Genomic DNA, 115,343 nt, shown 5'->3' with positions numbered 1-115,343 from the left:
CCCATGATAAAAAAGACAGCACCGGCATCTGCTTTATCGGTGAGCGCAAGTTCACTGAATTCCTGGGCACTTATTTGCCCGCGCAGCCTGGCAATATCGAAACCCCAGAAGGCGAAGTCATAGGCACACACCAAGGGCTGATGTACCACACCTTAGGCCAGCGTAAAGGATTAGGCATTGGCGGCATGAAAAACAGCAATGACGATCCTTGGTATGTCGTCGATAAAGATCTTGAGCGTAACGTGTTGATCGTAGGGCAAGGCGGACACCATCCTCGTTTGATGTCGACCGGCATGACAGTTAACCAACTGCATTGGGTGGATAGAACCGGACCTATCGATGGCTGTCATATCGCAGTGAAAACCCGTTATCGCCAACAAGATGTGCCTTGTACTCTGACCTACACAGATGAACACACCTTACGCGTGGTCTTCGATGAACCTGTTGCGGCGGTGACGCCAGGACAGTCTGCGGTATTTTATGATGGTGAAGTCTGCTTAGGTGGCGGCATCATAGATCAATTGATCCGAGGGTAAAGCGTGAACGAGCAACTAGTTAATCGGACCATGGCGTTTGCGGGCATACTGCAAGCCATTGCCCAAGTTCAACATTTAGCCCGCCATGGCGAATTAGATAATGCCGAGCTCGCGGCGAGCTTAAACACCATTCTCGTCACCAATCCTGACAATACGGCCGATGTCTACCAAGACAAAATCGTATTGCAAAAAGGCTATAAGCTGATCTTGAATCAGCTCGGTGACAGCAGTCAAAAAGATGTTGAAATCACCCGCTATTTAGTCGGCGTGTTGGCGTTAGAGCGAAAATTAGTTCGCTCAAACAGCGGTTTAGGCATGTTGGCCGAGCGCATTAATCAAGTGAATCGCCAGCTACATCATTTTGCGATCACAGATGAACAAGTGATTGCCAATCTTGCCAGCATTTACAGTGACATCATCAGTAATTTAGGGCCAAAAATCCAAATCTCTGGTAATCCAGTGTGTTTACAACGCCCTATCATACAACAAAAAATTCGCGCTCTGCTGCTTGCGGCCATGCGCAGCGCTGTACTGTGGCGCCAACTAGGCGGTAAGCGTCGACACTTAGTCTTCGCCCGCAAAGCCATAGTCGATACAGCCAAGAAAAGTCTTACCCTATAATAAAATTAGCGTTCATCAAGGAGCTTCACATGGATCTTTCCGCACTAACTGCTATCTCTCCGGTAGACGGTCGTTATGGTAGTAAAACCGCTTCATTGAGAGGGATTTTCAGCGAGTTCGGTCTTACCAAGTACCGTGTTCAGGTTGAAATCAATTGGCTAAAACTGTTAGCAGACTGCCCAGACATTAGCGAAGTGCCAACATTGAGCGCGTCAGCTATCGCTGTGCTCGATGGCATTAAAGACAATTTCAACGAACAAGATGCGCTGCGTGTTAAGGCTATCGAAAGCACCACTAACCACGATGTGAAAGCGGTTGAATACTTTATCAAAGAAAAAATCGCGGGCAATGCCGAGTTAGCCGCTGTGGGTGAGTTTGTTCACTTTGCCTGTACCTCTGAAGATATCAACAACTTAAGCCACGGTTTAATGTTGACTGAAGCCCGTGAGCAAGTATTACTGCCCTACTGCAACGAGTTGCTGACTGCGATTAAAAAGCTGGCGATTGAATATCGCTCTGTGCCATTGATGTCACGCACCCATGGCCAACCGGCTTCACCATCTACGCTAGGCAAAGAGATGGCGAACGTAGCGATGCGTCTTGAGCGTCAAATCAAACAAATCGCCAATGTTGAAATCATGGGCAAACTGAACGGTGCCGTAGGTAACTACAATGCTCACCTGTCAGCCTACCCTGAAGTTAACTGGCATGAACTGTCTGAGCGTTTTGTGACTAGCCTTGGCCTGCACTGGAACGCCTACACGACGCAAATTGAACCACACGATTACATTGCCGAACTGTTTGATGCGGTTGCCCGTTTCAACACAGTGCTGATTGACTTTGACCGTGACATTTGGGGTTACATTGCCCTAGGTCACTTCAAACAACGCACTATCGCCGGTGAAATCGGTTCATCGACTATGCCACACAAAGTTAACCCAATCGATTTTGAAAACTCTGAAGGTAACTTAGGTATCGCTAATGCGCTGATGCAACATTTAGCGTCTAAGCTGCCGTTATCAAGATGGCAACGAGACTTAACTGACTCAACAGTACTGCGTAACTTAGGCGTGGGTATTGCACACGCGTTGATTGCGTATCAAGCGACCTTAAAAGGCATCAGCAAGTTAGAAGTTAACGAAGCGCATCTGCGTGATGAGTTAGATCACAACTGGGAAGTGTTAGCAGAACCCGTACAAACTGTGATGCGTCGTTATGGTATTGAAAAGCCATACGAAAAATTAAAAGAACTGACGCGCGGTAAACGTATCGACGCGCAGCAACTGTCAGTGTTTATTGACGGACTTGAATTACCAGACTCAGTGAAAGCTGAACTGAAGAAAATGACGCCAGCCAATTACATTGGTCGCGCCGAAACGTTTGTCGACGAACTGAAGTAAGCTTTTAACTGAACTTAGTTTTTAACTGAAATTAGTTATTAGCTGAAATTGGCGATGGACAATACTCTCTCATAAACAGAAATAAGGATTAAGGCGACTCACATCTGCGCGATGTGGTCGCCTTTTTTAACACTATGTATACACTCAATCTCGATATCGCCCAGTTTCTTAGTGAATACTGGCAAAAGAAACCCCTGCTGATCAAAAAAGCGTTTCCGCAGTTTGAAGATCCGATCAGCGCCGATGAACTAGCAGGCCTTGCCTGCGAAGAAGAAATCTCTTCGCGTATCGTCGTTACTAAAGACGAAAACTGGGAAGTGGTTCAAGGCCCGTTTGAAGATTACGACAGCTATGGCGAAACCCATTGGCAGTTACTAGTGCAAGCAGTCAATCATTGGTATCCCGATTCACAGCCATTAGTTGAAGCGCTACGCTTTTTACCTGACTGGCGTTTCGATGACTTGATGGCCTCATTTGCGACGCCAAGTGGCGGTGTGGGCCCGCACGTCGATAACTACGATGTGTTTATCATTCAAGGCGAAGGTGAGCGTCGCTGGACTGTGGGCGACAATACCCCGCAACAACGCCGTGGTGGCAATCCCAACTCGCCGCTGGTTGAAGACTTCACCCCAATTATCGATGTGGTGTTAGAAAAAGGCGACATGCTTTATATTCCACCCGGTTTTCCGCATTGCGGCGAAACCCTAACAGTGGCAATGAGTTACTCGATTGGTTTTCGTGCACCAAGCCAGCAAGAACTGATCAGTGAAGTTGCCGATTATTTGCTCGACAATAACTTAGGTCAGCAGCGTTTCACGTCGCAAACTGAACCGAGTTCAGCGGGTATTGTCAGCCAAGATCATCAAGTGGGTATAATGTCACTCTTGAGTCAGCTGAGCCAAGATCCCAATAGCTACCAAATCGTGTTGGGCAAGTTGCTTAGTCAAAACCGTTTCGAGCTTGACTTGTGTGAAGGCGAAGAAGCTTACAGCATTGAAGATTTGCAAGATGCCTTCGCCCAAGGTGCTGGCATCAGCCGTATCGGCGGTTTGAAAGTACTGCGCCTTGAAAATGACGCCACGCCGCGATTATTCATCAATGGTGATGTGCACGAATTGCTAAATACACCGATAGACGTTATCGCACAGTTGAGCGATAACGTGAGCTTAAGCGCCGATGAAGCGACTGAAATCTGTCAGCATGAAGAAGTTCAAGCCTTACTGTTGAAACTCATCAATCAAGGTTTCTTCTACTTAAGCGACAGCGAAGAATAAGATTTATCGACTTTGCTTGATGGCCTTGTTCTTAAAATAGGAAATCAACATAAAAGTTGTCCCGTCCTAAGATAGGTTGACAGTTTCTAGGCCAGCTCCAGTAGCTGGCCTTTTCTATTATGCACCTGATTGGGTGTTTCCATATCCAAACTCAGATGCGGTCTCATTTCGTTGTATATCGCTATTGATTCTCTAACAAGTCTCTTCAGCTCTTCCAGCGTTTTACACCGGTAGAGTAAAAACTCCTGCTTCAGGATCCCGTTTACTCGTTCTGCTAACGCATTTTGATAGCAATCATAACCGTCTGTCATTGACGGCTGAATATGATTGGCCTGCAGTTCATCTTGATAAACGGCTGAGCAGTATTGCGAACCTCGGTCTGAGTGATGGACCGCATTAGCGCTATAGCGCTTATCTTTGACCGCCATTTTCAGTGCTTTCACTACGCTTTCTGCTTTCATGTCCGTACTCAAGTGATGACCGACTATCTTACGTGACGCGGCATCGGTCACCAGTGACAAATAGTGCACGCCTTGGTCTGATTCGAGATAGGTAATATCGCTGACCAGTACATGCTCGGCATCGTGTAGTCCCTCTTCCTTCAGCAGGTTGGGATGCTTCTTCATCCAATGCTTGCTGAATGTCGTTTTTGTGAAGCTTCTCTTGGGCTTAACTAGCAAGCCTTCACTTCTCAAGTAGGTAAAGAACCCGTCTCGCCCGAGTTTGATATCATGTTCAACCAGCTTAGGCTGTATCAAAGTATAGAGCTTACGCGTCCCCAATCGTGGCATATAGTTACGCCAATATTGGACCCAGTCTTTGATAACCGATAGCTCAGCGCTTCGGTTCGCCATTCGGGCGACAGCCTGATAAATACCTTGCCGTGAAATACCGACGGCGCGACACGCAACGGCAAGGTTTATTTTGCTTTGGGTTTTGGCTTGCCAGAGATACCGGATAAGTACTTTTTTCTGAGGCCGGCTCCGTATTCATTGTCCATGATATCGACCATACCATTGAGAATTTGGTTACGCAGTTTCGCTTCGGCTAACTCACGCTCAAGGCGCTTGATAGTTTCGGCTGGGGTTTCTTTTGAATGAGGCATAAGGGGATGCTGAAAGGGTTTCGACCAATCGAGTTTACCATGCTTTCTCAGCCAGACGAGTACTGTTGTTTTACCCTGAATGCCAAAACGAGTCTGCGCTTGCTTGTAAGTCATTTCGCCTTTTTCAACACGTTCAACAACGCCTAATTTAAAAGCTAAGGTGTAATCGCGTTGAGTACGCTTACGGCTTGAGTTACTTGATGTTGTCATAAAGAAGTCCTCTTTATGTCAACGTATTTCAGGACGGGACAAGTCAGTATAAAAAAGGCACTCAATTGAGTGCCTTATTGTTATTTCAATTATCAGTATCAATCAACACAAGTGACTGTATTAACTTAATACAATCTCAATACAATCCTCAACTCATTTGAGCTTAGGCATTCCACAGCTTATCGTCATTGTGCATACGATATAAACTCTCAGCGCGCGATACCAGTAATTGCGCAAATTTGGCCTGAGTAGCATCACGGGTTGCACCTGAACGTACCAAGTTTTCCGCCTGCATTTGCCACATCATAGAGAAATGACGCACCGCATCACGGGCCGTTGCCGCCACTTTCACATCGACGAAATCCGAGGGTAAATCGCCCGACATCACCCAATAGGTTTTGTTGCTGGGACGCTTTGATTCCATTTTCCAAATCGCCATGTAAGGCGCAAGATAACGACTTTCATCGGCCAAGACTTTGCTTGGGATCACGCCTTTTTCAGCGAGGAAACGATTGGCTTTTTGAAATTGAGTTCTGACCCACTCTTGACGCAGCTTTTCCACTTCTTCAGCTGATAAATTCTGTTGAGTTTGGTCGACAGCTTGTTCAGTCATACTTCCGTCCTATCTTATTGTTATAACGCGAACCTAATTCTTGGGATCAGTGCGCGATTCATTCTATTCGTTACATTAAATTCAGTACAATCCATTTTCAACCGCAAAGCTTACGTTTACGTAAAGTGGAAAGCTAAATTGCCACAAATAATGTATTTATTCGGTCATTATGCATGGTTGAGAGTATCGCTAAATGCTATGGTTCTGCAATAAATATAACAAGCAGTCGATGGGGACTCACCTCGTCGGCTTTTTCATTGTGTATAGCGGAGAAATTCACGTGGCTGTATTTAATCATGTATCCTTTGACGAACATGAACAGGTCGTATTCTGTCATGATAAAGAAAGTGGCTTAAAGGCCATTGTCGCCATCCATAACACCAACCTTGGCCCTGCCGTGGGTGGTTGCCGGATGTGGAATTACCAATCGGATGATGAAGCCCTGACTGACGTATTACGCCTCTCTCGTGGCATGACTTACAAAAACGCCCTTGCCGGTTTAACCATGGGCGGCGGCAAATCAGTGATCATCGCCGATCCAAAAAGACAAGACCGCGAAGCCCTATTCCGCGCTTTTGGCCGCTTCATCAATAGCCTCGGCGGCCGCTATTATTCCGCTGAAGACGTGGGTACAACCACAGCAGATATCATGATTGCCCATGAAGAAACCCCTTATATGGCAGGTCTTGAAGGCAAGAGTGGCGATCCATCACCGTTCACCGCCCTTGGCACTTATTTAGGCATCAAGGCTGCGGTTAAACATAGACTCGGTTTAGACAGCCTAAAAGGCCTTAAAATCGCCGTTCAAGGCGTAGGTCACGTAGGCTATTACCTGTGCAAACACTTACATAACGAAGGCGCTGAACTGATTGTTACCGACATTCATCAAGCATCATTAGACAGAGTCGCTACCGACTTTGGTGCGATTGTTGTCGCGCCTCAAGAAATCTACGCGCAAGATGTGGATGTGTATGCTCCTTGCGCCCTTGGCGCAACTTTAAACGATGCGACCTTACCGCAACTGAAAGCCAAAATTGTTGCTGGCTGTGCCAACAACCAATTAGCTGAAGTACGCCACGGTGAACAGCTGAAAGAAATGGGCATACTGTACGCGCCAGACTATGTGATCAACGCAGGCGGCATTATCAACGTGTCGTTCGAAAAAGATTACGATGCGGCGAAATCGACCGCTAAAGTAGAAGAAATTTACAACACCCTGCTGAAAATCTTCAGCCAAGCTGATGCACAGAACCGTACAACCGGCGCTGTGGCTGATGAAATGGCGAAAGCCATTATCGAAGCCGCTAAAAAGTAATTTTTCTGCCCGCGTAACATCCCCAAAAGCGACCTCTGGTCGCTTTTTTGTTATCTAAAATTTAATCTAGCGCTAAGCTCATGGTTTAGCCGCGCTTTTAATTTCGACACAGAATATTCATTAAATCACGCTGGAAAACGTCATATTTGTCTGCTTGAATTAGCCTCTCAGGTCCCAGCACAGGATAGCGCTATGATCCGTTTCAAGTATGATCTCAACCAAGATGTAGTTGAACTGCAAGCCAGTAATTGGAGCGGTTTAGAGCGGGTCTTTGTCAACGGCCAGATGGTGTCGCACAAGCTGAATTTTAAGCCTCAGAGCGAACATACCATCCAACTTAAAGACGGCGCACCTTGCAAGTTTGAACTGCTTATCGATCCCCAAACCGATGAGTTGATGTGCCGAATTTATAAGCAGCACACACTCGTCGCCAGCCTAAAACAAGGCAAAGGAAATTTGTTAGCCAGCCGCCGTTATTTGCAACACTCAGTAATAGCCGTCAGCCTACTTTGCGTCTTTGCACTTTACTTGAATTGATTGAGCCAGTTTAATCCCGCGAAGTGACAGATGAATGATAGGATTAAACTGGAGAAAATGAATTTAGACAATCACATACAGATAGCAGTGAAAACGGCTAAACCGCAGTATCCCTCCATACCGAATGAATCCGTATCATTAAGCCAAGCGATTGATTTTATTTAATAGTAAGACGAACTGCTGCTGCTCCTCATCACTGAGGTTAGACAGGAATTTTTCGTTGACCCGCTCAGCTTCGCAAATCAGATCTTGCTCTAACGCTTTGGCTTCATCGGTCAAAAAGATTTGAAAGGCGCGCCGATTATCGGCTTCTTGATGGCGGGTAATAAGACCTTGTACCTGTAACTGATCGAGTAAACGCGTCATAGTGTAATTTGCCACATCGCAACGCTTAGACAATTCAGTTTGGCTGATGCCCTCCTCTTGCCACAAAGCAAACAGCACAGGCCACAGTTTTATATCGAGTTGATATCGCTTAAGATGCAGATCAAGCTCATTTTGCAGCTCGATATTTAAGTGGGAAACAAGATAGCCTAAGCTTTCATGACGATTCAAACAGCACCTCCTACAACAAAGGTTTTAACGCGTTTTCACTTACCCTGTGCGCCATTATAAGAAGCCAGAGTCAGTTTTAATACTACCACTTAACCCGCAATAAACTAGCTAACACCACAGCTAATTACGCGATTAACATACGAACTCACTGCTCATTTAGATCAGATAAATTGAATTCATTCACAAAATTATAGTAACAAGCACGGCCTAATTTTCCCCATAACCCACGCTCAAGCTGCAAATAAACACTGTCATCGGTGAGCTTCATCTGCTTTATATCCACATTGTGGTGCAGAGTGTCAATACTGGTGCTCACATTGAGCAGAGAATGAGGTTGCGCTCGCTCGAAATCGACAATCAGCAGCGGCGCATCTTCAACCTGCACTCGCACCTTTTCCACTGGGGTAATTAAGAAATACCCATCATCGATGCAATGCAAAATACTGGCGAACAACTTAGCAAACTTTGCTGGCAGCGATGTACCTAAATACGTCCAATCACCCAAGGCGTTAATGTCAAATAGTGGGATGTCACTGCAGAGCGGCGCTACCGTCGTTAATGCGCTATCGGCGGCGAATTGTTTGAGTGTGTGTTGAATACTGTCAGTCATCTTTTCCATCTAGGCCTCCGTCGTCCATAAAAAAACCAGCCTTGCGGCTGGCTTTAGTGTGACATTCAACACTGGGATATGCCAGTGAGGATAATAACAAGCTCACTGGCGAAGCTAAGCGATAAACACCACTATACCCAAGCTACCTGAAGATACGAGTTTCAGAGCGCCTAGGGTACTTCGATTCAAGGCGCATCAATGACAGAATGTCGACCACCTTTTGAACTGATGCAACGCGGAAGTGGAGTGCCCTAGACGCTCCGTCCCGGCGGGTTTTAATGCACGTTATGCTGTGTTGGCTATTTTTAACTTAGCCCACTAGGTCTGCAAATAGCCGTCTTGCCTAAAGTGCGTTAAATTCCCGCTGAATCCTGCATCTTCAGGTGGTTTGGGTATATATATTTGCTAACTCAAGCAAGGCCTCCAGTGGATGTTTTGGCTTGTAACCGGCAAAACGTTTCACTTGAGTACGGCAAGAATAGCCCGACACTAACACTTGCGGCTGTTCAATCTTAGCGAGAGTTTGCTGCCAAGACATCTCAAACAAGGCTTTAGAGCGCTCGTGGTTTTCCGCCTCGTGTCCGTAGGTTCCCGCCATACCACAACAACCTAAATTGACTGCGGTTAACTTAGCACCAAAATGGGCAAAGATTTTAGTCCACTCATTGGCGGTATTTGGCTTGGCCGTCGATTCAGTGCAATGACTAAACCACGTATATTGCTTATCTTGTGGCGCTTTCGCGGGTAGGTCCTTGATGACATTAAGTAGCCATTCGTTGGCTAACTTAACCTCAAAATGACCGCGATTAGCCCCTAAGACTTCACGGTATTCGTCGCGATAACACAAGACTAAGGCTGGATCGATGCCGACCATAGGCATGCCCAGTTTATGGACTTGGTTCAAAAAGTCCGCACTCGACTGCGCCGTTTTCGCGAACTTATCTAAAAATCCCTTGATATGCGTTGGCTTGCCATTGGGTTTATAGGGCAACAACACAGGTTTTAAACCAAGCTTTTCAATCAACTGGATAAAGCGCAGCACAAGACCTGAGTCATAGAAACTGTTAAAGGGATCTTGCACCACCAGCACAAACTGTGAGCGCGCCTCTTCTGGAATTGCCTGCAGTGCAGCTAAGTCGTAACCACGGCTTGCATGACCATCAAGTCGTTGCTTCAAGGTCGGCACAGATAACGCAGGCGCGTCAACATAACCAATCGCCTTTTTAATCACCCATTGGCTCAATGGATTTTGTGCGGCAAAGTTAGTAAGACGCGGTGCAGCGGCCATTAATGGCAAGCTATCTTCGATACCTGCAACAAGATAGTCTTTCGCCGGTCTTAAATAGCGTTGATAGTAGATATTAAAGAACTGCGCCCTAAACTTAGGCACATCCACTTTGACCGGACATTGCCCAGAGCAGGCTTTACAGGCCAAACAACCCTTGAGCGATTCCATCACTTCGTGGGAATAATCATAATCGCGCTGGGCGTTCAGGGTATTTTGAACGCGCTGCAGCAAGCCTAAGGGCTTTGCTTTGGCCAGTGCGTTAACATCAACGCCTTCAGCCTCAAGCAGCCTGAGCCATTCTCTCATGAGCCCTGCGCGTCCCTTGGGCGATTGCACCCTGTCACCCGTCACCTTAAACGACGGACACATGGGCGAATAGCTGCTGTAGTTAAAACACAGGCCGTTGCCGTTACAGTTCATCACATCGGGGAATGCATCACGTACTTCGATGGGGATTTGTCGGTCAAACTTACCGCGCTTAGCACTGTCGATATCGTAATAGAGGGCGCCAGTATGTTTAGGTGCCACCAGCTTACCAGGGTTAAGTCGGTTGTCGGGATCGAACAAGCCTTTGATATCTTGTAGAACGCCGTATAGTTCATCACCAAAGACAGATGGACCGTATTCACCACGCACGCCTTTACCGTGTTCGCCCCACATCAGGCCGCCGTATTTAAGCGTCAGTGCTGCGACTTGATCTGAAATGACTCGCAGTAGTTTTTCATCTTCAACATCGCACATATCGAGTGCGGGCCGTACATGCAACACGCCCGCATCCACATGACCGAACATACCGTATTGCAGATTATGACCATCGAGTACAGCGCGAAACTCCATAATATAATCGGCGAGTTTTTCGGGCGGTACCGCAGTATCTTCCGCAAAGGCGATAGGTTTGCGACGTCCTTTAGTGGCGCCGAGTAAACCAACGGCTTTTTTGCGCATGCCGTAGATTTTTTCGATGCTCGGCTTATCTTGCGTTACTTGGTAGCCCAATACGCCGCACTCGCCTTTGCTGATCTGCTCAGTCAAGACAGCTTCAAGACTCGCAAGCTTTTGCTCAACCTCTACTGTGTCGCCAGCAAATTCGACCATATTGAGGCCGTCAATAATCTTACCAGGCACTTCTTGAATAAGATCTGACACCGAGTGCCAGACTATATCTTCGCGGGCTAAATTAAGCACTTTTGAATCGACGGTTTCGACCACAGTCGCCCGCGCGGCGACTAAGGATGGCGCATGGCGCAATGCCGATTGGAACGAATCGTACTTAATGTTTACCATCGCGCGCTCGGTCGGCAGCGGGGTGAGATTGAGTTTAGCTTCGGTTATCACCGCAAGCGTGCCCTCTGAGCCTGTCAAAATCCGTGATAAATCGAATTGCGTCAGGTTGTCGTTCCACACATGTTTTAAGTCATAGCCCGTAAGGAAACGGTTGAGCTTAGGAAACTGGTTTTCAATCTGAGTCCGCTTTTCGCGGCATACCGCCGCCACAGCAGAAATCAGTTTCTGCCCCAGCGGATTATCACTGACGTTATCGAGGTTACACAGGAGTCCCGCGTCTAAGGGATGCGTATCCAACACGCTGCCATCAATCAACACACTGCGCAGCGCCAGCACGTGATCTGACGTCTTACCGTAAACCAGTGAGCCCGCACCCGAGGCATCGGTATTGATCATGCCGCCAATCGTGGCGCGGTTTGAGGTGGATAAATCGGGACTAAAAAAGAATCCATGGGGACGCAATGCATCGTTAAGTGCATCTTTAACGACGCCAGCTTCAACTCGTACCCAACCTTGCTCAGCATTCACTTCGAGCACGCGATTCATGTAACGCGACACATCCAAAATCAAACCATGGGTCAGGGATTGTCCGTTGGTACCGGTACCGCCACCCCGCGCACTGAAGGTCACGCTGCGAAATGCGTCCGCGGCAGCCAGTGTCAATGCAATTTGGATATCCTGCTGATTTTTAGGATATAACACAGCTTGAGGTAAGAATTGATATACAGAGTTGTCCGTTGCTTGCACTAAACGTGCGCTGTAACGTTTGTCTATATCACCGGAATACTCACTTTGCTCCAGTGCATCAAGGTATGCCAAATACACTGGCTCTAATGTTTGTTGATGTGATAGCAGGGGTAGCATAGATGGCTTCTGTCAATTATCGTTATGGCGCCATTATAAACAAAAAAAAGCCGCTAAAAAGCGGCTTTTTTAACAAGTTTATAAAATTACAATCTAGATCAACCGTGAGCTTCGGCTAAATACAACCAAGTATCAATCACAGTGTCTGGATTTAACGATACAGTATCTATGCCCTGCTCGACCAACCAAGCCGCAAAATCGGCGTGATCTGAAGGACCTTGACCACAAATACCTATGTAAGCACCCTTAGTTTTAGCCGCTTTAATGGCCAATGAAAGTAGCATTTTAACGGCTTCATCACGCTCATCAAATAAGTGGCTGATGATACCTGAGTCACGGTCAAGACCGAGTGTTAGCTGAGTTAAATCGTTTGAACCGATTGAGAAACCATCGAAATGCTCAAGGAATTGATCCGCTAACAGAGCGTTTGAAGGCACTTCACACATCATGATGACGCGTAAACCATCTTTACCACGCTCTAAACCTTGCTCTTTCAGCAGGCCGATCACTTGTTCAGCTTCTTTCACTGTACGTACGAACGGGATCATGACTTCAACGTTTTTCAGACCCATGTCGTTACGAACACGTTTGATCGCTTCACACTCTAAGGCAAAACAGTCACGGAACGATTCAGAGATATAACGGCTTGCACCGCGGAAGCCCAGCATTGGGTTCTCTTCTTCTGGCTCGTAACGATCACCGCCAACCAAGTTTGCGTATTCGTTAGACTTAAAGTCTGACATACGCACGATCACTTTCTTCGGATAGAAAGCAGAACCGATAGTCGCAATACCTTCAACCAGACGGGCAATGTAGAACTCAACGGGTGATTCATAACCTGCGATCATCTCGTTGATTTCAGTTTGCAGTGCTGCATCCTGTTGATTGAACTCAAGCAGTGCCTTTGGATGAATACCAATCATACGGTTGATGATGAATTCTAAACGCGCTAGACCCACACCTTCATTTGGTAAACGAGCGAAATCAAATGCACGATCAGGGTTACCCACGTTCATCATGATTTTCATTGGCAGTTCAGGCAAAGAGTCAACACGGTTTGAAATCACTTCAAACTCTTGTTTACCTTCGTAGATAAAGCCAGTATCACCTTCGGCGCAAGAAACCGTCACGATTTGACCATTCTTGATACGGTCAGTCACGTCACCACAACCCACCACGGCTGGCACACCTAATTCACGGGCGATAATCGCCGCGTGACAAGTACGACCGCCACGGTTAGTGACGATGGCGCTCGCGCGTTTCATGATAGGTTCCCAATCTGGATCTGTCATGTCAGTCACTAACACGTCACCTGGTTGGATTTGATCCATATCGGCGATTGACGTTAATACTTTGGCTACGCCGGTTCCCACTTTATGACCGATAGCGCGACCTTCACAGATCACAGCGCCACGGCTCTTTAAGTGATAACGCTCAATCAATTGCACATCTTCACGGCTACGAACCGTTTCTGGACGCGCTTGAACGATATACAATTTGCCGTCGTTACCGTCTTTTGCCCACTCGATGTCCATTGGACGACCATAGTGTTGCTCGATAATCACAGCTTGTTTTGCCAACTCTTCAACTTCAGCGTCATTAATTGAGAATTGACGGCGTTGCTCGCTCGCAACATCTTCAATTTTAACTTGTTTGCCGTGAGCAGCATCATCTGAATACACCATTTGGATGAGCTTGCTACCGATATTACGGCGCACAACTGCCTTATGACCTAAGGCTAAAATAGGTTTATGAACATAAAATTCATCAGGGTTTACCGCGCCTTGAACAACCATTTCACCCAGACCAAAAGATGAAGTGATAAACACGACATCGTTATTGCCAGACTCAGTGTCCATAGTGAACATCACACCTGAAGCCGCTTTGTCTGAACGAACCATGCGTTGCACGCCAGCAGACAAGGCAACACCGTGGTGTTCGTAACCTTGGTGAACACGGTAAGAAATCGCGCGGTCGTTAAAGAGTGAAGCGTAAACGTGCTTGATAGCCGTCAGTACAGATTCAAAACCTTTAACGTTTAGGAAAGTTTCTTGCTGACCCGCAAAAGACGCATCTGGCATATCTTCTGCTGTTGCAGAAGAACGTACCGCGAATGACGCTTCGCTAGTTTCAGCGGCAAGTTTATCGTAAGCTTCACGAATGGCTTGCTCTAATGCTGGTTGGAATGGGGTGTCGATAACCCACTGCCTGATCTGTGCACCTACTTTAGCCAGCGCATTGACATCATCTACATCCAGTGTGGCTAGAATGTCATAAATCTTCTGGTTAACTCCGCTTTGTTCAAGGAACTCGTTGAACGCATGGGAAGTTGTCGCAAATCCGCCAGGTACTTGAACACCGGCATTGGCCAGATTGCTGATCATCTCGCCTAGAGAAGCATTTTTACCGCCAACCAAGTTGACGTCACCCATGCCTAATTCTTGATACCAGAGTACGTATTGCTGCACAGTTCTATCTCCGCAAGTTTATTTCAGTGGCCCCTTCACACGAGGGCAGCGGCATTTTACACTCCTGTCGAACACGCGTAAATCTATAATTTTATTTGTAATTTTATTACTACAAGAGGTCAGTATGGCACCAAAAGTATTCTATATCTCCGACGGGACAGCGATCACAGCTGAAGTTTTTGGTCATGCGGTTCTCTCGCAATTTCCATTAGAATTTGAGTCACTTACAATTCCATTCGTCGAAACTTTGACGAAAGCGGAGCAAGTTAAGCGACAAATTAATGATTGTTTTATTACAACAGGTGAGCGGCCGTTAGTATTCCATTCGATCGTAAAAGCAGAGATCCGCGACATCATCTACTCGAGTGAAGGCTTAGATTATGATTTTTTGAATACTTTTGTGGCCCCACTCGAACAACATTTAGGGGTTTCAGCTTCTCCAGTGTTGCATCGCACCCATGGAAAAGCGAATCACGGCTATGAAGCGCGTATCGATGCGATTAATTTCGCCATGGATAATGATGACGGTCAGACCATGAAACACATGGATCAAGCCGATCTGGTTTTACTTGGGGTCTCTCGCTGTGGCAAAACCCCATCGAGCCTGTATTTGTCGATGCAGTTTGGCATCAAAGCCGCGAACTACCCTTTCACCGAAGATGATATGGATAACCTTAAGTTACCCGACGCGCTGAAACGCAATAAGAAAAAACTGTTTGGCTTGACGATTGATCCTGTGCGTTTACATGAGATCCGCCAAAGCAGAATGGAAAACAGCCGCTACTCGTCACTCAAGCAGTGCCGCTTAGAAGTCAAAGAAGTGGAAATGCTATTTAAACGTGAACGCATTCCTTATATAGATACAACGAATCATTCAGTGGAAGAAATTGCCACCAAAATCTTGGATGTCACGGGCCTAGAACGGCACATGTTCTAAGCTTGTAGAGCAAAAAGCAGCAAGATAAACCGAGTGAATTTAGCTTAATTGAATCTAACTTAAATCAAATTCATTGCACAGTTGCCGACAATTAACACAATTGGCGCTGTGCAACTCGGTTCGATTCGTTATAATCCGAGGCAATCTGGCGAAAAGCGCCGCACGCAAGCTCGGTATTTTGAATGACCATAAAAACAGACGAACTACGCACTTCCTTATTAGCAAAAGTCATCTCACCTGCGCAACTGGCATCTGAGTTCCCATTAACTCAAGATGCGGCCGATTATCTGGTTCAGCAACGTCGTGAAGTCGAAGCCATTATTATGGGTGAAGATCAACGTCTTTTGGTGATCATAGGCCCATGCTCAATACACGATACCAAAGCGGCATTAGATTATGCGCAGCGCTTAGCCGCATTACATCAAGAATTGAAAGATGATTTGTGCATCTTAATGCGGGTCTATTTTGAGAAACCTCGCACGATTGTCGGCTGGAAAGGATTAATTTCTGATCCCGATCTTGATGGCAGTTTCGAGCCAAACAAAGGCTTACGTATTGCTCGCGAGTTGCTGCAACAAATCACTGAATTAAAATTACCTATTGCCACCGAATTCTTAGATATGGTAAATGGTCAATACATCGCCGATCTCATTACTTGGGGCGCTATTGGCGCACGCACCACTGAAAGCCAAGTTCACCGTGAGATGGCCTCGGCACTGTCTTGTCCTGTTGGTTTTAAAAACGGTACCGATGGCAATATCAATATCGCCGTCGATGCAGTGCGGGCCGCACAAGTTCCGCATATTTTCTATTCACCGGATAAAGATGGCGCGATGGCGGTCTATCGCACCCACGGTAATCCGTTTGGTCATATCATTCTGCGCGGTGGCAAAACGCCTAATTACCACGCCGAAGATATCGAAAAGGCACGGCAACAACTTGCCTCTGTTGGGGTCACTCAACGTATGGTGGTTGATTTCAGCCACGGTAACAGTGAGAAGAACCACCTTAAGCAGCTTAACGTCGCTGATGAAATCATGGCGCAAATGCGGGCAGGCAGCACTGCCATCGCCGGTATTATGGCTGAAAGCTTCTTACAGGAAGGCAACCAGAAAGTCGTTGCAGACCAGCCACTCTGTTATGGCCAAAGTATTACCGATGCCTGCTTACATTGGGATGACTCAGAAGTCCTGCTGCGTAAACTGGCAGCCGCTTCCCGCGAGCGAAAAACACTGTTAGCAAAATAGGCCTGACGCTTGAAAAATATGTCCGAAGCGATATACATTTTCCAATAAAAAAAACCGATCTTTGATCGGTTTTTTTATTAAGAGCGGTTTAATACCCAATGTAATAGCCAGCAACACACTGCGACTAACGCCTTTGCGTTCTTTTATTAAACATAAACAATGTTATAGATTACACACAAACGCCCAATCTGCAGAAGCTCCAGGTGCCGCGTTGGTCCACCACTTAGCTTGGTAAACAGCGCGACTGTTTTTCATCCGATCGCCCGTTGCTGCATGACTTGGATTTCCCTGATAGTCCTTTTGCGGGAAATTTGGATAAGCAGGAATACCCGCAGTATCAACACTCGCCGCTTCACAACTATCCACCACAGGTACTTGGCATTCAGGTAAACTTGGATTTGCAGCACAATCCAAAGGTGGAACAACGGAACTCGCCGCACCAAATCCATATCGAGTGCCATTAAAACTTACAGTAAAGTTTGATGGCATAGAGACAGGCAAATAGTACTTAATCGTGCCGTCAAACGTTGCCCCAGGCGCGAGACTTTTCCAGGTTGGCAAGATAAAGCGCACATGGTGGAAATCATTCTCCAACCCGCCCACGTTATTTCCTGCCACATTGGAACCATCCGTTACCACAGTTAACCCCATACCCGATTGATCGGCAATTTCGGCTGAAGTTGAAGTTGAAATATCAAATTCAAACTCCGCACCGCCGGGTATAGTCACTTGGCTATTATTGGTGATGGTTAAGGTTGGCGTAATCGGATAGTTACTGTCGCCCACTTTATAGCCAGATAAGCTTGCCGTTAAGGCCAATGTTTGTGATGGCATTACCTGATTGCTGGTGCGATTGCCATACGGGGTTGCTTGCGCAAATCCGTTGTACGCAATGCTGGTCATAGTATCACCGACAAAGAACTCACCCTGACCATTGTTACGCTCTGGATACCAGCCGAAGTCACCTGCTAATTCCCAGAACATGACGCCACCAATGCCGTTATCGACCACATATTGCACTTTACGCGCCATAGCTTGCTCATCTTCAGTAGACAGATACACCTTTTTTGTCGGGTTCCATAACCATGAAGATTCCGCCACAGCGTCATAATGGCGCTCATAGGTGCCCGTCAGTCGATCGGCAACATTCATTTGCGGATCTAATCCATAAAGGCTTAAATAACTGCCGCTGATACCGAGTTCCAAGTTTTTAGCATGCCACATAGGGTTAGAGCCTGCGAACATCTCATCGCCACGAACATCACTATCGTGCCAGAGGTTATCAATTCCTTGAGCACCGTAACCACAGTTTGACGCCCCATCACCCGTACCCACAGGGCAAGCCGTTTGATCCGGATATGCCGCTAAGCCCCATAGGCCGTTAGTGCCACCACTAACATTTTGCCAACCACGCGTATAGTAAGGAATACCGATATTGATCCGCCCTGCTGGCATAGAACCGCGGAAATAATGGTATGCCCAATCGGTATTGAGATAACCAATGCCGCCATATTGCGCCGTACTATAAACATCCCAATGCGCAAGTTCTGCATCTGTACCAGTGTCAAACAGCGCCGCATTGTGACCGACAAAATCATTCCACGCGCCGTGCAAGTCATAGCTCATAATATTGACGTAATCGAGATAACGAGTCATCTGATACGCCTCCATCCCACGTAACAAATAGCCCGATGCTGGCGCAGCAACGGTTAACATATAGTGCTTACCATCTTGCTTGCTGGCTGCATCGAGTTTTTCACGCAGGGTTTTCATCAGCAGTTCGTACTGTTTAAACAAGGTCGCACGCTTTGGCTCTGACATCGCAAAATCATCAGGATTACCGGATTTAGCCATTGATGTCGCGTACTCATAGTCAATATCCGCCCCATCAAAGCTGTAAGTGCGTAAGAACGCCACCACAGAATCGGCAAAGGTTTCAATACTTTGCGTCGTCTGAGTCATCTCATAGAAACCACCACTGGCAACACGATTACCGTTATCATCAAAATAACCGCCCGTTTCAGCCCAGCCACCAATCGAGATTAAAGTCTTAACGTTTGGATGGCGTTTTTTATACTTGTTGAGTAAGTTAAAATGGCCTTTGTAATTAAACTCGGGATCCATCTCAGCGCCTGTAACGCCCGGCCACTCTAATCCTGTTGCCGCGTTCGTCGCACTATTGGGGTCGCCAATAGAGACCTTGTTATTCGAATCAATATGCGCAAATGCATAATTGATGTGGGTAATTTTATCCCAAGGAATATCACTTGCGAGATAACTCGGCTGGCCATTTTTACCCGTGCGCCACGAAGTAAAGTAACCGATAACGCGGCGGGCGTGATCGCTACCCATTTTTTCGCGGCCCTGTTCATCGTACACATCGCAATAGACTGAATCACCCACTAAACCTTCAGGACGGCAAGCCTCATTATCGGTTGGTGCTTGACCTACTTGGCCAATAACCGCCGTTGATAATGTTGTCAGGCCAAGATTATCAATCGCCTCAGCGGTGAAACGAATGTCGCCGTTTTCAATGGCTGTCCATTGTGCACTGTATGGCGCGGTTGCATCTTCAGCAACGAGCACACCGTTAGCATAAAAGCGCACGCTGGCCACATAGCCATCACTGTCAGTCGCAGTTGCTGCGAGTGATAACACCGTGCCTAAATCTGTTTGAAAGTTGGCCTGCGGCGCGGTTAATGTCACGCTCGGCGCTTGATTAGCTGCGACAACATTGAGTTTGATGATTGCCGACAAGACACTGGCATTGTGACTATCGTAGGCACGGGTTTGTATTTGATGCTCACCGACTCCAGCGGCCTGCCATATTGCCGAATAGGGTGCACTGTTATCAGTCGCAATCAATTGACTATCAAGATAAAACTCAACTCTAGTAATGCTATCACCCGTATCAGGATCGCTCGCATTCGCGCTAATGGTTACTGAGTCGCCGATATTGACAGCGCTGTCATTAAGAGGTGACAAAATTTCTGTCGAAGGCGGTAAGTTTTCACTCGTAGCATTGATAACGGTTAGCACAACACTTTTCTCGGTCGTCGCACCTTTGTCATCGGTCGCTACCGCTTTAAGCTGGACACTGCCGATCGCATTAGTCGCCCAAGGGCTCGTTACCGCCTGACCATTGGCAAACCAATTTACGCTCGCAACGGTACCGTCAACATCAGATGCATCTGCCTGCAGCAAGACGACATCCCCTAAATTCACACTCACATTGTTTTGCGGCTGCAAGATGACCAGTGTAGGGGCTTGGTTTTGCGCTCCGTCACACACACCTTTGTTTTCCCATACGCCCCACTGCCCTGTTTGGCTAGGGTTTTCATTCTGGGTCCACCACTTATTTTGATAGAGATAATTATCGTAGGTAACAGGCGTGACGGTTGCGTAGATTTGGCTACTGTTCCAAGCTGCTATGTCTTGGCAACTCACTGCTGCAGCCGTTTGAGAATAACTGAAACCCGCCATAGCTGTGGCCATTAACCACGCGAATCGCTGTTGTTTCATTACCCAAGGTATATTACAGATCATGTTGAAATCCTCTTTTATTATAGTATGTTACCGGAATAGTCCTTTACACGAGCACATACAACGTCAGATGACAACAAAGGGGTTACTGCGGAATATTCAAGGTAGCTCAATGTAAGTAATTTGTTAACCTTTAAAGTGTTATATTAAATAACTAGATATGACAAAATATAAAAATCACATAACTTTTAATGACTTATACTTAAACAATGAGTTTAAAATATTATTTGCTATGCATAGCCGCCTAAAAGGTTAGTAATAAACCGACAATAAAATCTGCTAGAGGCTCAAAATGAAGTGGCTTTCTATCTTTAAGAATTAAAAATCTCTATAATTCAGCCTTATTTGCTGCATTACCTTAGGTTGCTGTATGTCGCTTACGCCCATTTCTCCAAACACCAAAAATACCTCACGAACCGAAACCCCTGAAGCACAATTTCCTGAAGCGATTCAAACGCGAATCGACTCCTCTGAAGCGCGGGTAATCAAAGCGGTATTTCCATCCATCACCAACCATCACAATACCTTATTTGGTGGCGAAGCTTTAGCGTGGATGGATGAAACGGCCTTTATTGCTGCAACTCGTTTTTGCCGTAAAACCTTAGTGACTGTGAGTTCCGATAGAATCGATTTTAAAAAACCTATCCCCGCAGGCACATTAGCCGAACTGATCGCGCGGGTGATCCATGTCGGTAACACTTCATTGAAAGTTGAAGTGAACATCTATGTCGAAGACATGTATCAAGATCACCGAGAGCATGCCATACGTGGTGTGTTCACCTTTGTTGTGGTTGACGAACAACGAAATCCCACTCAAGTGTGGACATACGAGTAGTTTTTTAGACGATGTAAGCTACAAAACGGCCCGTTATCTCGGGCTTTTCATTACTATCGTGCGATTCAAAAATATTTTGCAAAACACCGACCAAAGTCTAACAACCAGAAACATATCAAAAATTTGTCCTTATTCATGAATAAAGCAATAGGATCCTTGATTACTTTTCTGTTACATTGAGTTCAATCTTCACGCGCACCGAACATAATCATAAAAGCCATGAAGCTAGAAAACTTAAATATTATTATCGCAGACGATCACCCATTGTTCAGAAATGCACTACGTCAAGCACTGACCACAGCGTTTGAGCATGCACAATGGTTTGAAGCTGACAGTGCTGACGCACTGCAAGCTGTGTTGGATGTCCGTAGCGTCGATTACGATCTTGTACTGTTAGATTTGCAGATGCCCGGTTCCCACGGCTACTCCACACTAATTCACCTACGTTCACATTATCCCGATTTGCCCGTAGTAGTGATTTCAGCACACGAGGATATCAATACCATTAGCCGTGCGATTCATTATGGTAGCAGTGGTTTTATTCCTAAATCGGCCTCGATGGAAACCCTCAAAGAGGCACTGAGTGCGGTGTTATTTGGTGATATTTGGTTGCCTAAAGGCACTGAGATTATTTCTATCGAGGACGATGCCGTTGATAAAATGGCCAGCAAATTGTCCGATCTCACGCCGCAGCAGTATAAAGTGTTGCAGATGTTTGCCGAAGGTTTGTTAAATAAGCAAATTGCCTATGATCTTGGCGTGTCTGAAGCGACCATCAAAGCACACGCAACTGCCATTTTTAGAAAACTGGGCGTTCGTAACCGAACACAAGCCGTCATAGCTCTTGCTCAGCTTGAGATGGATAAAGTCGATTTATCTTAATCGCTTACGTCTTGATATGTATAATGGACTTGATGCATGTTTATGCTTTATGAATGCCACATGGCTAGTGTCTACATGAACTAAATTTAAGCGCCTAGATTTAAGGACTTATTAAGCACTTAGATGTAAGCACTAAGGTTTAATACCTTGATTTATTCATGAAGTTTCAGCTAAACATTATTCCATAAAAAATGCCGCTTATATTAGCGGCATTTTTTATGTCAGTAAATCATCGCCAATTAACGCATTGGCAGATTTTTATCGGCAAACATTTCATCGATAAGCTGTTGATCCCGTAAGGCGACAGCTTTCTCCACCACGTCACGGGTTAAATGCGGCGCAAAGTGCTGAATAAAATCATACATATAACTGCGTAAGAAGCTGCCCTTCCTGAAGCCAATTTTAGTCGTACTGTGGGCAAACAAATGGCCAGCATCAATCGCAACTAAATCTTTATCGACATTAGGGTCAATCGCCATAGAGGCGATGACGCCCACACCTAATCCTAAACGGACATAGGTTTTCAACACATCGGCACTGGTCGCACTAAAAACAACGCGCGGCTCTAAGTTGGCACGATTGAACGCTTTCTCAATTTCAGAGGCACGGTCAAAACCAAAGACATAAGTCACTAAGGGGAAGCGCGCTAAATCTTCGATGCTAATCAAATTATTTGGGCTACGGGTCGCAAGAGGATGATCTTTAGGAACGACGATGGAGCGATTCCAATGATAACAAGGCAACATAATCAAGTCGGAATACAAATGCATTGCTTCAGTCGCAATGGCGAAATCCGCATCACCGCGAGCCGCCTGTTCGCTGATCTGCGACGGCGTCCCCTGATGCATATGCAAGTTCACTTTAGGATAGCGATCAATAAACTGCCGAATGATCGTCGGCAATGCATAACGCGCCTGAGTGTCTGTTGTGGAAATATTTAACTCGCCTTGATCGGGCTTAGTATATTCCTCAGAAACTTTTTTAATGCTCTCAACTTTACCCAAGATATCATTGGCAATGCTGATCACTTGCAAACCTGCAGGTGTGACATGGGTTAAATGCTTACCGCTACGACCAAATATTTGGATCCCCAACTCATCTTCAAGCATACGAACTTGTTTACTGATCCCAGGTTGAGAGGTATACAAGTTTTCAGCTGTCGCCGATACATTGAGGTTATGTTTTACGACCTCAGCAATATACCTGAGTTGTTGCAGTTTCATTTTATTTCCTTGTCTCAAACACGCAAAATGCCATTAACAACTGAGCCCTCAAAGCACTCTCAGCTATAATCAATCGTTATAGTATATAGTAAAACTTAAAGCAAATAGGAATATAGAGCACAAGTCTGCAGATTCATACGACAGAAATGATAACCTAGGCTAAGATAACTATGCTAGTTTATTGATTTATTGTAGCATTAGCTCAATTGGATAAATAATGGAACATCTATGTCATTCACCTTGGTTCTGATCCTCATCGGTGCGCTTTTACTGCTTGTTATCGGAATTAACGTATTACAACAACAAAAAGAACGCGCAGAGGCTGAGCGGCGCATTGAATTTGCCCGTCAAAGAGCAATTATCGATGAAACCGAAGCTGTGTTATCAAACACAGGGATGATGCCTTGTAGCACGAATATTGTGTTGGTTTTGTATCGTCGCGTGCAAGATGCCTTGCAGGCTACGACAGCAATTAGTAATACCCAGCAACAGTCTGATTACCAGCGCCGCCTAGCCGATATCAACAATCAAATAACAACCTTACAGTCTAGTCAACCTCAATCACCACCGATTGAGAATTTCAGATTACCCGATAACGACAAACAAATTTTAGCGCTAGTGCAAACCTTGAAAAAGCTCAAGGCTATACTCAGAGCCGAACATAATAAAGGGAAAGTCGACCCAAGCATTTTTGCTCAGGAAGAAAGTCGTATCGACAGTTTACAGCTCAGGATCAATGTTGATTCCATGCTTTCCCGTGCCAGAGCGGCCAGTTTTATGAAGCAATATGGTTCATCAAAACAAATGGTGACTAAAGCACTATCGACATTGCACGCGATTAAGGCACAAACGCCTAATGACCCTTTCATTGGTCGTAAAGTGGATGAGGCTAAACAATTACTTGATGAGATTATGGGCGCACAAAAACAATCTGAACCCAGTGCACCTAGACCTAAAAATGAAGAAGATGATATCGACATGCTGTTTCAACCGAAAAAGAAATGGTGATCAGTTACTGTTTGCTTACCTTTAAGTTGAATTAGCGGCACGTCTTACACTCGTTCTTCAGCGTTATTGGCGTGGTGAGTGAGTGCGAGTAAAGCGAGTAACATTTTTGGCTCATTATCTACAGCAACAAATCAGTCTCTAAAGAAAATCGAAACAAAAAAGCCAAGTCATAATTGACTTGGCTTTTTTGTTATTCTCTTGGCGTTAAGCTAACTCAATCCGCCGCTATGCGCTTTTTTTGGCTTTCTTGGTAGTCTCACTCACCCACTTGCCATTAACGTAATGCGCTGACCAACCAGTGGCTTTGCCGTCGACTTCAGTCGCAACGTATTGCTCTTTCGTCTTACGGCTAAACTTCACCGCAGCTTTATTGCCTTCGTCATCAGTGACGGGCGCATCGGCTAAATATTGATACTTAGGCCACAGCAGCTCGCGGTATTGAACCAGCTCTTCAACCAGAGGTGCACGGGTTTCCCGTGATTTAGGGAAAGTACTGGCCGCTAAGAAGATCCCTGCTGCACCATCACGTAATACGAAATGGGCATCCGATTTGCTGCATTTCAGATCAGGCAAATAGATAGGATCTTCTTTTGGTGGCGCAGCCTCGCCGTTCTTCAGTAATTTACGCGTATTTTTACATTCGCTATTGGTACAACCAAAATACTTACCAAAACGGCCGTTTTTCAGTTCCATGTCGTGGCCACAGCGATCACACTCAATCAGCGGACCTTCATAGCCTTTGATCTTGAATTGGCCTTCTTCGACTTCATAGCCTTCACAAATCGGGTTGTTACCACAGACGTGTAGCTTACGCTTCTCATCAATTAGGTAACTGTCCATCGCTGTGCCGCAAATACTACAGCGGTGCTTCGCACGCAGTGCATCAGTCTCGGCATCTTCACTGTTTTCGCTAATCGCCTCAACGCCAGGCGTAAGGTTCATCGTTGTCTTACAGCGCTCTTTGGGAGGTAATTCGTAACCAGAGCAACCAAGGAAAACACCAGTCGTACCTGTACGAATACCCATAGGGCGACCACAGGTTGGGCACTTGATATCCGTCATCACCATTTGGTTAAGACGCATGCCACCTTCTTCGGGATCCAGCTCCGCTTTTTCTAATTGCTTAGTAAAGTCAGCATAGAAGCCATCGAGCACTTTTTTCCAATCTAATTCGCCGCGAGCCACATCGTCTAATGTTTGCTCCATACTGGCGGTAAAGTCATAGCTCATTAAATCCGCAAAACTGCCGACTAATCGCTCGCTGACAATTTCACCCATTTTTTCGGCATAGAAACGACGATTCTCAACTTTTACATAACCCCGATCTTGAATCGTTGAAATAATAGTTGCGTAGGTCGATGGGCGGCCAATACCGCGTTTTTCTAATTCTTTAACTAAAGAGGCTTCGCTGTATCGAGCTGGCGGCTTAGTAAAGTGTTGCTTAGGTTGCAACTCTTTTAACGCTAATACATCGCCTTGTGCCACAAATGGCAACGTATTGTCTTCTTCGTTTTTCTTCTTGAGTGCTGTTTGCACGCGAGTCCAACCATCAAAACGTAAAGTGCGTCCAGTAGCCTTGAGCTCATAGTCACCCGCTTTCACGGTCAACTTAGTGGCATCATATTGGGCTGGCGTCATCTGACATGACACAAACTGTCGCCAAATCAGCTCATATAGACGCTGAGCATCACGCTCCATGTCCGATAAGGTCGCCGCTTGGACATGAACGTTCGATGGACGAATCGCTTCGTGAGCCTCTTGTGCGCCTTCTTTAGAACCGTAGCGAATGGGTTCAGCGGGTAGATATTTATCACCAAACTCTTTGGCAATCATATCACGCAAGTTTTCAACTGCTTCTTGACTCAAATTGGTCGAGTCGGTACGCATATAAGTGATATGACCAGCTTCATAAAGTCGCTGAGCCATCATCATGGTCTTCTTCACACCGAAACCTAAGCGCGTACTCGCGGCCTGTTGCAATGTCGACGTAATAAAGGGCGCAGAAGGTTTGCTTTGGGTCGCTTTGTCTTCGCGGGCCAGCACGGTAAAACTCGCCGCCGATAACGCTTGAACCGCCGCCATCGCTTGCTGTTCATTGATAGGATTAAAGGCCGCATCTAAATGCTTAACCACTTCCATCCGCAAGGCTTCTTGGGTTGGAGTACTCAGCTCTGCATGTACATCCCAAAACTCTTCCGGTACAAAGGCTTTAATTTCGCTTTCACGTTCAACCACTAAGCGAACAGCAACCGACTGCACTCGTCCAGCGGATAAACCGCGAGCGACTTTTTTCCACAGCAGTGGCGACACCATAAAACCGACAACTCTGTCTAAGAAGCGACGAGCTTGCTGGGCATTAACCATGTTAGTGTCGAGTGTCGACGGCTTGCTAAAGGCATCTTGAATCGCAGACTTAGTAATTTCGTTGAAAACTACACGTTGATACCGTGAAGGGTCACCGCCAATCACCTCTTGCAAATGCCAGGCGATAGCTTCTCCCTCACGGTCTAAGTCGGTTGCGAGATAGATTTGGTCGGCAGAATCGGCAAGTGCCTGTAACTCTTTAACAACCTTTTCTTTGCCAGGCAAAATTTGATACTTAGCTGCCCAGCCCTTTTCAGGGTTTACGCCCATGCGAGACACCAGCGCTTGCTGATCTTTCACCTTTTTATATTGAGCTTTTTCTTCTGGCGACATTTTCTTAACTTCGGCAGCGGATTTAACCTTTTCATTGCCTTCTGAAGTCGATGATGTCGGCAGATCACGGATGTGACCTACGCTCGATTTAACGATGAATTCTTTGCCAAGATATTTATTAATAGTCTTAGCTTTGGCCGGTGATTCGACAATAACTAGCGATTTACCCATAGTTTAATTTGCGCCAAAAAATCTCAAGAAGGTGGAAATTGGCACCATATATAGAGGGTTGTACTGATAGTTTCAAGTTAATCCCTCTTTTATATGTACCAGCGAGTCACTTTTTAATCAAAGTTGAAAAAATGTAAAAATATAATATGCGTAATTAAAAACTAATATTTCATTATTTGCCAGCAAGCAAGAAATAGTTATGCATTTATCGTGAAAAAGTCGCTTTGAGCACAAAACCGTCCGCTTGTGCACTCGAAAAGCTTCAGTATACTGGGTTCCCTCAGGGACCATATGAACAAATAATAACTTTCCCTATCACAAGGATAAGCAATGAAGCACTTTGAAGCGAATTTTGATGGACTCGTTGGACCAACACACAATTACGCAGGGTTGTCTTTTGGCAATGTCGCCTCGCTCAGCAATGCCGCCTTAGTTTCCAACCCCAAAGCTGCTGCGAAACAAGGACTCCAAAAAGCCAAAGCACTTGCCGATATGGGCATGGTTCAAGGTATGTTAGCCCCTCAAGAGCGCCCAGACCTCTATACATTGCGCCGAATTGGATTTTCCGGCTCTGACGCCAATGTATTAAAACAGGCCGCGAAAGAAGCGCCTATGCTGCTTAATGCCTGCTGCAGTGCATCCAGTATGTGGACTGCTAATGCCGCAACTGTCTCACCCAGTGCAGATACGCGTGACGGCAAACTGCATTTCACCCCAGCAAATTTAGTCGATAAACTGCATCGCAGCATCGAGCCCCTCACAACGGGGCGCATATTAACAGCAACTTTCAGTGATCCCCACTATTTTCATCACCATAGTCACTTACCTGAGCATAATAGCTTCGGTGATGAAGGTGCGGCGAACCACACTAGGCTATGCAACGAGTACGGCCATGCCGGTGTAGAATTGTTCGTTTATGGACAAGAAGCCACCAATCCCAATGCCCCTAAACCGCAAAAGTATCCAGCAAGACAAACCTTAGAGGCATCGATGGCTGTGGCACGCTTGCATCAGCTTGAAGAGGATAATTGCGTCTTCATCCAGCAGAATCCTGATGTCATTGACCAAGGTGTATTCCATAACGATGTTATCGCAGTTGGTAACCAAAATGTGCTGTTCTACCATGAACAAGCCTTCTTAAATACCCAACATAAAATTGATGAAATTAAGCGTAAGCTTGATACAGAACTGTATTTCATTGAAGTTCCCACCGCTAAAGTGGCAATTAACGACGCAGTCAAAAGCTATTTATTCAATACCCAAATTATTACGCTTCCCTCTGGTGAAATGGCCATTATTGCCCCAACCGATTGCCAAGAAAATCCCGCAGTATTTGCCTATTTGAATGAACTACTGACGTTTAACACACCCATTAAGCAAGTGCTTTACTTCGACGTAAAACAAAGCATGCAAAATGGCGGCGGTCCCGCCTGCCTTCGTTTGCGTGTTGCGATGAATGAGATGGAAGTCGCGGCCGTAAATCAACACACCTTAATGAATGATGCCTTATTTGCGCGTTTAAATCTTTGGGTAGACAAACATTACCGTGACAGATTAACCACCCAAGATCTTGCTGACCCTCAGCTAATCATCGAATCACGTACAGCATTAGATGAGCTCACGCAAATCATGAAACTAGGCAGCGTTTATCAGTTCCAGCGTTAGAATAACGCTGGCAATTTATATTTCACACTAACCAAACATAATAAAGAAAAACGCCCGAATGCTAATCGGGCGTTTTCGCTGTACTAACTAAAAACTAGAGTAAATCATCAACCAGCATCTATCACGTTGACAGACACAGCTAATGGTTCACCCAAAGGGGTTTTAACCGTAATCGTTAGCTGTCCAATTGTTTTCTTATTTGGAGATGTTTCTAAACCAATAGTAAAAGGATATAGCAATGGTTTATTAGAGATATTATTTCCTATTGTATAAGTTGAGGTAACTGAACTTAATACGCCATTATCTGCAGTTCCAGTTATCGTAGTTCCAAACGGAAGCGTATTATTGTTTAAATCTGAAAGGAATAAATAAACGGTTTGTGGTGCATCGACTGTTAAATCAATCGGTTGCACTGGGGTAATATTTCCAGTTACTGCATCTATATTCACCAGTCTCATGAATGGAGTACTGCCAGACATGACTAATGGAAGATTTCTAAATACATTCAACTGAGCTTTAAAATTATCACTCCCAGTATCAGTACAGTTTGCCTCAGAACCTTGCGCACAAAGTAAACCAGTATACTTACCATCTGCACCATCAAAAGAACCGCTTACATTGTAATCAATAAATTCTTCTTTAACCGCTCCTGCAGGTAATGGTGAACCTCGATATTTACCATCTTCGTTATGATCTGTGAACGCTTCAGATAAATCACTAAAATCTTCATCTTTATCAAATAACCCATTTCCATTTAAATCAACAAAACTCTCTTCACCTATCGCGTAAGCCGTAATTGTCGTTCTACCTGGACGTGGTTCTGCAATAACGGAATTAGTACCGTCAAGATAGCGAGCATAACTATTACCCGTACATGGCGGAGTAATAATTCCATTAAATCCACCATTAGGGCAAATCACAGTCGTCCCTTTGAAAGGACGAGAATCTTGACTTCGCCAAGTCACAGAACAACCACCATTAGGAATTAATACACCTGCACCATTATCTTTGGAGCCAGTAACACATGAACTATCAATACCACCGCCTTCAGTTCTAAAACTGATTCGAGTACCAGAAGGTACAAGGTTGTTAAAATGATCCGCAGCTAACACATTGATTGTTGACTGTTCATTATCATGATCCCATCCTTCAGGATTAAGAATGGTGGCAGATAAAGAGAAACTATCATTATCAGCAAGTCCTGTAGATACAACTAACTCATCTGAAATATTAGAAATAGTTGCATCATGACCGTTGCCAGTACTACCAGACCATAAAGCAAATACTTTTACAGGTGTAGGAATATCACCAGCTTTTACCGTAACAGAAACTTGGCCAAATGCATCAGTGTAAGCCACTGCATATTTATTAGGTAAACTCAGGTCTGAAGGGTACTCAGCATCTCCAGGCTGAGGCATATTGCTACATGCCAAATAATCCTCAGCAAGAGGTGATGGTGATAACGTCATACCTCCTACTTCGGTACTCAATTCAAAACAAACTCTTTGCTGGCTAGCAGGTTGGCCAATTTCATTTAATAACTTGAACTGAACAACAGATGTCTCACTACGTGCACCTACTCCTGCAATTCCACCAGTGCCACTCAGAGCCAACTGATTAGGTGTTGCAGAAACAAACTCAATAGCTCCAACTTTTACTGTATCAACTGTAATTTGAGTTGTCTTAGACACTGAGCCGCCACCAGTAACAGCTGAAACAGATATTGTATCTAATCCACTACATCCTGTTGAACGATAAGTCGAATAACCTTTACCAGCGTTAGTAACTATAGGGGAATCAATGACAGCTTTACCAGCAGCAACACATTCTGATGAAAATTCTAGAGTGAAAGGTTGACCTGTCGATAATGAACCATCAGGATTGAAAACCGTGACTTCAACAATAGTAGAACCACCTGCTGGTAAAGAGTTATTGCCTACACTTGTTTTTATATCGAGGCTAATATTTACTCTACCAATTTCAAACGCTTTAGTTGAGGTAGCATCTTTCACTTTTAAAGAGACTTCGCCAGCCCCAACGTTACCATTTGCGTACAAGTCAAGAATCGCTTTACCGTCAACATTCGTGATGGCTGTCCCCGAATTAGGGCTAATAGCTCCTAAGGTTGTCGCGGCAGTAACAAGCACTTGTTGTAGAGCTTGCGTACTGCCAGAACGCGTAACTTTAGCACCAATAATACCAGGTTTATCGTTTGTAATATTGTCGGTTATCTTACAAACTTCAAAGTTCTTTAGTGTCTTATCCCATGCAGCTACACCATTACAATCATATATATCAAAACTGATTTCAGGGCTTGCTTCTATAGGGTCTATATCATCACCAGCGGTTACAAAACCGACAATAGCCTTCGCAGTACCATAACTTGCAGTGACTTCACCAGCACCTTCAATACTACCTGCGGTTAAAGTAATAGAAGCTCGGCCAATTGAATCTGTTAAAGCGGTTCCTTTCGTTGGAAGGAAGTTTCCTAAGGAACTACTAAAACTCACCACTTTACCAACCAATGGAGTGGCATCTTTATCAACTAAAGTAACCGTTACTTTGCTCGGTTGTGCTGCACTGACATTAGTGGTTGGCAAACCCGTCTGGCTATTTGTCAATTGAATTGATAAAGAATTAGCCTCGCCATTTCCACCAGGTGCATCGCCAGCAACTTCAAAGTTGAAGCTATCCGTTATTGTTTCATTATCAAGGGAGAAGCTAGCAGTAACAGACCCTGCACCAGCATTTGTTCCAGTAATTAAAGTCACAGAAGCATGACCATTTAAGTCCGTTAATGCCGTTCCCGAAGAAGGATTTAATGTACCTTGTCCCGTCAAATTGAATACGACTGTTTGATAGCTAGTCGGAGCACCGTCTTTCAATAAAGTTGCAATTACAGTTCCAGGAACAACATGACTAATATTTCTTAATTCTTGGCCCTGTGAATCAAAAATTGTTAGCGCAATGCTATACGCATCAATTGGCTTAACAACAACTTCATCTCCTGATGTCTCAAATCCAAGTGACTCAATATTTTCATCAACTTTAGCAATAATATTACCAGCCCCAGCAACTGAACCAGCAGTAATTGCTATTTTAGCAAGTCCTTGAGCATTGGTAAGTGCAGTGCCTGATTGCGGTGAAAATTTACCTAAGTTTGAAGTGAAAGTGATAACCTTACCGACTAATGGTTCATCTGAACCATTAGTATAAATAGCACTAACAGTACCAGGTACTGCAGAACTGATTTTTGTTACAGTTTGTCCTTGGGCATTTTGTAGTGATAGTTTAAGTTTATTCCCCGTTCCAGGCTGAACAACACCATCTCCTTTTGAATAAAAGCCCTTGGTTATGGAAGCACCACTCGCAACACTCGCAGTTACATTTCCAGCACCCGCTAAAGTTGCAGTATCAAGCTTAACCGTTGCAACGCCAGATGAGTTCGTTAATTGCGTCCCCGTTGAGGGAGTAAAAGAGCCTAAAGCGTCATTATCTAATTTAAATGAAACTACAACACCTGCTAGAGGTCCAGTCTTGGAATCCACAACCGTTGCTTTAACTTCCGCAGGTGTAGCGACAGAAACACTATCGCTATTAGAAATACTAAGAGTGACAGTGACGACACCAGGCGTCGGTGTTGTACCTCCATCATCGGAGATGCTGCCTCCTCCACCACATGCAATTAAAAAAAGTGAACACAATCCTGCGAGAAAAACCTTATACGCTGACTTCATTGTCAGGCTCCCTGTTACTCTGATGATGATACTTAAGCTAGACGCTTATTACTTATAGGCTAACATTACACAATTTTCACCAATTTTACTCACTAGAACCTTATTTTATTTCACAAATAACATAAATACTTTAACGCTATTTGTCATTTCATCTTCGCCGTTTTCTTGCTAGTCTTGTGAGCGCCAAAAAATAGAATGTATAAAAAACACACAGGACTCACCATGGCAATTTCGATAAAAAATAAACTCGGCCTTACAAGTAAAATTCTGATCGGTATGGGAACAGGTATTGCCTTAGGTCTCCTACTCCGCAATGCCTTTCCAGAAAGCGATATCGTAAAAGACTATATTACCGAAGGTTTCTTACATGTTATCGGCACCATTTTCATTTCCAGCTTAAAAATGTTAGTTGTTCCTTTAGTCTTTATTTCATTAGTTTGTGGAACTTGCTCACTGAGTGAGCCTTCAAAATTGGGCCGTTTAGGGGGCAAAACCCTCGCCTTCTATTTATTCACCACTGCTATTGCTCTCGTGGTTGCGATTGTCAGTGCAGTCCTTATACATCCTGGGAACGCTTCACTGGCTACAGAGAAAATGGAGTACATCGCCAAAGAAGCGCCAAGTCTTTCAAGCGTGATTATCAATATAGTCCCCACCAATCCGATGCAGGCATTGAGTGAAGGAAATATGCTGCAAATCATTATTTTTGCGGTGATTTTTGGCTTTGCGATTGCCCATATTGGTGAGCGTGGTAAACGCGTGGCGGCTTTGTTTGAAGATTTAAATGAAGTCATCATGCGTGTCGTAACACTGATCATGCAGCTTGCACCTTATGGGGTGTTTGCGCTGATGGCAAAACTTGCATTAACGCTCGGTTTAGGAACCTTTGAGAGTGTCGTCAAATATTTCTTCGTGGTTCTCGGTGTATTACTGGTCCATGCGTTTATTGTTTACCCTACACTTCTTAAACTTTTCTCTGGCCTCAATCCGTTAATATTTATCCGTAAAATGCGTGATGTGCAGCTGTTTGCTTTTTCAACAGCAAGTTCAAATGCCACTTTACCGATTACCATAGAAGCCTCTGAGCATAGATTAGGTGTCGATAATAAGATTGCCGCCTTTACGCTCCCGTTAGGTGCAACCATTAACATGGATGGCACTGCAATCATGCAAGGTGTGGCCACAGTGTTTATCGCTCAGGTTTTTGGCATTGAACTCTCGCTCACCGATTATGCCGCCGTCGTTGTGACAGCGACATTGGCATCAATTGGTACCGCAGGCGTACCGGGTGTTGGACTTATCATGCTGGCCATGGTACTGAATCAAGTTGGTTTACCGGTTGAAGGTATTGCACTGATTATCGGTGTTGATCGCCTACTCGACATGGTACGTACCGCAGTAAACGTCACCGGTGATTGTGTGGCAACCGTGGTCATTGCGAAATCTGAAGGTGAATTTAACGAGCAAGTGTTTAACGACACTCAAGCGGGTAAGGTTGCTAGAAATTTTGATGAGCAAGTTCATCATTCAAATAGTTCTAACTAGCCTTAGTTAAATACCCATCACGCCCAGCCTCTGTGTTGGGCGTTTTTGTTTACGCTTTTTGTTTACACTTTTGTCTGTACTTAGCCCAATTAATTTTTCTACAATTAGCAAAATGTGAACATGCCAATAGTATGGCAGTTTGTTTTTAGCTACATTGTGTTTACTATTTTAATACGTTAAATGGAGCTAAATAAATGTGGTGGAGAAGTCTTTGGATCCTGATAGCTTGCTGGCTATTGTGTGCCCACTTTGTACGTTATGAACAAATTAGCTTTGCCATCCCCTTTGCAATTGCGCCCTTAGTTTTATTCTTTAACTCGGTTTACTTACTGCGTTTATTACAAACTTTATTATTTATGAGTGTCTTTACCGTCTGGGGCGTCACGACGATTGAAGCGATACAAATGCGTTTAGCGCAAGAAGCTCCTTGGTTGAGATTGTCTTTTATTATGATGGCGGTGATGTTATTTACCTTAGGTGCAATTATCTGTGGTAACGGTATTTTGCGGATCAGAAAACAAAAGTCTCCTTGGGGAAATTCACCGATACGCTAATACTTTAGCGGTAATACTTTCTAATTCAACAATAAATGAGTACTTATTTTGACCACACGTTCTGCTCGGTCAGCAAAGGTTAAGTTCAACTAAGATATGCTGATACTCTATTTGGTTATCAGTGTGATTTTGCGTAGACTGCTTTGCTAACTAAGGCTTAGCTCATCCACTTTAAGGCATGTATATTATGAGAATTTTGGTTGTTGAAGACGATCCTATTTTATCCCACCACTTAAAAGTGCAATTAAGCGATCTCGGCAATCAAGTTCAAGTGGCGCTCACTGCCAAAGAAGGTTTCTATCAAGCCACGAATTATCCCATCGATGTGGCTATTGTCGATTTAGGTTTACCCGATCAAGATGGCATTAGCTTAATTGAACAACTCAGAGAAGCGGGTCTTAAAGCGCCGATATTAATCCTCACCGCACGAGTCAATTGGCAGGATAAGGTCGAAGGCCTTAACGCCGGAGCCGATGACTACTTAGTGAAGCCCTTTCAAAAAGAAGAACTCGTCGCTAGGCTCGATGCCTTAGTACGCCGCAGCGCAGGTTTTGTTAAACCTGTGATTTGCAGTGGAGAATTAAAACTCGATCTCGCCGCCAAACAAGTCACCCTGAGCGATGAAATCATGGAAGTCACCGCCTTTGAATATTTGATCCTCGAATATTTAATGCGTCATTGCCATGAGGTGGTTGCCAAACAACGTTTGCTCGATGTGATTTATGGCGATAAAGAAGGCGATCCGAATACGATTGAAGTCATGGTCAGCCGCCTGCGCAAAAAACTGACCCGCGATGGGATAGACAATCCTATCGTCACCATTCGCGGCCAAGGATATAAATTTAACCTGCCATGCAACTAAGATTAAAATTTAAGAAACGTCTGCTGACGCGGATGTTTCTCACCTCGCTATCGATTATTGCCTTAGTGGGTTTTGGTCTCGCATGGATGGTTAATATTCTGCATGCGCAAAATAGCTATAACGAAGAAACTGCACAACTCATTGCCGAAATTCCCCAAGTCGCCGCCGAATTGCGGGAGCACGATCTCATCCCCGATACCAGTGCGTGGCTGGAGGAAAATAATAAGCAAGAACGTTATGTGATTGCGAGTTGCGATGAAAAATTCAAACAAGTTTGGACTTCATCCCTCGCAGTAGACCGCGGCTTATTTGATACTTGCGAGCGTTTTAACGAAATTCGCAACGATTCTCCGCCCTATTATCTTACTATGGCCGATGACAGAGGTTACTTCGTCTATTTGCTCGCGGTGGAAATTGCTAGCGTACATTACAATTTGCTCGTCCTCAAAGATGCCGCCAAACTCGAGCAGGAATACAGTAAGTTCAGTAAACGCACTTATATTAGATTAGCCATGGTATTAGCCTTAGCGTTAATTCTATTAGTCAGCGCCGCCTATTGGGGAATGCGCCCCTTAGTACGGATGCAAAATGAACTGCAATCGATTAACCAAGGTAAGAGTAAATCACTTTCTGAGGGTTATCCTGTTGAACTAGAAGGGGTAACTCAAGCACTCAACCAAATGCTGCAACAATCGAGCGCCCAACAACAGCGCTATCAAAATGCCATGAACGACTTAGCACACAGTCTTAAGACCCGCTTAGCCGCTGTACATGCCATCACAGATGATGCCAGTTTGAGTAAGCAATCGGCGAGCGAAAAGATAATGGAACAAGTCAGCCAGATGGATCAGCTGGTCAAATATCAATTAAAACGCGCCATGTTAGGCCGCCAAGGCCTGAAGCAAGAACAGACTGTGATTGCGCCCTTAGTCGATCAATTAGCGCAAATGTTATTTAAAATTTACCGCGATAAGCAAGTACAGTTCTCGGCGAGCATACCTCCCTCCTTGATGTTTCCCGGCAACAAGGGCGACTTGATGGAGCTGTGTGGCAACCTGATGGAAAACGCTTTCCGCTTATGTATCAGCCAAGTGCATGTATCAGCTAAGATTAGTTCACAAGGTGAGTTTGAACTTATTGTCGAGGATGATGGCCCAGGTGTCGAAGAAAACCTAAGACAAAAGATTATCCAACGCGGCGTGCGGGCCGATACCCAGTCACCAGGACAAGGTATCGGATTAGCCGTCTGTGATGAAATCGTTCACAGCTACGGTGGTAGTTTAAAAATTGAGGAAAGCCGCTTAGAAGGTGCACTATTTAGGATCAGTATCCCTGTTTAAGGACCGGATGACTCACAACAAAGGCTAAATACAAAATAACCAAATACAAATAGTTAAAACAAGGATGTGTAACTATGTGGATACTCATACTTATCAGGCAATCACAGCGTATAACTGCTCAGCTCGATTGAACATGATCCAAGAGGTAGCAATGTATTTGTTACCACTCACAGGTTTATTGCCCCTATGCGTATGAGTGAATCCCGCAGGTGCTATCACCATAGTGCCTTTTTTCGGGGAAATTTTACGCTGCTGATAATAAAATTCGGTTTCACCGCCCTCTTCCACATCATTTAAATAAAACATGTAAAGCACGACGCGATGCAAGGCTTCATTGTGACCATTCTGCGGGAATTGCTCCGAATGCCAGTGGGGATAACCGCCTTTATTCTGCTGATACTTTTGAACATTAATACTGCCACTGCGATACAAATACTTGACTAAGCCATCAGCTCTAGGTGCACCCAGCGCCGCAAAATTAGCAGGGGTTAGCGTTACAGGTTGGCCTTGTTCATCACTCACAGACACAGCGACAGCGCCCATTAACGCCATTGAATACTTTGTGAAATAATCTACCGCGCCCTTTAAGGTATAACCTAAGAGTTCGTTTCTGAGGGGCTGCAAGTCGGCGAAACTATCTAAGGTCAAATCGCGGCTGATCTTCTTCTCCAGATCAACGCCATTGCCCGTTTGTCCATCGACAACGCCAGCATGTTGCTCAAATGCCAGAATGAGACGGTCGCACAAGTCATTCGGCAACGCATTAGGGTATACTTCAATAAAGTCCATACTTCCTCAATGGATTGGCTACTTTCTAGGCTTACTATGCTGACATGTTAGTTAAGTAATTGTAAAGCAGCATCATTGAGATAAAATAACCCACATTAGGCTTCACGATAACAAGAATATGAAAAAAAGCTGTAAAGTCTCAGTCCATCAACTTCAAGTCGGCAACTTTGTGCGTTTGCCCGTGGCTTGGAAAGATCATCCCTTTTTATTCAGTAGCTTTCATATTAAACAAGCTGCGCAAATCGAGTTGATTAAAAATCTGGGCATAGAACATGTCATCGTCGATTTAGAACGTAGCGACGTCGCCCCGTTACATGCTGATGCGGTCAACCCAATCAAATTACCGCCAAGTGCTGAAATCAATGTGCTTAAAAACGACATGGATCAGTACAAGGCCGAACAAATCGAAGTGCAAAAGAAATTACGCCGCGACATTCATAAAACCGAGCAAAACTTTACCCGCTCGGTCGCCATGATGCGTAGCCTCATATCTAAGCTGCGTAATCGCCCCTTAAATGCGGTCGATGACGCTAAAGATTTGGTGCACACCATAGTCGAACAGCTGCTCAACTCAGATAACTTAGTGCTGCATTTGATGAGCGATGCTAAGCAGGATGAAAGCATTTACTACCATTCTTTGAACGTCGCGATTCTTTCTATGTTGATCGCCAAAGAACTCGAATGGGATAGAAGTGAGATTGAAACAGTGGGTCTCAGTGCCCTATTCCACGACGTGGGTAAATTAAAAGTCCCGCCACAAATTCTTAAAAAATCGACCCCTTGGTCGGCACCAGAGCTTAACTTTATCAAGCAGCATCCGTTACTTGGGATAGAACTGCTCAAATTAGCCGATAATTTCCCCCAAGCGGCCTTGGCTCCCATCACCAATCACCACGAGTGTCTCGATGGCAGTGGTTATCCCAAAGGCTTAAAGGAAGAGGCGTTAGACAAAGTATCGCAATTGATTGCGGTAGTGAACGAATATGATTCCCTGTGTTACCCAAGCCAACAGGGCAGAGCCAGAATGCCCTATGCCGCTCTGGGGCATTTGTACAAGCAATACAAGACTAAGCTCAATCAAGAATATATTGGCAAGATGATCAAGATGTTGGGCATTTATCCTCCTGGCAGTGTGGTGGAATTATCCAGCGGTCAATATGCCATGGTGATGTCAGTTAACTTAAGCAAGCTGCTATGCCCTAAGATATTGGTTTACGATGCGTTAGTCCCTAAAGATCAAGCGCCTATCGTTGATTTAGAGATTGAAGGGATCAGCATAGTGCGCTGCTTACCGCCTGCGGCGCTTCCCGAAAAAGTCCACGAGTACCTGAATCCCCGCGAACGAGTAAGTTACTACTTTGGCGGCGATAGTCGTAAACAGTGATTTAGTTAATAGGCTCAGCGATTCATGCCTAACGGATTTCACGCATTTATTCAAAGTCATCGAGTCAAACTCGTTGGTAAAAGTCATTGAATAAACGTGATTAAATAGCAGTGATAAAAAGAAGAGGCGAATATTGCATTCGACCCTTCTTTTTTAATTTGAGAAACCAACGCTACTAGCGCCTGACTTATAACCAATGCTTGCGCTTAAAGAAGAAGTAAGTACCGGCGGCACTGGCTAACATCATCACAATCGCCATAGGGTAACCGTATTGCCACTCAAGCTCAGGCATACTGGTAAAGTTCATCCCATAACTACTGGCAATCAAGGTCGGCGGCAGAAACACTACAGCGGCAACCGAGAAGATTTTAATGATTTTGTTCTGTTGTAGACCACTGAAACCCATGGCCGCATCAAGCAAAAAGTTTAACTTATCGAAAATAAACTGACTGTGGGGCATCAGCGACTCGATATCCGACAACATTTCCCGCAAGTCCTTCAAGTGCTCATCGGATAGCTGGCCACGATAGTAACGTTGCATATAACGCAGTGAACGCTGGGTATCGAGTAAACTCAAACGGATTTTACCATTGGAGTCCTCTTGTAGAGTGATAAGCTTAAATACATCGTCAAGCTCATCGTTATCAAATACTTGCTCACCGACATTTTCGAGAACTGTGTAAACGTCTTCGATTAAGTCAGACAGATAATCCACTTTCAGATTAAATAATTCGAGAAACAGTTCCTGCGGCGTCGACACATCTAACCGGCCCAGACGCAAATAGTTACGCAGCAAGCGGATAAGACCCACGTCTTCTTCACGGATTGTCAGTAAAAAATTGGTGCGAAGGTTGAAGGACACGTTAACGCCACGCACATCTTGGCCGACACGCTGGGGGAATAACGAATTGATATGCAGGCCATCGCTGTTTTGATAAAAACGTGCCGAGGCCTCAATTTCATTGATATCTTCTTCGTCAGGCACTTCTTCAACAGAAAAATGACTTAACCATTCTCGCTCCGAATCATCGGGTTTATACAGATCTAACCAAATGGTCGATGCGGGAATACTGTCCAGTATGCCGAGCTCTGTCACGGTAAGGTGACGATTTTCATACACATAAGCAGTAATCATTTGTCCTCCTGAAAAAAACTTAAGTTAACGATCCCACTTAAGTGCAGGCTAAAAAATTGTCGCTAGTTTACCGCATAAGTTGGCAATGAAAAGGCGCGAAAGATAATTTAGTAAAATAAATATGCCTTAATCGGTCTCGATGATTGCCAGCCGTTCTTGGGTCGAAAAGCGAATATAGATGCCATCGAGCGTCACCATTTTGGAATCTGAAATATCACCCTTACGCACGCGATACTCACCATTGTTGTCAGCATTGGGTGACACGATTCTTACCGTGACTATTTTGTGCTGATCGCGCCAATACCAAACACTATAACTGAGCACACTCAGTCCGAGCACCACAAACACGCCTGTGAGTAAATAACGACGCCACATGGGTTCATTTAAACGTTTAGTGCTGATATTCGCGGCCTGAGGCACAATTTGTCGCTGGCGCTTCATCAGCAAAAACCAAGCGCCAGCAATGACTAAGACTGTCAGTAAAATTTTAGTGAGCATGGCCCCTTCCTTTGATGTACTTAGCCTGCGCGCAATAATTAATATAATGCCAACTACAATCGAGCATTAACTCGTCAATGCCACACATAAGTTCGCGCATTATACATTGACCATCATACGCTGACTTAAGTGGATAAACTGTCTTTGGGATCAAGCTTAAGGCTCACAGCTAAAGAGATAAGGAAAATGGCGAGTAACAGTATGCAAAAGCAGTGGTTTGAAACAGAGTACAACAGCCTTGTTACAGAACAAAAAATGACAGGACGAAAACATCGCGGGCCATAGGTAAAATAAAAGGCAAAGGCCTAATCAGATTTACCGCGACAAAAGCGTCACGGCACTCATGATGATAAGCCACTTAGATTAAAAATCCTCAAATACCTTTGCCATACGTTGAATTTGCGCCAAAGGCACGCCATGACGATTACGTTTTGCGCATTCCAACTGATGAGCAGGATTGCTCGGTTCGCCTATCAGCATAATTCGGACTTGATAACCTAAGGCTTTTGCCGCCGCTTCATAGGCCATGTATTCCCAGCGGCACAGATTAGTGTTATCGCAAATCACCACGGGCTCGCCTGAAGACAGCGCCTGAATAAACCCCGCCAAATTACATTGATGGTACTCAGGTAACTTCTTGGCATCGAAGCGGTATTCATCTTGGTGATAGAAAAAGCTATCGGTCGAAAATACGCCGCGTTGGCGCACGCTGATGGCTTTTTCTAAAGGAAGGGAAAGAATATAAGTTTCAACCCAATGTGACTTACCACTGCCCGGTAAACCACGCATAATTATCGCGATTTTATCACTCATGTGTTCGACTCACTGCCAATCACTCGGCCCGCTAAAATAGTCTCAACCAACTGAGGCACTAACTCCCCCGCTTTGCCAGTCAAATGATACTGGAACTGACTGTGTCTATCGGGTGCCATCATATTCACTTCTACTGTTTGCGCGCCGTGATGATTAGCGGTATCCACAAAGCCCGCGGCAGGATACACAGTGCCAGAGGTGCCAATGGCAATAAACAAGTCGCAGTTATCCAGCGCATCGTGGATACGGTCCATCCCCAAGGGCATTTCACCAAACCACACCACATGGGGGCGTAAACGCTGGGCAGGAATACAGCAGGTACAACAATTATCGACACCAAAAGGCTCACGCAGAATAAAGGTCTGACGTGAACGCGGGCAGCGCCCTTTAGATAGCTCGCCATGCATGTGCAGCAATCGACGTGAACCCGCACGCTCATGCAAATCATCAATATTCTGGGTCACAACCAATAACTGGCCTTGAAATTCTGCCTCTAACTTAGCCAAGGCAAGGTGCGCCGCATTGGGCTCAACCGTGCCACTGTGCAATTGCTGCCAACGACTATTGTAAAAGCGTTCCACAAGCTCAGCATCACGTTCATACCCTTCTGGCGTAGCCACGTCTTCAATATGATGTTCTTCCCACAGACCATCTTGATCGTGAAAGGTGCGTAATCCCGACTCAGCAGAGATCCCTGCGCCGGTTAACACCACAATTTGCTGGTACATGCCGATTCCTTATTATTTTATTTATTTGAATTATTCTCACTGACTTTGACGGTCGTGAATATTATTCCTTGGTATAACCATACAAAAACTATGCTTGAATTGCCGTAAAATATTGTGATTTAACGCCTATTGACACAATTTATCTGCATATCGCCCCATAAAGCCAGAACAAAGGTTTAAGTTTTCAACCTGAGACCCTATAATGGCAAACACTATCCACGGATGAACCTATTGGTTCTGCAATCAAGAGATTAGCAATGACAGATGGAAATCAAGCGCTAAAAAAAGCGGGTTTGAAAATTACCCTGCCACGAGTCAAGATCCTAGAACTGATGCAAGGGCCTGAAAACCAACATATCAGCGCAGAAGATTTGTACAAGAAGCTGCTCGATTTGGGTGAAGAAATTGGTCTAGCCACCGTCTACCGTGTGTTAAACCAATTTGATGATGCAGGTATTGTCAGTCGTCACCATTTTGAAAGCGGTAAAGCCGTTTTCGAACTCTCAACTCAGCATCATCATGATCACTTAGTTTGCCTATCATGTGGCAAAGTAATTGAATTTTCTGACGATATGATTGAACGTCGTCAAGATGAAATTGCCATGAAACACAACATTAAGCTGACTAATCACAGCCTATATTTGTATGGCACTTGCACCAATGATACCTGTGAGCATAACGACGCTTAGTCGACTTCAGCTTTCATCAGCGTGACACAAAAAACCAGCCTGAGGCTGGTTTTTTATTGGATGATGTGAACAGGCAAACCGCTATAACACCTTGGCGTAGATATTCACTTTATGTCCCATAAACTCATTTTGCTCACGCCAGTGCATGCCAACGCGCTTAGCCACGCCTTCGGAGCCGAGATTCCCTTCTAAGATAAGTGCAATCGTCTGTTCAATCCCAAAGCGCTTAAATTCGGCTAATGCAGCAGATGCGGCCTCAGTGCCAATCCCTGTGCCCCAATACTCTGGGAAATAACGATAACCTAACTCGACTTCATTAAATTCTGGAATGAATTTAGGACCACAAAATCCGATCACACGCTTGTCGGCTTTGTGTTCTACCGCCCAACGGCCAAAACCATGTTGCTGATAATCGCCTTGGATCACCTGGTGAAATAACTCAACCGCCTGCTCTCGAGACGTAAAAGCGGCAGAGGGAATGTATTTCAGCATCGCCGGATTACTGTTCATCAAATACAGGGCTTCACAATCTTGCTCGGTAAATGGCCGAATAATTAACCGTTCAGTTTGGGTTATCATTTTTACTCCTTCAAGAATGGATCGCTTAACACATCAGCCAATCGTTAGCATGGTCATCACTGGCGTAAGGTCAACGATACTACGCCAGTGTATGTCCAATATATAAATCTTAACGGTGAAAATCACCGCTGCGCTCAGGCTGATACAATATTTCTTCAATACGCACTTTTACCATGGAACCACCAGGGCCTGGCCATTCAATCTCATCGCCTTGGGACAGCCCTAATAATGCGCTACCCACTGGTGCCAAAATTGAAATCGTGCCCGCGCCATTTACGTCTTTTGGATACACTAACCGTAAACAGAAGGTCTCATTACTAGATGAAACGCTAAATTTCACTTCCGAATTCATGGTCACCACATTCGCTGGCATCTGCGACGCAGGTACGATATCGGCTCTGTCTAATTCAGCCTCCAATGCCGCTTTGCCCGGAAACGTATTTGCCGGCAGTGACTCTAATAATCGCTCTAGTCTTTCTAAGTCGATTTCCGAAATAATGATTTTAGGTGTTTTCACAGTCTTTCCCTCGTAAAGAAACGTGATGTTCAAGCCGTTACTGTGGCTAACATCGACTCAGTGGCTTACCCTCCCCCAATGCGGTAAGCCCCATAATACAAATACGCTCGCAGCGAAAAGCTGCAACCGTGTGATATAAATTTGAATTCAAGATATTTTGCAGAAACAGCACTGAAGCCATAAGCACTTGGCTCATGGTTAATGGTCCTACTCACGCTATGCTCGCCCATGGAGCAGGCGACTGCCGAGCAGAGAAGCATCAATCTAACCCGTAGAAGAAAAAATATCTAGTCTTCATGGTGTTAGCTCAATCCCATTCCTATCATTTACTGTGTTTTGCAGCTTATACCTATCACAATCCGATTAGTATTTTACAGCCAATAAAAAAGGCGCCTTAGGCGCCTTTTATAATCGTAAGGTTAGCTTACCAACCTGTACGAATACGCAGCGCTTTGCCGATATCAGCTAGCGAGCGGACAGTCGTCACGCCAGCTGCTTCTAATGCAGCAAATTTGTCTTCTGCAGTACCTTTACCGCCAGCGATAATCGCGCCAGCGTGGCCCATACGCTTACCAGCAGGTGCAGTTACACCAGCAATGTAAGACACAACAGGCTTAGTCACGTGTGCTTTGATGTAAGCAGCCGCATCTTCTTCAGCGTTACCACCGATTTCACCGATCATCACGATCGCTTCAGTCTGTGGATCGTTTTGGAACATTTCCAATACGTCGATGAAGTTAGTACCTGGAATTGGGTCACCACCAATACCTACGCAAGTAGATTGGCCGAAACCTTCATCAGTCGTTTGCTTAACCGCTTCATAGGTCAGAGTACCTGAACGAGAAACGATACCCACTTTGCCTTTTAAGTGGATGTGACCTGGCATGATGCCGATCTTACATTCACCTGGGGTGATAACGCCTGGGCAGTTAGGGCCGATCATGCGAACGCCAGTTTCTTCAAGCTTCACTTTAACTTGCAGCATGTCCAGTGTAGGAATGCCTTCAGTGATACAAACGATAAGCTCAATGCCACCGTCGATAGCTTCAAGAATGGCATCTTTACAGAAAGGAGCCGGTACATAGATCACAGAAGCAGTCGCGCCAGTCGCAGCAACGGCGTCTTTCACAGTGTTAAACACTGGCAGACCTAAGTGAGTTTGACCGCCTTTACCAGGAGACACACCGCCCACCATTTGCGTACCGTAATCGATAGCTTGTTGTGAGTGGAATGTACCTTGACCGCCAGTGAAACCTTGGCAAATTACCTTGGTATCTTTATTGATTAAGACAGACATTATTTGCCCTCCGCAGCTTTAACAACTTGCTCAGCCGCGTCAGTCAGACTGGTAGCTGCAATGATATCAAGACCTGATTTAGCTAATACTTCACGGCCAAGTTCAGCGTTAGTACCTTCTAAACGAACCACAACAGGTACTTTAACGCCCACTTCTTTAACAGCGCCGATAATACCTTCTGCGATCATGTCACAACGTACGATACCGCCGAAAATGTTAACCAGAACCGCTTTCACATTGCTGTCAGACAGAATGATTTTGAAAGCTTCTGCTACACGTTCTTTAGTCGCGCCGCCGCCTACGTCTAGGAAGTTCGCTGGCTTGCCACCGTGCAAGTTAACGATATCCATAGTACCCATAGCCAGACCAGCACCGTTCACCATACAGCCAACGTTACCGTCTAATGCTACATAGTTCAGTTCGAACTTAGCAGCGTGAGCTTCGCGGGCATCATCCTGTGATGGATCGTGCATGCCTTTGATTTTTGGTTGACGGTAAAGTGCGTTACCGTCGATACCGATTTTACCGTCTAGGCAGTGTAGGTTGCCTTCAGTGGTAATAACCAGCGGGTTGATTTCAAGCAATGCGAAATCATGATCAACGAACATAGTCGCCAGACCCATGAAAATCTTAGTGAACTGCTTCATTTGGGTTGGGTTTAAACCTAACTTGAAGCCAAGATCACGTGCTTGATAACCTTGTGGACCAGTCAAAGGATCGATGATTGCAGTGTGGATGAGTTCTGGCGTTTCTTCTGCCACTTTCTCAATTTCAACACCACCTTCAGTCGACGCCATGAACACTACGCGACGAGTCGCGCGGTCAACAACGGCACCTAGGTACAGTTCGTTAGCGATGTCGGTGCAGCTTTCTACTAAAATTTTAGCAACTGGCTGACCTTTCTCATCAGTTTGATAAGTCACCAGATTTTTGCCTAACCAGTGTTCGGCAAAGGCTCTGATTTCTTCTTTATCGCCAGTGACTTTAACGCCACCCGCTTTACCGCGGCCGCCAGCGTGTACTTGACACTTAACAACCCATAAATTTCCGCCAATATGGCCTGCCGCTTCTACAGCTTCTTGGGCTGTATCACATGCAAAACCTTCTGACACTGGTAAACCATATTCGGCAAATAAGGATTTTGCCTGATACTCATGCAAATTCATGATGATCTATCCGTATACTTCTAATCAAATCCAACTGGCCCGTTTGGGCCAGTCACGAGGGTATGTCTGGCTATTTCGTTAAGCGCAAACTCTTAGCGAGTTGGCTTATAGATCAAGCAGCAGACGAGTTGGGTCTTCTAGGAAGTCTTTAATCGCCACCAAGAAACCAACAGACTCACGGCCATCAACAATACGATGGTCATATGAGAGTGCCAGGTACATCATGGGCAGGATTTCAACCTGACCATTGACTGCCATTGGGCGATCTTTAATGGCATGCATGCCTAAAATCGCGCTTTGTGGCAGGTTAAGAATCGGTGTAGACATCAATGAACCGAACACACCACCGTTAGTCACAGTGAAGTTACCGCCAGTCATGTCAGCCACAGTCAGCTTACCGTCACGACCTTTAAGGGCTAAGTCACGGACAGCTTTTTCGATTTCAGCTAAGTTCATGGTATCAGTGTCACGTAACACTGGTGTTACCAGACCACGTGGCGTTGATACTGCGATGCTGATGTCGAAGTAGTTGTGATAAACGATATCATCGCCATCAATAGACGCGTTGACTTCTGGGAAACGTTTCAGCGCTTCAGTCACAGCTTTGATGTAGAAAGACATAAAGCCTAAACGGATACCGTGACGCTTTTCAAAGATATCTTGGTATTGCTTACGGATATCCATGATTGGCTTCATGTTCACTTCGTTAAACGTCGTGAGCATAGCGGTAGAGTTTTTCGCTTCTAACAAGCGGTTAGCGATTGTCTTACGCAGACGTGTCATTGGCACGCGCTTCTCGCTACGGCCAGCCGCTAATGGAGCCACAGCAGGTGCTGCTGGCGCCGCTGCTTTAGGGGCAGACTTAACAAAAGCTTCAACGTCTTCTTTAGTAATACGACCACCCACACCTGTGCCTTTTACTTTGCTGGCATCAACATTGTGCTCAGCCAGTAAACGGCGTACAGATGGGCTTAACGCATCACTGCTTTCATCGCTGGTTTCAGCTGCAGGCGTTGCCGCTTCAGCTTGCGCTTTAGTGACTTCTTTGCCCGATACAGCACCGGCGATGAATTTAGCGATCACTTGTTCACCCAGAACAGTGGCGCCTTCTTCAAACAAAAACTCGCCAATGTGGCCATCTTCTGGCGCAACCACTTCAAGAACCACTTTATCGGTTTCAATATCAACCAGGTTTTGATCACGAGAAACTTGCTCGCCCACTTTCACATGCCAAGTGGCAATCGTGGCATCGGCAACAGATTCTGGTAGTACGGGTACCTTGATTTCGATACTCATGAAAAACTATCCTTTTATAAAATGTCTATTACTACAGTGTGATTGTAAGTTTCAGGGCACTGTTCACTAAAGATTCTTGCTGATGTGCGTGCAACTCAGGGTAACCACATGCTGGCGCAGCTGACGCTTCACGACCGGCATAAGTTAACTGTGCACCTGCAGGAACCGCGGCCCAGAAATGGTGTTGACTAGAGTACCAAGCACCTTGGTTCTGTGGCTCTTCCTGACACCAAACAAAATCTTTAACATGTTGGTAATCAGCCAAAGCAACGATCATTTCATCATGTGGGAACGGATATAACTGTTCGACACGGATTAACGCTACGTTAGTGATATTTTCTCTACGACGTTTTTCCAGTAGCTCGAAGTACACTTTGCCACTACAGAAGACAACGCGGTCAACCTTGCTCGCTTCCAACGTATCGATTTCACCGATCACGTTTTGGAAACTACCACTGGCTAAATCGTCCAAGCTTGAAACCGCTAATGGATGACGTAACAATGATTTAGGCGACATAACGATGAGTGGTCGACGCATAGGACGCACCACTTGACGGCGCAACATATGGTAAACCTGTGCCGGCGTAGAAGGCACACACACTTGCATGTTGTGGTTAGCACACATTTGCAAGAAACGCTCTAAACGGGCGCTTGAATGCTCAGGGCCTTGACCTTCATAGCCATGGGGTAACAGCATAGTCAGACCACATAAACGGCCCCACTTCTGCTCACCCGATGACAAGAACTGGTCGATAACCACTTGGGCACAGTTAGCAAAGTCACCAAACTGCGCTTCCCAAATGGTCAGGCCGCCGGGTTCTGCAGTCGCATAACCATACTCAAAGGCCAGCACTGAGGCTTCAGATAATACTGAGTCAGTAATATCAACTGGGCCTTGCTCATCGGCGATGTTGCGCAGTGGCATATAAGTCGTGCCATCGTTTTGATTGTGCAATACCGCATGACGATGGAAGAAAGTGCCACGGCCAGAATCTTGACCCGTAATACGTACGCGCTTGTTGTCTTCCAGAATCGAGGCATAAGCCAAGGTTTCTGCAAAGCCCCAATCGAGTGGCTTCTCGCCTTTCGCCATTGCTAAACGGTCGCTATAAATCTTAGCAACGCGTGATTGCAATGGATGGCTTTCAGGCACATAACTCATTTTGTCAGCAAGACTTTGTAAACGCTCAGCCGACATAGAGGCTTGATACGCTTCGTCCCACTCACGACCGATATACGGTGTCCAGTCAACAGAATGCAGCGTCATAGGGCGCCATTCTTTCACCACACAATCACCTTGATCTAATGCATCACGGTAATTATTGATAAGACCAGTCACATCATCAGCAGCCATCACGTTTTCAGCGATTAGCTTATCTGCATAAATCTTACGTGGTGTTGGGTGTTTCTTGATCTTGGCATACATCAGCGGCTGAGTTGCACTTGGCTCATCGGCTTCGTTATGGCCATGACGGCGATAACAGACTAATTCAACCACCACATCACGTTTGAACTCGTTACGATAATCAACGGCTAACTGCGACACAAAAGCAACGGCTTCTGGATCATCAGAGTTAACGTGGAAAATCGGTGCCTGAACCATCTTAGCGATGTCAGTACAGTATTCAGTCGAGCGAGTGTCCGCATGGTTAGACGTCGTGAAACCCACTTGGTTGTTCACTACGATGCGAATACTGCCGCCGACAGTAAAACCGCGAGTTTGAGACATGTTGAATGTCTCTTGTACTATCCCTTGACCCGCAATGGCAGAGTCACCGTGAATAGTAATAGGCATGACTTGTAAGCCATCCTTACAACCGCGACGGTCTTGACGGGCACGTACAGAACCAATGACCACAGGGTTAACGATTTCAAGGTGCGATGGGTTAAAGGCCAGTGCTAAATGCACATTGCCGCCCGGCGTTTCGAAATCAGAGGAGAAACCTTGGTGGTACTTAACGTCACCCGAACCGTGGGTATCAGCATGCTTACCCGCGAACTCGTCAAACAGTTCAGCAGGACGCTTACCTAACACGTTCACTAACACGTTCAGACGACCACGGTGAGCCATACCGACGACGATTTCTTTAGTACCCGCTTCACCTGCACGATAAATAATTTCACGCATCATAGGCACTAACGCATCACCGCCTTCTAACGAGAAACGTTTCGCACCAGGGAATTTAGCACCTAAGTATTTTTCAATGCCTTCTGCGGCGTTTAAGCCTTCAAGAATGCGTGTCTTAACACTTTTATCGTAGTTAGCTTTACCTAAGGAAGGTTCGAGACGTTGTTGGATCCAGCGTTTCTCATCGGTATCGGTAATATGCATATATTCAGCACCGATAGAACCACAGTAGGTGGCTTTCAGCGCTTTTACCAAATCCGCGAGCTTCATGGTTTCGCCACCATGAGCAAAAGAACCTGTATTAAACTCACGATCCATGTCTTCTTTAGTCAGGCCGTGAAAGGCAGGATCTAAATCAGCAACGGGTTCGCGTTTCCACAGTTCAAGCGGGTCAAGGTTAGCACCTTGGTGACCACGGAAACGATGGGCGTTAATTAACTGCAGGACTTTAACTTGCTTAGCATCCATTTCAGGATCCGTCACACGAGCAGAGCTCTTATGGCGTCCTTCTAACGCTAAACTGCGAAAATAATCACGTACTTTTGAGTGAGCAGCTTCAGGCGCATCAACAGAGGCACCGTTCACAGGAGGGAGATTATCAAATACCGCACGCCAATCATCAGCGACTGACTGTGGGTCTTCTTGATAGGCTTCATACATCTCTTCTACGTAGGTCGAATTTGCACCACTTAAGTGAGATGATTCGAGCCAGGCTTTCATGATGCCTTGGTGCATTTCTATTCCTTTCAAACTTTATACACGTGCTTAGCCATAGTATTAAATATGCAGTCTGTAGAGATTACCTTCGACGCATAATTTCTGCCGCCCCTAGATGTCCAGATATACGGCGCGTTGTCTTCCATTACATACGCAAAAGAGTCACCTTCTGCTACCAGAAAGTGACTCTTCAAGAGCTATATTATTATTGGTTTCAGCTCGGGTTCTCGCATTACACTGCTCGCTTCAACAGCATGGACTTAATATGACCAATTGCTTTAGTCGGATTAAGACCTTTTGGACAAACGTCAACGCAGTTCATGATGCCGTGGCAACGGAACACGCTATAGGCGTCGTCCAGCTCAGATAAACGTTCTTCTGTTGCTGTATCGCGACTGTCGATCAAGAAACGATATGCGTGAAGCAGACCGCTTGGACCGATAAACTTATCAGGATTCCACCAGAATGATGGGCAAGCCGTAGAACAACAGGCACACATGATACATTCGTACAGACCATCTAAATGAGCACGCTCTTCAGGTGATTGTAAGTGTTCACGGGCTGGTGCTTTCTCATCATTGATGAGGTAAGGCTTGATTTTCTCATACTGCTTATAGAACTGAGTTAAATCAACGACTAAGTCACGAACAACTGGCATACCTGGTAATGGACGTATTTCTAATTTCTTGCCTTTAAAGGTTGAAATTGGAGTAATACACGCCAGACCATTCTTACCATTCATGTTCACGCCGTCAGAACCACACACACCTTCACGGCATGAGCGACGGAATGACAGAGTCGGATCTTGCTCTTTTAACTTGATCAGTGCATCGAGCACCATCATGTCAGAGCCTTCAGCCACTTCTAAGGTGTAATCCTGCATATACGGTTTAGTATCTACGTCAGGATTGTAGCGATAAACTGCAAATGTCAATTTCATCTTTGCAACTCCTAGTAGGTACGTTTCTTCGGCGGGAATGCTTCACGTAACTTAGGTGCCATGTTCACTGCACGACGATCCATCGTTTCAGTGATTGGGTCAAATAAGCTGTGGCATAACCAGTTCTCATCATCACGCTCTAAATAATCTTCACGTGAGTGAGCACCGCGGCTTTCAGTACGGAAGTTAGCCGCATAAGCCGTTGCAATCGCCGTTGCCATTAAGTTATCTAACTCTAAGCATTCAATACGTTGAGTGTTGAATTCACGAGAGTTATCAGACAATTTAGCATTTGCAAGACGTTCGCGGATCACTTTCAACTGCTCTAAACCTTCAGCCATAGCATCGCCACGACGGAATACAGAGAAGTTTAATTGCATACACAGTTGCAGATCCTTACGGATTTGCGCTGGATCTTCGCCATCTTTGTTGCTTTCCCAACGATTCAGACGGGCCAGAGATGCTTGAATATCCGCATCGCTTGCGTCTTTTGGATCGTCAGTCTCATCCAAAGCTTTACCTAAATGCTGACCCGCTGCGCGGCCAAAGACCACTAAGTCGAGCAATGAGTTACCACCTAAGCGGTTTGCACCGTGAACAGATACACAGGCAATCTCACCCACAGCGAACAGACCGATAACATCTTGTTCAGTGCCGTCTTCATTCTTACGAATAACTTGACCACTGACCTTAGTTGGCAGACCGCCCATCATGTAGTGACAGGTTGGTAATACTGGGATTGGACCATCGGCCGGATCGATATGGGCAAAGGTACGAGACAATTCACACACGCCTGGTAAACGTGCTTCTAATGTTTCTTTACCTAAGTGATCAAGCTTGAGTAAACAGTGTGGACCTAATGGACCGTCTAAACCACGACCTTCACGGATTTCAGTCATCATTGAACGTGCTACCACGTCGCGTGATGCCAAATCTTTCGCGTTAGGGGCATAACGCTCCATGAAGCGCTCGCCGTCTTTGTTCAGCAGATAACCGCCTTCACCACGACAACCTTCAGTCACAAGTACACCCGCGCCGGCGATGCCAGTTGGGTGGAATTGCCACATTTCCATGTCTTGCATTTGTACGCCAGCACGCATTGCCATACCGACTCCGTCACCGGTGTTGATATGTGCGTTAGTGGTCGAAGCGTAAATACGCCCTGCTCCACCTGTCGCTAGAATCGTTGCTTTGGCTTTGAAATAAACGATATCGCCTGTTTCAATTTCAATCGCAGTACAACCCACAACGGCGCCATCATCGTTTTTAACGAGATCTAATGCATACCATTCTGAGAAGACTTGCGTCTTATGCTTAACGTTTTGTTGGTATAAACAGTGCAGCAAAGCATGACCAGTACGGTCGGCAGCTGCCGCAGTACGTGCAGCCTGCTCGCCACCAAAGTTCTTAGATTGACCACCAAACGGACGTTGGTAAATCGTGCCATTTTCGAAACGAGAGAAAGGCAAACCCATTTGCTCAAGTTCAATAACGGCTTCAGGACCGGTTTTACACATGAACTCAATCGCTTCTTGGTCACCGATAAAATCGGAACCTTTAACGGTATCGTACATATGCTGTTCCCAATGATCTTCATGTGCGTTACCTAACGCAACAGTGATACCACCCTGCGCAGATACGGTATGAGAACGAGTTGGGAATACTTTTGATAAAAGCGCACAGCTTTTACCTTCTTTGGAAATCTGCAGCGCTGCACGCATACCAGCGCCACCGGCACCGATCACTACAGCATCAAATTCGCGTACTGGAATACTCACTTAGACACCCCACACAATAACAATGCCGGCCGCTAAATAACAAAAAACGGTAACGACAAAGGTGAACTGTAAAACACCACGTAACGACGTGCACTTGACGTAATCTGTCAGCACTTGCCATACACCAATCCAAGCGTGTACTAATAATGCTACCAGCGCCAGAAGTGTAAACACTTTCATAGGCAGAGCGCTAAAAAGGCTATGCCACACGTCGTAGGTGAGAGGGGAACTACATGCAATAAAGCCAACCAAGAAAATGGTGTAACAGGCGAGGATCACTGCACTAGCGCGTAGTAGAATATAGTCATGAACACCACTGCGTCCAAAACTTGCTGCATTGGTTACCATACCCAAATCCCCGCTATGATTGAAAAGGCTACCGTTAAGGCAAATACAGCTTTCGCTGATGCGGCACCCGATGACAATTCTTCCCAACGACCGGTATCCATTACTAAGTGGCGCAGGCCACCGAACAAGTGATACGCCAGTGCAGTCATAATGCCCCACATGATGAACTTCATAACGAAGTTATCGAATAGAGATTGTACGCCAGCGAAACTTTCAGCTGATGCTAAAGATGAATTTAGCAACCAAATGAGAATGCCAACTGCGAACAGCATGATGACACCGGAAACACGGTGAAGAATTGACACAATCGCTGTTGCAGGAAAGCGAATGGTCTGCAGATCTAAATGGACAGGTCTTTGCTTTTTCACGTTCTGCTCACTCAGCTCCATTGAGCATTTTTTTGTTATGTGAACCGCTTTTGTACAAACTTTAAACTGGGATGTGAATCACGGCAAAAGTAAACACAAAAGCAAAGTTTAAACAAACAGTTAACTATCTGAGCACGCACTCATTTAACATGTAAACAAAGGGTGCTTTATAATCGTTGTTTGCGGCCCTTATTGGGCGAGGCAAGTATACTCGCGGCAAATGTCAAATACAAACATCACAGAATGCAAATTATGTTTTTTTGACGAATTTTTACTGTAAGTGCCAGTTCCGCATGGGAAAGTAAAGGCATTTATACCATGGTCTAACAAATTTAAACGCTTATTTAAATTGAAATGTGATCTAGAATGGCTGTAAAGTAATGGCGGTTTGACATGCCGCACTCACAGATAAGAACTAAGTAAGGAGAACGGGGTATGGCTGATTTAAAAGCCAAATTAGAATTACCAGGGAACGACTCGATAGAATTGCCAGTAAAGCAGGGAACCGCTGGTTTTGACGTAATCGACATCAGTAAACTTGGCAGCAAAGGTTACTTCACTTTTGATCCAGGTTTTCTTGCGACTGCCTCCTGTGAATCTGCAATTACCTATATTGATGGTGATCTGGGTATATTGTTACACCGTGGCTATCCAATCGATCAACTCGCCGTTGACTCCGATTACCTAGACCTGTGTTATCTGCTGCTTTACGGTGAACTGCCGACTAAAGCGCAATATACTGAGTTTGTACATACAGTTAAAACCCACACTATGGTTCACGAGCAGCTAGCCTTCTTCTTTAGAGGTTTCCGTCGTGATGCTCATCCTATGGCCATGTTATGTGGTGTGACGGGTGCATTATCTGCATTTTACCAAGACTCTCTGGATGTTAACGATCCACGTCACCGCGAAATAGCCGCTTATCGCTTAGTCTCAAAAATGCCTACGATAGCAGCCATGTGCTACAAGTATTCTTCAGGCCAGCCATTCGTGTACCCACGTAATGACTTAAGCTATGCGGGCAACTTCTTAAGCATGATGTTTGCAGTGCCATGTGAAGAATACATAGTTAACCCTATCGTTGAACGTGCAATGGACAGGATCTTCATTTTACATGCTGATCATGAACAAAATGCATCGACTTCAACCGTACGTTTAGCCGGTTCTTCAGGTGCTAACCCATTTGCGTGTATCGCAGCGGGTATCGCGTCTCTTTGGGGCCCTGCACACGGCGGCGCTAACGAAGCCTGTTTGCAAATGTTAGAAGAAATCGGTTCAGTTGACCGCATTCCTGAATTCATTGAACGTGCTAAAGACAAGAACGATCCATTCCGTCTGATGGGCTTTGGACACCGTGTTTACAAAAACTTTGACCCACGTGCCAAAGTTATGCGTGAAACCTGTCACGAAGTGCTGAAAGAACTGAAAGTTAAGGATCCACTATTGGATGTAGCAATGGAGCTTGAGCGCATTGCGCTTGAAGACGAATACTTCATTTCTAAGAAGCTGTATCCAAACGTCGACTTCTACTCTGGCATCATCATGAAAGCCATTGGTATTCCAACCAGTATGTTCACTGTGCTGTTCGCACTGGCACGTACTGTAGGCTGGATTGCACACTGGAAAGAAATGTTAGATCAACCAGGCCACAAAATCAGCCGTCCACGTCAGTTATACACTGGCGAAACTGCGCGTGATTTCGTCGCACAAGACAAACGCTAAGTCCCACGACTTACGCATTAAAAAGCGCCTGAGGGCGCTTTTTTCATATCAAAAAATCCCCTTTGACACTCCCCTTGTTAGACAAAATACATTGTTGCAATTGCCTACTTGCGTAACCGCTGTTAACCGCCTTTAGTTATTCTCATCACTTTTTAAACTTTTTAGCTACATTTAGTGGAATTCGCACATTAGTCTTAACTTAAATATAGCTTAACTATATGAAATTAAGCTATATTTAATGTTGGCACGGTTTCTGCTATCAAATGGCATCACAATAAAGACAACAGGTAACACACTTATGGAAAAGTCAAACATTGCTAAATTCGCCCTCCCCTTGCTAATGATTTCAATGCTAGCAGCCTGTGGTAAGGAAGAAGTGGCTAAAAAAGAAGAAAAATATGCCATTCCCGTCGAAACCACCACAGTGATGCAAGGAAACGTTTCATCTTTCTACAGCACAACAGCCACCTTAGAAGCACCTCAAGAAGCCAATGTCGTCAGCCGCATTTCTGGACTCATTGAATCATTGGCCGTTGAAGAAGGTGACCGCGTGCAGAAGGGTCAAGTGCTCGCCGTTATCGATGCCAAAAGACAGCAATACGATTTAGACCGCTCAGAAGCCGAAGTTAAAATCATTGAGCAGGAATTGAATCGTCTGAAGAAAATGGGCAACAAAGAATTTATCAGCGCAGATTCGATGGCCAAACTTGAGTATAACTTGCAAGCCGCCATCGCCAAGAAAGATCTTGCCGAGCTACAAGTCAGAGAAAGCCGCGTACTGTCCCCTATTAGCGGCGTCGTCGCTAAACGTTATGTGAAAGCAGGCAACATGGCGAAGGAATTTGGCGACTTGTTTTATATCGTTAATCAAGATGAACTCCACGGTATAGTCCATCTGCCAGAGCAACAACTTGCCAGCTTAAGACTCGGCCAAGAAGCACAAGTGTTCAGCAATCAACAAAGTAAAAATGCTATCCATGCCAAAGTGCTGCGGATAAGCCCGATTGTTGACCCACAAAGTGGCACGTTCAAAGTGACATTAGCCGTACCGAATCAAGAGGCGCGCCTAAAAGCAGGCATGTTTACCCGTGTTGAGCTTAAGTATGACACCCATGAAAACGTGATTACCGTTCCCTATAGCGCCCTGATTAACCAAGATAACAGGCAAGCTCTGTATGTTATCGATGGTACTAATGCTAACCGCCGTGAAGTCGAAATTGGCTACCGTGAAGGTGACTCTGTAGAAGTGATTGCAGGCATTAACCCAGGTGAACAAGTCGTGACCCGTGGCCAGCAAAACTTGAAAGACCAATCCTTAGTCGAAGTGATCACCCCACTCGATCTTGCTTCCGCTAAGAACTGATAGGAGCCTTTCATGTCAATTATCAGCACTTCCGTTAAACGGCCAGTCACGGTATGGATGTTCATGCTGGCGGTGATTTTATTCGGTATGGTGGGATTTTCCCGCTTAGCGGTGAAGTTACTGCCAGACTTAAGCTATCCCACATTAACTATTCGCACTATGTATGACGGTGCGGCGCCAGTAGAAGTTGAACAGCTTGTCTCTAAACCGATTGAAGAAGCCGTTGGCGTGGTCAAAGGCTTACGTAAAATCAGCTCTATTTCGCGCTCAGGCATGTCAGATGTAGTGCTCGAATTTGAATGGGGCACCACAATGGACATGGCGAGTTTAGATGTGCGCGAAAAACTCGACACTATCGCCCTGCCTTTGGACGTTAAAAAGCCATTATTACTGCGTTTTAACCCCAACCTTGACCCGATCATGCGTCTCGCGTTGTCTGTACCCAATGCCTCAGAAGCCGATCTTAAGCAAATGCGCACCTACGCAGAAGAAGAGCTTAAGCGTCGCTTAGAAGCGCTTTCTGGGGTCGCCGCCGTGCGTTTATCCGGTGGTTTAGAGCAAGAAGTACACATTCAGCTCAATCAAGAAAAACTATCGCAACTTAACCTCAATGCCGACGACATTAAACGTCGCATTAATGAAGAGAATATTAACCTCTCTGCCGGTAAAGTGATCCAAGGTGATCGCGAATACTTAGTGCGCACACTTAACCAATTCAATTCATTGGAAGAACTGGGCCAAGTGATCGTCTATCGCGACGAGCAAACCTTAGTACGTTTATTCGAAGTCGCTACGATTACGGATGCCTATAAAGAGCGCAGTGATATCACCCGCATCGGTAGCCAAGAGTCGATTGAACTGGCGATTTATAAAGAAGGTGATGCTAACACTGTCGCCGTCGCCAAAAAACTACGCGATGAGCTTGTCAAAATCAATCAAGATCCTAAGCAAAACAAACTCGAAGTGATTTACGATCAATCCGAGTTTATCGAAAGTGCGGTCAGTGAAGTCACGTCTTCGGCGCTGATGGGCAGTTTATTATCTATGCTGGTGATTTACCTGTTCCTGCGTAACATCATCCCAACGCTGATTATTTCCATCTCGATTCCCTTTTCAGTCATCGCCACCTTTAACATGATGTATTTTGCCGATATTAGCTTAAACATCATGTCATTAGGTGGTATCGCGCTGGCCATTGGTCTATTAGTCGATAACGCCATTGTGGTATTAGAGAACATCGACCGCTGTCGCAGCGAAGGCATGAATAAGTTAGACGCAGCAGTCACTGGAACTAAAGAAGTAGCAGGCGCGATTTTCGCCTCCACACTGACGACCCTTGCGGTGTTTGTGCCCTTAGTATTTGTCGATGGGATTGCCGGCGCTCTGTTCTCTGACCAAGCGCTGACGGTCACCTTTGCCCTGTTGGCCTCGCTATTAGTCGCCTTAACCTCTATCCCTATGCTGGCATCGCGCGAAGGCTTTAAAACCTTACCCGCACTGATAAAAACCACGCCTAAGGATAAACCCACCACTAAAATGGGTAAGTTTAAACACTATAGCGCGACTGTGTTTTCCTTCCCTATTCTATTAATGTTTAGTTACTTACCAAGTGCATTGTTGACCTTAGTGCTGATTTTAGGCCGCTTCTTCTCGTGGCTTATAGGTCTAATCATGCGTCCTTTGAGTTCAGGATTTAACTTTGTCTATCACAGTATCGAGAAGGTTTATCACAAGCTGCTAGCCTCGGCGCTGCGTCAACAAATGACCACACTGCTGCTCACCATTGCGATAACGGGCGCATGTATTAGCCTGTTACCTCGCCTAGGTATGGAGCTTATTCCGCCAATGAATCAGGGCGAGTTTTATGTGGAGATCCTACTGCCACCAGGTACGGCGGTGAGTGAAACCGATAAGGTTTTGCAACAACTCGCGTTGTCTATCAAGGACAGACCCGAAGTCAAACATGCCTATAGCCAAGCCGGTAGCGGTGGTTTGATGACTTCAGATACTGCCCGCGGTGGTGAAAACTGGGGCCGCTTACAAGTGGTGCTGACAGATCACAGTGCCTATAACGCGATCACAGAAGTGCTGCGTGATACCGCGCGCCGCATTCCTGAACTTGAAGCAAAAATTGAGCAACCTGAGTTATTCAGCTTTAAAACGCCACTGGAGATTGAGCTCACGGGTTACGATTTGAACTTGCTCAAGCGCAGTGCTGATAGTCTAGTCAAAGCATTATCCGCATCAGATCGTTTTGCTGACGTAAATACCAGTCTGCGCGATGGTCAACCTGAGCTGAGTATCCGTTTCGATCATGCAAGGTTAGCAGCGCTCGGAATGGATGCGCCAACAGTTGCGAACCGCATTGCTCAGCGCGTTGGCGGCACCATTGCCAGCCAATACACGGTACGTGATCGTAAGATTGATATTCTGGTGCGCAGTGAACTCGCCGAGCGCGATCAAATCAGCGATATCGATGCCCTAATCATCAACCCGAACAGCAATCAACCTATTGCTTTAAGTGCGGTTGCCGAAGTGTCATTACAATTAGGCCCCTCGGCGATTAACCGTATCAGCCAGCAACGTGTGGCACTGGTGTCGGCTAACCTCGCCTACGGTGACTTAAGCGATGCGGTGGCACAGGCGCAGCAAATACTGTCGCAACAGGTGCTACCGGCATCGGTTCAAGCCCGATTTGGTGGTCAAAATGAGGAAATGGAGCACTCATTCCAGTCACTCAAAATTGCCCTTATCTTAGCGATTTTCTTAGTGTATTTAGTGATGGCGAGTCAGTTTGAGTCACTGCTACATCCCTTGCTTATCCTCTTTGCCGTGCCTATGGCATTGGCAGGTAGCGTGCTGGGTCTGTATATCACCCAAACCCATTTGAGTGTGGTGGTGTTTATCGGCCTTATCATGTTGGCGGGTATCGTAGTGAACAACGCGATTGTGCTTGTGGATCGCATCAACCAACTGCGTAGTGAAGGTGTTGAAAAACTCGATGCTATTCGCGCCGCCGCTAAATCGCGCCTACGCCCCATTATGATGACAACGCTCACCACCACCTTAGGCTTATTGCCGATGGCGCTGGGGTTAGGCGATGGTTCAGAGGTGCGTGCACCTATGGCGATTACAGTGATCTTTGGTCTGAGTTTATCCACTTTACTGACCTTAATTGTGCTGCCAGTGCTCTACGCCCTGTTCGACCGTAAAGTGTATGACGTTGCAGCAACAAATATCGCGCATGACGTTGAGGAGGCTCGCCCATGAACCTCACCCGTTTAGCCATTAAGCGTCCCGTGACCACCAGCATGTTCTTCTTTGCTATCTTGCTGTTTGGTCTCGCCTCGAGTCATTTGTTACCGCTGGAAATGTTCCCCGGTATCGATATTCCGCAGATTGTGGTGCAAGTGCCCTACAAGGGCTCAACCCCCGCTGAAGTAGAGCGCGATATCACCAAAGTGCTGGAGGAATCCCTCGCCACTATGGGTGGGATTGATGAGCTCGAATCAGAATCTTCCCAAGAAGGTTCTGAAATCGAAATCAACATGAAGTGGGGCGAGAACGTTGCGACTAAGAGCCTAGAAGCGCGGGAAAAAATCGATGCGGTGCGGCATTTACTGCCAAAGGATGTTGAGCGGGTCTTTATTCGCCAATTCTCCACCGCCGACATGCCTGTGCTCACGATACGTATATCTAGCGACCGCGAGCTGTCAGGCGCATTCGATTTACTCGATAAACAGCTTAAACGTCCGCTTGAACGTGTTGAAGGTGTCTCTAAGGTCAGCCTGTACGGCGTTGAACAAAAGCAGATTGAAGTGCGCATCAATGCCGACCGTCTTGCCGCCAGTGGATTTTCAGCCACCGACTTGCAAGCCCGCCTCGGCAAAGAAAACTTTGTGATTAGCGCTGGCACACTCAGGGCCAGTAACATCGTTTATCAAGTGTCGCCGAAGGGCGAGTTTAGAAACCTTGAAGATATCAAAGCACTGGTGCTGATCCCAGGATTGACCTTAGGCGATATTGCAGATGTGCAGTTTGCCTTGCCAGAGCGTATCGAAGGTCGCCATTTAGATCAGCACTATGCTGTCGGTTTAGATGTGTTTAAGGAATCAGGCGCTAACTTAGTCGAAGTGTCAGAACGCGTACTAAAAGTCATCGAACTAGCGAAACAAGATCAACAGTTCCAAGGTATTCGGCTGTTTATCATGGAAGATCAAGCCTCAGGGGTAAAATCCTCCCTGATGGACTTACTGTTTTCGGGTTTAATCGGTGCTCTGCTGTCCTTTGTGGTGCTGTACTTATTCCTGCGTAATCTGAAAATGACCTTAGTGGTCGTGTCGTCTGTGCCGATTTCCATCGGTATGACGCTCGCCGCCATGTATTTACTCGGTTACAGCTTGAATATCCTGTCTATGATGGGACTCTTGCTCGCCATTGGTATGTTAATTGATAACGCTGTGGTGGTGACCGAGAGCGTGCTGCAGGAGAAACAAGGCAAATCACCCAAGGATAATGAAGAGTCAGTGATGACTGGGGTCGATAAAGTGTCCCTCGCTGTATTGGCGGGTACTATGACCACTGCCATCGTATTTTTACCCAATATTTTTGGCGTGAAAGTGGAGCTGACGATTTTCCTCGAGCATGTTGCCATCGCGATTTGTATCTCGCTTGCGGCATCGCTACTGGTTGCTAAAACCTTGATCCCTTTGATGTTGACAAAGTTTCACTTTGACATCGCGCCCGAGAAGGATGCCGGTAAGTTACAACGCTTCTACAACAATACACTTAACTGGGTATTGCTGAGGCCTTGGCGTTCAGGCTTTATTGCGGTGGCCATTCTCGCGTCCACCGCCCTGCCGCTGTCTATGGTCAAACAGGATCAAGAAGACAGCCAGAGCAAGGAGCGGATTTACATCAACTATCAAGTGGAAGGTCGCCATAATCTCAATGTGACTGAAGCTATGGTCAATCAAATGGAAGACTATCTTTATAAAAATAAAGAGGAATTTCATATTGATTCTGTCTACAGCTACTACTCATCCGACGATGGTTCATCAGTGATATTGCTGAAGAAAGACTTGCCTATGCCACTGGATGAGTTGAAAAAGAAAATCCGCAGCGGCTTCCCTAAGTATTCGATCGCCAAACCGCAATTTGGTTGGGGCAATGACAACTCTGGAGTGCGCGTGACGCTCACAGGTCGCTCAACCTCTGAGCTGATTAACTTAAGCGAACAAGTAATCCCTTTACTGCAAAATATCAAAGGAATGCAAGATGTTCGCTCTGAGCTTAACGGTGCGCAACAGGAAGTGGTTATCCGCATCGATAGGCAAATGGCGGCGCGGTTAGATTTAAAACTCAATGAAATCGCTTCGAGTATCTCTATGGCACTGCGCGGTTCACCGCTGCGATCGTTCCGACACGATCCTAATGGCGAACTGCGCATCGAAATGGCCTATGAGAAAGAGTGGCAAAAGTCGCTCGAAAAACTCAAGCAGTTACCGATAGTGCGCATCGACCAAAGGGTGTACACCTTAGATAACTTAGCGAAGATTGAAATCCAACCTCGCTTCGATACGATTAAGCACTTTAATCGCCAAACCTCTTTGTCGATTGGCGCCAACTTAGAAAACCTCACCACGGAAGAAGCGCAAACTAAGATCAAGCAAGTGATGGAAAATATCCATTTCCCTAATGGTTACGACTATTCATTACGCGGTGGATTCGAGCGTCAAGATGAAGATCAGAATGTGATGGCAACCAATATGCTATTGGCTGTCGCGATGATTTATATCGTCATGGCGGCGCTGTTTGAGTCTCTGTTATTACCGACGGCGATTATCACTTCAATCCTATTTTCTATCACAGGTGTATTCTGGGCGCTGTTTATCACGGGCACGCCTATTTCTGTGATGGCCATGATAGGCATCTTGATTTTAATGGGAATTGTGGTGAATAACGGCATCGTTCTGGTGGATCAAATTAACCAGATGACGCCGGATCTCGACAAATTGTCCGCCACTATTCGAGACGTGTGTATCACGCGTTTGCGCCCAGTATTGATGACTGTGGGCACCACAGTGTTGGGCTTAGTTCCACTGGCGATGGGTGAAACCCAAATCGGTGGCGGCGGCCCACCGTATTCGCCCATGGCAATCGCCATTATTGGTGGCTTGTCGTTCTCGACTTTGACTAGTTTGTACTTAGTGCCCTTGTGCTACCAAGCCTTGTATCGAATGCGCCATCGTGCCGCCATTCGTTTAGGCCAAGCCGACCGCGTAGCTCAAAAGCTACTACCTTGGACAGTGTAGCCAGCTTGAACAACTGAATATGCTTTTGAAGCAAGTGAGATTAAAACAATGAACAAAAAGGCTGCAGCGCAGCCTTTTTTATTTATTAATTTAGCGAGAATTTCTCACTGCACATTTTATTGTGGCAGATTACTGCGACAAAATCATAAAGCGGATCATAAACAATTGCTCAAGGCCGGGATAAATCTCTGCAATCACATCGCGTAACTGTGGCAGAGTCATATTCTCTTGTTTGGCATGCATCTCGGTGAGCTCAGTTAACTTTACTGGCGTGACATCGATAATCTGGATATCACAAAACCAGCGGTCAGTTTCAAAGGTGGACACAGGCAGAATTTGCCCCGTTATCACATGGGATTCGGCTTCATCGCGCAGGGTAATAGTTTTCGCGCCACTTAAGATATCGTGTTCAAAACGCTCGAAAAAAGTGATTTTAGTGAGTAACACAGCTTATCCTCGGATTGTATATGAGCAATAAAAATGACATTGGCGTCAGTTTATTGCACTAATAATGCGGGGCAATATAATGGCTTTTAACGCCAACTGACAGCATATAGCGCAAAATACTCGACATCGATTGCACTCATCCCTGTACTGCCCATTGAGTCAAACTCCCGTGAAAACGCGCTATTGCAAAATTGACCGCCAAAAAGTTGCGGTTCTTTTCGACAGTTTTCAGTAAAACAATTCAGCAAAACATAGTCAGTTAGCTCAGATTGAGTTAGAATCCGCCCTCAATTGAGCCCTTGGCCTCATATTCCTGCGCATAGCGGGTGCGAAACGAAATTAGAGACGTCATGAACAAGAAACAAAAGATCATCAAGAAAATAGCTAAACGCGCTAAGGCCAGACTGAATAAAGTCGATCCCGTGACTATCGGCTCACCAGCGAAATCAGGTTACATCTCTAAGGCCGATCGCGCAAAAATGGCGGCAGTAGAAGCCACGACTGAACAAGTCGAAGGCCAACAAGACGCGCCAAGCATTGAAGAATAAGCAGTACTGAAGAATAAGCGTACCGCAGAATAACGCTTTCTAGCGGCGTATTGTTGTGCATTGTTAACCCGACTAAATTAACTGCAGACGCCGCTTCAAACAAAAATGCCACAAGCAATCTTGTGGCATTTTGTTTTTCTGTATTCAGCCGGCTTTGGCAAACCACATAGCCTCTAAAGTCAGTTCGGCTTTTTACCTTCTTCCAAATACGTTATCGGCAATACCGACTCACTCTCTTGCTCCTCGGTTAATTGCGCCATCTGCACGCAGGAGGATGAAAGCGGATTAGTCGCGCTCGGCAAGTTCTCTGCCACACAGTTAGCGATTTCTTCTTCCTCAGTCAGCGCAACATTGTGGGGAGCGGCATTGACGCCACCGACATTCGCCATCGAGGAGAACTGGGCCTGCGCCGCCACTTTATCCACTAAACGATAAGCAACCCACACACCTAAGGTGCCAAACAAAATAGACCCTAATATTTGCCCAATCAATACGCCGTAAACTCCGCCCCAGAGTGCACCAAAATACACAAAAGGCACTGTGCCTAAGGTGGCTTTACCGACGTTAAACAGGGTGGAATATTTAGCCTTGCCGAGGTTATTAAAGGACGCATTTGCCACAAATAAAATCCCCGAAAAGATAAAGAATACCGCTATATAACTGCAGAAGAAGTGGATAAGGTCGGCGCTGTCACCCTTCATATCAAACACATTGACCAAATGCGACTTAAGCACAAACAGCAACAGAGACATCACCAACACATACACAGTACAAAACTGGATGGCGCGGGTTAAACTCTCGCGCACTCGGTCAAACTGCCCCGCACCAAAGTTTTGCCCAACAATAGGGCCAATCGCGCCCGAGAGCGCAAAGATCATCCCAAAGGTCACTGGGATTAAGCGCCCTAATACCGCCCAGCCCGCCACATAAGCGTCACCGAAATCGGCAATGGCTCGGGTCACAAAGGCATTACCGATGGGCGTCGCCACATTGGTTAACATCGCAGGTCCCGCAATGGCAAAAATGGGTTTAAGATCGGCGACAAAGTGCGCCTTATCGAAATGACCTAACAACTTATGCTTAACCACAACACCGCGGCCAGCAATCACAAATACCGCCACCCGCGCTAAGACGGAGGCCAATGCCGCGCCTTCTATCCCCATGGCGAACAGGAAGATAAAAATCGGGTCGAGCACCGCATTGACTCCGCCGCCCGCTAAGGTCGACATCATGGATAACTTAGCATCACCCACGGCGCGCAAAGCCCCGCCGAGCGCCATCGCAAGACAAATAAAGGGCAAGGAAGGCACTAAGATATACAAGTAGCTGGCGGCGAGCTCAGCCGTATGGCCACTCGCGCCCACTAAGGCAACCAACTCAGGGATGAAGGTGGTGACCACGGCGGCCACCAGCACGCTAATCAGCGTTGTCACCACTGCGCTATTGAGCAATAACCGCTTTGCCAGCACCACATCTTTTGCGCCAATCGAGCGAGACACTAAAGCGCCTAAAGCAATTGATAAGCCTATCCCAATGGACGTAGTGAAAAAGGAGATACTGCCCGCATAACCCACAGCAGCAGCAAGCTCATGCTCCCCCAATAAACTCAGAAAAAAGATATCCAGTAAATCCACCACAAATAAGGCAGAAATCCCCACCGCAGCGGTCGAACTCATCACTAAGATGTGGCGTAATATGGGGCCTTCAACAAACTTGGCTTGCGTCATACGTGTGTTTTACCTGCAAAAAATAATAAGTGTCAGCCAAAGCAATGACTAAGCGCCTTTTTCAACGGGGGTATCTAGGCTATCTAACTCGCATCCGCAGCGGCTACAGTACATGGCATCAAGATCGTGACCGGTTTTATGGCATTGATTACACGAGCGTAAATCTCGATGACGTCCTACTTCTTGGGAGATTTCCGCAGTTAAAATCCCCGTTGGGATCGCAATAATCGAGTAACCAATCAGCATAGTAAAGGCCGCAATCGCCTGTCCTAATCCCGTTTTAGGGGTAATGTCGCCGTAACCTACAGTGGTAATCGTCACAATCGTCCAGTAGACTGATTTTGGAATTGAACTAAAGCCATTATCAGGCCCTTCAACCACATACATTACCGCACTGAGCACCATAACGATCAAACTGACCGAGAAGAAAAACAAAAAAACCTTACGGCTCGACTGCATCATCGCCCTAAGCAGCACATTTCCTTCGCTCAAATAACGCAGTAATTTGAGTACGCGGAAAATCCTAAATAACCTCAGTATCCGGATGACTAAGGTAAAGTTGGCGCCTGGGATCAGTAACGCCAGATAACTTGGCAATACCGATAATAAATCGACGACGCCATAAAAACTGCGGGCATATAGCACGGGATGAGTCGCACAGTACAAACGTAGGCCATATTCAATAGTAAAGATGACAGTAAAAACCCATTCCAAGACGCGAATAATCTGCCCATATTCACGATGGAACATTTCCACCGTATCGAGGAACACCAAACCGACACTCAGCACAATACACACCATTAAGGCGATATCAAAATAGCGGCCAGCGGGGGTATCAGTGCCAAAAATAATGGTACGTAATTGACGTTTTAATGGGCTTTCGGATTCGATATTTTCAGACATACAAACTTTGACTTCCTTGCAACAAACTAAGTAACACTGGGATGATACCAATCACATTAAATATCTAATCAGTTCAGAGCCTCACAGGCATCTCAATCCAAGGCGCATTGACGAAGAAATGGTTATTCCCTTTTAAGTCAATGCAACACCGGAGTGGGATGCCTGTGAGGCTCCCGAAGGGCGGCTGATGTTAACGGCATGGCAACGCACTTTATACTGCGTTTAAGGCTTTCGACAGAGCACCACTATGCCTTCAAGCCTTCGCCTTGTCTAAAGCGCGTTGAACTCCCGCTGAATGAACAGATATTTAATACGATTGGTATTACATCATAAATATGCCACGAGTCTGCCATGCAATTGCACTCAGCTCAAAATTATCTACTCACAGCAGGATAAAATTGCGGTATGATGCCGAAAAAAGCCAACAACTAGTGTTAATTTTCGAGGACTTCATGCGCGCCACCCTACTTTCCACATTGACCTCCCTCACTGTGACTATCGCGGCACTCGTTTCACCCGTATTACATGCCTCTGGCATGGGTAAAGTGGATCTTGTGGTGATCACTAAATCCGAATCCAGTATGGCTTTATTGCGCGATGGCAAAATACTCAAACAATATCGCATTGCCATGGGTGACTTGCCCGCAGGACACAAATTAAAGGAAGGCGATCAACGCACACCACAGGGGCGTTATACCTTAGATTATAAAAAGCCAGACAGTGCCTATTATAAATCGATCCATATTTCCTATCCCAACGAAGAAGATAAACTCAGAGCCAAAGCTTTAGGCATTAGACCCGGTGGCATGATCATGATCCACGGCCAGAACCCTAAGTCGCCGCTGTCGCCAGAACAAGCCCAGCAATACAACTGGACCGACGGCTGTATCGCGATAACCAACGCCGAAATGGATGAAGTGTGGAAAGTTGTCGATGAAGGAACACCGATTGAGATTTGGCCGTAACTTTAGCCAACTTCCCGATGGCAACACGCCAAATAGATAATTGCACGATATCAAACACGCCCAGCTTAATGGGCGTTTTTATTTAACCATTTACATCATATCGTTAGCTGTATTATCCCCGTTAGTTTGTGTAAGGGATAAAAACTAACGGCAATACACATGCCTTGGAGCCTATATGTCATCATCCAATGAAGCTGCCACGCCGCAGAGCACAAACATCAGCTATGAGCAATTAACCCAAAGCTGGCCCGCCTTCGAAGCACAGATTTTAGCCTTACTTGAAACCTTAGGCTTAGCGGATAAAGCACTGGTTTGCGATCATGTCGCGCTGCGCGTCAATTCCATCGCCAGTGCCGATGCCCTGCGCGATACCTTTAGCCGTGTAGGTAAGATCATTTCAGACAATATCATCAATGGCCGTACGATTCTGATTATCGAACTGGATACCCCACTCACGCTCGGTCAATTCAGCATTGCCTGTGTTGAACTTCCCTACCCCAGCGACAAAGTCTATCCGCAAGAAGGCTGGGAACACATAGAGCTAGTCATTGATTCTAAAGCCAAAGATTGCGATACCCTGAGCCAAGATTTGCTCGCCCTGTGTCCCAAACTCAGCGCCTTACTGCCATCGGAGCACACTGCAGAGCCCGTTCAGTCAAGCTCACAAGGCTTAAGTTCACAAGGCTTGAACTCACAAAGCTTAGCATCCCTTGCTGGGATAAAAATTAAGATGAGCTCGCCCAAAGGGGATAAAGAGCGTTTAGCCAATCCGACGATTGCCTTTAAGCGCGATGATGTGTGCATTAAAGTGCATCCCCATGGCATAAAAGCAGTGATCGCCAGCGAGCAAACGTAGGCAGCCTATTTTAGGCGAGCTTAATATCTGCAAGAAGATAGCATTGAGCTTAGATTTCCATTGGCACTGACCGCACTTGTCTTAACGAACAAATCTGTTGATGGCTATATCAATCAGGTTCAGTGTTCAGACTCAGTATCCAGATCATCTTTAGGCCCTTTTTTTGGTAGTTTTGTCAAAAATTGCCAAAATTAAATCTCGAAAACAGCATATTTAGCGTAACTTAGGACGTATAACTCGCTGATGCCATCAGGCACACATTATCGAGTCCACTTGATGGATTCGATGTGCAAACAGAGGATCGCCAATGAAGCCACACAAGAACGAAGCGCAAATATTGAAGTTCGCCATGGAAATCGGCGTGGGCTATGCCAAAAAACGCGGATATGCGGACTTCGACAAGGGCATCTCGCCCAAAGACAAAGTGGAATGTATTTACCGTTTACTGGTCACCGACAACTTAATCCAGCCACTGGCCAAAGATAAAGAAAATGGGCCAAACATGAAACACAAACTGATTTTGTGGATCACCCGCCAGCTACCCGCCGATCATCCATTATTGAAGTAATCTTTTTAAGCTAATCGGTTGAAACTCATTATCTGTAAGCGGACAGTTCAAACGAGTCTAGAAAAATCCAACTCACTGAGTGCTAAGGATAAGAATCATAAAAAATGGCGCATCATTGCGCCATTTTAGTGTGTAAGAACTGTATATCGTATCTAGCCCTTTTTAGCCACTTTGTTAGCTTTCTTATTCGCCAGCACAGTTGCCATGGGTGGCACTATGGTCGTGGGATCGAGGCGCATTTGATACCAGTTCACTCGCCAATCTAAGTGCGGGCCATTAGCACGGCCTGTCGAACCCACCTCTGCCACGGCTTGACCTTGCTTAACCACTTCACCCGCGTTGACGTACAACTTACTCAAATGCAAAAAGCTTGAACTTACGCCGTAACCATGATCGATCACCATAGTCCCACCCGAATAAAACATATCTGGAACAGAAAGGCTTATCACACCATCGGCGGGCGCTACCACGACAGTGCCGGTTTTCGCCGCCACATCCACACCAAAGTGTGGATTACCGGGTACGTCGTTATAAATACGTTGGCTACCATAAACCCCGGAAATACGCCCCGTCAGCGGCCAAATAAACGCCTGTAAAAAAGCCGTTTGCTCGCTAAATGTTGCCCGCGCCGCTTTTACCTGCGCCGTGTCTTTCGCCGCTCTTTCCTGCGCGACGGGATCGGGCTTCATGATCTTAGAACTAATGCCCTTGACACTTTGAATATCGTACTCACGCTTGGCCAAAGTTAAAGGCTTAACCTCAGTCAAACCATCGGGATAAACCAAGGTTAGCTGCTGGCTCAATTCACCGTCGCGATCAAAACCAAAGGCAAAATGACCGTCAGGCGTGACCTTAATGGCTTCACCATTTAAGCTAATCTGAGTGCCCGCTGGCGCTTGACCCCGCATTAATGCGCCTTGCTCTAACTTACCCTGTAAACTCACCTCAGCTTGTACCTGAGGCGCAATGAGCACTAGGCCCAAGGTTAACCATGCCGTTAAACGATTTCCCAACATCTTATTTCTTCCCGAAACGTTTCCCAAACCAATAGTTTCCAAAATCTGAGTTCCTAATATTCTATTATCGGGCATCTTAGCCTCGAACATCATAACCCTAAACCTCTTCACAAAAAATCTTCTCGATGGTCAACTCAGGGCAATGCCCATTGAATGCGTTCTGCACGACACTAACACATCACCAGCACACCACTAACTCATCGCTAACACTGAATCACTATACTCTGACCGATTAAATCCATGCGTCACGTTAACCTAACCCGCCCTAAAAATCGATCCACAGCGGCGCAAATACCTAATGATGTATTGCATACAATAGCAATCGCGCTTTATCTAAGGTTATGAAGACACAAAAAAGCCCCGACAATCTGCCGAGGCTCATTCAGCAAGTAATTTATATTTACTCGGCTCTATTTACCTAAACTTAGCTACCCGAACTTAGTGCTTATCCCTTAGAAACAATCGCGCCTTTACCCACACCTTCAAATGCCACCACTTTAAACTGACTTCCGGGCACTTTAGCAACGAGTGTCGTGGCAATATAGTCGGCTAACAACTCAACCGTCGTGTCATGGGGAATTAAATCACAGCCTTCCTTTGGCATCGCCAATTGGAAATCCCCTTGGGGCGCTTGGTAATGGAAACCATAATGACTGTCATCGGTGATCCGCGTCTGAGACGATAAATTCAGGGTGTCAACAGAAACCAAATCCTCTTCACTGCCTAAATAAATATCGTGCCAGCGCTTGGCCCAATACTCATCCCACTTTGGTGCTGGGCTGCCATTTTCAAACACATGAATTGGGCTACGATGTCCATGGGCGATACGCTGGCAATTACCATCATGTTTACGTAAACCATGGCTGTAATGATAATAAGGCGTATCGAGGATTTCATGTCTCAAGGTGAGCGTGATCCCTTCGACATTCTTAGGTAAGGCTTCGCGTAACGCTTTCTGTAAAAAAGCATTCACGCTTGGAATATCAATTTGTTCGGTCGGCACTAAGGCAAAGGCTTGGGAAGGACAGGCCAAATGGATTTCACCTAACTGGCTATCAAAATCCATCCACACTCTATCGCCCTGTTGCTGCCAACGCACACTGCTGCACGCCGTAGGCACAAGTAAACGATGATCGGCCACCGCATCTATGGTCTGCTTGATGGTGCGTTTCACCTTAGCAAAATCGAGCACCATGTTTTGCTCGTCTAATCCGCCCTCAAGCAGAACATCGACAATCCAACTCTCTCCCACCATGCCGCGCTTTGGGCACAAATAGGAAAAATCGATCACAGTTAAATCTTTGACAAACAGTTGCATTAACGCTCCTCGGCAGAAAAACAGTCCACCTACTTAATTTGAAAGCACCACTTAGCGATGGCCGAGCGTGCTAACTTGAGTACCCAAAACGAGTAAACTCAACATGAATGGAGATTCTAATCAATTCCGCCGCTTGTCGCGACAAATGAATCAGCTCAGCCGCAAATTTGTATTGGGTTGAGTCTCTATTTTTGTATCAGGTACGCAAAAATCCAGCAATGATACTTAATGCTTAGTTTAGGAACCCGTTTTTGGTTCAAACCCAGAGCAGCATTCTGATCCTGAGTTGTATTAAAACCCTATTCTTTATTAAAAACTCACTGTGTATTAAAACGCATTAAAACTTTTGCCCTGCACTCAAGCCAAGTATTGCATTAACTCTAACAAAAAGTGCATTTGCCCAAAAATGAGTCCGCCATTTTCAACGCTAACGGTGCCAATATCCCACGCCTTAACACGCCCGTGTCCATCATTTTGCTTGTTTGGGTTTATCACTACCTTAATCGTGCGAGATATTAATCGAGAAAACAGGGTAATCATCAGATATTGATAGACAAAAAAGTCACTATGCATCGACCTTGCCGATTAACAGATAAAACCCTAACCGAAACAGGATTCAACCTAGCAAAATAACACAGTCAAAACAGCGAATGAGATCGCAAAAGCTTAATCCGCAACAGCGATAGACCCAATCGAAACAAGGTGTTATCAATTATTAACATTAACCTCTACCATCCCTTTGTAAACCACAATTTAATTAAGGTTATACAGGAAAAACAAGATGATCAAACTCACATCTATTGCTATTTTCATTGCGGGTATTTTCGCCAGTGCCCATGCCATCAGTGCTGAACCCATCGAAGTGATAAAAGCGGTGAAAGTCACCGAACCGGAGAAAGTTGAACTCGGTAAAATGCTGTTCTTCGAACCAAGGCTATCCAAATCGGGCTACATCTCCTGTAACTCTTGCCACAATTTAGCCACTGGCGGAGTCGATGCCCTACCAACCTCTGTTGGCCATAATTGGCAACAAGGCCCGATTAACTCGCCCACAGTGCTCAATGCCAATTATATGCTGGCGCAATTTTGGGATGGCCGCGCCAGTGATTTACAAGCGCAAGCCGCTGGCCCTATCGAGAATCCGAAGGAAATGGGCTATAGCCATGCACTCGCGACACAAACTATTGCCTCTATGCCTGCCTATCGGGCGCATTTTGCCAAAGTCTATGGCGATGAAAACGTCACGATTGATCGCCTAACCGATGCGATTTCCACCTTTGAAAAAACCTTAGTCACGCCAAATAGTCCGTTCGATCAATATTTATTGGGCAAGCAAGATGCGATCAGTGTGGATGCCAAAGCGGGTTACCAACTGTTTAAGAGCAAAGGGTGTGTAAGCTGCCATAACGGTCCAGCCGTCGGTGGCACTATGTATATGAAGATGGGGTTGATTAAACCTTTCCACACCAATAATCCCGCCGAAGGTCGTATCGCAGTCACAGGTAAAGAAGCCGATAAGTTTGTCTTTAAAGTGCCGACACTGCGCAATATTGAACTCACCTATCCCTACTTCCACGACGGCAGTGTCTGGACCTTAGAAGAAGCGGTGAACACTATGGCCGATATTCAATTAGGCCAAAAACTGTCGGACAAAGAAAATCTAGAAATGGTGGCCTTTCTCGTCTCGTTGACGGGAGATCAACCTCAGATCACCTTGCCGAATTTGCCGCCATCCAACAAGAACACACCGCGACCAGTACCTTTTAGCCATGATCCAATGAGTAGCAAGCCAGTTAGCAGTGAGCCATTAAAGTAGTAATAATCACTAAATCGACAACGCTATTTAGGACGGAACAGACCCAACAAAAAGGCCGAGAGTAAACACTCTCGGCCTTTTCACGTTCGTTACCTTGATTAAACCAACAGGTTTATCGTGGCTTATTCGCCTTTAAGACGACGGTCGAGCTGATCTTTTAAGTTTGCAGGTACACCTTTGATTAAAATAGTGTCCGAGATGGGATCGTAAATCACCCGTTGACCTAAGTGGCCGCCATCAAAACTTAACGTTACGCCGCCGCCAGTACCTGAAAACTTCTTCAATTGGCGCAGGGTCGATTTATCGGCCGGAAACTCTTCATCGAGATCATAACTGCCGCCACGGGCAAAATCGTAGAAAGAGTCCATACCTTGATCGGCTAACTCATCGGCCAAGTCTTTGATCTCGATGTCAGCGCCTTCATCGAAGCGCTCACTGCAATATTCAAACACTTTATTGCGGCACTGCTGACGCTCGTCTTTCGTCAACTCACTGCTGGCAACAAAATCTTCAACCGCATTCATTAAGGTTTTGTTTTGCGCCTTAGTGTTAACGCCTTCAACGCAGCCCATAAAGTCGAGGAAAAAGTCGGCAACTTTGCGTCCCGCACGGCCGCGGATAAAGGAAATGTATTTACGCGAGTCTTTATCGGCTTGCCACTCGGTTAAATCGATGCGCGCCGCCAGTTGGATATTGTTTAAATCCAAATGATTATTTTGCGACAGTTCCATATCGTCTAGCACAGTCATCGATGACTTAGCACTTAATAAGGCGACAAACAGATAATCGCTGGTGATGCTGGTGTAGCAAGACATCAGCAAAAAACCGCCTTGGCTGAAATCGTATTTCGACAATTCTTCTTGTAGTAATTTACTGGCTTGGCCTGAAAATTCCACAAACCCTAAATCGCCGCCACGGTATTGAGTTAACGCATTGGCAAAAGCAGGATTGGCCTCACCGTCGTCGCCATGGATACCAAAATAGCCAAAACCTTTACCGGCCTTTCCCGTATAAGTTTGATGCAACTCGTCGAGCATCACCTCGACCGCCTGACCGTTCAGCAGAGGTTGAGGACGCAAACGGCAGCGTAATTGCCCCTGACTGTCCTGAGAAATCTCGTGAATAATTGCGTGTTCGATGTTAATACTCATAAGCCCTGATAGTGATACTGGGATAATTCCGCTATTATATGCCGCTAATCCATTCCAAAGTGAAACATTTTTTGATTATGGCAATCCAATCGAAATACTCAAATACCCAAGTTGAATCATTAATCGCCGAAATATTGGCTGTGTTAGAAAAGCATAAAGCACCGACTGACCTGAGCCTGATGGCATTGGGTAACTGCGTGACAAACCTGCTAGAACGTAAAGTGCCAAGCGAATCGCGCCAAGCCGTGGCCGAACAATTTGCAAAAGCACTCGCACAATCGGTTAAATCCCAGTAAGTTAACTGGGTAATAACCGTCAAAAGAATATAAGATACAAGGTCTTTTAGGAATAAGCGGATCACTATGGTCGAGCGAAAAAAGCAAATGAGCCGCGATCGGGTTTCCCGGCTCATCAACTGGGGACATTGGTTCGCCTTCTTCAATGGCCTATTAGCCATGATAGTCGGCAGCCGATATCTTGGCAGCGTGGGTTATCCAGAAACTTGGTATGGCTGGGTTTATCTAAGCGTCAGCACTATTGGTCAGTTTAGCTTTCTCGCCTTTATCGCCTATTTGATCTGTCTGTTCCCACTGACCTTGATATTGCCTTATTCAAAGATATTAAGAGGTGTCGCAGCGGTGATCGCGACCCTAAGTCTCTGTATCTTATTGTACGATACTATTGTTTACGCCGATTACGGCATGCACTTGAGCCCCTTCGCCTTCGATTTGGCCTGGGCGGATCTCAATGCCCTGCTCCACGGTACTTCCTATATCGTCACGCCACTCGCCATTATTGCTATTGAGCTTACGGCAGCGAACTTTTTGTGGAAGCGAATAGAGAAAATCCAGAAGCTGAATTTAGGCAATAAAGTCATCACCTTAGTGGGTATCTGTTTTGTCAGTAGCCACTTGATCCACATTTGGGCCGATGCCGCCGACATCACTGAAATTACCCGTTTCGATGATACTTATCCTTTATCATACCCTGCGACTGCGCGCTCCTTTATGGAAAGTCACGGTATTGATGGCTCGTCACAAGGTGACGATGTCAATCACAATACCAGTGTACTCAATTATCCAGAGCAACCACTGACCTGCCAAGCTGACACTAAAATCAATGTGTTGATGATCACCATCGATAGTTTGCGTGCCGATATGGTCGATGGCAAAAGCATGCCATTCTTGCAGCAATACACTGAAAGTAACCAGTCTTTTACCCAGCATTTCAGCGGCGGCAACCAATTTAGAACCGGTATGTTTTCGCTACTCTACGGCCTGCAAGGCAGTTATGGCGATGCGCGAATTTTTAATAGCACCAGTCCGCTAATGACCAGAAGCTTCCAGCAAGCGGGTTATGAACTGGGGCTTTTCCTGCCTGAAACCAATCTTAATTTGCGTTCTTCACAGGCAATGTTTAATGACTTTAATCCTGTGATTGCCAAAGAAACCAATGGCAGCGCCGATGCCGACTTGCACACTGTGGCCAGTTTTAACGAGTGGCACAGCATCCAAAATAAACCTTGGTTTGCACTTGTTAACTTAAAAGCACCAGAGAATTTCGATACTCCCGTGGGTTTCCTTGGCATTGAAACAGTAAAAGCCGATCCCGCCCTGATGCCAGCGCAAAAGGTGCTGTTTAATCAATATCGCCAATCACTGTATTTTGTCGATCAACAACTTAAGGCAATGCTGGCCAATGTGCCCAAGGATACCTTAGTGATTATCACAGGGGTGAATGGCAAGATGTTCACCAGTAATAGTGACGAAGCGAATCGCAATCTGTCACCACAGAGTGTCAAAGTACCCTTAGTGATCCACTGGCCCAATACGGGCGCGTCTAAGGTCAAATACCGCACTAGCCATTACGGCATAGCGCCGACTTTGATGACCCACGTGCTCGGCTGCACCAATAACACCACAGATTACAGCGCTGGCCGCAGCTTATTGCAACCGAGTAAAGAAACGTGGATCTACATAGGTGATAGCCGTATTTTTGCTATCTATCAAGAAGCGGAAGTGACAGTGATTGACCGCCACGGCAAATACCGTATTTACGATGAAAACTATGAACATAGGCTCAATAAGAAAATGAGTGCGCCTGAGTTGATTGAAGTGATGCGCGAAGGTCGACGTTTCTATAATCACTAATCTCAATCCTCTGCTTGAAGAAGCCCCACTCCCTGCGGATTGGGGCTTTTTTATTCCCCTAGCGACAGAAGAAATGCTTAGAAATCAGAGTTCATCACAAGATGATTAACCGATTCCCCTTCCACCTGAGTTTGCGTATCCCCAAAACAAAAAGCCGCTATCCAGAGATAACGGCTTTTTAGACTAGGGCTAAATATTAAGAACTTAACTTACGCCAATCCACAATAAAACTAAGTCACAATCAAACCAATCAACCATAAAATTAGCTCGCAATGAACTCTCTCACGATCAAGTCTATTCGTAATCAATCGGCTTTAACCGTGGAGTAGCGCTCCAACCAATGGGCATAGGAAGCGGGTAATACCCAAGATGGGCGCGCAATCTTTAAGGTTTGTGCCGCTTGATATGGCCAATGTGGATTCGCTAAAAAGGCTTTACCTATCATCACTAAATCCATTTGTTCATCTTCAATGGCCGCATTGGCGTGCTGCGGATTATCCATGCCCCACGACGTCGCAACAGGGAAACCCACTTCTTGTCGAACCCGCGCAGCAATAGGCGCTAAGAATGCCGGACTCCATGGAATATTTGCCGTTGGGGTCGAGAAACAAATGCTGACGTTTAACATATCGAGCCCAGCTTGTTTAAATTGCTTCACCAAGGCGATTGATTCAGTTAGCGTTTCTTCATCTTTATGGTCGAATTCAATCACACCAAATCGCGCCGTTAAGGGTAAATGCTGTGGCCAAACGTCTCTTACCGCTGCAACCGTTTCGAGCAAAAAGCGTCCCCGCCCTTCTGTACTGCCACCATATTGGTCGGTGCGTTCATTGGCATAGGTTGAAAAGAAACTTTGGGCTAAATAACCGTGGGCGAAATGCAGCTCTAACCATTCAAATCCTGCGGCTAAGGCCCGTTTTGCCGCAGCCACAAAGTCTGCTTTAACGCGCTCAATGTCCTCAATCGTCATAGCAGTTGGCACTTTAGGTAAGTTTGCGCCAAAGGCAACTGCAGACGGTGCAATCGGTTGCCAGCCTTGTCCTTCACCATTGGGAATATGATCATCGCCTTCCCACGGGATATTGGCACTCGCTTTACGGCCCGCATGACCAATCTGAATACCAGCGACAGCGCCGGCATTTTTAATAGCGCTAGCCACCTTTGCGAGACCTTGAGCTTGTTCGTCATTCCATAGTCCAAGGCATTTGGGGGTAATGCGTCCTTCAGGAGAAACTGCAGTGGCTTCAACTACAACAAGACCCGCTCCGCCACGGGCAAGGCTAGTGTAATGCACCTGATGCCAATCGTTGATGAGTCCGTCCGTAGCTTGATATTGGCACATGGGCGCAACGGCAATACGATTTTTGAGGGTAATGTCTTTAAGTTTGAAGGATGAAAATAAATCGGCCATAGGTGTTTCCTGTGTCAAATAGAATCAAAAAGGAATGGAATACTGAATGACGACAGACTATCCTTATCGTGCCATAATTAAAAGCATGTACAGATTATAGAGTTGATAAAGTTTGCTTATGATAAATCCACAGTGGTTACACACCTTTGCTGTTCTGGTCGAGAAAGGTAACTTCACCCGAACTGCCGAAGCCATTGGTATCACCCAAGCGGCCGTGAGCCAACATATCAGTCGTTTAGAAGAGGAATACGGCACACTGTTTTTACGCCGCCCCCGTCAACTTAAAATCACTCCGATTGGCGAAAACCTGCTGACCTACGTTAAAGACGTCGAATGCGCGCAAAAACGCCTACAGCAGAAACTGATCTATGATGATGCTGAGGTCGGCGACATTAGTCTTATCACTCCGGGGAGCATTGGTTTAACACTCTTTCCGTTGTTAATCGAACTACAACAAGCCTTTCCGGCGTTAAACATTCGCCACCGTTTTGCCCCTGACAGTGAAATAGTCTCCTCGGTATTAGCCAATGAACATGAAATCGGCATGGTGACCTTAAAACCTTCCGATCCTCGTATTCACAGCACGCATTTCACCGAAGAGCCGCTTGAGCTTGTGGTACCTGCAAGCCATAAACAACATGAGTGGATTGATTTACAACGGCTAGGGTTTATCTCCCATCCCGATGGCGAGGCCATGGCAACCCGGTTACTTAGCCGAAAATATCCAAGTAATCCCGGTATTCAAGACATTCCCTGTAAAGGATTTACCAACCAAATCAGCCTGATCCTTGAGCCTGTCGCGAAAGGACTAGGATTTACAGTTATACCGCAATACGCCCGCAAAGCCTTTGAACGCCAACAAGATATTTATGTAGTGGAATGTGGTAGCCAAGTTGTAGACACCATTTGGCTTATCCACCGCGCGGAATGGCCCTTGTCACGCAGAGCCCAAAAAGCGATCGCGTTTTTAAAGGGGAAGATATAAAAGCTTATTTATTACTCTCCTCCTTGTATGGATAAAGTCCTTATAGAGCCCAAGCCAGTGTCAGTGCCACTGTCGCAATTTAAAGCAACTCATTAAAAACGCGATGCCAAGGTGTTACCTGTAGCTAAAAAACAAAAAAGCCCCATTTTAAAATGGGGCTTTACACGAGCTCTAACACAAGAGTCGTCACAGTTAGCGGTGAGACATCAGGCTCAGCGGCTACTGATTGATATCCAATTCATTATGGATCAATACCACGCACTGGGAAGCAAACAACATCTTTGGCCCAAGGCTGATCTTTTGCGCACCAAGTCGTTTCAAGGTATTAAAACTTTTCTTCGGCATAGGAATATGATCGGTCAGCAAAAAACACGGATTACCCACAAACTCCTGCTCACGGATAGACGTGCCCTTCTTATCCATCATAAACAATTGATAATCCACCGCGAGGTCCTGCACCAGCTTTTCAAAACTGATGGTGCTCACAGTTATGCCCTCATCCACAACGCGAGTTTGCTCTTTCGTCATGCCCCGAGAAATATCTAAGGCCTTGGCAATTTTCGTCAGCAAAGCTTGTTCGTGAAAACCGCCAATATGGCAAATATTTCGGGTATCAAAGCAAATAGTGCGGGAAAAATCATGGGTACTTTCTAACACTAGATAAACGACAACATCGTTTCGATGGGACTGAGCCACAAAGATAGTGTTCATTAGGGTATGAGCCAAAATCTCGGTGTGCGCCTCTTGGCCGACAGAAGCCAAAAACAACTGACTGTCAGTAGGTGCTGATCTTGCTCGTAAAACAAACGCGCGCATAGGTAAATGTCCTACTCAATAATGTCTTAAATGCTAAATGGCGAATGCAAATATCGATGTGAAACGTGTCATTTCACGTTAAGAATTTTTGTCTTAACTGTACCAATGAAGTCGACTACTGGAGCTTAAACGATTATCGTTAGTCCTCATGACCACAAAAAGATATAAAAAAACAAAACCCCGTATAGCAATGCTACCACGGGGTTTTGTTTTTACTTAACTGTCACTTATCTTAATAATTAAAACAGCCTAACAATTAAGCATTTAATTTGGTCGGTAAGAGGGGATTCGAACCTCCGACCCCTGACACCCCATGACAGTGAACCGTTTAATCATAACCTGCTAAATTTAAACATAAATCATGTAATTTTGCACGTTTTAATTACCCTAATAATTTATGTGCATTTACATGCAAATGCGAAATGTGCAGCCTGTGCATTCAATAGCTTACACTGTATTTGACCGTACAATTTGCACTATTTTTAGCACAAGCAAATCTAATCTATTTTTTTAAACGAATATTTCATGCTGAAAATATGAACAGTGAACGAATTATTTGCAGGCATACCTAGCCTGATGACTTTATTCAGGCCAACGTCGCTCCGACTTTATCTAGAAGCATAATAAAGTTTGATCAAAAACTAGATTGCTATGAAGAGCCGCAACACACTCGTTTGATAAATTATTCGTAAAAGCAGCCATTACTTCTGAATTGAATTTGGGCACAAGTATAAAATCTACTGAAACAGAGCTTTGTTGATTTCAATCACCGTTAACCCTCAACACCATTTGTACAAGACAGCGCACTACATGCAGCACAACTCATATGATCACGATAATGTTGGTCGAAGAACTTAATCGTTCTGGCCTCTAAAGAATCATATAATTCTGGGGTTAAGGGCATTTTCCACTTATATTGCCCCATCAATTTAGCCAAATGTCGGTAACAGGTTTCGCGACGATTAGAAAGGTATTCTGGCGCGATAAGCTGGCTCTCAAATTGAGTTAACGCCCCGGTTAAATAAAAGGTGATGCCCTGTACTAACTCCTTTACCTGTAATGGTGTCGCCTCTAATTCCCCTTTTTCTACTGCTAGATTGAGCGAGTCAGTAAACCAGCCCCAGAACGCATTAATGCGCTTTTTAAAGCGTTCGACTTTTTCATCACTGGCAAGTTGCCATACCATAGTATTAACAGAAACAGAACGTAACGTTGCAAAGCTTTTGCTGCGTTTTATCGTTTCAAAGGTAAATAGAATTGGCAACAATACTCGTTCTTTAGCCGTTAATTCAGGATTTTTATTAATAAAAATTGGCAAGTGATTAGAGGTTGCACTTCTTAGGAACAGACAAACTAAAACGTCTTCTTTTCGTTCAAAAAATTTGTACAAGGTGCCAGTAGAACAACCGACTTCTTTAGCCAGTTGAGAAAACTTAAAAGAGACGATGCCTTGCGACTCAATCAACAGCTCAGCTGCATCCAGTATTTGATTGCACCTTAAAATAGATAGTGTGTCAGAAGGACATTTCATGCACTAAACCCGAATAAAACGCTAAGTAAGCGTGGATTATGCGTTGTTAACTTATACCTGTTATAGGGTAAGGATGACTAATCGGGATAAAGCTCACGCAAGTGAGTATTTTATTTATGTTCTTTGTGAGTTACCTCAAGCATACATTGCAACAACAAGTTTTTTTCATAGATTAAAATCCCTTCACTTACATTTTTGTTGCAAAAAACTTTCATTTTCAAAAAAGATTATTCTAGACATAACTCACGAATAAGTTTGCCACTCCAAAAAAGCCGTGACTTAGTTCACCTTTAGCCTGCCCCATAGCCTCTATCTTGCTTGCATACTGAAGTAGAGGGTGAACAACATGCATAATAGAAGAAACTTTTTAAAACTGGGGGCAGGTGCAGCTATTGGCGGTATTGCAGCCGCACTGCCAAGTGCAGCATCAGCTAACGAGTGCGCATCAAACATAAAATGGGATGAAACACGCGATGTTATCGTCGTGGGTTCAGGTTTCGCGGGTTTATCTGCTTCACTCAATTCTAAACGCCAAGGTCTTGGTTCCGTACTTGTATTGGAAAAAATGCAAGTCATTGGCGGTAACTCTGCGATTAATGGCGGTTGGCTAGCCATTCCCAAAAATCCAATCCAATTAGCCCAAGGCATTCAAGATGATTCGCCAGAGGAACTGGTTAAAGATCAGATCATTTCTGGCCGCGGTATGCAAAATACTGACATGTTGCGCCAAATGGCTAATCGCGCACTGGATGCCTATGACCTGTGTATTAATGCAGGGGTAAAGTTTCGCGAAGGATTTAACCAGCAAGTGGGTGGACATAATAAAGCACGAGCGATTCGTACCCAACACGGTGTGGGCGGCGATATCACCACTAAACTTTATGAAGTGGGTAAAAAAGAAGGAGTTGAATATCGTCTTCAACACTATGTTGAAGATTTCATAATGGATGGTCAGGAAATTATCGGCCTCAAAGTTCGCCAAAATTATCGTTTCCCCGATCTCAAAACCGGCAAAACAATCTATATCAAAGCTAACAAGGCCGTTATCCTTGCCCACGGTGGTTTTTCTCGAAATTTAAAACTGCGTGAGCTGGTTGATCCATCGCTTGATAAGACACTCGATTGCACCAATGCGCTAGGAGCGACTGGAGAAGTCACCCTTACAGCCATGGCACACGGTGCACTGCCTATACATATGAGCTTTATTCAAACTGGCCACTGGGGTTCGCCTGATGAAGGCGGCTTCGGTTGGTCAAATGCGTTACTGTCGATTGGTTTCCATAAGGGCATTTCCGTCAATGTTCTTGATGGTAAACGGTTTATGAATGAACGTGCCGACAGAAAAACCTGCTCTGACGCCATAATGAAAAACCGTAATGCAGATGGTTCCCCCGCTTATCCTGTCGTGTTTTTTAATCATGATGACCATGTTGGCGATGAACGCGTCACCCGTGCCGTGCGTGACCAAATTGCCTGGAAAGTCGATAGCCTTGAGCAATTAGCTAAGCAGTTTAATATCCCACTAAATGAGTTAAAACAAACCGTTACGGAGTACAACCAACAAGTGCCTAAAGGTGTTGATCCACTCTTTGGCCGCATGATGGATACGGCTGTACAGCTGAAACCGCCCTTTATCGTCTCGCGGATCTGGCCAAAAGTGCATTACTGCATGGGAGGATTAAAAACCGATTTAGGTGCCCGTGTTATGCACAGTCAATCGTTAACGACAATTAAGAAACTGTATGCAGTTGGTGAAGCGACCGGTGGTACACATGGTGGAACACGTTTAAGTTCAACGGCATGCCTAGAGTGCTTGACGATGGGAATTATCGTATCTGAAACCATCAAATCTGACATGCAGGCTTAAATATTATGAATAAATTACTACTCACACTCCTTATTGGATTCGTATTTGCTGGCAATGTAAACGCCGGAGAGCTGGTCAAAATGAAAGGCAGTACTCAAGGCCGAGTAAATCATGAGTCTCTCTATCAAGAAGGCTGTAAAAGCTGTCACCAAGGTTCAGGTAAGCAAAATGCTACCGACGCTGCGTGCGTTGAGTGTCACGGTGACATAACCAGTATCCCCGTTGACGAGAAAAAGCTACCGATCCCAGAGGCTCATCCGCACAAATCGTTGCACTACAACGAAGGTGCAAGCTGCTTAGCCTGCCACGCTGAACACGAAAAAAAGGCCCCAGTTTGTGCTGAATGCCACCGTACTTGGTTCAAAAAAATGTAAATTAATTATTAAAATTCAAATACTAAAATAAAAGGTAACGATGATGAAACAATCCACTCGGTTTATGCTGTCCATGGTTGCAACTGCAATGGCCATGTCGAGTTCAGCCGCTTTTGCTGCAGAACAACAAGAAGATGGTATTAACGTTGGCGGTGCAGTGCGTGTTAACTATGGTTATAAAGATTATGACAAAGCCTCAAAAGACAAAGGCGGCGATTTTAATTTTGATATGGCCGCAATTAAATTTGATGGTAAAAAAGGCAACTTCGGTTTAGCCGCAGAATACCGTTTTACTTCAGGCACTAACTATATCAAGTACGGTTATGGTTACTACAACATTGATCCAGACTGGCAACTGCAATTTGGTATCAACAAGGTACCCTTTGGTAATCGCGAGTTTATTTCTAACAGTTGGTGGTTTGGTCTACCTTACTACTTAGGTTTTGAGGATGATCATGATATCGGTCTTAAAGCCACCTACGAAAAAAATGGCTGGCATACTGATTTAGCCTTTTACAAAAATGCTGAATATGGTGCGACCGAGAACAAGCGTTATTCGACCGATTTGTATACCGGTACCATCAATGGCACTGAGTATCACAATGAAGAGACTAACCAGTTAAACGTGCGCCAAACTTATACAACAGAATACGAAGGTGGCTCGACTACATTTGGTGGCTCTGTGCAGTATGGCCAAATCTACAACAGCGAGACGGGCAACAATGGCGATCGCTATGCCGTAGCATTGCATTTAGACAGCAGCTACAAAGGCTGGAATTTACAAATGCAAGCCATGCAATATGAATACGATGCTGCAGATGCTATCGACTCCAATAAAATTGGCGTGTCAGTAGTGAGCTGGCAGTATGAAATTGCCTCTAAGGGCCAAGCCTATAACATCAACATTGCCAAAACCGTGAACACAGATTGGGGTAGCATTAAGTTCTACAACGACTTTGGTTTAATGACGCCAGATGTTGGTGATGATAGCTACGATAACAGTATGCAAAACGTCACTGGTATGGCGATTTCTGCAGGTCCTACCTACACAATGATCGACTTTGTTATGGGTAAAAATATGACCTTCTCTACCGCCAATAACGACCATGTTGGATTACCGGAAGTCGGTAATGATTGGGATAAACGCATTAACATCAACTTTGGCTATTATTTCTAACTCTCCATTCTAACTCTTGTTTGTAATAATCAAGTCGATCAGGACGTTCCTGCTGTTTTGATCGACCGTTCTTTTTATGCCCTATTTATTAGGGCATTTTTTATTTTTCAATGTGATTTAGCCAACCATGAAGCAACACACTTTACTCGCCTTATCCCTATTTTTTATTCCGTTTTCACCACTCTATGGAACAGAGTTACAAATGGGGGGATTTATTAAGGCAAACGCACGTTATGTTGAAGGTAATCTGAAGTTTCAAGACAGTTGGACAGGTGGAGGTTCTTTCGCTGATAACACTAAACGTACTCAATTCAGTGCGCAAGAAAGTCGCGTAAATATGACCATCACCTCAAATGAAGTTCAAGCCTTTGCTGAAATCGACTTTGTTGGCTCGGCGCAGGGGAATCCGATCATCTCCAATTCCTACAGCCCCCGCCTAAGACACGCATTTATATCCTACCAAGGCGTAACGGCTGGGCAAACTTGGTCTACCTTAGTCAATACCAGCACCTTCGCTGAAACGGCCGATTTAGGCGGGCCATTAGTTGGTCAAGCCATGATAAGGCAAGCGCTGGTACGTTATGACACAGCCCATTGGCAGTTTGCCCTAGAAAACCCCTACACCTACGGAACTCAAGCACCAGAACAAGCAAGTGCACAAACTAAATTCGCCACAGCACTCACGTCAACAGAACCGCTATGGATTGATACCAACCATGATTATCTGCCAGACATGATCGTTCGTTACAACCAATCGGGTGACTGGGGTAATGTGTCGATATCAGGTTTACTAAGATATTTAGACTCCGCCAATACAGCCCAATGGGGTGGTGGTACATCAATAGCGGCAAAAATACATTCCATAGGGAAAGATGATCTTCGTATTCAATTGCACTATGGTCATTTAGGGCGCTATGTAGGAACCGATGCAGCTAGAGATATCACAGATGGGCAATTAGAAAATTCTTTATCCGTCATGTTCGCCTATAGGCACTTTTGGACCCAACACACACGTTCAAGTATCTTTTATGGGCACACATCCACAAAAGTAGAACAAACAGATCGCAGTCATTTTGGGGTTAACTTATTCACCAATTTAACCCAATCACTCACTTTAGGCGCTGAAATAGGTCGTTATCAAATGCAAGACAATATCACTTCTCTTGTGCCCACAGTATCCCAGCCCAGGGCAACTCAGGGGGCCTCCAACTATGCACAAGTCAGTCTGCAATTCCATTTCTAATGCTAGGGTCGCAGATAAGATTATTCGCGAGCAGAGTCACGAATAAGTTTGCCACTGAAAACATGACGTGATCCATTTCACCTTTGCGGTAGACCAATATCTTTATTGTTAGTGACAGAACAATAATACCAACACAATACCGCCATTTTAAAAATTAAGACAATAGGATAGATAATGATGAAATTAAAAATGCTTTTTGGAATCGCCGCATTGGCATCAACGGCAGCTATGGCGCAAGGCCCACAATGTAACCATGCACAACTTCCATACCAACAAATGACACCGGTGCCTGCGGACAGTACTCCTTATGTCCCACAAGATACTATGCCTGAGCAATGTCGTAACCCAGAAATTGAAGCTTATATTACTGATTGGGAAGCAGGCAAAATCGATTTTAATACCATTAAACCCAACGACAGCATCGCCGCGGATCAACGTTTCTGTAAAACCTTGGATGATAATGGCAATGTCCTAGAAGCAAAAAACTGCGACCCTAAAAACTCTCCCGTTGGCTATATTTGGAAAGAATTGTCTGACAGCCCAGTTGTTATCGGTATTACTAATGGTGGCAAGTCAGATCATGAGCCGCACTTTCATGGCCAACCTGAGTGTTATTACGTCGTAAATGGCACAAGTAAAACATTAGCAAACAATAAATTCGAAACCCTAGCTAAAGGTCAATACTTCTACATACCTGGGGCTCATATCCACAACACGCCAATTTTAAACAAAGAGGGTTTAGGCGTGTTCTACTGGTATCCGAATAATGCTCATTTTGATGGTTTTAAATACTATTGGCGCAAAGATGTGAAAAACTTGAGAGTGGCTGAAGAAGCCTTTGATCGTGTTGATGCCATTCGTAAACGTGATCTTAACCTAGGCCCATACGGTACAAACGAAGCATTCTTTAAAAAATAAGCCAAATTGAAATAAACCACCTTCCTAAGAAGGTGGTTTAGCCCTCTTTGCTCCGCTTATATCGCCACGACCTCATCCTGCGAAGTAAAAATGGAGATATAACATTGGCGCATAAAGCAAAGATCAAAGGATCACAAAATCGATCTAGTGAAGTTGGTATATCCGAGCACACCAATTTTTTGAGATTCTGAGAAAGCAAGCAAAATAATCAATTACAATCAACACTATAGATAGCGTTCAAAATTATGAACGCCCCCTAAAAGCCCGCTAATAAAACAACAACCAAGCCCTCTAAAATCCTCATATGTAGTGAAGCACTGCGTGTCGCTGCCCCCGCAATCAACCGCGCCAGAAGGACCCGTGATGATAATGGTTCGCATCTACATCGAGTTGAGAGTGATTCTCATCACCATAAGGTATCGCGTTCGGCTTCAATCAAACCGTGAGCATCGTCGAGGCACAAAATCCGACCATCTGAAAATCTAAATTCATCATAATTGCACATGATCATCGCTCCATTCCTATATATGCGGGATGACTAATGTAGGTAAAGAGAACGAGCCTGGCACTCGGCTAAAGTAAGCCTAGGCCTAGACAGCTGCTGTTCACCTAAAACCGACTAAAACCTTGGCTTTTACCCTCTTCACCCTACCGCCAACAATTAACACTAAAGCAACAAATGCACGCTATTGCATCCTCCACTAGGGTTGATGCAATGACTCGTCTGTAGCCTTACTGCTGCATGGGCTAGAGTGCTCCCAACTTTTTGAGGCTATCTAGGGATTATCTAGGCCGCATCGAAAAACGGTTGAACCATATTGGTGCAACACACTGAGCAACACCCATTGAATAGAAACATATCAGTAACAATTCAAACTAAGGCAGCATGAGCCTAAAAACGCGTTCAATCACTCAGAAACAGTGTGCAGATCATCCCACTTTGCCTGCTTTTAATGACCAAAAACGGCGAGCGGATAGCACCCAAGCAGGATGAGGCAACGACCGAAACCGTGAGCCGAATAGAAGGATCCATTTGGGCGCCATCAATTCACCCAGAACTGCCAAAAAACTCACCTTTTGCCCTACCCTTTACGCCCTTCAAGTGATAACACAACAGCAACAAAAGCGAGTCATTGCATCCTCCTATAGGGTTGATGCAACGATATGCCTGTAGCCTTACTACTGCATAGGTTTGAGTGCTCCCAACTTTTTGAGGCTATCTAGGGATTATCTAGGCCGCATCGAAGTACTGTTGAACTCGAATGGCGTAATCCCCTTATCGCCATATAACATATAAGCAACAACTACAACTAAGAAAACGTGCGGTATTCTCACTCGTCATCGTCGCACTACACGCCTATATCTGCCCTATCAATTTCGAACTCACAGGCTATCCATTGGCTAGGATAAGATAAGATGAATGAGTACGTTATCAGATACATGAAGCAACTCATTCATTTGGACGGAGTCAACCTATTCGTAGATACCTGCTGTTCACGAATAACAGCTCAATTACTATTTCTGCTCAAGAAGTAGAGCATTACATTTAATACAGTAAAAAAAAGCACCGCACTGGATCAGTGAGGTGCCTTCATTAAAATGGCTTTAATTAAATAATAAACCTAACTCTAGAGTGTCTGCCAACTTTCCACTAATATTGGCTTCAGCGCATCTTGAGCTTCTTGAGTAACAACGCTACCGGCACCAGCAGGTACATCAAAACTTGCCATGGCCGAAACAAGTTGTTCGAGCTGAGTATTCAACAACACTGACTCACCAACTTGAATTTTATCCAGTTGATAGTTTTCACCTCTATACCAGTTATTTACATTTACCAAGTCATCAGTTCCAACGGTACTTATCAACAAATTATCACCATCACGACTAAACCAGAGTTCTTCTATTGAAACATCATCAAAGCGCGCAATATCGATGCTAGATGAATTTGAATCATTATTGTTTATTGTATCTTGCCCACTATGAGAGCCAAAATGATAAATATCGCTGCCACTTCCACCAAATAAGATGTCATTACCCGCACCACCATAGATGGTGTCCGTTAGTGAGGTACCATTGATAACATCATCACCATCCGTACCATACATCCCTGTTGCGGCCGCCAATATCGCCGCCTCATCCAAGTTGCTGGCACCACTGCTGTCACCTGAAAACTCAATAGCTTCAATACGGTAATGCACATTAAGATAAGCATTCATGATGGTGATGCGACCATTATTTGCCGCATTATCTGGGTCCGTTATCGTGACGATAATATTGCCCGCTGCATCATGAGTTAAACTCACCATCTCACGCGTAATACCAGCTCCAAAGATAATTTTATCTTGACGATAAAGACTCGCTGATTGCTTAGAGTCATGACCAACATCAGTGATAACGTCATTACCATCACCTAAATCATAGTGATACGTGTCACTGCCATAGCTGCCACTGAGAGTGTCATTACCTTTGCCACCACGCAGGCTATTCTGGAAATCCTTACCGTGATCACGGTATTCAGCGATAACGAGTTTGTCATCTCCCTCACCACCATCGAGCGTGTTATTCCCATTATACGCACCCGTCAGCTGGTCATTGCCTGCCTCACCATAGAGACTCGTATTACCGCCACCACCGTTGCTAAGGGTATCATTACCCTCACCACCGTAAGCCACGTCACTTCCCGTACCAGTGTGTATCTTGTCATTACCCGCACCGCCATAGATGGTGTCCGTCAGTGAGGTACCATTGATAACATCATCACCATCCGTACCATACATCCCTGTTGCGGCCGCCAATATCGCCGCCTCATCCAAGTTGCTGGCACCACTGCTGTCACCTGAAAACTCAATAGCTTCAATACGGTAATGCACATTAAGATAAGCATTCATGATGGTGATACGACCATTATTTGCCGCATTATCTGGGTCCGTTATCGTGACGATAATATTGCCCGCTGCATCATGAGTTAAACTCACCATCTCACGCGTAATACCAGCTCCAAAGATAATTTTATCTTGACGATAAAGACTCGCTGATTGCTTAGAGTCATGACCAACATCAGTGATAACGTCATTACCATCACCTAAATCATAGTGATACGTGTCACTGCCATAGCTACCACTGAGAGTGTCATTACCTTTGCCACCACGCAGGCTATTCTGGAAATCCTTACCGTGATCACGGTATTCAGCGATAACGAGTTTGTCATCTCCCTCACCACCATCGAGCGTGTTATTCCCATTATACGCACCCGTCAGCTGGTCATTGCCTGCCTCACCATAGAGACTCGTATTACCGCCACCACCGTTGCTAAGGGTATCATTACCCTCACCACCGTAAGCCACGTCACTTCCCGTACCAGTGTGTATCTTGTCATTACCCGCACCGCCATAGATGGTGTCCGTCAGTGAGGTACCATTGATAACATCATCACCATCCGTACCATACATCCCTGTTGCGGCCGCCAATATCGCCGCCTCATCCAAGTTGCTGGCACCACTGCTGTCACCTGAAAACTCAATAGCTTCAATACGGTAATGCACATTAAGATAAGCATTCATGATGGTGATACGACCATTATTTGCCGCATTATCTGGGTCCGTTATCGTGACGATAATATTGCCCGCTGCATCATGAGTTAAACTCACCATCTCACGCGTAATACCAGCTCCAAAGATAATTTTATCTTGACGATAAAGACTCGCTGATTGCTTAGAGTCATGACCAACATCAGTGATAACGTCATTACCATCACCTAAATCATAGTGATACGTGTCACTGCCATAGCTGCCACTGAGAGTGTCATTACCTTTGCCACCACGCAGGCTATTCTGGAAATCCTTACCGTGATCACGGTATTCAGCGATAACGAGTTTGTCATCTCCCTCACCACCATCGAGCGTGTTATTCCCATTATACGCACCCGTCAGCTGGTCATTGCCTGCCTCACCATAGAGACTCGTATTACCGCCACCACCGTTGCTAAGGGTATCATTACCCTCACCACCGTAAGCCACGTCACTTCCCGTACCAGTGTGTATCTTGTCATTACCCGCACCGCCATAGATGGTGTCCGTCAGTGAGGTACCATTGATAACATCATCACCATCCGTACCATACATCCCTGTTGCGGCCGCCAATATCGCCGCCTCATCCAAGTTGCTGGCACCACTGCTGTCACCTGAAAACTCAATAGCTTCAATACGGTAATGCACATTAAGATAAGCATTCATGATGGTGATGCGACCATTATTTGCCGCATTATCTGGGTCCGTTATCGTGACGATAATATTGCCCGCTGCATCATGAGTTAAACTCACCATCTCACGCGTAATACCAGCTCCAAAGATAATTTTATCTTGACGATAAAGACTCGCTGATTGCTTAGAGTCATGACCAACATCAGTGATAACGTCATTACCATCACCTAAATCATAGTGATACGTGTCACTGCCATAGCTGCCACTGAGAGTGTCATTACCTTTGCCACCACGCAGGCTATTCTGGAAATCCTTACCGTGATCACGGTATTCAGCGATAACGAGTTTGTCATCTCCCTCACCACCATCGAGCGTGTTATTCCCATTATACGCACCCGTCAGCTGGTCATTGCCTGCCTCACCATAGAGACTCGTATTACCGCCACCACCGTTGCTAAGGGTATCATTACCCTCACCACCGTAAGCCACGTCACTTCCCGTACCAGTGTGTATCTTGTCATTACCCGCACCGCCATAGATGGTGTCCGTCAGTGAGGTACCATTGATAACATCATCACCATCCGTACCATACATCCCTGTTGCGGCCGCCAATATCGCCGCCTCATCCAAGTTGCTGGCACCACTGCTGTCACCTGAAAACTCAATAGCTTCAATACGGTAATGCACATTAAGATAAGCATTCATGATGGTGATACGACCATTATTTGCCGCATTATCTGGGTCCGTTATCGTGACGATAATATTGCCCGCTGCATCATGAGTTAAACTCACCATCTCACGCGTAATACCAGCTCCAAAGATAATTTTATCTTGACGATAAAGACTCGCTGATTGCTTAGAGTCATGACCAACATCAGTGATAACGTCATTACCATCACCTAAATCATAGTGATACGTGTCACTGCCATAGCTGCCACTGAGAGTGTCATTACCTTTGCCACCACGCAGGCTATTCTGGAAATCCTTACCGTGATCACGGTATTCAGCGATAACGAGTTTGTCATCTCCCTCACCACCATCGAGCGTGTTATTCCCATTATACGCACCCGTCAGCTGGTCATTGCCTGCCTCACCATAGAGACTCGTATTACCGCCACCACCGTTGCTAAGGGTATCATTACCCTCACCACCGTAAGCCACGTCACTTCCCGTACCAGTGTGTATCTTGTCATTACCCGCACCGCCATAGATGGTGTCCGTCAGTGAGGTACCATTGATAACATCATCACCATCCGTACCATACATCCCTGTTGCGGCCGCCAATATCGCCGCCTCATCCAAGTTGCTGGCACCACTGCTGTCACCTGAAAACTCAATAGCTTCAATACGGTAATGCACATTAAGATAAGCATTCATGATGGTGATGCGACCATTATTTGCCGCATTATCTGGGTCCGTTATCGTGACGATAATATTGCCCGCTGCATCATGAGTTAAACTCACCATCTCACGCGTAATACCAGCTCCAAAGATAATTTTATCTTGACGATAAAGACTCGCTGATTGCTTAGAGTCATGACCAACATCAGTGATAACGTCATTACCATCACCTAAATCATAGTGATACGTGTCACTGCCATAGCTGCCACTGAGAGTGTCATTACCTTTGCCACCACGCAGGCTATTCTGGAAATCCTTACCGTGATCACGGTATTCAGCGATAACGAGTTTGTCATCTCCCTCACCACCATCGAGCGTGTTATTCCCATTATACGCACCCGTCAGCTGGTCATTGCCTGCCTCACCATAGAGACTCGTATTACCGCCACCACCGTTGCTAAGGGTATCATTACCCTCACCACCGTAAGCCACGTCACTTCCCGTACCAGTGTGTATCTTGTCATTACCCGCACCGCCATAGATGGTGTCCGTCAGTGAGGTACCATTGATAACATCATCACCATCCGTACCATACATCCCTGTTGCGGCCGCCAATATCGCCGCCTCATCCAAGTTGCTGGCACCACTGCTGTCACCTGAAAACTCAATAGCTTCAATACGGTAATGCACATTAAGATAAGCATTCATGATGGTGATACGACCATTATTTGCCGCATTATCTGGGTCCGTTATCGTGACGATAATATTGCCCGCTGCATCATGAGTTAAACTCACCATCTCACGCGTAATACCAGCTCCAAAGATAATTTTATCTTGACGATAAAGACTCGCTGATTGCTTAGAGTCATGACCAACATCAGTGATAACGTCATTACCATCACCTAAATCATAGTGATACGTGTCACTGCCATAGCTGCCACTGAGAGTGTCATTACCTTTGCCACCACGCAGGCTATTCTGGAAATCCTTACCGTGATCACGGTATTCAGCGATAACGAGTTTGTCATCTCCCTCACCACCATCGAGCGTGTTATTCCCATTATACGCACCCGTCAGCTGGTCATTGCCTGCCTCACCATAGAGACTCGTATTACCGCCACCACCGTTGCTAAGGGTATCATTACCCTCACCACCGTAAGCCACGTCACTTCCCGTACCAGTGTGTATCTTGTCATTACCCGCACCGCCATAGATGGTGTCCGTCAGTGAGGTACCATTGATAACATCATCACCATCCGTACCATACATCCCTGTTGCGGCCGCCAATATCGCCGCCTCATCCAAGTTGCTGGCACCACTGCTGTCACCTGAAAACTCAATAGCTTCAATACGGTAATGCACATTAAGATAAGCATTCATGATGGTGATACGACCATTATTTGCCGCATTATCTGGGTCCGTTATCGTGACGATAATATTGCCCGCTGCATCATGAGTTAAACTCACCATCTCACGCGTAATACCAGCTCCAAAGATAATTTTATCTTGACGATAAAGACTCGCTGATTGCTTAGAGTCATGACCAACATCAGTGATAACGTCATTACCATCACCTAAATCATAGTGATACGTGTCACTGCCATAGCTGCCACTGAGAGTGTCATTACCTTTGCCACCACGCAGGCTATTCTGGAAATCCTTACCGTGATCACGGTATTCAGCGATAACGAGTTTGTCATCTCCCTCACCACCATCGAGCGTGTTATTCCCATTATACGCACCCGTCAGCTGGTCATTGCCTGCCTCACCATAGAGACTCGTATTACCGCCACCACCGTTGCTAAGGGTATCATTACCCTCACCACCGTAAGCCACGTCACTTCCCGTACCAGTGTGTATCTTGTCATTACCCGCACCGCCATAGATGGTGTCCGTCAGTGAGGTACCATTGATAACATCATCACCATCCGTACCATACATCCCTGTTGCGGCCGCCAATATCGCCGCCTCATCCAAGTTGCTGGCACCACTGCTGTCACCTGAAAACTCAATAGCTTCAATACGGTAATGCACATTAAGATAAGCATTCATGATGGTGATACGACCATTATTTGCCGCATTATCTGGGTCCGTTATCGTGACGATAATATTGCCCGCTGCATCATGAGTTAAACTCACCATCTCACGCGTAATACCAGCTCCAAAGATAATTTTATCTTGACGATAAAGACTCGCTGATTGCTTAGAGTCATGACCAACATCAGTGATAACGTCATTACCATCACCTAAATCATAGTGATACGTGTCACTGCCATAGCTACCACTGAGAGTGTCATTACCTTTGCCACCACGCAGGCTATTCTGGAAATCCTTACCGTGATCACGGTATTCAGCGATAACGAGTTTGTCATCTCCCTCACCACCATCGAGCGTGTTATTCCCATTATACGCACCCGTCAGCTGGTCATTGCCTTTTCCTCCAATTAGTCCTAGTTCCCCTTTATTATTGGTTAGAATATCATCTTCATTGGTCCCAATAACTACATATCCAACAGGAAGTGAGCTCATCATTACTAAGCGAGAATCAGAATCAAGGAACCTTGACTGACTTATTAGCTCCCGAATAAAGTCATCTTGCATTGCAAGATCATAGGGGCAGATACCTTTAACTACGTCAATAAAATCTGATAATTCTACGTTGACAGTACTGCCCTCATCTTCAAAACGTTGAGCAAAATATTGACTTACACGCTTAAAGTCCCCAACCCAAGTTCCATCAGTTTCAATGAAAGACAACATATTAAATAATGCATCTGCATGGCTACTAACCATAAGTTGAGTATAAATTGATAAAGTGAGCCCCTGATAAACATCAATAACAATTTGAGCATATTGCCCTGTTGGATTTTCCTGTAACGCAGGTTGTCCCCAAAATGCTTCTAAAATAGCTAATTGTTGTCCGTTTATTTGCTCTCCGCGACTAACAGGACTTACATCTTCCTGACCTGTCCATTTAGCCAAAATGTCATTAACCAAGTTCCAACGCTTAGCAACATCTTTTTCTATCGAAAATGCAGCGACTAAAGACTGTAATTCGCCTGTGATATCACGTGACATTGCATGATGTAATGAATACACATTACCAAATCCTACCGCATCAGGTAGTGCAGCAATCTCTTCAGAAACAATAACTCCATCACCATTATGAATGTCTACTGGGACAGTATTTCTTCTATCGGAGTCAAACCATAACGTATTTGTTAGCCCTGTGCTCCCATCGGCATACGTGAACATGCTTTGCTCTTGATGCCGAACATTATTTTCATCCGTAAAAGTATTTACTGTAAAATCTAAATTAAATGATTGAATATTTAACTCTGCCAATGATTTCAGCTCATAATCGTCTGTTACACCATTACTATTAATATCTTGCCAGACTCTTAGTTCATTAAAAATGCTGTCTTGCTGGGTTATTAGACCATCATTATTTTCATCGAAATCTGCTAATGCTTCGAATCCATTCGATGCTTTATGGCCATTTGAAAGTAATGTATCAGTACCAAATAATTCAGCCCCTCCATCAATAGTGCCATTCTGGTTACGGTCTAATACTAAAAAGGCATCAGTTGGTGTAACCCAACTGGTTTGTTCTGCGAAGCCACTATTATCAAGGTCAAAATATACACCTTGATTTATATCAACAGTTTCAACCGAACCATTACCATCTAAATCAATTGCTAATGGGTCTCGCCTAGGCACTGGCGGCACTGGCGGAGGGGGAGGGGGAGGGAGGAAGCGATCGTCGCTATCGCCATCATCGTCGCCATCGTCGTCGCCATCATCGCCATCGTCGTCGCCATCGTCGTCGCCATCATCGCCATCGCCGTCGCCATCATCGTCGCCGTCACCGTCGCCATCACCGCCGTCAGCACCGCCACCGCCGTCAGCACCGCCGTCAGCACCGCCGTCAGCACCGCCGTCAGCACCGCCGTCAGCACCACCGTCAGCACCGCCGTCAGCACCGCCGTCAGCACCGCCGTCAGCACCACCGTCAGCACCGCCATCAGCACCGCCGTCAGCACCACCGTCAGCACCACCGCCGCCACCGCCGCCACTTGGCGGTGGATATGGTAAGCCATCAAGCGTAAATTTTTCGCCTGTTATAGGGTTCGTGACGATTGGTTGTCCCCCAATAAACGCTGCTGTTAGTCCGGTATCGCTAACACCTTCAGGTAACAACCCAGTTGCTGGCTTAGCTCCTCCGCTAGTAATACTGCCATCTGGATTTAGCCAATAATCAAACTCCTCCCCATGAGGAGTTCCTAAATTAACTGATTCAGTAGGAAGAGTAGGCTCCGATGGATTCGTCGGATTCGTCGGATTCGTCGGATTCGTTGGATTCGTCGGATTCGTCGGATTCGTTGGATTCGTTGGATTCGTCGGATTCGTTGGATTCGTTGGATTCGTTGGATTCGTCGGATTCGTCGGATTCGTTGGATTCGTTGGATTCGTTGGATTCGTTGGATTCGTCGGCTCCGTTGGGTTCGTTGGATTCGTTGGATTCGTTGGATTCGTCGGATTCGTCGGATTCGTCGGATTCGTTGGATTCGTTGGATTCGTTGGATTCGTTGGATTCGTTGGATTCGTCGGATTCGTTGGATTCGTTGGATTCGTTGGATTCGTTGGATTCGTTGGATTCGTTGGATTCGTCGGATTCGTCGGATTCGTCGGCTCCGTTGGGTTGGTAGGCTCCGTTGGGTTGGTAGGCTCCGGTGTCTGTGTCGAATCGGTTCCCAGCAAGCTTGAAACTGAATCAGTCAAACTTTCCCATAAACTACCTGCTTGATCTAGATAATTACTATTTATTCCAAGTTCTGGTATTAAACTCTTGATCCCATCATATATCCACTCACCGCCATAAGCTCCACCCACCGCCAAACCATAAGTAACACCAGCTCCAACAGCAATTGCCGCGGCTAAGGGCAGCGCTGTGACGCCAACAGCTGTAGCAATTACGCTCGAGATAACACCTGTTGCATATACAGCTAGAGAGAGCGCAGCTGTTTGCCCTACTATTGAGGATACTTTTTTATTGAATTCGTCAATATTATTATTGAGGGCATGAACAGCAAGCTGCTCCAGATCAATAACTACCCCAGCGAAACCTAAGGCCTTTACTCCTTTATTACCTAAACTCTGCACTGTGTCTGATAAGTAATTAAAACTACTTGCATACTTAGACTTGCTATCGGCAAGCCCTATATTTAGATCTTGGGTTTGTTGCCACGCATCTGCAATAACGGTTTGTTCTTTTGCTTTGGAAATATCAATAAAGATTTGAGCTTCATTCGCCAAGTGTGTGAAATGAGTCTGCAACTCATTTGCAATGATTGCTTCTATTTGTAATTTAGACGCTCCTGCACGTACTACGGCAGCAACATGGTCACCCAATGAGAATATAGCACTAGTTTCATTGGTTATAGTAAGAAAATATGACTTCATATCTTCATTAACAGATCGTATCGTAGCTTCTAGATCTTGTTTTAGACTTTGTTCAGGATTATTCTTTGTATTCACATCTATTTCCCTATTCATGTATTAAAGACTAATTTTTTAAATTTTACTTCTTATATGTTTTCGATTTTACATAGCGTGTTATCAGTAAAGATGATAGTGATACAGGCATAAGGAAAACCAGATAGAAAACAATTACATTACTATAAAGTGGCACTAGATTTTTTATCATACCTACTTGCATGGCAGGTATAAACAAAAGGCTAAAAGTACACGCTGCCATAAAGAAAGTACCTAGTTCAAAATGCCAAGTTTTCTTAAAACGTGAAATATCAACATACTTAGGCCCTGTCACCCACCAATATATTGACTGTACAGGAAAAGCGATAATATGAACAAAAAATGACACCTGACAAAACCTAGGAGTTTCAGTATAAAGATTTATATTATTTGAAAATGTCGAAAGTTTTAAAAGACTTCCAGTTAAATCCTGATATAAAGTGATTCCAAAAAACATCTCAAAATAATAATAAAAAACAGATAACACTAAAGGCAATAACGAGACGAAATATAACTCGTTAACTTTATTTAACTTCCATTTAAACATAAAAACTCCAAACCACGATATAAAAAGAAAAACCACACTAATAAATAAAATAACAAGACATAAAACCATCAATTCCCTCGCTAACTAAAGTTAGCGACCATCATGAATTTTCTGTTCCGTTATTTATTAGAACCGTATAATTAAAATTTTATCCATATAGTAAAAATAGAAGCTTTCACTTTACTTTTATTCTATCTTTCTCGAATACTTTCTTGCCTATATCTAAGTAAAGGCGCCATAAAAAACTCTATAATATGTCGCTTACCCGTTTGTACTTCAGCCGTAACAGCCATGCCAGGCATCAGCCTAATCTCTTTACCATCGACCATAATGGTGCTCTGTTTCATTTTTAGGCGCATACCGTAGATCAACCCCCGCTTATCATCGAGAGTGGCATCATTCGAAACAGACAAAACATCTCCATCGATCACGCCATATTTAGTGAAGGGAAAGGTATGAATTTTGATTTCAGCAGGCATATCTTCACGTACAAAACCTATATCCTGATTATCCAGAAATACTTCGACTTCAAGTTGCACCTCATCAGGTACGATCAACATCAATTGCTGCGCCTCAGTCACAACGCCACCAATAGTCCCTATGATTAACTCTTGAACTTGACCTGAAACAGGGGCATAGAGGATTTGTTTTTGATTTCGATCAATAGCTTTGGCTAACTCTTCTTGTAATGAGGCAATTTGCTGTTGAATTTGCGGTATTTTGGTCAGTTCAGTGACCGATGTTTGGGCTTTTAACGTATTAAATTGTTGACGGACTTCTGATTCAGACGCTTCGAGTTGCTTAAGTCTCTGACGTTCAGCAGCTAAGTCATGGGTATACTGAATACGCTCCTGCTCCAGTGCCAAAAAATCATTTTCAGAGGCATAATTTTGGCGATGCAATCCCTTCATCGTACTGGCTCGCTTCGTAATAATGGGCAGGATTTGCTCTAGCTTCGCGATCACCTCACCACTGGCAGCTTGTTCTGCTTGCGTTTGTAATAAATTACTTTGGAGCATGCGCCACTGGGCCAGATATTGAAGCCATTGTTGCCATATTAAGCGCTTATGCAGGTCTATCTCTATCTGCGAAGCATTCGCCACCTCAGGGAAAACGAAAGAGGTTATATCTGTACTATTTAAATTAATGTCTCTAGTTAACATCACTAACAAAGCCTGGCTTCCAGCTAAACTCAATCTTGCTGAATGTAGCTCGCTTGTTAGACGCTTCGCATCTGCTGATGTCAATGTACTATCTAACTCAATTAAAGGCTCACCTTGCTCCACATACTGCCCTTCACGTACCAAGATGTTTTTCACAACTGCTTTTTCTAACGGCTGAATTTGTTTTACTTTAGAACTCGGGATAATTTTCCCTTCCGCAGAGGCAACAATATTAACTTCACCTAAACAGGCCCAAGTAATCCCTATTACTAGTAAAATAAGCAGACTCCAACCCAACTTACGTGCTAATGGATTAGGTGGGGTTTCTTGTATTTCGAGTGCCGCGGGCAGAAATGCGGCTAAGTCACGACTATTATTTCCATCACCTAACTTGCCTCGATTTTTCCATGCATCTTTGAAAATTGCCCAAGCATTCATGATCTATCCTCGGCATGCTGTAACGCTGAAGCCTCCAGCATGGCTCTATCACCATTAGAGGCGGCTCGGCCCTTAGGCATAGACGAAGCATCGGGTTCCACTGGATGTAAATTAGGTGTGCGACTTTGATAGCTGTATAATTTGGCATAATAGCCATTTAACGAAATCAAACCTTGATGATCGCCTTGCTCTACAATCCGCCCCTTATCCATCACGATAATGCGATCACATTGGCGCACAGTGGTTAGTCGGTGGGCAATGATAAATACCGTTCGACCTTTACAAATTCGCGCCATATTGTCTTGTACTAAACGCTCTGACTCATAATCTAAGGCACTGGTCGCCTCATCAAAAATCAAAATACGGGGATTACCAATAAGTGCGCGGGCAATTGCCAATCTTTGCCTCTGACCACCGGATAAATTACTGCCCTGCTCTCCAACCATATTGTCATAGCCTTCTGGTAGCTCAACAATAAACTCATGAGCTCCCGCCATTTTCGCTGCTGCAACAACACGTTCCATTGAAATTGACGGGTCAGTCAATGCAATGTTTTCTCGGATCGTTCGGTTAAACAAAAAGTTCTCTTGTAGCACAACGCCAATTTGCTTACGGAGCCATGCGGTATCGATCATTGATAAATCAACACCATCTACAAGTACACGACCTGATTCAGGTATATAAAGCCTTTGTATTAACTTAGTGATGGTACTTTTACCAGAGCCTGAACGCCCAACGATACCAACCACTTCACCTGGGCGAGTTTGGAGATTAATCTCATTCAGAATGACTGGACCATCGGCTCGGTACCTAAAACGAACATGGTCTAAAGTAATAGCGCCTTGTAGCGAGGGTAAACGCGAACGATTGGGGTTGAAGCCAGGCTCTTTAGGCGTATTAAGAATATCGCCTAAACGCTCAATCGAGATCCCTGCCTGCTGGAAGTCTTGCCAAAGTTGAACCAGTTTTAAAATAGGTCCACTCACACGACCTGCAAGCATATTAAATGCAACTAACTGGCCCACTGTTATTTGCCCATCAATAACTAAATGCGCACCCACCCAGATAATACCTAAGGTAACAAGCTTATTAATGAGTCCTGCGATTTGACCTGCTATGTTGCCTAGGTTTTGACTACGAAATGAGGCATGAACATAACTTGAAAGATGATCTTCTAATTTTCTTCGCATCTGTGGCTCTACAGCCATCGACTTAACGGTACCAATACCAGTAATAGATTCAGTTAAAAATGCCGTATTTGCTGCACCATGCTTAAACTTTTCATCAAGGCGGCGGCGTAGAATGGGGGTAATAAATATCGATAACAGCACATAAAATGGAATACTTCCTAACACAATCCAAGTTAATGTTGGGCTGTAATACCACATCACCGCTAGAAACACGAAAACAAACAGGAGGTCTATAACTAAAGTGAGCGCAGTTCCGGTAATGAAGTTACGGATGGTATCCAGCTCTCGAACTCTCGCGACATTTTGACCAACCTGCCGAGATTCGAAATACGATAGTGGTAGACTTAATAAGTGATGAAACAATCGCGAACCAAGCTCTACATCCACACGGTTAGTCGTATGGCTAAAAGTATAATTTCTAATACCGCCTAATATCGCCTCAAATACAACCACGACAAAAAAGCCAACAGCTAATACATCAAGAGTAGTGAATCCCCGATGAACTAATACTTTATCCATCACCACTTGAAAAAAAAGAGGGATAACCAAGGCAAATATTTGTAAGAAGAATGAAGCAATTAACACTTCACTAAAGAGCTTTCTATATTTTACTAAAGAGGGAATAAACCAAGAAATATCAAATTTCTGCTGTAAACTCTCGCCGAAACCTTGTCGCCGAACTAAGGCGATAAGTTCACCAGACCAACGGTTTTTTAATTCATCTACAGATATTGTCTCTGGTGCACTTTTACTAAGATCGTGGATCAAAATGCTTTGTTTTTTTGAGTTTTGTTCACTACTATGTTGCGACTCATCAGTCAAATTTTCACTCTCAACAAGGCAATCCGAAGACAATCTCGCAATGATGAAGTAGTGACCTTGTTTGTCTTTTGCAATCGCAGGTAAAACGCCATTTTTTAATTCGGCAATGGACAACGTCAAATGTTTTGCTTTTAACGTCAGCGCTTTCGCAGCTAACAATATCTCCGTATCAGTAAAACATTGACCCGGTAAACCAAACTCATGAAAAAGTTGTTCAGGTTCTGCTGGTAACTGGTGAAATCGCGCAATTGCAACAAGTGAATGAAGACCTGAATCCGTTACAGTACTACTCAAAATTTCAATCCTTGAATTTCTTAAAAGATACTACAAAGTGAAAAACACCACTAAAAATATCAAGTTAAACATAAAATACACAAACAATTCAGGACAATAGGCGAAAACGCGCAAAAATGTCAATATCACCTTGATGAACAGCGAGTTTTAAGATCAGCCAAAAAACAATATTTACAAAAAACAAACACATAAAACCATTAATTAACAGTTGTAGTACCATTAATCACTCATCCCACCCAACAAAAAGGCCGCATCTGCGGCCTCGATATTCAATCCCCTTCCCGTGCTTTTTCGCTCCCCAAGCCACCACTAAACATCCTTCTAATTCATCCTATCCAGCAGTGCCATTTCGGCTTTTCTTAGCCAGAAGATGTAAGACTTTTTGCTGTCAAATCCCATTAAGGCCCACTGCTCTTTGCAGAGGTAATGGGCGCGGATGGCGCGTTTGCAGTTAATGGATAACTGCTCAACGAGGTGGTCAAAATGAGCGACGTGGGCAGGCACGTTGAGTTCGTGCTTTAAGTTGCCGCCGCCCAGCGCTTCACCTAAACGGTCGCAGGCGCTGCGGTTCGAAAACCCCTTGCCCAACTCTTGGTGCACCCAATACCGGCCCCAGCGATACAGCCCTAACCGCAACGCCTTAATGTTCATCCTCTGCTCGGGTTCATCGCTAAAGCCCATTGGCCACCTCATTTATCTTCTCAATCGAAAGCTTAAACACATCAAGGCATATCGATGTCACATCGTCATAGGGCGCAGTAGTACGGCCATTTTCCCAACGTTGGTAAGTGTTGCGGCTAATGCCGTAAATCTCAGCCACTTCGTCTTGGGTCATGCCCCGTAAACGGCGCCCCACTTTCAATACATCCGCGGCGCGATTAGCCATAAATCCTCCTGCGTGAAGTCCATAACCCAGTTGTGCTAATTGATATTGTTATCGTTATTGTCATAACCACCCCACTAACATTGGCTCGTCCGGCTCGCTCGTCTCAGTGGTCGATTGGCGCATAATCTCGGGCGCCACATCATCAAACCCCAGTGTGATTAAGTGTGCGTGGTAGGCATCCAACGCCATCAACATGCCCTTATCTAAGGTGCTGTTAACGTATGTGCGCAGCAGCAATGGCAAGGTGTGGTTCAATATCCGCTCACCCACCATGGTATCTACGCCCATGTCGGCAATAATGGTGCGGCACAGTTTTCTTAATGCATGGGAGGTAAACGCCTTAAACCGAATCGTCTCACTCCAATATTGCGCGGTGCGAATGCTCACCGGCCCCACTTCGCCTGGGAACAAAAACGCCCGTTTGCCCACATGCGTGTATTGCCACTGGGCGTAATGGGTAATGAGCTTCTTGGCTGTCGGCGTCATAGGTAAGCGATGCTCTTGACGGTTCTTGGCATTCTCGGCGGGAATAAACCAGTAATCGCCGGCAAAGTGGTCCCATCTGGCTAAACGGGTTTCACCAATGCGGGTACCGAACATCAACATCAGCACAAACAGCATGGCCACCGGTCTTGCTGCATTTCGCAATGCGCTGAATAACGGGCCCACATCCGACTCGCTTAACTGCGTGCCCACCAAAGGCGGCATCTTCAAACTCATTTGCACCCGATACCCCGCCAAGCTATTGCTGTCTAACACCCGTAAATCGGCCGCAACCGATAACGCCCGCTTTAACACTTTCACCGCCGCTTTGATGTAATTGGCCGAGTAGCCCTGCGCCAACATGGGTTTGATTAAGTAACTGTCCACTGCGATAAAGTTCAGCTCATTGAGTGGTAACTCACCAAAGCAGCCGCTGAGATGTTTACTCACTAACGATTTACAGTTACTGCGCCAGCTGTTGCTTAAGGTGCGGTTGCATTCCACATGACTCACAAACCACGCCAGTAATTGCGCCACAGTGGCAAACTCGTTGCTGATTACCGTTTGGCCCATACTGCGTTTGGCGAGCAAACTGGGTAACTCGGTTAAAAAGGTCTTCAAGCACATCACTGGCCACACGCCCTGCTTTTGCCACACGGTTTTGCCCGCTTCGTTCATCACTAAATACACCGAGGCTTGGCGTCTATCGGTCGAGGCCCGTAACCGCACCGCCGGAAACTGCGTGTCCCGAAAGTCTCGCGTTATCCCTGCCCGCAGCCAACGGCGCAATACCGCATCGTTCAACTTGCCTTGCTCTACGCCTGTTGCTGTCATCACCTGCGCCATCTAACCCTCCAACCGATATTCAAAGGTGTGATGGGTACCCGAGCGTATGCGTTTTACCCGCTGGTTCATCGGCATATCCCGAAACCGCGCACTTAAGGCTGTCTCACTGTCGTGAACCCCAAAGCGGTTAAAGCTCTCTTGCTGGATTTCAAACAGGGTCCAAAACCGTTTGCCTGTGATGATGCGCATCAAACGTTCGCGCTGGGTCAGTGGTTTAGTTGCCATCGTTTGCCCCCTTAAGCCCAAAGTTTGCACGTAAATTGGCAATAATTGATTTCGCCTTGGCCGGCTCAGTCGGCCGCGTCACCGTTTCAGGTAGTGCCTTTGGCAATTCAACATCGGTCAACTCGCCACGGCTAAAGCGTCTGCATAAGACTTTGTAATTGCGCTCAAACGTCATTAACACGTCCTTTTCAAGCCCAGTCGCGAACATCCAACTGCCTGTCTCACGCACCGCTAAGCGCACCACATCATGGCTCCACGTATGCTTATCAGGATGATGGTAATGGCGCGTTGCCTCCTTAAACGCCGCCTCTAACTTGGGCAGACCCAAATCACAGGCCGTAGGTTGGCACCACAAAGCAAACTGGCGCGGTGTCGGCCAAAACTGCCTATCGCCCTGCTCGCGTCTCGCGCGATTCAGCCCCGCTTGCACTTGCTCACGGCTGGCAATCCCCTGCGCCGCCAAGGTTTTAAGCCACTCGGCTTTGTGGGTCGCTTCGTCCTCAGGCCGCGGTGCACTCACGGGGAACAACACCCGCAACTTGCTAAACACGCTGTCCACAATCGCCATGTCCATTGCCGTGGGCTCAGGTTGGCTAACACGCCCCTGCCCAACCAGCGGCTGGCGGATTAAGGTCTGCAGTGATTTCATGCTCGCATTTTGGTTGGCTGTCATATCAAGGGGTCCTCTGGGTCATATACCGCATAACTCCAATCCACTTGCCCAACCGCGGTACCCATCGGTCTTGGCAACGGCGTTAGCCAATGGCGTTCGCGGATAAACTTGGTAATGCCGAGCACAAACTGGCCGTTCGCACTAAAGCCCCAACTCGCATCCTGCGCCGCAGCGTCCTTCAACCAGCTCACCGCCAGCACGCAATCGGCGTCGGTCAGCTTTTCGGCCTTCCACGCTTTCCACGCAGCCGAATCCGAGCCGCCTTTGCGATGGGCGGGATAGGCTTTGAAAAACGCATTGAAAACCGACTTAGCACTCGTTGCTGGACAAGAGTCTTTTAAAGATTCATTGATAGATTCAAGATTGATAGATTCTGGGTGAACCAGATTCACTAGGGGTGGTGAACCACGTTCACTAGCTGGTGAACCACATTCACTAGGGGGTAAATCTGCGCCATTGGGGGATAGTGAATTTGCTTCACCCCCTAATACAGCGGCGTCTCCCTTGCATTTTGGCGCCATCGGCTCAAAACGAATGTGGAAAATATTGGTGGAGTTACCCTTCTCGCCCTTGCGATATTCGCGCCGTAAAAAGCCGTCGTCCTCCAACGTTTTTACGTGGTTCATTACACTGCGGCGGGTTATCTCACACTGCTCAGCAATGTTCTGGTAACTCGGCCAGCATTCGCCTTGGTCATTGGCGTTATCAGCCAGCTTGATCAACACCAACTTGCGCAGTGGATTACCCACCTTGGCCTTCATCGCTTTTACCATCAATTCCATGCTCATAAGTCACCCCCAAACGGAGCAACCCACGGCTCAAAATTGACGAAATAAAAATGCTTGCCTAACATATAAATACCTCTCTTAGTGATTAAGCCCCATCGGTCGCCAAAACTTCAGATGACTTAATTAATCAATAAAAACAGCTATTTGAGCCAAACTTGTCATGTCAAAAAAAACATATGGAACCGTTATTGAAATAAGCCAAAACTGCGGCCGTATTGCAGTAAAACTTGATAATGGCAATATCAGCGTCATGGATATTTACAATCCAAAAAGCTTTGAAATTGGCCACATCATCTACGGACAGCTGGATGTACTCGGCGGTTATTTCATCTTCAACAAAACCACTCAAGCTGAATATTTCGCTTATGTAGAAGCCTCCTGCTGCAATCTTGAGACGGCTCAACAGCAGCTCCTTCTCGAATAAAACACCAAGCCGAATCACTAACCACTCAGCGCAAAATCCAAATTTGACCTCCCCCCTCTGCTTCAGTAATATGTCAATGCCTCTCTTAGGTATTAAGCCCGCATCGGTCGCCAAAACTTCAGCGGGCTTTCTTATGTCTACAACAACGGGTCAACTGCAATGCGTCCCGTTGCCCTCCGCTCGCTCGCCTTCACTGCCAAGCAAGTAAACCTTGTGCGCCAAGTTAGTGCGCAACTGGCTAAAAAAATCACGCCGTTGAATGTGCACGTTGCGGCTTTTCGCTATTGCATTCACATTAGCTGCACTCGTATCAACCGCACTCGCATCAGCCGCGCCTACATCCGCCGCCAATAGCGCAATAGAACGTTCCGCGCGTTGTTCTTCCATCAGCAGATAATTCATAATCCAATCGATGCTCACCGTCGGCAGCAACAACTGCTTGCCATTGCCCAACAACACCTTATCCACTATGTCGGTCGCGATAACCGCCCAACGCTCAGGGCGACTATGCTGCAATTCATCGCAGTTCCTTAACACCTCAACCATTCGGCCCACCTGCGTTCGCCTAAACAACTCCGCCGTGGTATGCCCATGAAAACAGGCAATGTCTTTGCCCATGTTCACGCCACTTAACGGGGCCCGCTCAGAGGTTGCCGCGCTAAGATCTTTGGCGTTAGGCTCAGTGCTATTAGGCATGTTCGACTTAGATTTAAGCGCCATCGCCTTAAGCATTAACTGCCTTGCTTGCATCACGAGTAACGTCACTTGCGCGGTTTCCATTTCGGTAAGCGCGGCCACGGCGGGCCCATCATCACGGCTAACTTGCCCATGTACCGAACACGCGGCGCCGCCCTCCAAACAACAAATTAAACATTCAGGATCAAACATCGTTTATCCTCCTCACTTCATGATCTTAGGTATCAAGCCCGCATCGGTCGCCAAACTGTGGCGGGCATCGGGATAACGGCGTTTTTTACGCGCCCAGTTATCACTTAACTGATTTGTGAACATGTCATTCACCCCTTCTTTCATTTCAACAAGTCGTTTCACCAAGTCATTTCAACAACTGCCATTTATGCCCATTGGCACACACGGCGCGTTTTGAGCCCGACTTGGTTTGCTTTAAAGCCAAACCGCACTGGCCACACGGCACATCAGCCACCCGCTTAAGCATTACCGCATTAATCTGTGCGCTGTGATTAGCACGTTTAGGCCGATAACCTAACGCCCGCGCCACTTTTACATACTCTTTCGCAATCCATTTGCCATCGGATTCTAAGTGCAAACCGTCGCCGATCATGTCACCCAAGCGGATCAACTGCTGATGCAGCTCGGTTTTAGCGCGGGCGATAACATTGATGTTTAGGTTCGATTGCGGCATCGCTGTCACTTCTCGGCCGCGTATTGCGCCGCCTTGCCGCCATGACTCGCTAAATACGGATACGCCAGCTCTAACGCCGCCATGCTGGCTTGCGTGGTCGCCGCCGACTCTTTTAATTCGCGGTGCGCCGCCACTAACTGCTCGCGCTTGGGCTCATTGCCCAAATGGATCACCGCCACTTGCGCCTCGGCGTTCTCTTTGGTGAGCGATGCCGCCATATCGGCCACATGCAACACATGGCCATCATTCATGCGGTCAGCAATCACAGTCACCCCAGTGCACCCAAACACATCGTTGAGATACTGCACCCGCAAATGCTCGGGCAATGCCGCCACCAATGCTTGCTCAACATGAAACAAGCGATCCGCCTGCGGATGTTGGCCCTCGTACTGGCCGAGCCAACGGAACAGCTTTTGCGCATTTATCCGCGCATCGTTGTGCACGTCTTGACTGCTCGCAAAGCTAATGCCCTCCGCCGCCAACACCTCACTCAGGCCGAGGCGCTCAACCGCCGCAACAAAATCTATCGCCAGCGCAAAGCGCGTCATCTTGGGTAACTCCAACACCCGATGAATCGTTTTCATCAACAAATTCAAACGGCTATCTTTTTTACGTGAATTGGTTTTCATGCTAATAAGCCTCTCTCTGTTAACTTTCAATTAAATGGCAAGCGAAACGACTTTATTGGTGTCACCTGATGGTTCAGGGAAAACATCAGCAAAAGTGCATTCAACACCCAACTGGTTAATCGCTCTTACTATTTCCCAGCAGGTACTTAGATCGATGTTCCTAATACCTGCCTCGTAGTTACCAACCGCCCCTTGAGTCTTGCCGATTGCTTTAGCCAGCTCAGATTGAGACAAATTGGCTTTCTTACGATAAGTGGAAATATTGTTCATGCTATCCAGTCTCAATGTTGATTTAACCACATTAAACACGAATTGTGTTTACAAGTAAACACAAAACGAAAAAATCAATTATCACATATCGTGATATTCTTAAAACAAGACTTTATCGTTGGTGGTTATAATGGGATCTGAAGATTTAAAAAAACGAGTTGGACAAAATATCAAACGACTTCGTATGAATGCAGGCATTAAAAGCCAAGCAGAACTGGCAAACCTTTGCGGATGGAAATCACAATCTCGCGTTGGTAACTATGAGGCAGGTACTCGCGCAGTTAGTGCTATCGATGCAGAAATATTGGCAAAAGTGCTTGGTGTTAGTCCTGCAGAAATTCTTTATGGTAATTCCAGTGAAACAAATAACTCTGTAAATACTCCTCAGAATAGAACTACACGTGAATCGAATGCCGAATGGCATGCTGGTTTTGATCTATGGGATGGTGATACACCGCTTAAGGATGATGAAGTAGCTTTGCCATTTTTTCGTGAAGTAGAATTAGCTGCGGGTAATGGATCAACTTTCGTGCAAGAAAATGGTGGCTGCAAACTTCGTTTTGCCAAGTCCACCCTAAAAAAGAGTAATGTTGATCCTCAACATGCCGCCTGTGTCACCGTTTCCGGCAACAGCATGTTACCCGTCCTACGTAATGGCACCACAGTTGGTGTCGATACCAGTAAAAAGAATATTGTTGATGGCGAAATGTACGCCATTGATCACGACGGTATGTTAAGAGTAAAAATGCTCTACCGTATGCCAGGTGGCGGGATTCGTATCAAAAGCTATAACAACGACGAATACCCTGATGAGTTCATCAATCCAGAGCACCTTAACGAGATAAAAATCATAGGTTGGGTGTTTTGGTGGTCTGTATTAAATACTTGGAATAATTAAGGTCGCCATTTAGTTAAAATTTAAATAGCTTATTTTAATTTTTCCTTTCAAATTTTGACATTGATAAAATATTGTCAAAAATAATCTTACATGTTCAATATTACTTTAAAGCAAGTTACAACAAAAACACCAAAACAAACAGAAAGTTATATTTATTTCATGTATCAAGGAGAGTACTTTGCCAGGAATAGAAGATAAAATAGCATTAGAAGCATTAAAACCTGCAGCTGGTTTTATAAATGCTCTTCTTGCAACGAAAATTGAAAAGGTGAAGTTGTGGGCCAATGAAAAGGAACTGAAAGGACAACTTGACCCAGATACCCTTTCGAAAGTAATGGATGAATACCTTACAAAGCTAGCTCTACGGGTTAGTGAAATTACTTCAATTGCATTTCCGTTACTAAAATTAGGGATATTTGAAGCATACGAGCCTTTAGTTTTAGGTAGACTACACTACAATAATTTAATAGATGATAATGAAGTTGATTTACAAAACTTAATTGATGAGAAGGTTAAATCATGTCTCATAATTGATAGCGCAGGCATGGGGAAAAGCACTTTTTCAAAATTCATAGTTGCATCACTACTATTTAAGTCTAATAGAATTCCAATTTTCTTTGAGCTAAGAAAAGTAAATAAAGATCAGAGTTTAATTGAAAATCTAGTGATGGAATTAGACTTTCCCGGCAAGCCATTTGACCGTAATTTATTTTATAAACTACTTCAACTTGGCAAGTTTTATGTCATCATTGATGGTTTTGACGAAGTACCATTAGATTGCCAAGAGAAACTATCTAATCAGATAAATGAGCTATCATTAAAAGGGGGCGAAAATATAATCTTATTAACGTCTAGGCCGCAAGAAAACTTACCAGATATAGTTAAAGCAGAGACTTTAAGATTTAAACCGTTTTCAAAGAGACAAGCAATCTCTTTACTTAATAGATACGATAAAATATCTAGCTTAAGCGTTGGTGTAGATTTAACCGCACAGATTAGTAATGTTCCTGAAAAATTTATCGAAAGCCCACTTTTAGTATCATTATTATATCGAACATTCGGCGTTAATAAATCTATTGCAGAAAAAATATGTACATTTTATGAAGAAATTTACCATGCATTATACAAAGGGCATGATTTAATAAATAAAAATGGATATGGAAGAGAAAAAAAATCGAAATTAGATTTCGAAGATTTTAGAAAACTTGTACGTGCTATGTGCTATTTCATGATGTTAAATAGAAAAACTTCTTTTGAGAGTTGGAGTGATGCAACTAAATATATAGATAAAGCCGTATCTATAAGTTCTATTATTCCTAGCTCTGCTTCTAATTTTCTAGATGATCTACTTGTTTCAGTACCACTAATGCATAGAGAAGGAACAGAAATAAAATTTTTCCATAAAACATTATTGGAATATTTCTCTGCAGAATACATACTCTTTGATAAATCTAGTCGTGAATTACTCGAAAAGTTATTTAATAGTAGATTAGCTTTTAGCTTTAGTAAAACCTTTGAGTTTCTTTTTGAATTGAACCCATCTTTATTTGATAGTGTTATCACTTATCATTTTGCAAAAATAGCTATCGAAAATAATATAGCGAAGAATGAAAACAAATTTGAATTAGCACTAAAATCTCTAGTACTAAGAAGGAATTGCAAAATAGGAATATGGCAGCAGAGTAAATATAAAGTAAATTTAAAAGGACATAGCAGACCTATTTTTAAAAACCCAAATGATATGGTTCTAGTTAATGAAGGATATCATACATCAACTTGGAGAGAAGGTGTGTTAAATAGCAAAGGATATTTCATCGCCTTTACCTACACTGATGTAAAATCAAACTTTCATTCATGTGCATGGAAATCTATCTCTGATGAAGTTAACTCTGAAGAAATATTAACAACCAAGACAAGTAAAAAGGAAATGAATATACTTCTACAAGTTCTAGGCACTGACAAATGGAATGATTTGAATTATGAACTGATAACTAAAATAAAAGACATCACAAGTCTTTTAGATATAGTAATTAATTTAAATAACTCAGAAAATTTTGATAATGACTTTCTTCCTAAGATATTATCAAATGAAAAAATTAATAGTATTATTGAAAAAGTTAAAAAAGAAGAAGAATTTACTGAAACTATGGATCAATTCTTTTGAAAGATGAAATATAATACAAAATAAAGTTGTTGGCTTTATACACTATCACAGTTTATATTAGCCAACTACACTTAGCCAATTAAAACTTTAACGCCCTAGCTTGTATTACCCTAAATCGCACTTAATGCATTTTATTTAGTATAATTTACACTTCATCAGCACAAATCACTTTATGGCTAACTCTTAATACCCCTAGCATATATATAAGAGTTTTATTAATTATTATAAGATACCACTTAACTAATTTTACTTCTATTTAATTCCGACAAAGCAGTTTTCTGCATTACACACCATACAAGCTTATGGTATGCCCCGCATTCGACCGACCGATCACTCACTGAAGCCCTCTAAACTCAAACTTTTTAAACACAATCGATAAAATTAAACACAAACCGTGTTGACAACCAAATCACAATACGTGATTATTGTTTAGAGGTAAAACTACCCAGCAGAAAGCTAACCCCAAGCACTGACATTCTGAACCATAAACGACTGTTCGCCCTTTCGAGCTTTGCTTCCAATGGGCACTACCGAGGACAAGGAAATGATTCTAGCGAAAGTTCATACCACACCTAAGCAACGCGATGAGTTTCGTCTACTGGTTGCAATACGTTTTGCCTGCTTGATGGCGCTGGCTAAGGGCCACACAGATCCGATGGATTGCCCACGGGTGCAAGCCCGATGCGCCGAGTTGGTCAAGCATTTTGCCTATCACCACCCTAGCGCTGCCTTTTACCGCCAGTTCATCCGCCACACGGGTGAACTCGGGCTCAACTTCTGCCTGCGCTTTACTGAGCCCCAACAAGGTTTGTACGGCAAGGTGATGGTGTGGCGTAACGACTCGCAAGCCGTCACTAATGTGCATCCGCTGCACACGATGACGACAGCCGCGCCCGTCGGCCGCTGAGCAGAAGAGCCGCAGAGCCGCCGCGCACATTCACGATTTAGTTAATCAAGACAAAGCAGCCAAGGCAAAGCAACCAAGGGGTGATGGTCCATATCCCTGTAACGATAACAGCGACAGTTTCACCTTGTTGGAGGCATTTATGTTTTTTGTTTACGGCGTGTCCATCACCTTAGCGAAAAATCAAGCGGCCAAAAAGTGCAGCACCTCTGTGGGCGCGCACCCTAACCGCCGTCAACTGAGCCCTGCGGAGTACCAAGCCAAGTTGGATGATATGGCGCAGCACTTGTTTGAAACCATGAAGCCACAACGCCTGTCGCATTCGTTATCGACGCCCGCGCTGTGCCAGCAATATATCGTGTTAGCCATGACCCAAGAAGCCCACCGCGATGTGCATATTCGCTATCACAAGCTGTCGGACAAGGTGAACCCCAAAACCAAGAAACCCATCATCAATCTGGTGGTGTTTAACGGCGAAGCTGCAGCTTAGAACTGCTGATTCAAAAGGAAGGAATAGCGTATGAACCACCCAACGAGAACATCATTTTTAAGCGATGTGGCCGAACATCAACTCACCATTCTTAAGGATGATGGGGTGTTCCGTCACATGGTACTCAGCCAAGGCAGCTTTGAGCATCGCTTTGAGATCACCACATGGCCGCAGCATTTGTGCATCAGTGGCGATATGGGCTGTTACGTTTTTTCTCGGGTTCAGGACATGTTTTGCTTCTTTCGCCAAAGCGGTGATGACTGGGGTGTGAATGCGAGTTACTGGGAAGAAAAGGTACTGGCTGAGTGTAAAACCGATGGCACTCGCGAGTTTGATGCCAAAGAAGCCGATCAACGCCTTGAGCAGTTTTTGCAGTGGTTTGTCGAAGGGCTAGACCCGACGAATGAAGAAGATGCCGAGGCGATTAGCAGCGCGACCAATGCCGTTAAGGAGTTTACCCAAAACCGCGAGAACGCCGAGTGGGATGTGGTTTATCGCCTCAATAATTGGGATGAAGAAGATGCGGGCGGCATGACGTTAGATGATTTTTGGGATGGCTGGAAAGACCCTTTCACCTATCGCTTTATCTGGTGCTGTTTCGCGATTGTGTTTGCCATCCGCCAGTACGATGAAGCCACCCAAAGCAAGGAGGCAGCATGAGCAACGAACATGATTTTTATGCCAAACATTACCCTTGGCTCAATGCAGATCAACGTGAGTGTTTTGATTTCCTTTGCGACATTCACAACGGCGGCAATCACATGTTTGGCAAAATCCAAGCCTGTGGTGAGCACGGGTTATCAATCAACAGTACTAGCGCGCATTACATGTCTACCTTCGACTATAGCGCCCTCACGACTGCCGTCGTTCTTGCACATGACCGCATGATCCGCTTTCAAATCGAGCCATCGGGACCACGCATGTTGAAGCTCGTTGCCCATAAGCGCCATCTGCGTGAGGGCCGAATGAATGAGCGTCACCCCACCATGGAGGACGCGATTAACAATGTAAGGAAGCAATACCCATGTGATGAGGTGGCAGCATGTTGACGTTAAGCACTGCCGATATCAGCGAGCTAGAGCAGAGCTTTGGATGCCAGATTTCATGCTCTAGCTGTATACGCACCATTTTTATCGTCTCAGACAGTGACATAGTCGCCGAATTATCAGCGGCAGGCTGGCAGCAAGCCATCAACGACAATGAGTTCTTTCCATGTGTCTGCCCAAGATGTGTTGCAGAACTTAAAGAAAACGAACTAGAACAGGGAGAAGCATGATGGATATGTGTTACTCAATGCCCGCTGTGATGGGCGTACAAGGCGGTAAAGTGTTTTACACCGTTATCATGTCGATGCGTGTGCTGGTTCGTATGTTACGCATTGACGATGCCGGCAGTGTGCTCGACCGCAGCCAACGCAAAGTTAACCCTGCCCGTGCTAAATCCATTGGCAATTACATGGTAACGAATCCAA

General features: G+C 45.3%; 92 protein-coding genes (2 of these 92 only partly in view). 44 read left to right on the top strand and 48 right to left on the bottom strand.

Going from position 1 to position 115,343, the window contains the following annotated elements; all coding sequences use genetic code 11:
• From mnmA to AC5YB3_RS21515, 4 genes are all read left to right on the top strand, one after another.
• On the top strand, nucleotides 1–536 hold the 3' end of the coding sequence (gene mnmA, locus AC5YB3_RS21530) for a tRNA 2-thiouridine(34) synthase MnmA (RefSeq protein WP_494526138.1). The gene continues 583 nt to the left of window position 1, outside the view; the window shows 536 of its 1,119 coding nt (coding positions 584–1,119); its start codon lies off the left edge, out of view; the stop codon is at nucleotides 534–536.
• A gap of 3 nt (nucleotides 537–539) precedes the next feature.
• Complete coding sequence (hflD, locus tag AC5YB3_RS21525) at nucleotides 540–1,157, top strand: high frequency lysogenization protein HflD (RefSeq protein ID WP_006086256.1); 618 nt, start codon at nucleotides 540–542, stop codon at nucleotides 1,155–1,157.
• 29 nt (nucleotides 1,158–1,186) lie between these two features.
• Nucleotides 1,187–2,557, top strand: coding sequence for an adenylosuccinate lyase (gene purB / locus AC5YB3_RS21520; RefSeq protein ID WP_071939365.1), 1,371 nt, complete (start codon nucleotides 1,187–1,189; stop codon nucleotides 2,555–2,557).
• A 134-nt stretch (nucleotides 2,558–2,691) separates the two neighbouring features.
• Nucleotides 2,692–3,831, top strand: coding sequence for a ribosomal protein uL16 3-hydroxylase (locus AC5YB3_RS21515; RefSeq protein WP_432342361.1), 1,140 nt, complete (start codon nucleotides 2,692–2,694; stop codon nucleotides 3,829–3,831).
• Nucleotides 3,832–3,917: 86 nt separating this feature from the next.
• Here the strand turns inward: AC5YB3_RS21515 and AC5YB3_RS21510 are convergent.
• A protein-coding gene (locus AC5YB3_RS21510; protein WP_494525802.1) for an IS3-like element ISSba4 family transposase occupies nucleotides 3,918–5,146 on the bottom strand; the annotation gives its coding sequence in 2 pieces (ribosomal slippage) (nucleotides 3,918–4,795 and nucleotides 4,795–5,146; 1,230 coding nt in all).
• A 163-nt stretch (nucleotides 5,147–5,309) separates the two neighbouring features.
• Nucleotides 5,310–5,759 (bottom strand): DUF4826 family protein, encoded by a 450-nt coding sequence (locus AC5YB3_RS21505; protein WP_006081945.1) that lies wholly within the window; start codon nucleotides 5,757–5,759, stop codon nucleotides 5,310–5,312.
• 280 nt (nucleotides 5,760–6,039) lie between these two features.
• On the opposite strand from AC5YB3_RS21505, the gene AC5YB3_RS21500 reads away from it, so the two are divergent.
• On the top strand, nucleotides 6,040–7,074 hold the full coding sequence (locus tag AC5YB3_RS21500; RefSeq protein ID WP_041408595.1) for a Glu/Leu/Phe/Val dehydrogenase dimerization domain-containing protein: 1,035 nt from the start codon (nucleotides 6,040–6,042) through the stop codon (nucleotides 7,072–7,074).
• Nucleotides 7,075–7,266: 192 nt separating this feature from the next.
• A complete protein-coding gene (locus AC5YB3_RS21495; RefSeq protein WP_259590376.1) occupies nucleotides 7,267–7,611 on the top strand; it encodes a hypothetical protein in 345 nt (114 codons plus the stop codon).
• A gap of 138 nt (nucleotides 7,612–7,749) precedes the next feature.
• Here AC5YB3_RS21495 and AC5YB3_RS21490 read toward each other — a convergent pair whose 3' ends face one another.
• From AC5YB3_RS21490 to ppsA, 4 genes are all read right to left on the bottom strand, one after another.
• Nucleotides 7,750–8,166, bottom strand: a complete 417-nt coding sequence (locus AC5YB3_RS21490; RefSeq protein ID WP_006081948.1) for a MarR family winged helix-turn-helix transcriptional regulator — start codon at nucleotides 8,164–8,166, stop codon at nucleotides 7,750–7,752.
• Nucleotides 8,167–8,311: 145 nt separating this feature from the next.
• Nucleotides 8,312–8,785 carry a DUF1285 domain-containing protein gene (locus AC5YB3_RS21485; protein ID WP_494526137.1) on the bottom strand — a complete coding sequence of 158 codons (474 nt, stop codon included), beginning with the start codon at nucleotides 8,783–8,785 and terminating at the stop codon, nucleotides 8,312–8,314.
• A gap of 370 nt (nucleotides 8,786–9,155) precedes the next feature.
• Nucleotides 9,156–12,212: a D-2-hydroxyglutarate dehydrogenase YdiJ gene (gene ydiJ / locus AC5YB3_RS21480; RefSeq protein ID WP_494526136.1), complete on the bottom strand. Its 3,057-nt coding sequence runs from the start codon at nucleotides 12,210–12,212 to the stop codon at nucleotides 9,156–9,158.
• Between the two features lie 98 nt (nucleotides 12,213–12,310).
• On the bottom strand, nucleotides 12,311–14,680 hold the full coding sequence (ppsA, locus tag AC5YB3_RS21475) for a phosphoenolpyruvate synthase (RefSeq protein WP_006081951.1): 2,370 nt from the start codon (nucleotides 14,678–14,680) through the stop codon (nucleotides 12,311–12,313).
• Between the two features lie 124 nt (nucleotides 14,681–14,804).
• Between ppsA and ppsR the strand changes: the two genes are divergently transcribed.
• Together ppsR and AC5YB3_RS21465 are read left to right on the top strand one after the other, a co-directional pair.
• Nucleotides 14,805–15,617 carry a posphoenolpyruvate synthetase regulatory kinase/phosphorylase PpsR gene (gene ppsR, locus AC5YB3_RS21470; RefSeq protein WP_006081952.1) on the top strand — a complete coding sequence of 271 codons (813 nt, stop codon included), beginning with the start codon at nucleotides 14,805–14,807 and terminating at the stop codon, nucleotides 15,615–15,617.
• Nucleotides 15,618–15,799: 182 nt separating this feature from the next.
• Entirely contained in the window at nucleotides 15,800–16,864 is a 1,065-nt protein-coding gene (locus tag AC5YB3_RS21465) for a 3-deoxy-7-phosphoheptulonate synthase (RefSeq protein WP_006081953.1), read from the top strand.
• 162 nt (nucleotides 16,865–17,026) lie between these two features.
• Here the strand turns inward: AC5YB3_RS21465 and AC5YB3_RS21460 are convergent, their stop codons facing one another.
• Nucleotides 17,027–20,410 carry a glycosyl hydrolase family 18 protein gene (locus tag AC5YB3_RS21460; RefSeq protein WP_494526135.1) on the bottom strand — a complete coding sequence of 1,128 codons (3,384 nt, stop codon included), beginning with the start codon at nucleotides 20,408–20,410 and terminating at the stop codon, nucleotides 17,027–17,029.
• A gap of 367 nt (nucleotides 20,411–20,777) precedes the next feature.
• On the opposite strand from AC5YB3_RS21460, the gene AC5YB3_RS21455 reads away from it, so the two are divergent.
• Both AC5YB3_RS21455 and AC5YB3_RS21450 read left to right on the top strand, forming a co-directional pair.
• Nucleotides 20,778–21,242 (top strand): acyl-CoA thioesterase, encoded by a 465-nt coding sequence (locus AC5YB3_RS21455; protein WP_494526134.1) that lies wholly within the window; start codon nucleotides 20,778–20,780, stop codon nucleotides 21,240–21,242.
• Between the two features lie 219 nt (nucleotides 21,243–21,461).
• Entirely contained in the window at nucleotides 21,462–22,124 is a 663-nt protein-coding gene (locus AC5YB3_RS21450; RefSeq protein WP_107404388.1) for a response regulator transcription factor, read from the top strand.
• A gap of 239 nt (nucleotides 22,125–22,363) precedes the next feature.
• On the opposite strand, the gene cysB is transcribed toward AC5YB3_RS21450, so the two are convergent.
• Nucleotides 22,364–23,347: an HTH-type transcriptional regulator CysB gene (cysB, locus tag AC5YB3_RS21445; RefSeq protein ID WP_006081957.1), complete on the bottom strand. Its 984-nt coding sequence runs from the start codon at nucleotides 23,345–23,347 to the stop codon at nucleotides 22,364–22,366.
• A gap of 228 nt (nucleotides 23,348–23,575) precedes the next feature.
• Here cysB and zomB point away from each other — a divergent pair, with 228 nt between their 5' ends.
• Entirely contained in the window at nucleotides 23,576–24,355 is a 780-nt protein-coding gene (gene zomB, locus AC5YB3_RS21440; RefSeq protein ID WP_494526133.1) for a flagellar motor control protein ZomB, read from the top strand.
• Nucleotides 24,356–24,580: 225 nt separating this feature from the next.
• Here zomB and topA read toward each other — a convergent pair whose 3' ends face one another.
• Complete coding sequence (gene topA / locus AC5YB3_RS21435; RefSeq protein ID WP_259482232.1) at nucleotides 24,581–27,223, bottom strand: type I DNA topoisomerase; 2,643 nt, start codon at nucleotides 27,221–27,223, stop codon at nucleotides 24,581–24,583.
• A 330-nt stretch (nucleotides 27,224–27,553) separates the two neighbouring features.
• On the opposite strand from topA, the gene astB reads away from it, so the two are divergent.
• Nucleotides 27,554–28,888 (top strand): N-succinylarginine dihydrolase, encoded by a 1,335-nt coding sequence (gene astB, locus AC5YB3_RS21430; protein ID WP_347097402.1) that lies wholly within the window; start codon nucleotides 27,554–27,556, stop codon nucleotides 28,886–28,888.
• A gap of 107 nt (nucleotides 28,889–28,995) precedes the next feature.
• Here the strand turns inward: astB and AC5YB3_RS21425 are convergent, their stop codons facing one another.
• Nucleotides 28,996–32,625 carry an invasin gene (locus AC5YB3_RS21425; protein WP_347097403.1) on the bottom strand — a complete coding sequence of 1,210 codons (3,630 nt, stop codon included), beginning with the start codon at nucleotides 32,623–32,625 and terminating at the stop codon, nucleotides 28,996–28,998.
• Between the two features lie 222 nt (nucleotides 32,626–32,847).
• On the opposite strand from AC5YB3_RS21425, the gene AC5YB3_RS21420 reads away from it, so the two are divergent.
• From AC5YB3_RS21420 to AC5YB3_RS21405, 4 genes are all read left to right on the top strand, one after another.
• On the top strand, nucleotides 32,848–34,170 hold the full coding sequence (locus AC5YB3_RS21420) for a dicarboxylate/amino acid:cation symporter (RefSeq protein WP_413484952.1): 1,323 nt from the start codon (nucleotides 32,848–32,850) through the stop codon (nucleotides 34,168–34,170).
• A 194-nt stretch (nucleotides 34,171–34,364) separates the two neighbouring features.
• Complete coding sequence (locus AC5YB3_RS21415; RefSeq protein WP_012587462.1) at nucleotides 34,365–34,724, top strand: hypothetical protein; 360 nt, start codon at nucleotides 34,365–34,367, stop codon at nucleotides 34,722–34,724.
• Nucleotides 34,725–34,911: 187 nt separating this feature from the next.
• Nucleotides 34,912–35,586, top strand: a complete 675-nt coding sequence (locus AC5YB3_RS21410; protein WP_006081964.1) for a response regulator — start codon at nucleotides 34,912–34,914, stop codon at nucleotides 35,584–35,586.
• Nucleotides 35,577–36,926 carry an ATP-binding protein gene (locus AC5YB3_RS21405; protein WP_427613020.1) on the top strand — a complete coding sequence of 450 codons (1,350 nt, stop codon included), beginning with the start codon at nucleotides 35,577–35,579 and terminating at the stop codon, nucleotides 36,924–36,926. Before AC5YB3_RS21410 ends, AC5YB3_RS21405 begins: the two co-directional genes overlap by 10 nt.
• Nucleotides 36,927–37,019: 93 nt before the next feature.
• Here AC5YB3_RS21405 and AC5YB3_RS21400 read toward each other — a convergent pair whose 3' ends face one another.
• The gene (locus AC5YB3_RS21400) at nucleotides 37,020–37,715 is read right to left on the bottom strand and encodes a 2OG-Fe(II) oxygenase (RefSeq protein WP_494526132.1); all 696 of its coding nucleotides are present in this window, start codon (nucleotides 37,713–37,715) and stop codon (nucleotides 37,020–37,022) included.
• A 118-nt stretch (nucleotides 37,716–37,833) separates the two neighbouring features.
• Here AC5YB3_RS21400 and AC5YB3_RS21395 point away from each other — a divergent pair, with 118 nt between their 5' ends.
• Complete coding sequence (locus tag AC5YB3_RS21395; protein ID WP_494526131.1) at nucleotides 37,834–39,099, top strand: HD-GYP domain-containing protein; 1,266 nt, start codon at nucleotides 37,834–37,836, stop codon at nucleotides 39,097–39,099.
• 187 nt (nucleotides 39,100–39,286) lie between these two features.
• Here the strand turns inward: AC5YB3_RS21395 and corA are convergent, their stop codons facing one another.
• The 4 genes from corA to cobB form a co-directional block, all read right to left on the bottom strand.
• The gene (corA, locus tag AC5YB3_RS21390) at nucleotides 39,287–40,234 is read right to left on the bottom strand and encodes a magnesium/cobalt transporter CorA (protein WP_006081968.1); all 948 of its coding nucleotides are present in this window, start codon (nucleotides 40,232–40,234) and stop codon (nucleotides 39,287–39,289) included.
• A gap of 126 nt (nucleotides 40,235–40,360) precedes the next feature.
• Nucleotides 40,361–40,732 carry a hypothetical protein gene (locus AC5YB3_RS21385; protein ID WP_494526130.1) on the bottom strand — a complete coding sequence of 124 codons (372 nt, stop codon included), beginning with the start codon at nucleotides 40,730–40,732 and terminating at the stop codon, nucleotides 40,361–40,363.
• A gap of 363 nt (nucleotides 40,733–41,095) precedes the next feature.
• On the bottom strand, nucleotides 41,096–41,545 hold the full coding sequence (locus AC5YB3_RS21380) for an ATP-binding protein (RefSeq protein WP_494526129.1): 450 nt from the start codon (nucleotides 41,543–41,545) through the stop codon (nucleotides 41,096–41,098).
• Entirely contained in the window at nucleotides 41,542–42,273 is a 732-nt protein-coding gene (cobB, locus tag AC5YB3_RS21375) for a Sir2 family NAD+-dependent deacetylase (RefSeq protein WP_494526128.1), read from the bottom strand. The genes AC5YB3_RS21380 and cobB overlap by 4 nt, the downstream gene beginning before the upstream one ends.
• Nucleotides 42,274–42,530: 257 nt before the next feature.
• On the opposite strand from cobB, the gene fur reads away from it, so the two are divergent.
• On the top strand, nucleotides 42,531–42,962 hold the full coding sequence (gene fur, locus AC5YB3_RS21370) for a ferric iron uptake transcriptional regulator (protein WP_006081972.1): 432 nt from the start codon (nucleotides 42,531–42,533) through the stop codon (nucleotides 42,960–42,962).
• A gap of 81 nt (nucleotides 42,963–43,043) precedes the next feature.
• Here the strand turns inward: fur and AC5YB3_RS21365 are convergent, their stop codons facing one another.
• The 10 genes from AC5YB3_RS21365 to sdhC form a co-directional block, all read right to left on the bottom strand.
• Entirely contained in the window at nucleotides 43,044–43,541 is a 498-nt protein-coding gene (locus AC5YB3_RS21365) for a GNAT family N-acetyltransferase (RefSeq protein WP_006081973.1), read from the bottom strand.
• 109 nt (nucleotides 43,542–43,650) lie between these two features.
• Entirely contained in the window at nucleotides 43,651–44,058 is a 408-nt protein-coding gene (gene rnk / locus AC5YB3_RS21360) for a nucleoside diphosphate kinase regulator (RefSeq protein WP_063884201.1), read from the bottom strand.
• 424 nt (nucleotides 44,059–44,482) lie between these two features.
• Nucleotides 44,483–45,355 (bottom strand): succinate--CoA ligase subunit alpha, encoded by an 873-nt coding sequence (gene sucD / locus AC5YB3_RS21355; protein WP_006081975.1) that lies wholly within the window; start codon nucleotides 45,353–45,355, stop codon nucleotides 44,483–44,485.
• On the bottom strand, nucleotides 45,355–46,521 hold the full coding sequence (gene sucC / locus AC5YB3_RS21350) for an ADP-forming succinate--CoA ligase subunit beta (protein ID WP_006081976.1): 1,167 nt from the start codon (nucleotides 46,519–46,521) through the stop codon (nucleotides 45,355–45,357). Before sucC ends, sucD begins: the two co-directional genes overlap by 1 nt.
• A gap of 105 nt (nucleotides 46,522–46,626) precedes the next feature.
• On the bottom strand, nucleotides 46,627–47,817 hold the full coding sequence (gene odhB, locus AC5YB3_RS21345) for a 2-oxoglutarate dehydrogenase complex dihydrolipoyllysine-residue succinyltransferase (protein ID WP_006081977.1): 1,191 nt from the start codon (nucleotides 47,815–47,817) through the stop codon (nucleotides 46,627–46,629).
• Nucleotides 47,818–47,848: 31 nt separating this feature from the next.
• The gene (locus tag AC5YB3_RS21340) at nucleotides 47,849–50,680 is read right to left on the bottom strand and encodes a 2-oxoglutarate dehydrogenase E1 component (protein WP_006081978.1); all 2,832 of its coding nucleotides are present in this window, start codon (nucleotides 50,678–50,680) and stop codon (nucleotides 47,849–47,851) included.
• Nucleotides 50,681–50,894: 214 nt separating this feature from the next.
• A complete protein-coding gene (locus AC5YB3_RS21335) occupies nucleotides 50,895–51,602 on the bottom strand; it encodes a succinate dehydrogenase iron-sulfur subunit (protein WP_006081979.1) in 708 nt (235 codons plus the stop codon).
• Between the two features lie 11 nt (nucleotides 51,603–51,613).
• Nucleotides 51,614–53,380 carry a succinate dehydrogenase flavoprotein subunit gene (gene sdhA, locus AC5YB3_RS21330; RefSeq protein ID WP_011847025.1) on the bottom strand — a complete coding sequence of 589 codons (1,767 nt, stop codon included), beginning with the start codon at nucleotides 53,378–53,380 and terminating at the stop codon, nucleotides 51,614–51,616.
• Nucleotides 53,381–53,728 carry a succinate dehydrogenase, hydrophobic membrane anchor protein gene (gene sdhD / locus AC5YB3_RS21325; RefSeq protein WP_006081981.1) on the bottom strand — a complete coding sequence of 116 codons (348 nt, stop codon included), beginning with the start codon at nucleotides 53,726–53,728 and terminating at the stop codon, nucleotides 53,381–53,383. It lies immediately after the preceding gene.
• On the bottom strand, nucleotides 53,722–54,117 hold the full coding sequence (gene sdhC, locus AC5YB3_RS21320; RefSeq protein ID WP_006081982.1) for a succinate dehydrogenase cytochrome b556 subunit: 396 nt from the start codon (nucleotides 54,115–54,117) through the stop codon (nucleotides 53,722–53,724). Before sdhC ends, sdhD begins: the two co-directional genes overlap by 7 nt.
• Before the next feature lie 414 nt (nucleotides 54,118–54,531).
• Here sdhC and AC5YB3_RS21315 point away from each other — a divergent pair, with 414 nt between their 5' ends.
• From AC5YB3_RS21315 to AC5YB3_RS21300, 4 genes are all read left to right on the top strand, one after another.
• The gene (locus AC5YB3_RS21315) at nucleotides 54,532–55,818 is read left to right on the top strand and encodes a citrate synthase (protein WP_006081983.1); all 1,287 of its coding nucleotides are present in this window, start codon (nucleotides 54,532–54,534) and stop codon (nucleotides 55,816–55,818) included.
• Nucleotides 55,819–56,116: 298 nt separating this feature from the next.
• Nucleotides 56,117–57,181, top strand: a complete 1,065-nt coding sequence (locus tag AC5YB3_RS21310) for an efflux RND transporter periplasmic adaptor subunit (RefSeq protein WP_006081984.1) — start codon at nucleotides 56,117–56,119, stop codon at nucleotides 57,179–57,181.
• Nucleotides 57,182–57,193: 12 nt separating this feature from the next.
• A complete protein-coding gene (locus AC5YB3_RS21305; protein ID WP_432369848.1) occupies nucleotides 57,194–60,451 on the top strand; it encodes an efflux RND transporter permease subunit in 3,258 nt (1,085 codons plus the stop codon).
• Nucleotides 60,448–63,495 (top strand): efflux RND transporter permease subunit, encoded by a 3,048-nt coding sequence (locus AC5YB3_RS21300; RefSeq protein ID WP_494526127.1) that lies wholly within the window; start codon nucleotides 60,448–60,450, stop codon nucleotides 63,493–63,495. Before AC5YB3_RS21305 ends, AC5YB3_RS21300 begins: the two co-directional genes overlap by 4 nt.
• 129 nt (nucleotides 63,496–63,624) lie before the next feature.
• Here the strand turns inward: AC5YB3_RS21300 and yqfB are convergent, their stop codons facing one another.
• Complete coding sequence (yqfB, locus tag AC5YB3_RS21295; RefSeq protein WP_432369849.1) at nucleotides 63,625–63,942, bottom strand: N(4)-acetylcytidine aminohydrolase; 318 nt, start codon at nucleotides 63,940–63,942, stop codon at nucleotides 63,625–63,627.
• Nucleotides 63,943–64,292: 350 nt separating this feature from the next.
• On the opposite strand from yqfB, the gene AC5YB3_RS21290 reads away from it, so the two are divergent.
• Nucleotides 64,293–64,490, top strand: coding sequence for a DUF2986 domain-containing protein (locus AC5YB3_RS21290; RefSeq protein ID WP_006081988.1), 198 nt, complete (start codon nucleotides 64,293–64,295; stop codon nucleotides 64,488–64,490).
• Between the two features lie 179 nt (nucleotides 64,491–64,669).
• On the opposite strand, the gene AC5YB3_RS21285 is transcribed toward AC5YB3_RS21290, so the two are convergent.
• Together AC5YB3_RS21285 and AC5YB3_RS21280 are read right to left on the bottom strand one after the other, a co-directional pair.
• Nucleotides 64,670–66,217, bottom strand: a complete 1,548-nt coding sequence (locus tag AC5YB3_RS21285; RefSeq protein ID WP_432369850.1) for an MATE family efflux transporter — start codon at nucleotides 66,215–66,217, stop codon at nucleotides 64,670–64,672.
• Nucleotides 66,218–66,265: 48 nt separating this feature from the next.
• Nucleotides 66,266–67,120 carry an ion transporter gene (locus tag AC5YB3_RS21280; RefSeq protein ID WP_006086228.1) on the bottom strand — a complete coding sequence of 285 codons (855 nt, stop codon included), beginning with the start codon at nucleotides 67,118–67,120 and terminating at the stop codon, nucleotides 66,266–66,268.
• A 452-nt stretch (nucleotides 67,121–67,572) separates the two neighbouring features.
• Here AC5YB3_RS21280 and AC5YB3_RS21275 point away from each other — a divergent pair, with 452 nt between their 5' ends.
• The 3 genes from AC5YB3_RS21275 to AC5YB3_RS21265 all read left to right on the top strand — a co-directional run bounded on the left by AC5YB3_RS21275 (nucleotide 67,573) and on the right by AC5YB3_RS21265 (nucleotide 69,509).
• Nucleotides 67,573–68,085: a L,D-transpeptidase family protein gene (locus tag AC5YB3_RS21275; RefSeq protein ID WP_049793100.1), complete on the top strand. Its 513-nt coding sequence runs from the start codon at nucleotides 67,573–67,575 to the stop codon at nucleotides 68,083–68,085.
• A 175-nt stretch (nucleotides 68,086–68,260) separates the two neighbouring features.
• Nucleotides 68,261–68,941 carry a VOC family protein gene (locus tag AC5YB3_RS21270; RefSeq protein WP_494526126.1) on the top strand — a complete coding sequence of 227 codons (681 nt, stop codon included), beginning with the start codon at nucleotides 68,261–68,263 and terminating at the stop codon, nucleotides 68,939–68,941.
• 307 nt (nucleotides 68,942–69,248) lie between these two features.
• Complete coding sequence (locus AC5YB3_RS21265; protein ID WP_494526125.1) at nucleotides 69,249–69,509, top strand: DUF5062 family protein; 261 nt, start codon at nucleotides 69,249–69,251, stop codon at nucleotides 69,507–69,509.
• 152 nt (nucleotides 69,510–69,661) lie between these two features.
• Here AC5YB3_RS21265 and AC5YB3_RS21260 read toward each other — a convergent pair whose 3' ends face one another.
• Entirely contained in the window at nucleotides 69,662–70,525 is an 864-nt protein-coding gene (locus AC5YB3_RS21260; RefSeq protein ID WP_494526124.1) for a M23 family metallopeptidase, read from the bottom strand.
• Nucleotides 70,526–70,970: 445 nt separating this feature from the next.
• Nucleotides 70,971–71,843, bottom strand: a complete 873-nt coding sequence (locus AC5YB3_RS21255) for a 6-carboxytetrahydropterin synthase (protein ID WP_006081995.1) — start codon at nucleotides 71,841–71,843, stop codon at nucleotides 70,971–70,973.
• A gap of 781 nt (nucleotides 71,844–72,624) precedes the next feature.
• Here AC5YB3_RS21255 and AC5YB3_RS21250 point away from each other — a divergent pair.
• Complete coding sequence (locus AC5YB3_RS21250) at nucleotides 72,625–73,659, top strand: cytochrome-c peroxidase (protein ID WP_494526123.1); 1,035 nt, start codon at nucleotides 72,625–72,627, stop codon at nucleotides 73,657–73,659.
• Nucleotides 73,660–73,781: 122 nt separating this feature from the next.
• Here AC5YB3_RS21250 and yejK read toward each other — a convergent pair whose 3' ends face one another.
• The gene (yejK, locus tag AC5YB3_RS21245) at nucleotides 73,782–74,810 is read right to left on the bottom strand and encodes a nucleoid-associated protein YejK (protein ID WP_006081997.1); all 1,029 of its coding nucleotides are present in this window, start codon (nucleotides 74,808–74,810) and stop codon (nucleotides 73,782–73,784) included.
• A 77-nt stretch (nucleotides 74,811–74,887) separates the two neighbouring features.
• Between yejK and AC5YB3_RS21240 the strand changes: the two genes are divergently transcribed.
• Together AC5YB3_RS21240 and AC5YB3_RS21235 are read left to right on the top strand one after the other, a co-directional pair.
• Nucleotides 74,888–75,106, top strand: a complete 219-nt coding sequence (locus AC5YB3_RS21240; RefSeq protein ID WP_011847036.1) for a YejL family protein — start codon at nucleotides 74,888–74,890, stop codon at nucleotides 75,104–75,106.
• Nucleotides 75,107–75,172: 66 nt separating this feature from the next.
• Entirely contained in the window at nucleotides 75,173–76,960 is a 1,788-nt protein-coding gene (locus tag AC5YB3_RS21235) for a DUF3413 domain-containing protein (protein WP_063884046.1), read from the top strand.
• A gap of 304 nt (nucleotides 76,961–77,264) precedes the next feature.
• Here AC5YB3_RS21235 and AC5YB3_RS21230 read toward each other — a convergent pair whose 3' ends face one another.
• Nucleotides 77,265–78,371: an NADH:flavin oxidoreductase/NADH oxidase gene (locus AC5YB3_RS21230; protein WP_494526122.1), complete on the bottom strand. Its 1,107-nt coding sequence runs from the start codon at nucleotides 78,369–78,371 to the stop codon at nucleotides 77,265–77,267.
• A 118-nt stretch (nucleotides 78,372–78,489) separates the two neighbouring features.
• Between AC5YB3_RS21230 and AC5YB3_RS21225 the strand changes: the two genes are divergently transcribed.
• On the top strand, nucleotides 78,490–79,356 hold the full coding sequence (locus AC5YB3_RS21225) for a LysR family transcriptional regulator (RefSeq protein ID WP_494526121.1): 867 nt from the start codon (nucleotides 78,490–78,492) through the stop codon (nucleotides 79,354–79,356).
• Between the two features lie 219 nt (nucleotides 79,357–79,575).
• On the opposite strand, the gene trmY is transcribed toward AC5YB3_RS21225, so the two are convergent.
• Both trmY and AC5YB3_RS21215 read right to left on the bottom strand, forming a co-directional pair.
• On the bottom strand, nucleotides 79,576–80,172 hold the full coding sequence (gene trmY, locus AC5YB3_RS21220) for a tRNA (pseudouridine(54)-N(1))-methyltransferase TrmY (protein WP_006086220.1): 597 nt from the start codon (nucleotides 80,170–80,172) through the stop codon (nucleotides 79,576–79,578).
• 772 nt (nucleotides 80,173–80,944) lie between these two features.
• Nucleotides 80,945–81,703 (bottom strand): TetR/AcrR family transcriptional regulator, encoded by a 759-nt coding sequence (locus AC5YB3_RS21215; RefSeq protein WP_259520258.1) that lies wholly within the window; start codon nucleotides 81,701–81,703, stop codon nucleotides 80,945–80,947.
• A 346-nt stretch (nucleotides 81,704–82,049) separates the two neighbouring features.
• On the opposite strand from AC5YB3_RS21215, the gene AC5YB3_RS21210 reads away from it, so the two are divergent.
• The 5 genes from AC5YB3_RS21210 (at nucleotide 82,050) to AC5YB3_RS21190 (ending at nucleotide 87,282) form a co-directional block, all read left to right on the top strand.
• Nucleotides 82,050–83,570, top strand: coding sequence for a flavocytochrome c (locus AC5YB3_RS21210; RefSeq protein WP_219251615.1), 1,521 nt, complete (start codon nucleotides 82,050–82,052; stop codon nucleotides 83,568–83,570).
• A gap of 5 nt (nucleotides 83,571–83,575) precedes the next feature.
• A complete protein-coding gene (locus AC5YB3_RS21205) occupies nucleotides 83,576–83,944 on the top strand; it encodes a cytochrome c3 family protein (protein ID WP_259520257.1) in 369 nt (122 codons plus the stop codon).
• Nucleotides 83,945–83,984: 40 nt separating this feature from the next.
• A complete protein-coding gene (locus AC5YB3_RS21200; protein ID WP_494526120.1) occupies nucleotides 83,985–85,121 on the top strand; it encodes a hypothetical protein in 1,137 nt (378 codons plus the stop codon).
• A gap of 127 nt (nucleotides 85,122–85,248) precedes the next feature.
• Nucleotides 85,249–86,364: a hypothetical protein gene (locus AC5YB3_RS21195; protein ID WP_494526119.1), complete on the top strand. Its 1,116-nt coding sequence runs from the start codon at nucleotides 85,249–85,251 to the stop codon at nucleotides 86,362–86,364.
• A 174-nt stretch (nucleotides 86,365–86,538) separates the two neighbouring features.
• Nucleotides 86,539–87,282 (top strand): cupin domain-containing protein, encoded by a 744-nt coding sequence (locus AC5YB3_RS21190; RefSeq protein WP_028759672.1) that lies wholly within the window; start codon nucleotides 86,539–86,541, stop codon nucleotides 87,280–87,282.
• A gap of 1,628 nt (nucleotides 87,283–88,910) precedes the next feature.
• Here the strand turns inward: AC5YB3_RS21190 and AC5YB3_RS21185 are convergent.
• From AC5YB3_RS21185 to AC5YB3_RS21140, 10 genes are all read right to left on the bottom strand, one after another.
• Nucleotides 88,911–98,360, bottom strand: a complete 9,450-nt coding sequence (locus tag AC5YB3_RS21185; RefSeq protein WP_494526118.1) for an SPM autocatalytic domain-containing protein — start codon at nucleotides 98,358–98,360, stop codon at nucleotides 88,911–88,913.
• Nucleotides 98,361–98,403: 43 nt separating this feature from the next.
• Complete coding sequence (locus AC5YB3_RS21180) at nucleotides 98,404–98,904, bottom strand: hypothetical protein (protein WP_494526117.1); 501 nt, start codon at nucleotides 98,902–98,904, stop codon at nucleotides 98,404–98,406.
• 191 nt (nucleotides 98,905–99,095) lie between these two features.
• Nucleotides 99,096–100,505, bottom strand: coding sequence for an HlyD family type I secretion periplasmic adaptor subunit (locus AC5YB3_RS21175; RefSeq protein ID WP_494526116.1), 1,410 nt, complete (start codon nucleotides 100,503–100,505; stop codon nucleotides 99,096–99,098).
• Complete coding sequence (locus AC5YB3_RS21170) at nucleotides 100,502–102,811, bottom strand: type I secretion system permease/ATPase (protein WP_494526115.1); 2,310 nt, start codon at nucleotides 102,809–102,811, stop codon at nucleotides 100,502–100,504. The genes AC5YB3_RS21175 and AC5YB3_RS21170 overlap by 4 nt, the downstream gene beginning before the upstream one ends.
• A 321-nt stretch (nucleotides 102,812–103,132) precedes the next feature.
• On the bottom strand, nucleotides 103,133–103,492 hold the full coding sequence (locus AC5YB3_RS21165) for a hypothetical protein (RefSeq protein WP_006083861.1): 360 nt from the start codon (nucleotides 103,490–103,492) through the stop codon (nucleotides 103,133–103,135).
• Nucleotides 103,482–103,697: a helix-turn-helix transcriptional regulator gene (locus AC5YB3_RS21160; protein ID WP_006082023.1), complete on the bottom strand. Its 216-nt coding sequence runs from the start codon at nucleotides 103,695–103,697 to the stop codon at nucleotides 103,482–103,484. Before AC5YB3_RS21160 ends, AC5YB3_RS21165 begins: the two co-directional genes overlap by 11 nt.
• 60 nt (nucleotides 103,698–103,757) lie before the next feature.
• Complete coding sequence (locus AC5YB3_RS21155) at nucleotides 103,758–105,026, bottom strand: tyrosine-type recombinase/integrase (RefSeq protein ID WP_494526114.1); 1,269 nt, start codon at nucleotides 105,024–105,026, stop codon at nucleotides 103,758–103,760.
• Nucleotides 105,027–105,251, bottom strand: coding sequence for a hypothetical protein (locus AC5YB3_RS21150; protein WP_006082025.1), 225 nt, complete (start codon nucleotides 105,249–105,251; stop codon nucleotides 105,027–105,029). It lies immediately after the preceding gene.
• Nucleotides 105,241–105,924: a replication protein P gene (locus AC5YB3_RS21145; RefSeq protein ID WP_494526113.1), complete on the bottom strand. Its 684-nt coding sequence runs from the start codon at nucleotides 105,922–105,924 to the stop codon at nucleotides 105,241–105,243. The genes AC5YB3_RS21150 and AC5YB3_RS21145 overlap by 11 nt, the downstream gene beginning before the upstream one ends.
• The gene (locus AC5YB3_RS21140; protein WP_494526112.1) at nucleotides 105,921–106,712 is read right to left on the bottom strand and encodes a helix-turn-helix domain-containing protein; all 792 of its coding nucleotides are present in this window, start codon (nucleotides 106,710–106,712) and stop codon (nucleotides 105,921–105,923) included. The genes AC5YB3_RS21145 and AC5YB3_RS21140 overlap by 4 nt, the downstream gene beginning before the upstream one ends.
• Nucleotides 106,713–106,872: 160 nt before the next feature.
• Here AC5YB3_RS21140 and AC5YB3_RS21135 point away from each other — a divergent pair, with 160 nt between their 5' ends.
• On the top strand, nucleotides 106,873–107,136 hold the full coding sequence (locus tag AC5YB3_RS21135) for a hypothetical protein (protein WP_105252723.1): 264 nt from the start codon (nucleotides 106,873–106,875) through the stop codon (nucleotides 107,134–107,136).
• A 150-nt stretch (nucleotides 107,137–107,286) separates the two neighbouring features.
• On the opposite strand, the gene AC5YB3_RS21130 is transcribed toward AC5YB3_RS21135, so the two are convergent.
• The 4 genes from AC5YB3_RS21130 to AC5YB3_RS21115 all read right to left on the bottom strand — a co-directional run bounded on the left by AC5YB3_RS21130 (nucleotide 107,287) and on the right by AC5YB3_RS21115 (nucleotide 109,416).
• On the bottom strand, nucleotides 107,287–108,024 hold the full coding sequence (locus AC5YB3_RS21130; RefSeq protein WP_494526111.1) for a hypothetical protein: 738 nt from the start codon (nucleotides 108,022–108,024) through the stop codon (nucleotides 107,287–107,289).
• 166 nt (nucleotides 108,025–108,190) lie between these two features.
• On the bottom strand, nucleotides 108,191–108,517 hold the full coding sequence (locus AC5YB3_RS21125; protein WP_494526110.1) for a hypothetical protein: 327 nt from the start codon (nucleotides 108,515–108,517) through the stop codon (nucleotides 108,191–108,193).
• Nucleotides 108,518–108,522: 5 nt separating this feature from the next.
• Nucleotides 108,523–109,146 carry a toxin YdaT family protein gene (locus AC5YB3_RS21120; protein ID WP_494526109.1) on the bottom strand — a complete coding sequence of 208 codons (624 nt, stop codon included), beginning with the start codon at nucleotides 109,144–109,146 and terminating at the stop codon, nucleotides 108,523–108,525.
• 30 nt (nucleotides 109,147–109,176) lie between these two features.
• Nucleotides 109,177–109,416 (bottom strand): helix-turn-helix transcriptional regulator, encoded by a 240-nt coding sequence (locus tag AC5YB3_RS21115; protein ID WP_494526108.1) that lies wholly within the window; start codon nucleotides 109,414–109,416, stop codon nucleotides 109,177–109,179.
• Between the two features lie 130 nt (nucleotides 109,417–109,546).
• Between AC5YB3_RS21115 and AC5YB3_RS21110 the strand changes: the two genes are divergently transcribed.
• The 8 genes from AC5YB3_RS21110 to AC5YB3_RS21075 all read left to right on the top strand — a co-directional run.
• Nucleotides 109,547–110,314, top strand: a complete 768-nt coding sequence (locus tag AC5YB3_RS21110; RefSeq protein WP_494526107.1) for an XRE family transcriptional regulator — start codon at nucleotides 109,547–109,549, stop codon at nucleotides 110,312–110,314.
• 178 nt (nucleotides 110,315–110,492) lie between these two features.
• A complete protein-coding gene (locus AC5YB3_RS21105; protein ID WP_494526106.1) occupies nucleotides 110,493–112,478 on the top strand; it encodes an NACHT domain-containing protein in 1,986 nt (661 codons plus the stop codon).
• Between the two features lie 544 nt (nucleotides 112,479–113,022).
• Nucleotides 113,023–113,385 (top strand): hypothetical protein, encoded by a 363-nt coding sequence (locus AC5YB3_RS21100; protein ID WP_494526105.1) that lies wholly within the window; start codon nucleotides 113,023–113,025, stop codon nucleotides 113,383–113,385.
• Between the two features lie 139 nt (nucleotides 113,386–113,524).
• Entirely contained in the window at nucleotides 113,525–113,872 is a 348-nt protein-coding gene (locus AC5YB3_RS21095; RefSeq protein ID WP_494526104.1) for a hypothetical protein, read from the top strand.
• A gap of 30 nt (nucleotides 113,873–113,902) precedes the next feature.
• A complete protein-coding gene (locus AC5YB3_RS21090) occupies nucleotides 113,903–114,532 on the top strand; it encodes a hypothetical protein (protein ID WP_494526103.1) in 630 nt (209 codons plus the stop codon).
• The gene (locus AC5YB3_RS21085; RefSeq protein WP_494526102.1) at nucleotides 114,529–114,921 is read left to right on the top strand and encodes a hypothetical protein; all 393 of its coding nucleotides are present in this window, start codon (nucleotides 114,529–114,531) and stop codon (nucleotides 114,919–114,921) included. Before AC5YB3_RS21090 ends, AC5YB3_RS21085 begins: the two co-directional genes overlap by 4 nt.
• Nucleotides 114,915–115,148, top strand: a complete 234-nt coding sequence (locus AC5YB3_RS21080; RefSeq protein ID WP_168825297.1) for a hypothetical protein — start codon at nucleotides 114,915–114,917, stop codon at nucleotides 115,146–115,148. Before AC5YB3_RS21085 ends, AC5YB3_RS21080 begins: the two co-directional genes overlap by 7 nt.
• A protein-coding gene (locus AC5YB3_RS21075) for a DGQHR domain-containing protein (RefSeq protein WP_494526101.1) crosses the window boundary here: on the top strand, nucleotides 115,145–115,343 show its 5' end (the start). The gene runs 866 nt beyond the window's last position; the window shows 199 of its 1,065 coding nt (coding positions 1–199); its start codon is at nucleotides 115,145–115,147; its stop codon lies off the right edge, out of view. Before AC5YB3_RS21080 ends, AC5YB3_RS21075 begins: the two co-directional genes overlap by 4 nt.

Source organism: Shewanella sp. 1311, from assembly GCF_059338235.1.
The sequence above is the reverse complement of the archived record's forward strand: the minus strand, read 5'-3'. Positions and strand labels throughout refer to the sequence as shown.

Bases quoted from the DNA above. Each gene is read 5' to 3' on its own strand.
- AC5YB3_RS21515 (WP_432342361.1), top strand. From the start codon at position 2,692: ATGTATACACTCAATCTCGATATCGCCCAGTTTCTTAGTGAATACTGG.
- astB (WP_347097402.1), top strand. From the start codon at position 27,554: ATGAAGCACTTTGAAGCGAATTTTGATGGACTCGTTGGACCAACACAC.
- AC5YB3_RS21485 (WP_494526137.1), bottom strand. From the start codon at position 8,785: ATGGAAAAGATGACTGACAGTATTCAACACACACTCAAACAATTCGCC.
- AC5YB3_RS21125 (WP_494526110.1), bottom strand. From the start codon at position 108,517: ATGCCGCAATCGAACCTAAACATCAATGTTATCGCCCGCGCTAAAACC.
- sucC (WP_006081976.1), bottom strand. From the start codon at position 46,521: ATGAATTTGCATGAGTATCAGGCAAAATCCTTATTTGCCGAATATGGT.
- AC5YB3_RS21080 (WP_168825297.1), top strand. From the start codon at position 114,915: ATGTTGACGTTAAGCACTGCCGATATCAGCGAGCTAGAGCAGAGCTTT.
- AC5YB3_RS21385 (WP_494526130.1), bottom strand. From the start codon at position 40,732: ATGCTCACTAAAATTTTACTGACAGTCTTAGTCATTGCTGGCGCTTGG.
- topA (WP_259482232.1), bottom strand. From the start codon at position 27,223: ATGGGTAAATCGCTAGTTATTGTCGAATCACCGGCCAAAGCTAAGACT.
- AC5YB3_RS21250 (WP_494526123.1), top strand. From the start codon at position 72,625: ATGATCAAACTCACATCTATTGCTATTTTCATTGCGGGTATTTTCGCC.
- sdhD (WP_006081981.1), bottom strand. From the start codon at position 53,728: ATGGTAACCAATGCAGCAAGTTTTGGACGCAGTGGTGTTCATGACTAT.
- AC5YB3_RS21300 (WP_494526127.1), top strand. From the start codon at position 60,448: ATGAACCTCACCCGTTTAGCCATTAAGCGTCCCGTGACCACCAGCATG.
- AC5YB3_RS21415 (WP_012587462.1), top strand. From the start codon at position 34,365: ATGTGGTGGAGAAGTCTTTGGATCCTGATAGCTTGCTGGCTATTGTGT.
- ydiJ (WP_494526136.1), bottom strand. From the start codon at position 12,212: ATGCTACCCCTGCTATCACATCAACAAACATTAGAGCCAGTGTATTTG.
- AC5YB3_RS21115 (WP_494526108.1), bottom strand. From the start codon at position 109,416: ATGAACAATATTTCCACTTATCGTAAGAAAGCCAATTTGTCTCAATCT.
- AC5YB3_RS21410 (WP_006081964.1), top strand. From the start codon at position 34,912: ATGAGAATTTTGGTTGTTGAAGACGATCCTATTTTATCCCACCACTTA.
- AC5YB3_RS21290 (WP_006081988.1), top strand. From the start codon at position 64,293: ATGAACAAGAAACAAAAGATCATCAAGAAAATAGCTAAACGCGCTAAG.
- AC5YB3_RS21315 (WP_006081983.1), top strand. From the start codon at position 54,532: ATGGCTGATTTAAAAGCCAAATTAGAATTACCAGGGAACGACTCGATA.
- AC5YB3_RS21455 (WP_494526134.1), top strand. From the start codon at position 20,778: ATGTCGCTTACGCCCATTTCTCCAAACACCAAAAATACCTCACGAACC.
- AC5YB3_RS21465 (WP_006081953.1), top strand. From the start codon at position 15,800: ATGACCATAAAAACAGACGAACTACGCACTTCCTTATTAGCAAAAGTC.
- AC5YB3_RS21110 (WP_494526107.1), top strand. From the start codon at position 109,547: ATGGGATCTGAAGATTTAAAAAAACGAGTTGGACAAAATATCAAACGA.
- AC5YB3_RS21230 (WP_494526122.1), bottom strand. From the start codon at position 78,371: ATGGCCGATTTATTTTCATCCTTCAAACTTAAAGACATTACCCTCAAA.
- AC5YB3_RS21285 (WP_432369850.1), bottom strand. From the start codon at position 66,217: ATGACGCAAGCCAAGTTTGTTGAAGGCCCCATATTACGCCACATCTTA.
- AC5YB3_RS21395 (WP_494526131.1), top strand. From the start codon at position 37,834: ATGAAAAAAAGCTGTAAAGTCTCAGTCCATCAACTTCAAGTCGGCAAC.
- AC5YB3_RS21155 (WP_494526114.1), bottom strand. From the start codon at position 105,026: ATGGCGCAGGTGATGACAGCAACAGGCGTAGAGCAAGGCAAGTTGAAC.
- AC5YB3_RS21425 (WP_347097403.1), bottom strand. From the start codon at position 32,625: ATGAAGTCAGCGTATAAGGTTTTTCTCGCAGGATTGTGTTCACTTTTT.
- AC5YB3_RS21205 (WP_259520257.1), top strand. From the start codon at position 83,576: ATGAATAAATTACTACTCACACTCCTTATTGGATTCGTATTTGCTGGC.
- AC5YB3_RS21460 (WP_494526135.1), bottom strand. From the start codon at position 20,410: ATGATCTGTAATATACCTTGGGTAATGAAACAACAGCGATTCGCGTGG.
- sdhC (WP_006081982.1), bottom strand. From the start codon at position 54,117: ATGGAGCTGAGTGAGCAGAACGTGAAAAAGCAAAGACCTGTCCATTTA.
- AC5YB3_RS21405 (WP_427613020.1), top strand. From the start codon at position 35,577: ATGCAACTAAGATTAAAATTTAAGAAACGTCTGCTGACGCGGATGTTT.
- AC5YB3_RS21310 (WP_006081984.1), top strand. From the start codon at position 56,117: ATGGAAAAGTCAAACATTGCTAAATTCGCCCTCCCCTTGCTAATGATT.
- sucD (WP_006081975.1), bottom strand. From the start codon at position 45,355: ATGTCTGTCTTAATCAATAAAGATACCAAGGTAATTTGCCAAGGTTTC.
- AC5YB3_RS21340 (WP_006081978.1), bottom strand. From the start codon at position 50,680: ATGCACCAAGGCATCATGAAAGCCTGGCTCGAATCATCTCACTTAAGT.
- corA (WP_006081968.1), bottom strand. From the start codon at position 40,234: ATGATTACTGCTTATGTGTATGAAAATCGTCACCTTACCGTGACAGAG.
- AC5YB3_RS21175 (WP_494526116.1), bottom strand. From the start codon at position 100,505: ATGAATGCTTGGGCAATTTTCAAAGATGCATGGAAAAATCGAGGCAAG.
- AC5YB3_RS21225 (WP_494526121.1), top strand. From the start codon at position 78,490: ATGATAAATCCACAGTGGTTACACACCTTTGCTGTTCTGGTCGAGAAA.
- purB (WP_071939365.1), top strand. From the start codon at position 1,187: ATGGATCTTTCCGCACTAACTGCTATCTCTCCGGTAGACGGTCGTTAT.
- yejK (WP_006081997.1), bottom strand. From the start codon at position 74,810: ATGAGTATTAACATCGAACACGCAATTATTCACGAGATTTCTCAGGAC.
- AC5YB3_RS21255 (WP_006081995.1), bottom strand. From the start codon at position 71,843: ATGCAACTGTTTGTCAAAGATTTAACTGTGATCGATTTTTCCTATTTG.
- AC5YB3_RS21210 (WP_219251615.1), top strand. From the start codon at position 82,050: ATGCATAATAGAAGAAACTTTTTAAAACTGGGGGCAGGTGCAGCTATT.
- AC5YB3_RS21235 (WP_063884046.1), top strand. From the start codon at position 75,173: ATGGTCGAGCGAAAAAAGCAAATGAGCCGCGATCGGGTTTCCCGGCTC.
- AC5YB3_RS21130 (WP_494526111.1), bottom strand. From the start codon at position 108,024: ATGTTTGATCCTGAATGTTTAATTTGTTGTTTGGAGGGCGGCGCCGCG.
- cobB (WP_494526128.1), bottom strand. From the start codon at position 42,273: ATGTACCAGCAAATTGTGGTGTTAACCGGCGCAGGGATCTCTGCTGAG.
- AC5YB3_RS21280 (WP_006086228.1), bottom strand. From the start codon at position 67,120: ATGTCTGAAAATATCGAATCCGAAAGCCCATTAAAACGTCAATTACGT.
- AC5YB3_RS21275 (WP_049793100.1), top strand. From the start codon at position 67,573: ATGCGCGCCACCCTACTTTCCACATTGACCTCCCTCACTGTGACTATC.
- cysB (WP_006081957.1), bottom strand. From the start codon at position 23,347: ATGAAACTGCAACAACTCAGGTATATTGCTGAGGTCGTAAAACATAAC.
- AC5YB3_RS21165 (WP_006083861.1), bottom strand. From the start codon at position 103,492: ATGGGCTTTAGCGATGAACCCGAGCAGAGGATGAACATTAAGGCGTTG.
- AC5YB3_RS21145 (WP_494526113.1), bottom strand. From the start codon at position 105,924: ATGACAGCCAACCAAAATGCGAGCATGAAATCACTGCAGACCTTAATC.
- ppsR (WP_006081952.1), top strand. From the start codon at position 14,805: ATGGCACCAAAAGTATTCTATATCTCCGACGGGACAGCGATCACAGCT.
- AC5YB3_RS21160 (WP_006082023.1), bottom strand. From the start codon at position 103,697: ATGGCTAATCGCGCCGCGGATGTATTGAAAGTGGGGCGCCGTTTACGG.
- AC5YB3_RS21420 (WP_413484952.1), top strand. From the start codon at position 32,848: ATGGCAATTTCGATAAAAAATAAACTCGGCCTTACAAGTAAAATTCTG.
- AC5YB3_RS21095 (WP_494526104.1), top strand. From the start codon at position 113,525: ATGTTTTTTGTTTACGGCGTGTCCATCACCTTAGCGAAAAATCAAGCG.
- AC5YB3_RS21215 (WP_259520258.1), bottom strand. From the start codon at position 81,703: ATGAAATGTCCTTCTGACACACTATCTATTTTAAGGTGCAATCAAATA.
- AC5YB3_RS21120 (WP_494526109.1), bottom strand. From the start codon at position 109,146: ATGAAAACCAATTCACGTAAAAAAGATAGCCGTTTGAATTTGTTGATG.
- AC5YB3_RS21090 (WP_494526103.1), top strand. From the start codon at position 113,903: ATGAACCACCCAACGAGAACATCATTTTTAAGCGATGTGGCCGAACAT.
- fur (WP_006081972.1), top strand. From the start codon at position 42,531: ATGACAGATGGAAATCAAGCGCTAAAAAAAGCGGGTTTGAAAATTACC.
- AC5YB3_RS21270 (WP_494526126.1), top strand. From the start codon at position 68,261: ATGTCATCATCCAATGAAGCTGCCACGCCGCAGAGCACAAACATCAGC.
- AC5YB3_RS21260 (WP_494526124.1), bottom strand. From the start codon at position 70,525: ATGTTGGGAAATCGTTTAACGGCATGGTTAACCTTGGGCCTAGTGCTC.
- AC5YB3_RS21450 (WP_107404388.1), top strand. From the start codon at position 21,462: ATGAAGCTAGAAAACTTAAATATTATTATCGCAGACGATCACCCATTG.
- AC5YB3_RS21190 (WP_028759672.1), top strand. From the start codon at position 86,539: ATGATGAAATTAAAAATGCTTTTTGGAATCGCCGCATTGGCATCAACG.
- trmY (WP_006086220.1), bottom strand. From the start codon at position 80,172: ATGCGCGCGTTTGTTTTACGAGCAAGATCAGCACCTACTGACAGTCAG.
- AC5YB3_RS21365 (WP_006081973.1), bottom strand. From the start codon at position 43,541: ATGATAACCCAAACTGAACGGTTAATTATTCGGCCATTTACCGAGCAA.
- AC5YB3_RS21085 (WP_494526102.1), top strand. From the start codon at position 114,529: ATGAGCAACGAACATGATTTTTATGCCAAACATTACCCTTGGCTCAAT.
- AC5YB3_RS21135 (WP_105252723.1), top strand. From the start codon at position 106,873: ATGTCAAAAAAAACATATGGAACCGTTATTGAAATAAGCCAAAACTGC.
- AC5YB3_RS21305 (WP_432369848.1), top strand. From the start codon at position 57,194: ATGTCAATTATCAGCACTTCCGTTAAACGGCCAGTCACGGTATGGATG.
- zomB (WP_494526133.1), top strand. From the start codon at position 23,576: ATGTCATTCACCTTGGTTCTGATCCTCATCGGTGCGCTTTTACTGCTT.
- AC5YB3_RS21335 (WP_006081979.1), bottom strand. From the start codon at position 51,602: ATGAAATTGACATTTGCAGTTTATCGCTACAATCCTGACGTAGATACT.
- AC5YB3_RS21265 (WP_494526125.1), top strand. From the start codon at position 69,249: ATGAAGCCACACAAGAACGAAGCGCAAATATTGAAGTTCGCCATGGAA.
- AC5YB3_RS21180 (WP_494526117.1), bottom strand. From the start codon at position 98,904: ATGTTTAAATGGAAGTTAAATAAAGTTAACGAGTTATATTTCGTCTCG.
- AC5YB3_RS21240 (WP_011847036.1), top strand. From the start codon at position 74,888: ATGGCAATCCAATCGAAATACTCAAATACCCAAGTTGAATCATTAATC.
- AC5YB3_RS21100 (WP_494526105.1), top strand. From the start codon at position 113,023: ATGATTCTAGCGAAAGTTCATACCACACCTAAGCAACGCGATGAGTTT.
- AC5YB3_RS21150 (WP_006082025.1), bottom strand. From the start codon at position 105,251: ATGGCAACTAAACCACTGACCCAGCGCGAACGTTTGATGCGCATCATC.
- AC5YB3_RS21400 (WP_494526132.1), bottom strand. From the start codon at position 37,715: ATGGACTTTATTGAAGTATACCCTAATGCGTTGCCGAATGACTTGTGC.
- AC5YB3_RS21380 (WP_494526129.1), bottom strand. From the start codon at position 41,545: ATGAGTGATAAAATCGCGATAATTATGCGTGGTTTACCGGGCAGTGGT.
- AC5YB3_RS21200 (WP_494526120.1), top strand. From the start codon at position 83,985: ATGATGAAACAATCCACTCGGTTTATGCTGTCCATGGTTGCAACTGCA.
- AC5YB3_RS21195 (WP_494526119.1), top strand. From the start codon at position 85,249: ATGAAGCAACACACTTTACTCGCCTTATCCCTATTTTTTATTCCGTTT.
- AC5YB3_RS21495 (WP_259590376.1), top strand. From the start codon at position 7,267: ATGATCCGTTTCAAGTATGATCTCAACCAAGATGTAGTTGAACTGCAA.
- odhB (WP_006081977.1), bottom strand. From the start codon at position 47,817: ATGAGTATCGAAATCAAGGTACCCGTACTACCAGAATCTGTTGCCGAT.
- AC5YB3_RS21505 (WP_006081945.1), bottom strand. From the start codon at position 5,759: ATGACTGAACAAGCTGTCGACCAAACTCAACAGAATTTATCAGCTGAA.
- AC5YB3_RS21140 (WP_494526112.1), bottom strand. From the start codon at position 106,712: ATGAGCATGGAATTGATGGTAAAAGCGATGAAGGCCAAGGTGGGTAAT.